Annotated in this window: 96 protein-coding genes and 1 pseudogene (2 of these 97 cut by a window edge); 42 read left to right on the top strand and 55 right to left on the bottom strand. The window is 64.1% G+C overall.

The features are described from left to right. A pseudogene (locus BX591_RS37330) lies at positions 1-596 on the bottom strand (caspase family protein) (its annotated part extends 169 nt beyond the left edge of the window); the annotation flags it as partial. 367 nt (positions 597-963) lie between these two features. Between BX591_RS37330 and BX591_RS11385 the strand changes: the two are divergent. From BX591_RS11385 to BX591_RS11345, 9 genes are all read left to right on the top strand, one after another. Next, a complete protein-coding gene (locus tag BX591_RS11385) occupies positions 964-1467 on the top strand; it encodes a DUF4399 domain-containing protein (protein WP_111931271.1) in 504 nt (167 codons plus the stop codon). A gap of 47 nt (positions 1468-1514) precedes the next feature. Beyond that, a complete protein-coding gene (locus tag BX591_RS11380; RefSeq protein WP_111931269.1) occupies positions 1515-1949 on the top strand; it encodes a DUF4399 domain-containing protein in 435 nt (144 codons plus the stop codon). 280 nt (positions 1950-2229) lie between these two features. Beyond that, complete coding sequence (locus BX591_RS11375; protein WP_111931267.1) at positions 2230-2511, top strand: hypothetical protein; 282 nt, start codon at positions 2230-2232, stop codon at positions 2509-2511. 147 nt (positions 2512-2658) lie between these two features. Further along, entirely contained in the window at positions 2659-4200 is a 1542-nt protein-coding gene (locus tag BX591_RS11370) for an efflux transporter outer membrane subunit (RefSeq protein WP_111931265.1), read from the top strand. Positions 4201-4428: 228 nt separating this feature from the next. Next, the gene (locus BX591_RS11365; RefSeq protein ID WP_111931263.1) at positions 4429-7074 is read left to right on the top strand and encodes an FHA domain-containing protein; all 2646 of its coding nucleotides are present in this window, start codon (positions 4429-4431) and stop codon (positions 7072-7074) included. Beyond that, complete coding sequence (locus BX591_RS11360; protein ID WP_111931261.1) at positions 7052-8425, top strand: beta-barrel domain-containing protein; 1374 nt, start codon at positions 7052-7054, stop codon at positions 8423-8425. The genes BX591_RS11365 and BX591_RS11360 overlap by 23 nt, the downstream gene beginning before the upstream one ends. A 36-nt stretch (positions 8426-8461) precedes the next feature. Then, positions 8462-9214, top strand: coding sequence for a peptidylprolyl isomerase (locus tag BX591_RS11355; RefSeq protein WP_111931259.1), 753 nt, complete (start codon positions 8462-8464; stop codon positions 9212-9214). A gap of 41 nt (positions 9215-9255) precedes the next feature. Next, a complete protein-coding gene (locus BX591_RS11350; RefSeq protein ID WP_111931257.1) occupies positions 9256-12312 on the top strand; it encodes a peptidase domain-containing ABC transporter in 3057 nt (1018 codons plus the stop codon). Next, the gene (locus BX591_RS11345; RefSeq protein ID WP_111931255.1) at positions 12312-13649 is read left to right on the top strand and encodes a sigma-54 interaction domain-containing protein; all 1338 of its coding nucleotides are present in this window, start codon (positions 12312-12314) and stop codon (positions 13647-13649) included. The genes BX591_RS11350 and BX591_RS11345 overlap by 1 nt, the downstream gene beginning before the upstream one ends. A 6-nt stretch (positions 13650-13655) precedes the next feature. On the opposite strand, the gene BX591_RS11340 is transcribed toward BX591_RS11345, so the two are convergent. Both BX591_RS11340 and BX591_RS11335 read right to left on the bottom strand, forming a co-directional pair. Beyond that, the gene (locus BX591_RS11340; RefSeq protein WP_111931253.1) at positions 13656-14426 is read right to left on the bottom strand and encodes a PP2C family protein-serine/threonine phosphatase; all 771 of its coding nucleotides are present in this window, start codon (positions 14424-14426) and stop codon (positions 13656-13658) included. Positions 14427-14431: 5 nt separating this feature from the next. Then, on the bottom strand, positions 14432-14719 hold the full coding sequence (locus BX591_RS11335) for a hypothetical protein (protein ID WP_035559792.1): 288 nt from the start codon (positions 14717-14719) through the stop codon (positions 14432-14434). Positions 14720-15182: 463 nt separating this feature from the next. On the opposite strand from BX591_RS11335, the gene BX591_RS11330 reads away from it, so the two are divergent. Further along, the gene (locus BX591_RS11330; RefSeq protein WP_111931251.1) at positions 15183-15698 is read left to right on the top strand and encodes a lecithin retinol acyltransferase family protein; all 516 of its coding nucleotides are present in this window, start codon (positions 15183-15185) and stop codon (positions 15696-15698) included. A gap of 53 nt (positions 15699-15751) precedes the next feature. Continuing rightward, positions 15752-16003, top strand: coding sequence for a hypothetical protein (locus BX591_RS11325; RefSeq protein WP_111931249.1), 252 nt, complete (start codon positions 15752-15754; stop codon positions 16001-16003). On the opposite strand, the gene BX591_RS11320 is transcribed toward BX591_RS11325, so the two are convergent. After that, complete coding sequence (locus tag BX591_RS11320) at positions 16000-16878, bottom strand: LysR family transcriptional regulator (protein ID WP_111931247.1); 879 nt, start codon at positions 16876-16878, stop codon at positions 16000-16002. The two genes, BX591_RS11325 and BX591_RS11320, sit on opposite strands and share 4 nt — an antisense overlap. Before the next feature lie 99 nt (positions 16879-16977). Here BX591_RS11320 and bla point away from each other — a divergent pair, with 99 nt between their 5' ends. Next, on the top strand, positions 16978-17916 hold the full coding sequence (gene bla / locus BX591_RS11315) for a class A beta-lactamase (protein WP_111931245.1): 939 nt from the start codon (positions 16978-16980) through the stop codon (positions 17914-17916). Positions 17917-18075: 159 nt separating this feature from the next. Here the strand turns inward: bla and tehA are convergent, their stop codons facing one another. The 10 genes from tehA to BX591_RS11265 form a co-directional block, all read right to left on the bottom strand. Further along, the gene (gene tehA, locus BX591_RS11310) at positions 18076-19044 is read right to left on the bottom strand and encodes a dicarboxylate transporter/tellurite-resistance protein TehA (protein ID WP_111931243.1); all 969 of its coding nucleotides are present in this window, start codon (positions 19042-19044) and stop codon (positions 18076-18078) included. Positions 19045-19224: 180 nt separating this feature from the next. Then, positions 19225-20049, bottom strand: a complete 825-nt coding sequence (locus BX591_RS11305; RefSeq protein WP_167444529.1) for a citryl-CoA lyase — start codon at positions 20047-20049, stop codon at positions 19225-19227. A gap of 2 nt (positions 20050-20051) precedes the next feature. Continuing rightward, complete coding sequence (locus BX591_RS11300; protein ID WP_111931239.1) at positions 20052-21251, bottom strand: CaiB/BaiF CoA transferase family protein; 1200 nt, start codon at positions 21249-21251, stop codon at positions 20052-20054. Positions 21252-21267: 16 nt separating this feature from the next. After that, entirely contained in the window at positions 21268-22701 is a 1434-nt protein-coding gene (locus tag BX591_RS11295; protein WP_111931237.1) for an MFS transporter, read from the bottom strand. A gap of 205 nt (positions 22702-22906) precedes the next feature. Next, entirely contained in the window at positions 22907-23257 is a 351-nt protein-coding gene (locus BX591_RS11290) for a response regulator (protein ID WP_111931235.1), read from the bottom strand. Between the two features lie 6 nt (positions 23258-23263). Next, complete coding sequence (locus BX591_RS11285; protein WP_244146944.1) at positions 23264-24781, bottom strand: ATPase domain-containing protein; 1518 nt, start codon at positions 24779-24781, stop codon at positions 23264-23266. 407 nt (positions 24782-25188) lie between these two features. After that, the gene (locus tag BX591_RS11280) at positions 25189-26922 is read right to left on the bottom strand and encodes a tannase/feruloyl esterase family alpha/beta hydrolase (RefSeq protein WP_111931231.1); all 1734 of its coding nucleotides are present in this window, start codon (positions 26920-26922) and stop codon (positions 25189-25191) included. 10 nt (positions 26923-26932) lie between these two features. Then, positions 26933-28072: a porin gene (locus BX591_RS11275; RefSeq protein WP_111931229.1), complete on the bottom strand. Its 1140-nt coding sequence runs from the start codon at positions 28070-28072 to the stop codon at positions 26933-26935. 72 nt (positions 28073-28144) lie between these two features. Next, a complete protein-coding gene (mhpT, locus tag BX591_RS11270; RefSeq protein ID WP_111931227.1) occupies positions 28145-29392 on the bottom strand; it encodes a 3-(3-hydroxy-phenyl)propionate transporter MhpT in 1248 nt (415 codons plus the stop codon). 377 nt (positions 29393-29769) lie between these two features. Continuing rightward, positions 29770-30240, bottom strand: coding sequence for a MarR family winged helix-turn-helix transcriptional regulator (locus BX591_RS11265; protein WP_111931220.1), 471 nt, complete (start codon positions 30238-30240; stop codon positions 29770-29772). 165 nt (positions 30241-30405) lie between these two features. On the opposite strand from BX591_RS11265, the gene BX591_RS11260 reads away from it, so the two are divergent. From BX591_RS11260 to BX591_RS11230, 7 genes are all read left to right on the top strand, one after another. Next, positions 30406-31233 carry a p-hydroxycinnamoyl CoA hydratase/lyase gene (locus BX591_RS11260; RefSeq protein ID WP_111931218.1) on the top strand — a complete coding sequence of 276 codons (828 nt, stop codon included), beginning with the start codon at positions 30406-30408 and terminating at the stop codon, positions 31231-31233. Positions 31234-31307: 74 nt separating this feature from the next. After that, positions 31308-32759 carry an aldehyde dehydrogenase gene (locus BX591_RS11255; protein WP_111931216.1) on the top strand — a complete coding sequence of 484 codons (1452 nt, stop codon included), beginning with the start codon at positions 31308-31310 and terminating at the stop codon, positions 32757-32759. A 77-nt stretch (positions 32760-32836) separates the two neighbouring features. After that, positions 32837-34738, top strand: coding sequence for a feruloyl-CoA synthase (locus tag BX591_RS11250; protein ID WP_111931214.1), 1902 nt, complete (start codon positions 32837-32839; stop codon positions 34736-34738). Between the two features lie 32 nt (positions 34739-34770). Next, on the top strand, positions 34771-35655 hold the full coding sequence (locus tag BX591_RS11245) for an amidohydrolase family protein (protein WP_111931535.1): 885 nt from the start codon (positions 34771-34773) through the stop codon (positions 35653-35655). A gap of 154 nt (positions 35656-35809) precedes the next feature. Next, a complete protein-coding gene (locus BX591_RS11240; RefSeq protein WP_111931212.1) occupies positions 35810-36856 on the top strand; it encodes a phytoene/squalene synthase family protein in 1047 nt (348 codons plus the stop codon). A gap of 131 nt (positions 36857-36987) precedes the next feature. Next, positions 36988-38160, top strand: coding sequence for an acyltransferase family protein (locus BX591_RS11235; protein WP_111931210.1), 1173 nt, complete (start codon positions 36988-36990; stop codon positions 38158-38160). Between the two features lie 94 nt (positions 38161-38254). Beyond that, complete coding sequence (locus BX591_RS11230) at positions 38255-38503, top strand: hypothetical protein (RefSeq protein WP_111931208.1); 249 nt, start codon at positions 38255-38257, stop codon at positions 38501-38503. A 182-nt stretch (positions 38504-38685) separates the two neighbouring features. Here the strand turns inward: BX591_RS11230 and BX591_RS11225 are convergent, their stop codons facing one another. Continuing rightward, positions 38686-39006 carry a DUF4148 domain-containing protein gene (locus tag BX591_RS11225; RefSeq protein ID WP_111931206.1) on the bottom strand — a complete coding sequence of 107 codons (321 nt, stop codon included), beginning with the start codon at positions 39004-39006 and terminating at the stop codon, positions 38686-38688. Between the two features lie 415 nt (positions 39007-39421). Then, positions 39422-39700, bottom strand: coding sequence for a transposase (locus BX591_RS37325; protein WP_111931204.1), 279 nt, complete (start codon positions 39698-39700; stop codon positions 39422-39424). A gap of 435 nt (positions 39701-40135) precedes the next feature. On the opposite strand from BX591_RS37325, the gene BX591_RS11215 reads away from it, so the two are divergent. Further along, positions 40136-41026 carry an EAL domain-containing protein gene (locus BX591_RS11215; protein ID WP_111931202.1) on the top strand — a complete coding sequence of 297 codons (891 nt, stop codon included), beginning with the start codon at positions 40136-40138 and terminating at the stop codon, positions 41024-41026. A gap of 121 nt (positions 41027-41147) precedes the next feature. On the opposite strand, the gene BX591_RS11210 is transcribed toward BX591_RS11215, so the two are convergent. Together BX591_RS11210 and BX591_RS37320 are read right to left on the bottom strand one after the other, a co-directional pair. Continuing rightward, positions 41148-42416: an isoprenylcysteine carboxylmethyltransferase family protein gene (locus BX591_RS11210; protein ID WP_111931200.1), complete on the bottom strand. Its 1269-nt coding sequence runs from the start codon at positions 42414-42416 to the stop codon at positions 41148-41150. Positions 42417-42700: 284 nt separating this feature from the next. Then, the gene (locus BX591_RS37320) at positions 42701-43822 is read right to left on the bottom strand and encodes a collagen-like triple helix repeat-containing protein (protein WP_420849365.1); all 1122 of its coding nucleotides are present in this window, start codon (positions 43820-43822) and stop codon (positions 42701-42703) included. Here BX591_RS37320 and BX591_RS37315 point away from each other — a divergent pair. After that, entirely contained in the window at positions 43734-44570 is an 837-nt protein-coding gene (locus BX591_RS37315; RefSeq protein WP_420849364.1) for a hypothetical protein, read from the top strand. The genes BX591_RS37320 and BX591_RS37315 overlap by 89 nt on opposite strands. 360 nt (positions 44571-44930) lie before the next feature. On the opposite strand, the gene BX591_RS11200 is transcribed toward BX591_RS37315, so the two are convergent. Next, entirely contained in the window at positions 44931-46094 is a 1164-nt protein-coding gene (locus BX591_RS11200) for an iron-containing alcohol dehydrogenase (RefSeq protein WP_111931196.1), read from the bottom strand. Beyond that, a complete protein-coding gene (locus BX591_RS11195; protein ID WP_111931194.1) occupies positions 46091-46399 on the bottom strand; it encodes a putative quinol monooxygenase in 309 nt (102 codons plus the stop codon). Before BX591_RS11195 ends, BX591_RS11200 begins: the two co-directional genes overlap by 4 nt. Before the next feature lie 257 nt (positions 46400-46656). Here BX591_RS11195 and BX591_RS11190 point away from each other — a divergent pair, with 257 nt between their 5' ends. Beyond that, positions 46657-47328 (top strand): RNA polymerase factor sigma-70, encoded by a 672-nt coding sequence (locus tag BX591_RS11190; RefSeq protein WP_111931192.1) that lies wholly within the window; start codon positions 46657-46659, stop codon positions 47326-47328. A 9-nt stretch (positions 47329-47337) separates the two neighbouring features. On the opposite strand, the gene BX591_RS11185 is transcribed toward BX591_RS11190, so the two are convergent. Beyond that, positions 47338-48948 (bottom strand): MFS transporter, encoded by a 1611-nt coding sequence (locus BX591_RS11185; RefSeq protein ID WP_111931190.1) that lies wholly within the window; start codon positions 48946-48948, stop codon positions 47338-47340. Between the two features lie 127 nt (positions 48949-49075). Between BX591_RS11185 and BX591_RS11180 the strand changes: the two genes are divergently transcribed. Next, complete coding sequence (locus BX591_RS11180; protein ID WP_111931188.1) at positions 49076-49993, top strand: LysR family transcriptional regulator; 918 nt, start codon at positions 49076-49078, stop codon at positions 49991-49993. A gap of 38 nt (positions 49994-50031) precedes the next feature. Here BX591_RS11180 and BX591_RS11175 read toward each other — a convergent pair whose 3' ends face one another. Beyond that, positions 50032-52215, bottom strand: coding sequence for a TonB-dependent siderophore receptor (locus tag BX591_RS11175; protein WP_111931533.1), 2184 nt, complete (start codon positions 52213-52215; stop codon positions 50032-50034). A gap of 412 nt (positions 52216-52627) precedes the next feature. Here BX591_RS11175 and BX591_RS11170 point away from each other — a divergent pair, with 412 nt between their 5' ends. Further along, positions 52628-54856, top strand: a complete 2229-nt coding sequence (locus BX591_RS11170; RefSeq protein WP_111931186.1) for an NADP-dependent isocitrate dehydrogenase — start codon at positions 52628-52630, stop codon at positions 54854-54856. A 134-nt stretch (positions 54857-54990) separates the two neighbouring features. Here the strand turns inward: BX591_RS11170 and BX591_RS11165 are convergent, their stop codons facing one another. The 7 genes from BX591_RS11165 to BX591_RS11135 all read right to left on the bottom strand — a co-directional run bounded on the left by BX591_RS11165 (position 54991) and on the right by BX591_RS11135 (position 64164). Beyond that, positions 54991-55221 carry a hypothetical protein gene (locus BX591_RS11165; protein ID WP_105505692.1) on the bottom strand — a complete coding sequence of 77 codons (231 nt, stop codon included), beginning with the start codon at positions 55219-55221 and terminating at the stop codon, positions 54991-54993. A gap of 396 nt (positions 55222-55617) precedes the next feature. Continuing rightward, the gene (locus BX591_RS11160) at positions 55618-56442 is read right to left on the bottom strand and encodes an alpha/beta fold hydrolase (protein WP_111931184.1); all 825 of its coding nucleotides are present in this window, start codon (positions 56440-56442) and stop codon (positions 55618-55620) included. 189 nt (positions 56443-56631) lie between these two features. Further along, a complete protein-coding gene (locus BX591_RS11155; RefSeq protein WP_111931531.1) occupies positions 56632-59589 on the bottom strand; it encodes a tetratricopeptide repeat protein in 2958 nt (985 codons plus the stop codon). Continuing rightward, positions 59586-61166, bottom strand: a complete 1581-nt coding sequence (locus tag BX591_RS11150) for a tetratricopeptide repeat protein (protein ID WP_111931182.1) — start codon at positions 61164-61166, stop codon at positions 59586-59588. The genes BX591_RS11155 and BX591_RS11150 overlap by 4 nt, the downstream gene beginning before the upstream one ends. 189 nt (positions 61167-61355) lie before the next feature. Beyond that, a complete protein-coding gene (locus tag BX591_RS11145) occupies positions 61356-62678 on the bottom strand; it encodes a DUF3443 domain-containing protein (protein ID WP_111931180.1) in 1323 nt (440 codons plus the stop codon). A gap of 29 nt (positions 62679-62707) precedes the next feature. Next, on the bottom strand, positions 62708-63214 hold the full coding sequence (locus BX591_RS11140; protein ID WP_111931178.1) for a DUF2844 domain-containing protein: 507 nt from the start codon (positions 63212-63214) through the stop codon (positions 62708-62710). Positions 63215-63456: 242 nt separating this feature from the next. After that, entirely contained in the window at positions 63457-64164 is a 708-nt protein-coding gene (locus tag BX591_RS11135; protein ID WP_111931176.1) for a FadR/GntR family transcriptional regulator, read from the bottom strand. A gap of 402 nt (positions 64165-64566) precedes the next feature. Between BX591_RS11135 and BX591_RS11130 the strand changes: the two genes are divergently transcribed. Continuing rightward, positions 64567-65898 carry an MFS transporter gene (locus tag BX591_RS11130; RefSeq protein WP_111931174.1) on the top strand — a complete coding sequence of 444 codons (1332 nt, stop codon included), beginning with the start codon at positions 64567-64569 and terminating at the stop codon, positions 65896-65898. A 149-nt stretch (positions 65899-66047) separates the two neighbouring features. After that, positions 66048-67397, top strand: a complete 1350-nt coding sequence (gudD, locus tag BX591_RS11125; RefSeq protein WP_111931172.1) for a glucarate dehydratase — start codon at positions 66048-66050, stop codon at positions 67395-67397. A 141-nt stretch (positions 67398-67538) separates the two neighbouring features. Here the strand turns inward: gudD and BX591_RS11120 are convergent, their stop codons facing one another. From BX591_RS11120 to BX591_RS11100, 4 genes are all read right to left on the bottom strand, one after another. Beyond that, positions 67539-68000 (bottom strand): hypothetical protein, encoded by a 462-nt coding sequence (locus BX591_RS11120; protein ID WP_111931170.1) that lies wholly within the window; start codon positions 67998-68000, stop codon positions 67539-67541. A 185-nt stretch (positions 68001-68185) separates the two neighbouring features. Further along, positions 68186-68641 (bottom strand): YjjA family protein, encoded by a 456-nt coding sequence (locus BX591_RS11115; RefSeq protein WP_111931168.1) that lies wholly within the window; start codon positions 68639-68641, stop codon positions 68186-68188. Between the two features lie 138 nt (positions 68642-68779). Continuing rightward, on the bottom strand, positions 68780-70288 hold the full coding sequence (locus tag BX591_RS11110) for an MFS transporter (protein ID WP_111931529.1): 1509 nt from the start codon (positions 70286-70288) through the stop codon (positions 68780-68782). Between the two features lie 399 nt (positions 70289-70687). Further along, a complete protein-coding gene (locus BX591_RS11100; protein ID WP_111931166.1) occupies positions 70688-71566 on the bottom strand; it encodes an SDR family oxidoreductase in 879 nt (292 codons plus the stop codon). Between the two features lie 116 nt (positions 71567-71682). On the opposite strand from BX591_RS11100, the gene BX591_RS11095 reads away from it, so the two are divergent. The 5 genes from BX591_RS11095 to BX591_RS11075 all read left to right on the top strand — a co-directional run bounded on the left by BX591_RS11095 (position 71683) and on the right by BX591_RS11075 (position 79084). Further along, positions 71683-72588 (top strand): LysR family transcriptional regulator, encoded by a 906-nt coding sequence (locus BX591_RS11095; RefSeq protein WP_111931164.1) that lies wholly within the window; start codon positions 71683-71685, stop codon positions 72586-72588. A 170-nt stretch (positions 72589-72758) separates the two neighbouring features. Continuing rightward, positions 72759-74357, top strand: coding sequence for an amidase (locus BX591_RS11090; RefSeq protein WP_111931162.1), 1599 nt, complete (start codon positions 72759-72761; stop codon positions 74355-74357). Positions 74358-74575: 218 nt separating this feature from the next. Further along, entirely contained in the window at positions 74576-76087 is a 1512-nt protein-coding gene (locus BX591_RS11085) for a GGDEF domain-containing protein (RefSeq protein ID WP_167444528.1), read from the top strand. A gap of 171 nt (positions 76088-76258) precedes the next feature. Next, complete coding sequence (locus tag BX591_RS11080; protein ID WP_111931158.1) at positions 76259-77896, top strand: methyl-accepting chemotaxis protein; 1638 nt, start codon at positions 76259-76261, stop codon at positions 77894-77896. Positions 77897-78118: 222 nt separating this feature from the next. Further along, entirely contained in the window at positions 78119-79084 is a 966-nt protein-coding gene (locus tag BX591_RS11075; protein ID WP_111931523.1) for a porin, read from the top strand. Positions 79085-79137: 53 nt separating this feature from the next. Here BX591_RS11075 and BX591_RS11070 read toward each other — a convergent pair whose 3' ends face one another. The 4 genes from BX591_RS11070 to BX591_RS36440 all read right to left on the bottom strand — a co-directional run bounded on the left by BX591_RS11070 (position 79138) and on the right by BX591_RS36440 (position 81653). Then, positions 79138-80049, bottom strand: coding sequence for a patatin-like phospholipase family protein (locus BX591_RS11070; RefSeq protein WP_111931156.1), 912 nt, complete (start codon positions 80047-80049; stop codon positions 79138-79140). Positions 80050-80076: 27 nt separating this feature from the next. Further along, the gene (locus BX591_RS11065; RefSeq protein WP_111931154.1) at positions 80077-80721 is read right to left on the bottom strand and encodes a DUF1109 domain-containing protein; all 645 of its coding nucleotides are present in this window, start codon (positions 80719-80721) and stop codon (positions 80077-80079) included. Next, positions 80718-81290 (bottom strand): sigma-70 family RNA polymerase sigma factor, encoded by a 573-nt coding sequence (locus tag BX591_RS11060; protein ID WP_111931152.1) that lies wholly within the window; start codon positions 81288-81290, stop codon positions 80718-80720. Before BX591_RS11060 ends, BX591_RS11065 begins: the two co-directional genes overlap by 4 nt. 156 nt (positions 81291-81446) lie before the next feature. Then, positions 81447-81653, bottom strand: a complete 207-nt coding sequence (locus BX591_RS36440; protein WP_167444527.1) for a hypothetical protein — start codon at positions 81651-81653, stop codon at positions 81447-81449. Here BX591_RS36440 and BX591_RS11055 point away from each other — a divergent pair. The 4 genes from BX591_RS11055 to BX591_RS11040 are packed head-to-tail and all read left to right on the top strand — an operon-like array spanning position 81652 to position 84059. Next, positions 81652-81930 (top strand): BufA1 family periplasmic bufferin-type metallophore, encoded by a 279-nt coding sequence (locus BX591_RS11055; protein ID WP_111931150.1) that lies wholly within the window; start codon positions 81652-81654, stop codon positions 81928-81930. The two genes, BX591_RS36440 and BX591_RS11055, sit on opposite strands and share 2 nt — an antisense overlap. A 22-nt stretch (positions 81931-81952) precedes the next feature. Beyond that, positions 81953-82795 (top strand): MNIO family bufferin maturase, encoded by an 843-nt coding sequence (gene bufB, locus BX591_RS11050; RefSeq protein WP_111931148.1) that lies wholly within the window; start codon positions 81953-81955, stop codon positions 82793-82795. Next, positions 82792-83559 (top strand): HvfC/BufC N-terminal domain-containing protein, encoded by a 768-nt coding sequence (locus BX591_RS11045; protein WP_111931146.1) that lies wholly within the window; start codon positions 82792-82794, stop codon positions 83557-83559. Before bufB ends, BX591_RS11045 begins: the two co-directional genes overlap by 4 nt. A gap of 26 nt (positions 83560-83585) precedes the next feature. Then, on the top strand, positions 83586-84059 hold the full coding sequence (locus BX591_RS11040; RefSeq protein WP_111931144.1) for a DoxX family protein: 474 nt from the start codon (positions 83586-83588) through the stop codon (positions 84057-84059). Positions 84060-84522: 463 nt separating this feature from the next. On the opposite strand, the gene BX591_RS11035 is transcribed toward BX591_RS11040, so the two are convergent. The 5 genes from BX591_RS11035 to BX591_RS11015 all read right to left on the bottom strand — a co-directional run bounded on the left by BX591_RS11035 (position 84523) and on the right by BX591_RS11015 (position 90938). Then, positions 84523-85155, bottom strand: coding sequence for a response regulator (locus BX591_RS11035; RefSeq protein WP_111931142.1), 633 nt, complete (start codon positions 85153-85155; stop codon positions 84523-84525). Further along, a complete protein-coding gene (locus BX591_RS11030; RefSeq protein ID WP_111931140.1) occupies positions 85152-87182 on the bottom strand; it encodes a hybrid sensor histidine kinase/response regulator in 2031 nt (676 codons plus the stop codon). Before BX591_RS11030 ends, BX591_RS11035 begins: the two co-directional genes overlap by 4 nt. Continuing rightward, positions 87179-89329: an ATP-binding protein gene (locus BX591_RS11025; RefSeq protein WP_338068891.1), complete on the bottom strand. Its 2151-nt coding sequence runs from the start codon at positions 89327-89329 to the stop codon at positions 87179-87181. Before BX591_RS11025 ends, BX591_RS11030 begins: the two co-directional genes overlap by 4 nt. Before the next feature lie 76 nt (positions 89330-89405). Then, entirely contained in the window at positions 89406-89804 is a 399-nt protein-coding gene (locus BX591_RS11020; RefSeq protein WP_146749753.1) for a hypothetical protein, read from the bottom strand. Positions 89805-89930: 126 nt separating this feature from the next. Further along, entirely contained in the window at positions 89931-90938 is a 1008-nt protein-coding gene (locus tag BX591_RS11015; protein ID WP_111931134.1) for a type 2 periplasmic-binding domain-containing protein, read from the bottom strand. Between the two features lie 240 nt (positions 90939-91178). Here BX591_RS11015 and BX591_RS11010 point away from each other — a divergent pair, with 240 nt between their 5' ends. Continuing rightward, positions 91179-91886, top strand: coding sequence for a dienelactone hydrolase family protein (locus tag BX591_RS11010; protein WP_111931521.1), 708 nt, complete (start codon positions 91179-91181; stop codon positions 91884-91886). A gap of 67 nt (positions 91887-91953) precedes the next feature. Here the strand turns inward: BX591_RS11010 and BX591_RS11005 are convergent, their stop codons facing one another. Then, positions 91954-92700 carry an SDR family NAD(P)-dependent oxidoreductase gene (locus tag BX591_RS11005; protein WP_111931132.1) on the bottom strand — a complete coding sequence of 249 codons (747 nt, stop codon included), beginning with the start codon at positions 92698-92700 and terminating at the stop codon, positions 91954-91956. 63 nt (positions 92701-92763) lie between these two features. Next, complete coding sequence (locus tag BX591_RS11000; protein WP_111931130.1) at positions 92764-93627, bottom strand: alpha/beta fold hydrolase; 864 nt, start codon at positions 93625-93627, stop codon at positions 92764-92766. 161 nt (positions 93628-93788) lie between these two features. Here BX591_RS11000 and BX591_RS10995 point away from each other — a divergent pair, with 161 nt between their 5' ends. Both BX591_RS10995 and BX591_RS10990 read left to right on the top strand, forming a co-directional pair. Then, positions 93789-94688, top strand: a complete 900-nt coding sequence (locus BX591_RS10995; RefSeq protein ID WP_111931128.1) for a LysR family transcriptional regulator — start codon at positions 93789-93791, stop codon at positions 94686-94688. Positions 94689-94845: 157 nt separating this feature from the next. Beyond that, a complete protein-coding gene (locus BX591_RS10990) occupies positions 94846-96444 on the top strand; it encodes an alpha/beta hydrolase family protein (RefSeq protein ID WP_111931126.1) in 1599 nt (532 codons plus the stop codon). Positions 96445-96479: 35 nt separating this feature from the next. Here the strand turns inward: BX591_RS10990 and BX591_RS10985 are convergent, their stop codons facing one another. Beyond that, positions 96480-97100, bottom strand: coding sequence for a methylated-DNA--[protein]-cysteine S-methyltransferase (locus BX591_RS10985; RefSeq protein WP_111931124.1), 621 nt, complete (start codon positions 97098-97100; stop codon positions 96480-96482). Between the two features lie 281 nt (positions 97101-97381). On the opposite strand from BX591_RS10985, the gene BX591_RS10980 reads away from it, so the two are divergent. Together BX591_RS10980 and BX591_RS10975 are read left to right on the top strand one after the other, a co-directional pair. Beyond that, positions 97382-98719 (top strand): leucine-rich repeat-containing protein kinase family protein, encoded by a 1338-nt coding sequence (locus BX591_RS10980; RefSeq protein WP_111931122.1) that lies wholly within the window; start codon positions 97382-97384, stop codon positions 98717-98719. 133 nt (positions 98720-98852) lie between these two features. Then, positions 98853-99830, top strand: a complete 978-nt coding sequence (locus BX591_RS10975; protein ID WP_176343060.1) for a substrate-binding domain-containing protein — start codon at positions 98853-98855, stop codon at positions 99828-99830. Positions 99831-99913: 83 nt separating this feature from the next. Here the strand turns inward: BX591_RS10975 and BX591_RS10970 are convergent, their stop codons facing one another. From BX591_RS10970 to BX591_RS10960, 3 genes are all read right to left on the bottom strand, one after another. After that, complete coding sequence (locus tag BX591_RS10970; protein WP_111931118.1) at positions 99914-100345, bottom strand: PRC-barrel domain-containing protein; 432 nt, start codon at positions 100343-100345, stop codon at positions 99914-99916. A gap of 173 nt (positions 100346-100518) precedes the next feature. Next, complete coding sequence (locus BX591_RS10965; RefSeq protein ID WP_111931116.1) at positions 100519-101544, bottom strand: ROK family protein; 1026 nt, start codon at positions 101542-101544, stop codon at positions 100519-100521. After that, complete coding sequence (locus BX591_RS10960) at positions 101534-103012, bottom strand: APC family permease (RefSeq protein WP_111931519.1); 1479 nt, start codon at positions 103010-103012, stop codon at positions 101534-101536. The genes BX591_RS10965 and BX591_RS10960 overlap by 11 nt, the downstream gene beginning before the upstream one ends. Before the next feature lie 197 nt (positions 103013-103209). Here BX591_RS10960 and BX591_RS10955 point away from each other — a divergent pair, with 197 nt between their 5' ends. Next, positions 103210-104424 (top strand): ROK family transcriptional regulator, encoded by a 1215-nt coding sequence (locus tag BX591_RS10955; protein WP_167444526.1) that lies wholly within the window; start codon positions 103210-103212, stop codon positions 104422-104424. Positions 104425-104466: 42 nt separating this feature from the next. Here the strand turns inward: BX591_RS10955 and BX591_RS10950 are convergent, their stop codons facing one another. From BX591_RS10950 to BX591_RS10925, 5 genes are all read right to left on the bottom strand, one after another. Then, a complete protein-coding gene (locus tag BX591_RS10950) occupies positions 104467-105921 on the bottom strand; it encodes an efflux transporter outer membrane subunit (RefSeq protein ID WP_111931112.1) in 1455 nt (484 codons plus the stop codon). Then, positions 105918-106994, bottom strand: coding sequence for an HlyD family secretion protein (locus BX591_RS10945; protein WP_111931110.1), 1077 nt, complete (start codon positions 106992-106994; stop codon positions 105918-105920). The genes BX591_RS10950 and BX591_RS10945 overlap by 4 nt, the downstream gene beginning before the upstream one ends. A gap of 34 nt (positions 106995-107028) precedes the next feature. Beyond that, positions 107029-108687 carry an MFS transporter gene (locus BX591_RS10940; RefSeq protein ID WP_111931108.1) on the bottom strand — a complete coding sequence of 553 codons (1659 nt, stop codon included), beginning with the start codon at positions 108685-108687 and terminating at the stop codon, positions 107029-107031. Positions 108688-108892: 205 nt separating this feature from the next. Further along, on the bottom strand, positions 108893-109789 hold the full coding sequence (locus tag BX591_RS10935; protein ID WP_111931106.1) for a LysR family transcriptional regulator: 897 nt from the start codon (positions 109787-109789) through the stop codon (positions 108893-108895). 335 nt (positions 109790-110124) lie between these two features. Beyond that, the gene (locus BX591_RS10925; protein ID WP_111931102.1) at positions 110125-110739 is read right to left on the bottom strand and encodes a hypothetical protein; all 615 of its coding nucleotides are present in this window, start codon (positions 110737-110739) and stop codon (positions 110125-110127) included. 182 nt (positions 110740-110921) lie between these two features. On the opposite strand from BX591_RS10925, the gene BX591_RS10920 reads away from it, so the two are divergent. After that, the gene (locus tag BX591_RS10920; RefSeq protein ID WP_111931100.1) at positions 110922-111515 is read left to right on the top strand and encodes a flavin reductase family protein; all 594 of its coding nucleotides are present in this window, start codon (positions 110922-110924) and stop codon (positions 111513-111515) included. 48 nt (positions 111516-111563) lie between these two features. Here BX591_RS10920 and BX591_RS10915 read toward each other — a convergent pair whose 3' ends face one another. Together BX591_RS10915 and BX591_RS10910 are read right to left on the bottom strand one after the other, a co-directional pair. Next, positions 111564-113399 (bottom strand): ABC transporter ATP-binding protein, encoded by a 1836-nt coding sequence (locus tag BX591_RS10915; protein WP_111931098.1) that lies wholly within the window; start codon positions 113397-113399, stop codon positions 111564-111566. A 420-nt stretch (positions 113400-113819) separates the two neighbouring features. Then, positions 113820-115343, bottom strand: the 3' portion of a protein-coding gene (locus BX591_RS10910) for a glycosyltransferase family 2 protein (protein WP_111931096.1). 1128 nt of this gene lie beyond the right edge of the window; the window shows 1524 of its 2652 coding nt (coding positions 1129-2652); its start codon lies beyond the right edge, outside the window; its stop codon occupies positions 113820-113822.

Genomic DNA, 115343 nt, shown 5'->3' with positions numbered 1-115343 from the left:
ACGTTTTTGCTTGCAGAGAACGGATTGTTCAGACACGTATCGAGGATCAGGAGATTGAACTGCCCGCGACGCGGCAAAGCCATTGACTGCACAACCGTATCCAGGTCGAGGCCGTCACGCACTAACGCTGCGGGTGCGTCGATATCGAGACCGGCAGGAATCAGCAGCGTCTGGCCGCCGATTTGCATACCGTGTCCGGAAAAATAGAAGAGTCCGACACCCCCCGCTTGCAACCGCCGATGAAATTGTGCAATCGCCTGCCGCATTTGCAACGGCGACGCATTCGTTCGCAGGATGACGTCGAAGCCGAGCGCGCGAAGAGTGTCACCCATGGCCTCAGCATCTCGCGGCGCATTTTGGCGGATCGCGTCGACATTCGGCTGATGCCCATATGCGCCATTACCGATCACCAGCGCAACACGCGGCACATCGGAATCATTCGGTCGAAGCGTGAATGGCGAAATCGCACCGTTAAAACCAGTGGCGGAATTCGTGATGGTTTCACTCGCACCGTCGCGTTGCGTCGCGGCACGAGCACGATCACAATGCGCCTGAATTGCCCCGGCCACGCACACCAGCAGGAATATTCGCCACATCTTCACATCCTGTTTGATCCGGACAGAACATAGGCATTCGAGGACCGCGGCGCACACCGCAAGGGCCGGTGTACATCGGACAAGGTATCGATGCCGCTATCGACCATCCATCTGCAACCTGTTAATAACGATAGCACGCACTTTGCGCGTCACCAGGGTCTGCTTTTCCTCATTGCGCTATACGGTTAACGAGTGTGGCGTTTCTTTTTAGCAAGTTACGTCCTAAGCTAATTCACAAAGTAACGCGGCACGGTCGTTTTAACTAGGCGGCCGGCCCATCGAGCGAGCGCCCGCGAAATTCGGCTGGAACACCCGGTCTGCCTTCGCATGACCGGGATGGCCATGACCCTCTTCGGGAGAGTGCGCTATGCGAAGAACTCACACCCACGTTGATCCCGGCATTCAGCACGACGCGGCGGCGCATTTCGCGACGCGTCGTACCGCTTTGTGCGCGATTCTCGCTGCGGCGCTCGGTTGCGTCGTGTCACGCGCAGCCTTGGCGGCCGCGCAAACCGCTTCGCCCCCGGGCGCCGAGGAGTACATCATCTGGCCGCCCGACGGTGCCGTGATTCACGGCGGCAAGCTGTGGGTCCGCATGGGACTGCGCAATATGGGCGTGTGTCCGAAAGGCGTCGTGTTTCCGAACACCGGGCATCACCATCTGCTGATCGATACCGATCTGCCGCCGCTCGACCAGGAGATCCCGTCGGATCGCAATCATCTGCACTTCGGCGCGGGCGAAACCGATGCGCGTATCGAGTTGCCACCGGGCAAGCACACGTTGCAGCTTATTCTCGGCGATCACAATCACGTGCCGCATGTGCCGCCCGTGTACTCGAAAAAGATCACCATCACCGTGCAAAAAGACTAGCGCTGCCCGCTGCTTCCACGCGGGCCCGTCAGGACGGAGAGACCTTCATGTTCAAGATCATCGCGGTCGCGGCGCTCATGGCGTCGGCGGCTTTGATTTCGTCGATTCCCGCTACGGCCGGGACGACGCCATCACCGGCTGGCGCTCGTGCCTACATCGGCTATCCGAACGATGGCCAGGTGGTCGCGGCGAATAAACCGTTCCGCGTGTGGTTCGGCTTGCGCTACATGGGCGTGGCGCCAAAGGGCGTCAAGTATCCGAATACTGGCCACCACCATCTGCTGATCGACACCGACCTGCCGCCGATGGATCAGGAAATTCCGTCGGATCGCAATCATCTGCATTTCGGTGCGGGTGAAACGGAAACCATGATTCAGTTGCCACCCGGCAAGCACACGCTGCAACTGCTGATGGGCGACGACATGCACGTGCCGCACAACCCGCCCGTGTACTCGAAGAAGATCACGGTGATCGCGCGATGACGTCGTGCGATTCCTGTCTGCGCGACACGGTGTCATGCCGCGACCAACAGCATCGCGCCGGTTGTTGGCTGCGGGCCACCACTCGTGGCACGCGGTTTCCATGCCGTGATTTGCCGAGCAACGGGACGATTCCCAGCAGCCCTTTATCCACAGCCGTTCGGCAATTTATCGAGGAGCATGAAGCGAAACTGGCACAGCCCATGCATTAGTGACACTCGAGCAGACAAGATGCTCGAACCCAACCGCAAGACTGTGCAGCTTCCCTTCCAGGAGATTTACCATGAACACGCTGACCATCAAAGACCTGTCCATCACCGCTCAACTCGACAGCAAGGCCATGAGCGCGGTGCGCGGCGGCTACGGCTACGGCTTCCCTTCGTCGTCGTATTTCAGCTTTGACCCGGTGTACGCGCCCAACAACAGCAAGACCGTCAACGCGACCCAACTGATCAACACGTCGATGAGCATCCAGAACGCGAACGGCAACAACGCGGCGTTCGTGGCCGGCGTCACGACCACGATCAACCCGCACGTGAGCGCGAGCAACAACATCAATGTCTGAACGGCGCTGAAAACCGCGGAGGCCTCGTCGGCTTCCGCGGTTGACACGCCGATCGCGACTCCAAAAAATTTCTTAACCAATCGTTCTTTTCACATCCCCCAACGCTCCAACGCTATCGTCCGATTCCCTGCAGCGCTTCAAACTTCAATGCCGAAGCCGCGCACGAGATGGCCGACCGACACGGTGCGTTTTGCTCGTCAAGCGAAATGGGTGTCATCGGAGACCATCGTGTCCGCGTTGCTTCACAGTCCGATCCGTCAACGCTTCTGCCGAGCCTCGGCGCACAGCGTGCGCGCCGTCGGTGCGGCGGCGCTCTGCGCGCTTTCGCTCGGCGCATGTATCGACGTCAGCATGCCGGCTTACCAGCGTCCCGATACGCCGGCGAAAACCGCATGGTCGGACCAGAAAGGCGCGCCCGTTTCGGCCGCCGCGACAATCGAACCCGATTGGTGGAAGGGCTTCCGTGACCCGTATCTGGACACGTTGATCGCGAAAGCGATCGCCGGCAACTTCGATATCAAGGTGCTGGCCGCGCGCATCGACGTCGCCGGCGCGCAGATCGGCGAAGCCAAAGCGGGCGGTTTGCCGACCATGGATCTCGGCGCGGGCGCCGACTTCGAAAAGTCCACCGGCCAGACGTTCTCGAAGCAGTACAACCTCGCGACTCAGGTGAACTGGGACATCGATATCTGGGGCAAAGTGGAGAAAGGCGTTCAGGCGCAGAAGGCCGAATTTCATGCCAGCGAAGCCGATTGGCGCGCCGGCTATCTGGAGTTGGTATCGAACGTCTCCAGCACGTACTTTCAGATTCTGCAATTCGACGACCAGATCGAGCAGCAGCAGAAAACCCTCGTGACCAACAAGCTGATTCTCTCGATCTACGAAGGCCAGCGCCGCAACGGTATCGTGCCGCAAACCCAGGTGCTGCGGCAGCAGGCGGAAATCAATCGCCTGACGAACCAGTTGCTCGAACTGCGCCGTTCGCGTGATATCGCCAATAACGCGCTGTGCACGCTGATCGGCGTGCCGGCCGGCGAATTTCAGCTGCCAAAGGGCCATTTGCAGCAACGCGTGCAATTGCCGGCGGTACCCGATGGTTTGCCCGCGCAACTGCTCGCGCGGCGTCCCGACGTGGTGGCTGCGGAATTCAGGGTGCTCGAAGCGTACAACCTCGTCGGCCAGGCGAAACTCGCGCAATTGCCGACCATCAGCCTCACCGGGCACGGCGGCACGGCCAGCTTCGCGCTGACGGACTTGCTGAAATCGTTCACCTACGGCTTCATGCCGAGCATCAATATTCCCCTGCTCGATCCCAGCGTGCGGGCGCATGTGAAGGTCACCAAAGCGGAATCGACAGTTGCGGAACAGCAATATCGTGTGGCCGTGATGGGCGCGTTCGAGGAAGTAGAGAATGCGTTGGTCAATCTGAACTCGCACAAGCAGCAGCGGGTGGAGTTGCAGCAGGAGGTGGACCGCCTGCAGATCGTCGCCGATCAGATCCAGTTGCAATTGCGTTTGGGCGTGGTGTCGCAGTTGGAGGTTTTCGAAACCGAACGCACGCTGCTCGACGCGCAACAGTCTTTACTCGCCAATCATCAACTGATTCTGTCCGACACCGTGCTGCTCTATAAAGCGCTCGGTGGCGGTTGGCCCAGCGTCGACGTGCAGGCGGAAGTAAAGGAACACTGAGCTAAACCGCGAGCTGGCGTGCAGTGCCGGCATTTCGGCTGCTGACGACGCACCGGTTGCACTCATCAACGACCATCGGGAAATTGACTCTCGCCATGCGTGACTTACAATCCTTAAGGAGCCGGAGTTTGTGCGGCTCGCTCGAACGATCTCATTTCGCTGCAGTTCTGCGTGCCGTTTTCGTTGCGTGTTTTTCGCAACAGGTAAACGATTAGTGATCCAGATAAAATGGCCACCGGCGAAGCTCCGATTGCTGAGATGCGCGTGACGACCGGCACCGCCTTCGACGTGGTGCTGTCTCCCGTTGCGTCCGCGCAGCGCCCCGCGCTCGACGCGATCCGGATCGTCGACGAGCTGTTCGCGATCGGCCGCAGCGAGGCGCCGTTCACCGATTACCCCGCCGAACGGATCGCGCGGCTGTCGCGCCGGCACGCGCGCGTTTTCACGGAGCAGGGCGCGCTCTACGTCGCCGATCTCGGCAGCAAGAACGGCACGACCGTGAATGGCGTCGCGGTGCGGCAAACGCCGGCCCGCGTGCGCGCCGGCGACGAGTTGTGCTTCGGCGGCGAGCTATGTTACCGGGTGAGTATCGAACCGCGCGCGCGGATCGTGGCGGGAACCGGCTCGTCGCCCGCGTCGGCGTTGCTGCTGGTGCCGCAGCGTGAAGACCTCGGGTTGCAGCCCATCGAAGTGCGGGCTTTCCCGTTTCTGATCAGCAAAGCCGACGAGGTTTTCTCGCGCTACAAGGAACGCTACCCGCATCAGGTCAATTACATCTCGCGGCGTCACGCGCACATTTTTGTGAAAGGCGGCGAGTTCTATGTCGAAGATCTCGGCAGCACGAACGGTACATTCGTCGGCGGAAAGCGGCTGGACGAATCCGCGCTGCCGCTCGTGGATGGCAACCTGGTTGCATTTGGGGGCGATCACTTCGTCTACAGGGTGACACTGCAGAAACCCCCTGAAGTCGAGCCCACCGTGACCCAACTGGTATTTCACCCCGCCGCCGACAACCCGGCCGATGCCGACAAGACCACCTTCGTCGGCGCGGCGAATTCGTTCCTCGATATCTTTTGCGTCGATCCCGCGCGGCAGCGCGAGGACGAGGTCAATCAGGCCGCGCAACCATGGTCGGGACCGGGCAGGCGCGACGCGACCGGCTCGGCGGCGCGGGCGGGGAACGGCCTGAGTGACGCTCGCATCGCGGAGCACGCGAACGGCGGCAATGCGGCCGACGGCGCGACCAATGCGGCCGACGGGCGTGGTTCGACCGGTGCCCGCAATAAAGGTGCTGCCAACGGCCGCGCGCATCGTTGGCGTCTCATTACCGTCGAACTCAGCAAGGCATTCGCCGGAGGCAATCGCACGAGCGGACGGCGAATCGTCCTGTGGGGCGGCGCCGGCCTCGTCGTGCTGATTGCGCTGGTGTCGGCACTGTACCTGCGCGGTTCGTCCGAGCGCGAATTGAAGAACCTGCTGGCGAGCGGCGATTACAACAGCGCGGTCACGGCGGCGAAAGACTACCTCGCGGATCATCCCGCCGACACGAAAGTCAGCGCGCTGGCCAGCGAAGCGTTACTCAAGGCGCGCCTCCCAGGCTGGCTGAATACATTGCAGAAAGCGCAGTTCGATCAGGCCGACGCGCTGCTCAACGAGATGCGCTCATTGAGCACGAACAATGCAGACGCCCTATCGTTGATCGGCGAATTGCAATGGGTGGGCGATCTGGAGCGTTTCGTCGCGATGCGCGGCGGCGTGGAAGCACCGATCCGCATGTACACGGACGAGTCGACCATCGCCGGTTTGTTGCAGCGCTGGGACGACGACGCTAAAAGTCATCAGCGTGCCCTCGACCGTATCGCCTCCTACGTGCCGGTATTCGCGGAGCCGTACGCGCAGGCGCTGAGCCATTTGCGCAAACTGGAGAGCGACGATTCGGTGTATGTGGCCGCCATCGACCGTCTGAATGGAACGATTCGCACCGAACTGGCTCGTGACAAACCCGACGCGTTGCCCGCCGTGCTCGACGATTACGCGCAGCGCTATCCACGTCTCGCGGGTCTGGATCGGGTGCGTGACGATTTGCGGCAATACACGGCGCTGTTGAATGCCGCGCTTAGCCGTCAATTGACGCCGTTGCTCACCCTGCTGAAAACCACGCGTTTCAGCACGCCGCCGTTTCAGGCGCAATTTCAGCAATTGGCGACCAACCGCCTGCCTTCGCAGGACGTCATTCAGCGGCAGGCAGCGGTGACGGCAGCCTGGCGGCGCGGCGATGCGCAGCAGGCGCTGGCGGATCTGGCAGCCATGCCGGCGGGACCGTGGTCCGATGTGCTCGCGGCGGAGCAAACACATAAGAAGACATTGCTCGATCAATTCGGCGATCTGCAGAAAACGCGCGGCAGCAACGATTACGACGAGCGTTTGCTGTCGTTCTACGCGAGCCTCGATCCGGTCAACGACGTTTGGTTCGCGCAGTCGATCCAGAAAGACGTGGCCTCGCTGCACGATAAAGCGCTGACGCGAGCGCAAGACCTGCTGCTGCGCGCGCAGAGCCTATGGAAACAATACCGCGCGAGTGGGCCGATTGGCGGCACGCAACGGCTCGAAGCAGGTATTTCGCCGGGTTTTCGCAGCGAGGCGCGACTGCTGTCCGATGCGCAAACCGCGGCGCAGCAGGGTATGCGGATCTTTACGCAGTTGAGGGTCGACCATCCCGCCGACTTCGACCGGCTTCTCACCGATATCGACGCCGAGGCCGATTTGCAGCGCCGTTCGCTGACCGATTTGCGCATGGTGCTGGATCCGGGGTTGCTGAAAGCCAAGTTGGCGTTGATCGGAGACGGGCAGAGTGAAACGCGACAATCACCCTAGACCGCTGTCCGAGGCGCTCGAGGATCACAGCGTCGAGGGCATCGCGATCCTGACCGCCGAGCCGGTGCGGCTCGCGCGCGCGCTGATCTGGGCAATGGTTGCGCTGGTAGTGACCGGCTTGCTGTGGTCGTTCGTGGGGCGTGCGGATGTGATTGTCAGCGCGCAAGGCACGTTGTCGCCCGAGTCGGACGTGCGTCGCATTTATGCGCCGATCGACGGCGAACTCGCCGATCTGTATATCGCCGAAGGACAGCCGGTGTCCAAAGGCGATGTATTGGCTCGCCTGAACGCGCGCGGCGCGATCGAAGCGGCCAGCAATGCGCTGCAAGCGCAACTCAAGCTCGAAGACGCCGAGCGCGACTGGAAACAGTTTCCCGAGAAGAAGGCGCTGATGGAGCGCAAGGCCGCCGCGCTGAAGGCGCAAATGGAAGTGGAGGCACGGCTGCACGAAAACCGTGTTTCCGAAGGGACCACCAAACTCGCCGAAGGTCAGAAAGCCGAACTCGACGAAGCGCGCAGCGTGCTCGACAACGCACGCCGTACGCGAGAAGCGGCGCGCCAGGAACTGGACCGCTACGCACAGTTGTTCGCGCAACCAGGTGGCGGCGGCATCGCCGAATTGCAGGTCGAACAGAAGCGGACCGCCGCGCTGGAAGCGGACAACGCCTACCGGGTCGCGCAATCGAAACTCGCGGAACTGGATTTCCGCCTGAGTCACGAATACGCGCAGGCGAATGCGCAACTCGAAACCAGCGGACAGCAGACGACGGATCTGCAACTGCAATACGACTCGGCGGTCCGCGATATCACCGACGCCGAAGACAAAGCGCGCCTGCAGTTACAAAGCGCGCGACTGGTGGCCGAAGCGGCGGCGCGAATCCGTTTCGAGAACATCGACAAAGACAATTTTCTGCTGATCCTGGCGCCGGTTTCGGGCGTTATCACCGACGTCACGTCGACCCAGCGAGGCGACAAGATCCAGGCCAACGCGCCGCTCGGCGGCATCGCACCGAAAGACGCGCGGCCCGTGCTGAAGATCGAGATCGCCGAACACGACCGTGCTTTTCTGCATGAAGGCCTGCCGGTCAAACTGAAATTCAACGCGTTTCCTTACCAGCGCTATGGGCTGATCGGCGGCACGCTCGCATATATCTCGCCGGCGACCAAACCGTCGCTTCAGGACAAGCAGCCGGTGTACGAGGGGCGCGTCACGCTCGACAGAAACTACTACCAGATTGCCGACACCCGCTATCCGCTGCGTTACGGCATGACGGCGAGCGCGGAAATCGTGGTGCGCGAGCGTCGTCTGATCGATCTGGGTCTTGATCCGTTCCGGCAGGTGGCGGGTTGAACGTGCGGATCCCATATCAAACAAGGAGCGGATGAAATGACCGCGATAGTGCGTATCGATGATGAAGTCGTGGATGTGGCCGAGTTCATTCGTCTTCTGAAACTCACTGGCCAGTTCGAGAGCCTGATCGAGCAGATTGTGCGCGACAAGCTCACGGTGCATGCGGCGAAGAAGCAGGGCATGACCGTCAGTGCGGACGAAATCCAGCAGCGCGCCGATCAGTTCCGCCGTGTGCGGGGACTGCACCGTGCGACGGATATGAATCAGTACCTCGATGCGCTCCATGTCAGCCTCGACGAATTCGAGGCCTTCATTACCGACGGGCTGTATCAGGAGAAGATGCTCGACGAGGTCGGCAACGACACGGCAATCAAAGACTACTTCGCGCTGAATTCGCCGAAGTTCGACGCGATCGAGGTGAGCCATATCGTGCTGGACAGCGAGGGCAAGGCGAAGGAAATGATCTCGTATCTGCACGACGATCCGGAGAGCTTTGCCGACATGGCGCGCGAGCATTCCATTGCGGACACCCGCGAGGCGGGCGGCGTGATCGGCAAGGTGTTGCGTGGGTCGCTGAAGGCGGATATCGAAGCCAAGATCTTCAACGCGGCGGTGGGCGATCTGCTCGGCCCGTTTCCGTCGGCGGATCGCTCCTGCTTCGAGATTTTCGCGGTGACGGCCAAGTACCCGGCCGCGCTCGACGACGATGTAGCCGCCGAAGTCCGGCGCCTGTTGCGGGAAAGCTGGCTGATCGCGCGTGCCCAGGAGCACGTTATCGAAGCACGCTGACCGATCCGCAATCACCACGCCGAACGGAGGTCCGCAAGTTCATGGACGCCCCTCAGACCGCGCCCTCAGCCGCCGAGTTTCTTGCCTCGGTGGAAATTCTGTCGCCGTTTTCGCGCGACGAAATCGAGCGGTTGGCCGATTACGCGCAGGCACGGTTCTATTCGTTCGGCGAAACCGTCTGCTCCGCGGGTGAGACGGCCGACGGTCTGTATGTGGTGCGCTCCGGCACGGTGCGGCTCTTCACCGAGGAGCATGGCAAGGAAACCAGCATCGGTGTGCGCAAATCCGGCGAGATCTTCGCCGACATCGCGATGTTGCGCGCCTATGCCCACGAAGCGTCGGTGCGGGCATCGGCGAAAACCGAGTTGCTGTTCATTCCGCGCGAGGCGATCGAACCGGTCATCAGCGGCAACCCGGCCGCATTGGCTTTCGTGGCCAGTTACGTGGCGATCAGTTCGGCGGGCGGCTTCGTCGCGCAGTTGTTCGATCTGCGCGGCAAGCTGAACAAGGCGGAACTCGAGGAATATGTACGCAGTGTCGGCGTGAAACGCGTGGCGGCAGGCAAGGAAATCTTCAGGCAGGATGGCCGCGACGACCGGCGGCTCTACGTGGTGCGGCAAGGTGAAGTGCGCATAGTGCGGCAGGAAGAGGGCCACGACTACACGCTCGCCACGCTCGGCGAAGGCGAAATATTCGGTGAGAAAGCGTGCTTGATGCGTCAGGAGCAAATGGCTTCGGCCGTGGCGGTGACCGATACCCGCCTGCTGGTGATACCCGAGCGCACGGTCCACTTCATCCTGGAGCGTAACCCCAAACTTCGAGAGGTGCTCGACGAGCGGATCCGCTACGGCGACCGCGAATTGCAGCGTCAGAAGCGTCTCGAACAGCGACGCAAATTGCCGCTCATGCTCGACTTGCAGAGCAAACCGGAGTTCGGTGAGAAGGTCATCAAACGCTTCGCGCTGGTCGAGCAGGCCGAAGAGATGGATTGCGGCGCCGCATGCCTCGCCATGGTGTGCCGCCACTACGGCATTCCCATGACGCTCGGCAAGTTGCGCGAACTGGCCAATGTGACGACCCAGGGCGCGACACTCGATAGTCTCGCGCGCGCCGGTGAATCGCTCGGTTTTACCGCGCGTGGCGTGCAGTGCACGTTCGACTCGCTACGCGGCTTCGATCTGCCGTTCATCGTGCATTGGGAGGGCTATCACTACGTCGTGGTGTATGGGCTCTCAAAAGACTATGTGTGGGTGGCCGATCCGGCGGTCGGTTTCAGAAAACTGAGCGTCGAAGATTTCGAGCGCGGCTGGAGCGGTACGTGTCTGCTATTTACCGGCGGCCCGCATCTGTTGCACCTGTCGGCTGCCCGTTCGCCGTGGATACGCTTTGTCGGCTACCTCACGCCGTACAGGAAAATACTCGGGCACCTGTTTCTCGCCACCTTCGTGATCCAGGTGTTAGGCGTGATTCCCCCGCTGATTATCCAGAACATTCTCGACGGCGTGATCGTGCATCAGAACGTCAGCCTGTTGCATCTGCTGATTGGCGGTCTGATTATCGCCAACGTATTTTCGCAATTGATGTCGTCGATTCGCGCTTACCTCGCAAACTTCATGGTGCGCAACATGGACTTCGCGATGATGTCGCAGTTCTTCAAGCACACCTTGTCGCTGCCGTTTTCGTTTTTCGCCAAACGCAAGACGGGCGACATCTTTGCGCGCTTCCAGGAGAATCAGACGATTCGCGCGTTCCTTACCGAATCCACGGTGACCACTGCGCTGAACCTGCTGATGGTGTTTATCTACTTCATCATCATGTTCGTCTACAACGTGAAGATGACGTTGGTGTTGATCGCATTCGTGATTCCGATCATGGCGTTGACCGCGATCGCCACGCCGAGAATCAAAAGCTACGCGCGCGAGGTATTCACCGCATCGACCGAGTCGAAGTCGTTTCTGATGGAAGCGCTTGCCGGTGTGGAAACCATCAAGGGCATGGGGATCGAGCGGCCGGTGCGATTGCGCTGGGAAAAGAAGTACGCGAAGGCGCTCGAAGTGCAGTACCGCGCGCACGCCTTCAACATTCTGGTCGGCCTTGGCAGTCAATTGCTGAACGCGGCAACGACGATCGCGATTCTGTGGGTCGGTGCAAATCTGGTGCTGGCGCGTGAGATGACGATCGGTCAGTTGATCGCCTTCAATGCGTTCATGGGCAGCGTACTCGGCCCGTTGATGGGGCTGGTCGGCTTGTGGAGCATGTTGAACGATGCGGGCGTGGCGATGGAGCGCCTCGGCGACGTGCTCGACATCGAGCCTGAACAGAAGCCGCAGGATTTGCCGTCGCGCGTGATGTTGCCTGAACTGCAAGGCGAGATCAGCCTGAGCGGCGTCTATTTCCGCTATGGCGACAACGACTCGTCGTATGTGCTCGAAAACATCAACTTCGACATCAAACCCGGTGAACTCGTAGCGATCGTTGGGCGAAGCGGCTCCGGCAAAACGACGCTCGCCAAGTTGCTGGTCGGCTTCTATACGCCGAGCGAAGGCAAGATGACGATCGACGGCTACGATCTCGGCGTGGTCGACAAGGCCTATTACCGCGCGCAGATCGGTTACGTGATGCAGAGCAATCTGCTGTTCTCCGGCACCATCGCGGAGAACATCGCGAGCGGCGACGACGCACCCGAGCGGCGCCGCATCGAGGAAGTCGCGAAGATGGCCGACGCGCACGCTTTTATCAGCAAGATGCCGCTCGGCTATGAGCAGATTGTCGGCGAACGGGGCATTGGGCTCTCCGGCGGGCAGATCCAGCGGCTGTGCATTGCGCGCGCGCTGTATCACGATCCTCGCTTGCTGGTTTTCGACGAGGCCACCTCCGCGCTGGATTCGCAGTCGGAAAGCAATATTCTCGGCAACATGCACGACATTCTAAAGGGCCGAACGGCGGTGATCATCGCGCATCGGCTCAGTACGATCATGCGCGCAGACAAGATTATCGTGCTCTACGAAGGGGCGATCGTCGAACAGGGGCGTCACGACGAACTGATTGCACGCGGCGGCATGTACTACCAACTGGTCCAGAAACAACTGAGCGCGTGATGATGAAAATACTCGACCAGATTGAGGAGGCGAGCCCGGCGATTTCCTATGCCGGGCTGCTTGAGCGGATCGAGATCTTGCGTTCCACGCTGCGCTGGTCGTCGCGGCTGGAACGCGGCGATATCGACAAGCTCCTGCGGCAAGCCACGTCGTTGCGCGACGAGGTCATGCAACTCTCGCACAAGGAGCGTTTCGTGCAAGCGGCCGTGGCTGCCGAACCGCAGGAACGTGTCGAACTATCTCGCGGTGCGCGCAGAAAAGCATTGCTGGAGCGTAGTTTTATTTTTGAAGGCACGTTCGGCGACAATCCACGCCTGCTCGAATCGCTCGAGATCGCCGAGAAAGCGGCGCCGACCGATTTGCCGGTTTTGATCGACGGTGAGAGCGGGACCGGCAAGGAGTTGATGGCGAAAGTGGTCCACGCGAACGGATCGCGTTCGGACAAGCCGTTTATTTCGGTGAACTGCGGCGCGATTCCGGACAATCTGCTGGAGTCGGAATTGTTCGGGCATCGGAAGGGCGCGTTTACCGGGGCCTCGAATGACCGCAAAGGGAAATTCGAAAGCGCCCATACCGGCACGATCTTTCTCGACGAGATCGGCGAATTGCCGCTGGCGGGTCAGGTAAAGCTGCTGCGGGTGCTGGAAGCGCACGAGATTCAACGGGTGGGTTCCGACGAGACGATTGCGGTGGATACCCGTATTGTCGCGGCCACCAATCGCAATTTGCGGCAACTCAGCGAAGAAGGTCGATTTCGCGAGGACCTGTTTTATCGGCTGAGTGTCATTCACGTTACGCTGCCGCCCTTGCGTGAACGTCGCGACGAAATTCCGCTGCTGATCGCATGGTTCGGCGACGAAGCGGCGGGCTCGTTGAAACGCAGACCGATCAGATTGACCCCGCGTTTGCGGGACTTTCTCCTGAACTACGCGTACCCGGGGAATATCCGTGAACTACGCAACGTGATGTACCGGTTGTCATGTCTTGCCGGCGACATGGCGGATATCGATCATCTGCCGGTCGACATGCGGCTGGCGGCGCCCGGGTCGGCCGCGGCGTCGACGAACGCTAGTGGGCAGGAGCCGATCAGCGTGGCGAATCTGATGTCTTTGAGCGACGCCAAGCGCGCCGCCAGCGACGACGCCGAGAAGGCCTTTCTGGAGCGAGGCCTGCGCGAAGTGAGCGGCACGGTTGCGGAACTGGCGCGGCGCATCGACATGAACCGCTCGCATTTGCAGATGCTATTAAAGAAGCACGGCCTGCATTCGAAGGACTTTCGCAATCGGCACGCGCCGGCCGCCACTAAGAGCGACGATGACGAAGACAGCGACGCCTGAGCCCCGCTAGGGCGTCGGATTCAACAACGTTTTGTCCGATGCATAAGGATCTTCCGCACGCACCACCACGGCGGTGATATTGTCGCGGCCGCCGCGCGCTAGCGCCAGCGCGATCAGTGCTTCCGACGCCGTGTCACCTGAAGCCGTGGTTAGCACGGTGAGTATCTCGTCATCGGCGACTTCATTGCTGAGGCCGTCGCTGCACAGCAGAAAGACGTCGCCGTCGGCGACTTCAATGGCATCGTCGTCGAGTTCGAGCGAATCCGTGGCGCCGACCGCGCGCGTGATCATATGTTGCGCCGGATGACGACGCGCCTCTTCTTCGGTAATCACGCCGAGCGACTTGAGCTGTTCCACCTGACTATGATCGCGCGTCAGTTGCCGCAGGCCTCCCTCGCGCGCCAGATATAAGCGGCTGTCGCCCGCCCACAGGTAAGCGCAGAAGCGGTCGCAGGCAATCATCACGACGACCGTGCTGCCGATACGCTGCACCTGGCGGCGCGCGGCCTCGTCCCTGAGCTGGCGGTTCGCGGCTTGCAGGCGTGCCCGCGCATCGGCCACGGACGTCTTCATGCTGGCGGCCGACGCGAGCCGGCTCAGTGTGTCGATCACCAGACGGCTCGCCAGATCGCCGACCGCGTGCCCGCCCATGCCGTCGGCAACGGCCCAGCGTCCGAGTTCGGGCTGGTCGAGGCAGGCATCTTCGTTGATCTCGCGGACGCGGCCGGCGTCGGAACGCGCGGACGACGTCCAGCGAAAGGGGCTGGCACAAGTCACAACGGCTACACCGTATCGTTTCTGCTGCGTGCGTCGGGGGAAACGTTGATGTTCGAATTCGCGCCGGTATTGTGGACGTCGACCGACTGGAACTGGTTGATCATCTGGTTAGCATAGAAGTTGTTGGACACCTCGTACAGGTTGACGACCGGACCAATGCTCGGCGTTTCCCGCACATAAGGTTGAATCCAGCCATACACCCATGGCGCACCGCCGCCGCCGCGAATCGCCGCCATCGCTTTACGGTCGAGCGCGAGGTTGAGCGTGAGGTCGTTCACTGTGATGGAAGCCATGTCGTTCTCCGGTTGGCCGCGTGCGTGATGCGCGTTGTTAGCTAGGATGTGAACTCGATGGTGCAAGGCTTATGCCAATAGAAGGCCGCGTTCGACGTTGTGTCCGCAACGTATTGATGGCCGGGCGATTGCGCGCGGATGGCCAGGCTGCGGGGCGGCGTGCGCGGCGTTAGAGGTCGGCTGTCAGCCAACAGGCGCGACCGCGAAACGGTGTGAGACCCAACACATCGAAACGACGGACAAGACCTCGCCAATGTGCGTGCTGTAACCCCGTAACGTGTCCGCAACAGAACGACACGCACCAACATTCCGCATCGAATTCTGTTGGCTCGACACCCACACCTCGACCCGCCGAATCGCCATGGGTATGGCGCCGGGCCCTTTAAACAAGGGCTTCCCCGCGCATGGCCCGGATCCTGCAAAAGCTCTCGCAACAGTGTTGGAAATTGATGCGAGGCCAGCCATGAACACCAAGCTTCTCCCGACGCACCGCGCAGCCAGCGACGCAGCGTCCACCATCGACCTGCCGATCGGCGCGCACCTCGTCACGCAACGCTGCGGGTACGAACACCACGGCATCTATGTCGGCAACGGCCGTGTGGTGCATTACGCGGGTTTCGCGAGTTCGACGCATCGCGGTCCGGTGGAAGAGGTGGAACTCGAACGCTTCGCCGCCGGCCAGCCGCTGACGGTTCGCGCTACGCCGGCCGCCCGCTACGTCGGCGACGAAGCCGTGAGCCGCGCGCGCTCCCGTCTCGGAGAAAACCGCTACCGGCTGCTGACCAACAATTGCGAGCACTTCTGCGCATGGTGCCTGCTCGGCGAAAGCCGCAGCGAACAGGTGCATTGCTGCTTGCGCCATCCGCGTGCCGGCATGCAGACGCTGGTGTGCCTCCTGAAGGCCTTTGTCGAGAAAGGGAGCCGGGGTACTCAAGCCGGTGCTCGACTCGGTACTCGACTCGGCGCGCAACTGGCGTGAGCGGATCGCACTGAATTCAAGCTTCGAGCGTTGAACGATTCAAGGAGAGCATCATGGTTGCCGCAGAAAAGACCTTGCACTGGGCCGTCGACAAATGGCTCGCCCCGACTCCGTCGATGCCCGCCCGCGTCGTTCGGTTTTGCCACCGCGCTTCGCATCAGCGCTACGTCTGCGTGGAAGCGTTGCGGCCAGGTGGTTTGCTGTCGATCTTCTTTTTTCGCCACGACGACGGCTCGTGGAACGTGTTCCCGCCGCAAGTGGAGCGGCCGGCCATGAACGGCCATCGCCGTGCGGCGCTTTCCTAGTGGGCTGGTTGGGCAGCTGCTTCCTTGACGATCCATTGGCTGAACAGCAGCATGGCCGGCGTCATCGGCTTGCCCTTCAGACAGGTCAGCCAGTAGCTGCCGGCATGGACCTCGACATCGAACGGCCGCACCAGCCGCCCCGTGTTGATCTCATGCCCGAACATCAGCGCGGGCGCGAGCGCGATCCCCGCGCCCTGCATGGCCGCCTCCACCATCAATCGCGATGAATCGAACACCGGCCCTCGAACCGGCCGTGGCGGAATGCCGGCCGCGTTGAACCAGTTCATCCAGTCGTCGGCGCGATAGGAGCGCAGCAAGGTTTCGTCGACGAGATCGGCCGGCTTCGACAGACGCCCGGCGATCTCGGGCGCGCATAGCAACGACAGCGGCGCATCGAGCAGACGCGTGGCGAGCGAGCCTGGCCACGTGCCGTCGCCGAAACGGATCGCGAAATCGAGGCCTTCGGTGGCGAGATCGACCAGATTGTTGTTGGTCTGCAGCCGCAGTTCGACGAACGGATGCGCGTCGCGAAACGATTTGAGGCGCGGCATCAGCCAGCCGACCGCGAACGTGCCCACGACGCCGACCGTCAACACTTCGTGAAAGTGACCGCCTTCGAATTGCTTGAGCACCGCTTCGATGCGATCGAACGCGTCGGTCAGGACCGGGCGCAGCGCGAGGCCTTCGTCGGTCATGGCGAGGCCGCGTGGCAGGCGCTTGAAAAGGGCGGTGCCCAGTCGCTCTTCCAGCGTTCGGACCTGCTGGCTGACGGCCGCCTGGGTCACGTTCAATTCGAGCGCCGCGCGCGTGAAACTCAAATGCCGGGCCGACGACTCGAAGGCCCGCAGCGCGTTCAGTGGCAGATAAGGTCGCATGACAGAGGCATAAGATTTTCTTGGGAGTCGTCTAACTTATCATCGTTTGTCAGCGCGCGCCGGAAAACCGATAGTGGCGGCTTCACATAAGGAGCGGCAATGATCACGAGACGGAAATTCGCGGGCGCGGTACTGGGTGTGTCGATAGCTGGGGTTGCGGTTGGCAGCGTGGGCGCGTTCGGCAAGACGGCGTCCAAAGCGGGCAAGGCTGCGCCGGGACTGGCACTGGAGAAGGCGGCAACGATCCGTAGGCGGCTCGCGCAGATCGAGGCGGAAAGCGGTGGGCGGCTCGGTGTATCGATTGTCGATACGACCTCGGGTTTGCACGCCGGACTGCGCACCGACGAGCGTTTTCCGATGTGCAGCACGTTCAAGGTGCTGGTGGCAGGCGCCGTGCTGACGCGCGTGGATCGTGGTCAGGAGTCGCTGGAGCGGCGTATCGTTTTTTCGCAGCGCGATCTGGTGCCGAACTCGCCTGCCACGAGCCGGCATACGCGGGAGCGAACCGGCGACGCGGGCATGAGCATCGCCGAATTGTGCAAGGCGGCGATCACGCTGAGCGACAACACGGCGGCCAATCTGTTGCTGGCGACGTTCGGCGGTCCTGCGGGATTGACCGCATTTGCGCGTGACCTCGGCGACGGCATCACGCGTCTGGATCGGATCGAGCCGACGTTGAACGAAGCGATTCCCGGCGATCCGCGCGACACCACCACGCCGAATGCGATGCTCGGCAACTTGCGCGAACTGGTGCTCGGCGAGCATTTGTCTTCATCTTCTCGGGCACAGTTACTTGCCTGGCTGGTGGCGAATGAAACCGGCGGCGCGCGGCTTCGCGCGAAGCTGCCGCGGGATTGGGGCGTCGGCGACAAGACCGGCACCGGCGATCACGGCACGGCCAACGACATCGCGATTCTGTGGCCGCCTGGACGCGGGCCGGTGCTGGTGGTGGTCTATCTGACCGGAACGAACGGTGACGCGGCGCGCTGCAATGCGGCCATCGCGGAGGTCGGAGCGTTGGTGGTGCAGTCGGTCTGAACGGACAGGTAGGGATAAAGCAGGGAGATTGAAGCGAGGTGTGCCGCGTGCGTTGCGCCGATGCGTGTCGGGATGTTTCAGCGAGGCGCCTGACGCGCCTCGCTCAACGAGTTGCCTGGTGGCTCCGTGCGGTACGCGAACCGACCGGCATTGGCGTTGTCACCGAGCTGGTGTGGCAGCCGGCGGAATCAGCTTGCCTCGCACCAGCAAGGTCACCGTCTCCACCGCCAGAATGCCGATAATCACGTTCGCGGCGATAAACAGAAGCGGTGCAGCCCATTCGACCGGACCCGTCACGCCGCGCTCGACCATCCGGGCAGCCATCGTCGGCAACGCGGCTACGCCGAAGCTGAAAGCCCAATAGCCGGGTGCGAAAGGTTGCTGGCGAATCCACGGTAGCAGGCGCAGCAACATCACCGCCTGGTAGACGCCATAACCGAGCAGCATCAGCGCGAACAGATCGGGCGTACCGCTGGTCAGGCTCAGGTACGCTGCGCCACCCACCACCGGCGGTGCGAGTTGAATGCCGAGCACCGGGCGCAGAGCTGCCGGCAGCGGTTCGAGCACGGAGGCGCGGTGCAGCAGCATCGATTCAATGGCGAGCCACGAAAACAGACCTGCACCGAAAAACAGGACGCCGAGCTGATGAAAACCGAATGACGCGGCCGCCGTGCTCGCAACGAAGCTCGATGCGACGCTCGGCAGGTACATGGCCGGTGTGCTCAGTTCAGGCTGACGGCCGCCTTGCCAGAGTCGCCCGTGCAGATACACGCCGAGAGTCAGTTGCACGACCATCGCCACGCCGAATAAACCGAGCGCCAGCGTAGGCGCATACGGCTGCAACAGTTGCGCGGCCAGCAGGCTCGATACCGGCACCAGCGCCGCGAACGACGATTGCACCGGGTGTTGCATTTCGGCGCGCGCCTCGTCGGCGTTCGTCAGCCACTTATGCCCGTACGCCGCCAGCAGCACCACCCAAACGGTCAGCGCGGCGACCGTCACCAACGGTCCCATTTCGGCGGGCAGGTGCCACACCTTGATCGCCGTACGCCACAAATTGGCTAGCGCCAGGGCGCCCACCGCGATGCCGAAGAAACTCACTGGAATCGTCCCACGATTGCCGTTCATGATCGCACCTCCCACTGTCGTTGCGACGCGCTCCGATGTTCCGGCGTTGCGCGTTCGATGACGTACTGTAAAAGGCGGCGGCTTTACGGTGAACGCGGAGAAAACTCAACAAATCGCGCGATCGTCTCAACGTGGGTCGGCGGGCTTTGGCGGGCGTCGCGGGCTGAGGAGCGGCCCGCTTCAGGGCAGATGACGCTCGGGCTCGCCCGTGTACGTGTAGCTCATCTGGCGCGGCATGGGGCCCTTGTTGCGCTCATGGCGTCCGCGCTGCTCCCAGGCGTGCGACAGAATCCCGACCGCGCGCGACAGGCAGAAAACGCCACGCGCCAGTTCCGGTGCAAAACCGAGTTCGGCGTAGATCACCGCGGTCGCGCCGTCGATATTCATGGGCACGGGCTTGCTTTTGCGGCGCTGGAGCAGCGCTTCGATGCCGCGCGCGATCGTCGCATAGCGTCCGCTGATGTGCTTCTCGGCGACGCTTGCGTCGACCAGCGCGAGCAGCCGCACAGCGCGCGGATCGACCGGATGGAAACGGTGTCCGAAGCCGGGCAGATATTTGCCGTGCGCTGCCGTGAAGGCATCCACGCCTTGTTCAACCGCGTGGTCCAGCGTCGCGCCCGCCTCCATCAGCGCGCCGATCGAATCGTACAGTTCGACCGCCTGCTGTCCGGCGCCGCCGTGCACGTCGTCCAGTGCGTTGATCGCCGAGGCCATCGCGCCGTTCAAAGGCAGGCCGCAACTGGTCGCCATCCGCGAAATCGCGATTGAAGGCGCATGCGGGCCATGATCGACGGACGCCACCAACGCGGCCTCGAACAAGCGTGCCTGCGCCGCGTCGGGCAATTCGCCGCGCAGCATCAGCCAGATCATCTGAGGAAAGCTGACGTTGCCGATCAGCTCCTGAATCGGAAAACCGCGCACCTTGATCGAACCCGGATGGATGTCGATGATCGAGGTGCTCCAATAGTCGGCGGCAAGCCTGGCCGCGTCGAATGTTTGCGTCATGGTCAGATCACTCCTTCGGCGCGCAGTTCGTCGATTTGCGCATCGTCGTAACCGAGTGCGCCAAGTTGTTCGCGGGTGTGGGCCGAGAGGACCGGCGCAGGGGTGGCGGGCGCGGTATCCGCGTCATGCAGACGAAAACCCGCGCGCGTCACGCGTTGCCGGTCGGTGTCGTGCGTACCGGCAAATTCGCGGATGAACGCGCGCGACGCCAGATGCGGATGCGCCAGGATTTCCGGCACCGACATCACGCGACCGGCCGGCACGCCCGCTTCGAAAAACTTCGCTTCCCAGTTCGCGGCGCTGTCGCTCGCGAGGGCCGCTTCGATTTCCGCTTTCAGCGCCGCGCGATTCAGCTTGCGCGCATTGCGTTCGGCAAAACGCGGGTCGTCGAGCAGATCGGCGCGGCCGATCAGTTCGCACAGGCTCGCGAACTGTTTGTTTTCGTTGGCCGCGATATTGAGCGGGCCGTCGCCGGTTCTGAACGTACCCGACGGCGCTGCGGTGAAGTTCTCGTTGCCCATCGGCGTCGGCGTGACACCGGCGTTCAGATAGTTCGACACGACCCAGCCCATGGTCGCGAGCGTGGCTTCGAGCATCGACACGTCGAGCATGCGGCCGTGTCCAGTGGCCCGCGCGTCGAGCAGCGCCGCGCAGATGCCGAACGCGGCGGTGAGGCCACCCACCGTGTCCGACACCGGATAGCCGACCCGCAACGGCGCGCTGTCGGCGTCGCCGGTCACGCTCATCACGCCGGCAATGCCTTGAATGATCTGATCGTAGGCCGGGCGTTTCGCAAACTCGCCGTCCATGCCGAAGCCGGAGATCGCGCAGTACACGAGCCGGGGATTGACCTCGCGCAGCGCGTCGAAATCGAGCCCGAGGCGCGTCATCACGCCGGGCCGGAAATTTTCGACGAGCACGTCGGCGGTCTTGACGAGCTCGCGCAGAATTTCCTTGCCGCGCGGGTCCTTCAGATTGAGCGTGACGGACTGCTTGCCCGCGTTCACCGCGACGAACGAGGCGCCCATGTTGCGCGCCGACGCTTCCTTGTCGGCGCCGAGCCGCCGTGCGAGATCGCCGCCCTCGGGATGCTCGACCTTGATCACTTCGGCGCCGAGCAGCGCGAGTTGATACGCGCAAAACGGCCCCGCCAATACATTCGATAAGTCCAGTACGCGGACTCCAGCCAACGGCAGCGTCATGTCAAAAGCCTCTGGTTCAATGCGAGATTTCGTCGAGATTGAGGTTGTTGGTGCGCGGTCCGAAAATGCCGATTGCCCCCATCACCATCACCATCGACACGCTGATCAACGCGAACACACCGGTCACGTCGAAGTGACGCAACGCGAACGCGATCATGAAACCCGAGAACATCGCGGACAGACGCGACATCGAGTAAACAAAGCCGACCGCGCGCGCCCGCAAACGCGTGGGAAACAGTTCCGTTTGATAGGCGTGATAGCCGACCGACAGCAGCGTGCCGCACAATGTGATCAGTACGCCGAGCACCATCAGCATGGCGGGCGAGGTTTGGGTGGCGAACAGGCTGCCGAAAATGACGATGCCGAGCGCCGACAGCACGATCAACGTCTTCCGTTCGATCCGGTCCGCGATCGCCATGCCGAGCAGCGGTCCAAACGGATTCGAAATCGCGATCACGAACGAGTACAGCAGGCTGTGCGTGATCGTCACGCCTTTGGACACCAGCAGCGTCGGCACCCACGAGGCGAAGCCGTAAAAACCGATTGCCTGGAACAGGTTGAACACGAGCATCGTGATCGCGCGGCGGCGATACGGCGGTTGCCAGATTTCGCGGAAGGCGGCTTTGGTGGTGGCCGGTTCGACGGTCGGCACCGGCGGCGGCAACGGCTTGCCGTATTGCGCGGCGACCTTGGCTTCCAGGGTCTGCAGCACCTGCTCGGCTTCGGCGGTGCGCCCTTGTTGCGCGAGCCAGCGCGGGCTTTCCGGCACGCGCCGGCGAATCGCCCACACCACGACCGCGCCCAACGCGCCGATGATCACCACCCAGCGCCAACCGTCGAGACCGAACGGTGTGCGCGGCACCAGCCACCAGGCGAGGAACGCGACCGAGGGTACCGCGGTGTACTGCACGAGGTGGACAAATGCGAACGCGCGGCCACGCAGGTGCTTCGGCACGAGTTCGCTGACGTAGGTATCGATCGTCACCAGTTCAACGCCCACGCCGATGCCGGCGATCAGTCGCCACAGATTGATGGCGGGTGCGGAACTCTGGAACGCCATGATCAGCGTGGCCACGGAATACCACAGCAGCGACACGGTGAAGACGGTTTTGCGGCCATAACGGTCGGCCATGCCCGCCAGAAAGAACGTGCCGATGAACAGCCCGGCGAACGACGCCGCCACGAACGCGCCGAGACCCGAGACGCCGAAGAACGACGCGGTGGTCGTCGCGTACATGCCGGTCTTGACGAGACCGGGGCCAACATAGGCGGTGAAGAACAGATCGTAAAACTCGAACCAGCCGCCGATCGACAGCAGGAACACCAGCATCCACACCGCGCGCGTGGCGGGCAGACGGTCGATGCGCGCGTTGATGCCGGGCGTGAGCCCCGGCGTCCCGGCGTTTGAATCGGACGACGCGCGTCGCGCATCGATCGGCAGGCTGGCCATGGAATCCTCCTTCGGCTGTTGCTCGTCTCGATTGTTCTATCAGATAGAACGATGTTCTATAAAATGGATTGGCCGAGAGTAGTCCGACTGAGGGGTGCCAGGAATCGGGGGTTTTACCTAGGGAGCTGAATGGCGAGAGGTGACGGGCCGCTCGCCGGACTTCGCTGGACCGACCCGGAGCGGCCGCTGGCCGCCCGGTACCGGATTAGGGGGCGAGGCGCTGCAGTGTTTGCAGCAGGACGTCGAAAGAAAGCGGCTTGCGCGCGTATTCGATATGAGGATTCGGCTGGACGGGGATGTCCGCCGCCGCGCTGCACAGCAGGATTGGAATGTCGCGCAGATCTGCGTTGGCATTCAGCACCGCGCACAGTTGCTGCCCGGACATGATCGGCATCATGCAGTCCGACACGATGATATCGGGCCGGGTGTTGCGTATCTGTTCGAGCGCGGCGGCGCCGTTCGACGCCGTCAGCACCGCATAGCCGTGCCGTTCCAGCAGCAGTCGCCAGACCGTGAGAATGTCGAACTCGTCGTCCACGACCAGAATGGTTTTCATGGGCGGCTACGGATTTCGTCGCGCTTGCAGCGTGGCCGACAAGCCGGGCGTCGAGACCACGCTGGCGGGACTGACCGCGCTTTCCATCACATCGAGACCCTCGGATGAAATCACAAGTTCGCGCAACGAGGTGTCGTGCGCGCTTTCGCGTTGCTTGACCACCGAAATCATCCGGCGCAAACCGGCGTCGGTTTCGGCGTAGCGCAACAGCACGAGGTTTTCGGTCAGCGCCGAGACGCGTACGCTCTTCGCGTGGCCGGGGTCGGCGTATAGCGGTAGTTCTTCGGTGAGCAGCGTGGTAACGCAAGCTTCGCGAAGCTGGTGTAGAAACGCATTCAGGAACAGGCCGAAACGCTCGGTGCGTAACGCCGAGTCGCGAAAACCTTCCACGCCGTCGATCACGATACGCGTGGCGCCGATCCGTTTGACCGCGGCGAGCGCGGTAGCCGCGAGCTCGTCGATGGCGAGTTCGACGGCCGGCTGCCATTGAATGATCAGGCGGCCGTCCCCGTGCGCGTCGGTCAGTGCGATCGACACGGCCTCGGCTTTGCCGATCAGCCGCTGCGGCCCCTCGTAGAAGCCCAGGTACAGGCAGCGCTCGCCGCGCGCCACGCCGGCCGCGAGGAATTGCAGGCAGAGGAGTGTCTTGCCGACCCCCGACGGGCCGATCAGCGTGGTCGTGGAACCTTGCGCGAAGCCGCCGCCGAGCAGCGCGTCGAGATGCGGCAGGCCGAAGCCGAGGCGCGATTTCAGATCCACCGGGCCGGGCGGCGCGGCGGACTGCGCTTCCATGCGCGGGAACATCAGCAGGCCGCTTTCGGCGATGCGGAAGAAGTGCTTGCCCATCAGGTGATTGCGCGCGCGCATCTTGTGCACTTCGATTTCGCGGGCGCGGCGCATGCCGTCGTTATAGCGGTTCAGCTCGATCAGGCCGTCGACCAGCGTGTGTTCCGGATGCGGCTCGTTGCCGGACAGCGGTGCGAGCAGCAAGGTGGTGCAGTCCATGGCCGCGACCAGCGCGTTCAGTTCGTGAATGAACTTCGACAGCGACAGCTCGGTTTCGCTGAATTCGCGCGCGCTGCGAAAACCGTCGATGATCATCAGGCTCGGCCGGTAATCGTAGATGCTCGACGCGATCAGTTTCAGGAAGCCGTCGAGGCCGTCCTGCATCAGTTCGTGATAGCCGGACACGAACAGCATTTGCTGTGCGACGGCGTTCTCGTCGAAGAAACTCAGGCCTTTGAGGTGGCTCAGCAGTTTGTCGTGCGATTCGGCGATCAGGGTCATGTACAGCACCTTCTCGCCCCGGCTTACACGATGAAAACCAATCTGGCTCGACAGAATCGTCTTGCCGGCGCCGGCCATGCCTTCCAGCAGATAGACGCCGCCGCGGACCAGACCGCCGCCCAGGATCTCGTCGAGACCCGGCACACCCGTCTCCACATTGGCGCGGGCCGCGTCAGACCGGGCCGCGCTCAATGGGAGCGCTGGCGAGGACGACGTCGGGGATTCGTGGATTGTCATGTCGATGTGTCATTCAAAGTGCGGAAAAGCGACGGCACGTGCGTGAGGCGGCAATCGCCCGAAGTAAACTTGTGAGCAATCCGCGTTCCTGCTCGCGAGTGCGGGGGAAGCGTGTCGTTGCTTAACGGGGAATTCTATCTGGCCACGGCACAGTTGGCGAACCGCAAGCGTGCGGTGCCCTGCGCCGTCGTGCGGGCGGGGAGCGGGAGGGGTTGCCGGCCGAGTTCGTCGGTCGGGCTTTTTAGCGGCTTGTCAGCAGATTGTCGCCGGCGTGTCGGCGGATAACCCACGCGACGGCGGGCGGTTTTTTTCAAAGCCTTGCAACGAAGAAGCGGGCGCGAAGCGCAAGCGCGCCCGCAGTATCGCGGCGCGAACGCCCGTTCGCGCCGCCGATGTCGTCCGGCGTCTCAGCGACACACGAAACTGCTCGCGGCGTTGACATCGCCGCCCTGGTAGCGGGCCACCTTCGGATACGCGCAGAGCGGCCGCGTGCGTCCCGCCCCCCACGCGGCGGGTACGTCGGCGTTCGGCACGAGGTTGCTCGCGTCGCGCGCGGCGGCGATCACGCTGTCCGGCGCCTTGCCCTGTTCGACCCACGCGATCAGCGGCGTGAGCAGGTCGAACTGATCGGTGCTCGGACCGCCGCTGCAATGGTTCATCCCGGCGATCGTGTAAAGACGCGCGAAATTGGACGCATCGCCGCCGTTCGCCGTGGCGAGCCGTTGATACCAGTCGGTCGTGTCGTTCGACGAAAACACCGGATCGCTGGTGCCGTGATAGACCATCAGTTTCGCGCCGCGCAGCTTCAGCGCGCTGAGGTTGGTTTCGTCCGGCGGCGTCATGAACGACCAGGCCGACTCGCTATACACGCCGCTGGTGGCGAAAATCTTGGGCGCGTCGGTGTCCATGCTGAAGTTCAGCGCGTACGCCGACAACTGGCTCAACACCGAGGCGCTTTGCGGCGGCGTGGTGAACGTGAACGCCGCAGCGGCCGGGTCGAGCGTGATCGAATTCGCCTGCTTCCATGCCGACCAGCCTGGGCCGAGGCCCGCGTCGTAGGGATAGCTCGCATACAGGGCCGTGCCGGTGCTGTTGCGCGCTCCGGAGAACAGGTTGCCGATCGCGGTCTTTTGCGCGGCGGTCAGACAGGTGCCGTCGCGGACGTTGTTGCTGCAGGTGGGGACGTCGCTGGCGAGGCTGAAGTTCGCCTGGCATGCCTTGATATCCTGGATGAGGCCGTCGACGACACCGTCGAGCGCATCGCACTTCGCCAGTATTTTCGACGCGACCATCTGACGTTCCGTGGCCGTGAAGCCCGTCGTGATGTCGGGCAGGCCGTTTGCCGTCGTCGCGGTCGCCACGGTCGCCAATTGTTGCGCGCTCCACATTTCGCCGATCGCCGCTTTCGGCAGATGGAAGCCCGGATCGCCGGCAATGATGCCGTCGTAATCGCCCGACGAACGCGCCGCCGCAACGAGCGCATGGCGGCCGCCGTTGGAGCAGCCGTCGAAGTAGCTGCGATCGGGCGCCTTGCCGTACGCGAGCTTGATCACCTGCTTGGCCATCGGCGTGAGTACGGCGACGGCGTTGTAGCCGTAGTCGATGCGCGCCTGCGGGTCGAGGCCGAACAGCGGATTCTGCGCCGCGCTGTGCCCCGAATCCGAGCTGATCACCGCGAAACCCATGTTGAGGGCGTCGGTGTTCGGCCCGCCGCCGCCGATCTCGCCGGTGGCCGTGACCACGTTACCGTCAAGGCCGCCATTGGCCTGATAGAAAAAGCGGCCATTCCATGCGAGCGGCAAACGCATCTCGAAGCCGATCGCATACGTGTTGCCGTCGACGCTGCTCGCGCGCTGATTCATGCTGCCCTGGACCAGACAGTGTTCGGCGATCGGCTTGCCGGCCACCGCAAGGGTGCCGGCCGCGACGTCGGTGACGGAGGTGAAGACGGTGTTCGCGAAGCTGAGCTTCGCGGCGAGCGCCGCGCAGTTGCCCGCCAGCGTCGCCGACGTAGCGGCGCCGAGTTGCGGCAATGCGCTGCTGCTGGCGCTGGTCGTGGCGGTGCTGCCGACGTCGTTGGCGCCGCACGCGGCGAGGCTCAGCGTCGCGGCAGCGGCGAGCGCGATAGAGGTGCATTTCATGCGAGCGCTCCTAGAACGAATGACGAAGGCCGACCATCACGCCGGTCTGGCCGGTGCCCGGCGCGGGTGTCGTGCCGCCGCCACCGCCGCTGACCGAGTAGGCCGCTTTCGCGCTGTTGGCCAGATACGAGCCCTGCGCGTAGACAGCGGTGCGCTTCGACAGCAGATAGGTGGTGCGCAGCGTGCCCATCGTGGCGCGCGTGTCGTGGTCGCGATTGGTGATGTGATAGACCTCGCCGTCGACGATGAAAGCGGGCGTGACGGTGTACGCCGCGCCGACGAAGAACAGATTCGAGCGCACGTCGGCGATCGTTACCGCCGAGGGTTCGACGCGCCGGTTGAGCCAGCCCGCTCCGAGCTTGAACTGGCCGAGGTTCGCGTAGGCGCTCACATGGGTGCGGACGTCCTTGTCGGCGGCGCTGGTGAGGGGCGTCGGCGCCAGGCCGTCGAAGAAGTTCGCCGCCGCGGCGCTGCCGCCGCGCTGTTCTTCATAGGACGCCGCGACGCCGAACAGAGGAGTGTCGTACTTCAGCATGACGGACCACTCGCGGCATTGCGTGGCGTTCCCGGCCACCGAACCCGTGCAGGTGCCCTGACCCGGCGAATTGCCGGTGCCCGCGGAGTCGCGTCCGAACGAGTAGTTGGCGCCGAGCGTCACGCCCGCATAGCTGCCGAGGTAGGTCACCGAGTTGTCGGCGCGGGCATTCGGCACGTAGGCGTCGAGCGAACCGAGTCCGTAGATGTCCGGGCCGATCAGGTCCGCGCCCATCAGCGCAAGGTAGGTCATGGTGTACTGGCGGCCGAACGAGACCGTGCCATACGGACTCTTGATGCCGACGAACGCCTGGCGCCCGAACAGTCGGCCCCCCTGGCCCTGCTCGCCGTTGCGCACGTTGAAGCCGCTCTCGAGGGTGAATATCGCGCTATAGCCGCCGCCGAGATCTTCGTTGCCGCGCAGTCCCCAGCGCGAAGGCAACTCGCCGGTCACCGACGGCATGCGGAATAGGCCCTTGCCCGCGGCATTCGCGTGCGAGACGTACTCGATACCGGTGTCGATGATGCCGTAGAGCGTCACGCTCGATTGGGCCGCTGCGGCGCCGCTGGCCGCGCACAGGGCGCCGCAAAGTAGAAGGCGTGCGGATGCTTGCATGAAGGGTGTCTCCAAACCGTCGATTGAATTTATGGGTGTGTTGCGGTTGATTCTTCTGGTGCGACGTGCCGGTCAGTGGTCGGCACGCGGACGCCGCAGTAACAGCAAGGCGGCGGCCGCCGCGATCAGCGTGACCGGAATGCTCGCGCCGATGACGGTCGACGAACTGCGGCCCATGGCCAGCAATTGGCCGGCGGCGAGCGGCCCGACCACCGAGCCGATGCGCCCCACGGCCACCGCCGCGCCTACGCCGGTACCGCGCATGGCGGTCGGATAGAACGCAGCGGACAGCGCATACAGCACGGATTGACCGCCGATCACGAACATGCCGGCGAAAAACGCGGAGGCGGCGAGCGCGCCGAAACCCGGCGCCATGGAAAGCGCGGCGAGCGAGGCGATGATTCCGGCATACATGCCGGTCACCACGACGCTTGAACGCATGCGGTCCATCAACATGCCGATGCATAGCGCGCCGATGCCGCCGCCGACGTTGAAGAAGATCTGCACGTAGCCGACCTGCGCACGCGTCAAACCGCTGGCCGCCATCAACGAGGGCAGCCAGTTGAGCAGGAAATAGAGGACGATCAGCGTGCAGAAGTAGCTGACCCAGATCTGCACCGTCGAGAGGCCGCGCGTGCCGCCGAACAGGATTTCGCCAACCGGCGCGGGTTTCGCGCGGCCGTCGTGCGAAGCCAGCGTGAACGCTTTCGAATTGGCGAGGAACATCAGCAGCAGCGGCACCAGCACCAACGGTCCCGCGCCGCCGACGTAAAAGATGTGACGCCATTCGGTATCGCCCGCGCTCAGCACGCCGATCACCGAAGCGATCACGCCGCCGAACGGAATGCCGCAATACATCACGCTGACGGCGGTGCTGCGCGAGCGCGGCTCCACCGCTTCCGACGACAACGCGATCAGGTTCGGCAGCGCACCGCCCAGGCCGATGCCGGTCAGCACGCGCACGATCACCAGCGTGGAGAAGTCGCTGACCAGCGCGGTCATGATCGAGAGCACGCCGAACAGGCAGGCGGACATCACCAGCACATGCTTGCGGCCGATGCGATCGGCCAGCCGTCCGCCGAACATCGCGCCGGGCAGCAAGCCGAGCGTGCCGGCGCTGAAGGCGAGTCCCATTTGCGCGACCGAGAGGCCGAATTCGTGCGCCATGCGCGGCGCCGCCACGCCGACCGATTGCAGGTCGAGTCCTTCCAGCAGCGCGATGGCGAAGCACAGGCCGAGCGTGACGAACGCGCCTGATTCGCGTGCCGTGGCCGTGGCTGCGGCGTTCTCGTTCGAGGTGAGTGTTCCGGTTCGCTTCACGTAGTGATCCTTATTAAAGTGTGTGGTTTGCCGGTTTCGCGGGAGGAAGGCAGGTTCCGTGCTGTCGTGCCGAGGGCCGGTCTGGCGCGAGTCCTGGCAGACGTGCCGGTGCCGCACCATCGGGGTTGCCGGATGGCCCTGGCGGCGCGAGCTTCAGATCACCATCGTGGGTGCGATGGCATGCCCGTGAACCGCACAGCGGATAACGCAGCGCGCGGCGCGCCGGTTCGACGCCCGCGAGACTGTCCCTGTGTTTCGACGCGATGAGGCGCGTCTCCACACGCTGCATCGTGGAATGGATTTAATATCAGGTAGGCTGATAACACAAGCGCAAATCGTTCGGTGAAAACACCTAGCAATTTGACGGCGTGGAGAATTTAACCGCGCAAATTTCGCACGAAGGTTTCGAGGTGAGTTTGCAGCGCGCCGGCCGTGTCGAGTTCGATGCCTTCCATCATCTGCTTCTCGATGATCTTCACGGCCTGCTCGCATTCGCGCAGCACGGCGCGTCCTTCGTCGGTCAGTTGCAGCAGCACGATACGGCCGTGGGTCGGGTCCGGCTCGCGACTGATCCAGTTGCGGCTCGCCATTGCGTTCATCACTTCATTGGCCGATTGCGGTGTGATGAAGGAGCGCTCGGCGACCTGCGCGTTGGACGCTTGCCCCTTGGCTTCCAGCACGGAAAGCGCCGTGAACTGTGCGAGCGTCAAACCGAGCGGCGCGAGCGCTTCGGTCATGCGACGCCGAAGAATGCGGTCGAGACTGCCGATCACATAGGTAAGGCGTAGGCTGGTGCGGCGGGTGCGCGGCGCGGCGGCCTCGACAGGCGAATTTTGGTTTTTGCTCATGAGGGCAGGAGATCCGGTCTATCCCGCATCTTAGCGTGCCTCGCGATGGATTCCGCCGCTAGGGTTTGCACCGAGCCGCCGAAATTCCACTTTACATATCAGGAAGCCTGATATTAAATGCGTTCATCAGGCCGCCGTCGCGGCCAACGTTCACGGAGAAAGCAGATGAATTACGAAGGCCGTTGGAATACCGTCAAAGTCGATGTCGTCGAAGGCATTGCGTGGGTCACGTTCAATCGTCCCGAGAAGCGCAACGCGATGAGCCCCACGCTGAACAAGGAAATGATCGAGGTGCTCGAAGCCGTCGAACTCGACGCCGAAGCGCAGGTGCTGGTGCTGACCGGCGAAGGCGATGCGTGGACGGCCGGCATGGATCTGAAGGAGTATTTCCGTGAAGTGGACGCCGGCCCGGAGATCCTGCAGGAAAAGATTCGCCGCGATGCCTGCCGCTGGCAATGGCAACTGCTGCGCATGTATGCGAAGCCGACCATCGCGATGGTCAACGGCTGGTGTTTCGGCGGGGGCTTTTCGCCGCTGGTTGCGTGCGATCTCGCGATCGCCGCCGACGAAGCGGTGTTCGGTCTGTCCGAGATCAACTGGGGCATTCCGCCGGGCAACCTGGTGAGCAAGGCGATGGCCGATACGGTCGGACATCGTCAGGCGCTCTACTACATCATGACCGGCGAGACCTTCACGGGTCAGGAAGCTGCGCAGATGGGCCTCGTGAATAAAAGCGTGCCGCGCGCCGAACTGCTCGACGCCACGCGCACGCTGGCCGGCAAGCTGCTGCAGAAGAATCCGGTGGTGTTGCGGGCCGCCAAACACGGCTTCAAGCGTTGCCGCGAACTGACGTGGGATCAGAACGAAGACTACCTGTACGCCAAGCTCGATCAGGCGCAACTGCGCGATCCGGAAGGTGGCCGCGAGCAGGGTCTGAAGCAGTTCCTCGACGACAAGGCGATCAAGCCGGGTCTGCAGACTTACAAGCGCTGATCGGCCGCGCGCCAGGCGGCGCATTGGGTCGCAGGCGAATGCCTGCAAGAGAGACGAGCGAGGAGACGACAGACATGCAGGACGTGACTTTATTGATTGGCGGCGAGAGCCGTGGCGCAGCGAATGGCAAGACCTTCGAGCGGATCAATCCGGCGAGCGGCCGGACTGCGTCGCGCGCGGCCGCCGCCACGGTGGCCGACGCCGACGCGGCCGTCGAAGCCGCCGCGCGTGCGTTTCCGGCATGGTCGGCATTGGCGCCGACCGAGCGCCGCAAACGCCTGCTGGCAGCCGCCGATCTGATGGACGCGCGCACCGCGCAGTTCATCGAAACCGGCGTGGCCGAGACCGGCGCCATGCCGAACTGGTACGGCTTCAACGTGATGCTGGCCGCCAACATGCTGCGCGAAGCCGCCGCCATGACCACGCAGATCGACGGCGACGTGATTCCGTCGGATGTGCCCGGCAGTCTCGCCATGGCGGTGCGCCAGCCGTGCGGCGTGGTGCTCGGCATGGCGCCGTGGAACGCGCCCGTCATTCTCGGCACGCGCGCCATCGCCATGCCGCTTGCGTGCGGCAACACAGTCGTGCTCAAGGCGTCGGAAGGCTGTCCGGGTGTGCATCGGCTGATTGGCGGCGTGCTGCAGGACGCGGGTCTCGGCGACGGCGTGGTGAACGTCATCACGCATGACGCCGGCGACGCGCCGGCGATCGTCGAACGCCTGATCGCGCATCCGGCGGTTCGGCGGGTCAATTTCACCGGCTCGACGCGCGTGGGACGCATCGTCGCGCAACACGCGGCGCAGCATCTGAAGCCGGCCTTGCTCGAACTTGGCGGCAAGGCGCCCGTGCTGGTACTCGACGACGCCGATCTGGACGCGGCGGTGGCCGCCATTGCGTTCGGCGCCTTTTTCAACCAGGGGCAGATTTGCATGTCGACGGAGCGCGTGATCGTCGACCGCAAGATTGCCGATGCGCTGGTCGAGAAACTCGCGGCCAAAGCGCGCAGCCTGAAAGCGGGCGATCCCGCAGCGGCGGATTCCGTGCTCGGTGTGCTCGAAAGCGCGGCGGCGGCGCAACGTATCGCTGCCTTGGTCGACGACGCGCGGCAACAAGGGGCGACGCTGCCGGTGGGTTGCTCGGTCGACGGCGCGATCCTGCAACCGGTGATCGTCGACGGCATCACGCCGGCCATGAAGCTGTACGCCGAGGAATCGTTCGGCCCGGTGGTCACGGTGCAGCGCGTGGACGGCGACGAGGAAGCGCTGCGGGTGGCCAACGACAGCGACTATGGCTTGTCGGCCGCGGTCTTCAGCCGCGATGTATCGCGCGCCTGGCACGTCGCCAAACGTGTCGAGTCCGGTATCTGCCACATCAACGGGCCGACCGTGCACGACGAAGCGCAGATGCCGTTCGGCGGCGTGAAGAAAAGCGGGTACGGCCGCTTCGGCAGCAAGGCGTCGATTGCCGAATTCACGGATCTGCGCTGGATCACGATTCAAACCGGGCCGCGCCACTATCCGATCTGATCGCGCACGCTGCGCGCCCAAACCTTTGCGTTTGGCGCGAACGCTGACCGACCGCAGACAGCAACAGGAGACAGGCTTTGCATAGCGAGCCGACACAAACGAACACGCCCGGTGCGCCGACGCGCTACCGGTTGACGGTGATCGGCGCCCCATCGTTGCGCACGCAACGGCAGGGCGAGACCTGGTATTTACGCGCGGACGAAGCGCTCGGCGCCCATCCGCAGCGGATGACCGAGCGGCTCGTGAGTGGCGCCGACGCGCATCCGGAACGTTGGCTGGCGGCGCGCCGCGGCAGCGACGGTGAATGGATCGGCCTGAGCTATGCGAAGGCGTTGCGCAGTGCTCGCGCGATCGGTCAGGCACTGCTCGCTCGCGATCTCTCGGCCGAACGGCCCATCGCGATTCTGTCGGGCAATGACCTCGAGCATTTGCAACTCGCGCTTGGCGCGATGTGGGCCGGGATTCCGTATGCGGCCATTTCGCCGGCGTATGCGCTCGCTTCCGGCGACTTCGGCAAGCTGCGCCATACGATCGAACTGCTGACGCCGGGTCTGGTATTCGCGAGCCAATACGACACGTTTGCCCGCGCCATCGAAGCGGTCGTGCCGGCCGGCGTGGAAATCGTGGCCGCCACGCCGCCGCGCGAGCCGGCAGCCACGCGTGGCGTGACCGCGTTGAGCGATTTGCTGGCTGTTACGCCGACCACCGTCGACGCGGTTCACGCGACCGTGAGCCCGGATTCGATCGCCAAGTTTCTCTTCACGTCGGGCTCGACCAAACTGCCGAAGGCGGTGCCGACCACGCACCGCATGCTGTGCAGCAATCAGCAGATGCTGCTCGAAACCTTTCCGGAGTTCGCGACCCAGCCGCCGGTCCTGGTGGATTGGCTGCCCTGGAATCACACGTTCGGCGGCAGCCATAACGTCGGCATCGCACTCTACAACGGCGGCACGCTTTATATCGACGACGGCAAACCGGTCAACGGCAAATTCGAGGAAACGTTGCGCAATCTGCGCGAGATCGCGCCGACCATCTACTTCAACGTGCCGAAAGGGTGGGAGGAACTGGCGATCGCGCTGGAGCAGGACAGTCAGTTGCGCGAGACGTTTTTCTCGCGCGTGAAGGTGTATTTCTTCTCGGGCGCGGGGTTGTCGCAAGCGGCGTGGGACCGGCTCGAACGCGTTACCGACCAGTACTGCGGCGAGCGCATTCGCATCATGGCCGGCCTCGGCATGACCGAGACGTCGCCGTCGTGCCTGTTCACCACGGGGCCGATCATGCGTGCCGGCTATGTCGGCCTGCCGGCGCCCGGCTGCGAGGTGAAACTCGCGCCGGTCGGCGACAAACTCGAGGCACGCTATCGCGGCCCGCACGTCATGACCGGTTATTGGCGCCCCGACGCGGCCGAGCTGGACAACGCGTTCGACGAAGAAGGGTACTTCCGCAGCGGCGACGCGTTGCGGTTTGTCGACCCGGCGCGGCCTGAACTCGGCTTGCTGTTCGACGGCCGCATTGCCGAGGATTTCAAGCTGAGCTCGGGCACCTTCGTGAGCGTCGGGCCAATGCGGGCCCGTGTGATTTCCGCAGGCGCGCCCTATGTGCAGGACGTGGTGGTCGCCGGTATGAATCGCGACGACGTGGGCCTGCTGCTGTTCCCGCGCCTCGACGATTGCCGGCGGCTCGCGAACTTGCCGGCGCATGCGAGCGCGCGCGAGGTGGTCGCCGCACCCGCCGTGCGCGCCCACTTTGCCGCGCTGCTCGACACGCTCAATCGCGGGGCGACCGGCGGCGCGACTACCATTGCGCGTTTGCGGCTCATGGAGGTTGCGCCTTCACTCGATCTCGGCGAGATCACCGACAAAGGGTCGATCAATCAACGCGCGGTGCTGACGCAGCGGGCCGGTTTGGTCGATGCGATGTACGACACGGCGCAGCGCGATCCAGCGGTGATCGTCGCGAACGCTCGCGGCACGCCGTGATGCAGGCGCAGCATCTCGACGGAAAAGCCGCCATGAAACCCGATCAACTCGTCGCGATCGACATGCATGTCCACGCCGAAGTCTCCTGCTGCCAGCCGCCGGACCTGTTCGGCAAGGAGTTCGACGAGGCCGCCGACAGGTACTTCGGCACCGTGCTGAAACTCGGTCGGCGGCCGACGATTCCCGAGACCATCAAACACTATCGCGAACGCAACGTCGGCTTCGTGATGTTCACCGTGGATTGCGAAGCGAACCTGGGCCGCCGACGCATTCCGAACGAGGAGATCGCCGAATTCGCGCAGAACAACCGCGACATCATGATCGCGTTCGCGAGTATCGATCCGCACAAGGGCAAGATGGGCGTGCGAGAGGCGCGCAAGCTGGTAGAGCAATACGGCGTGCGCGGCTTCAAGTTCCATCCCACCATGCAGGCGTTTTTCGCCAACGACCGTCTCGCCTATCCACTCTATGAGCTGATCGCCGAATACCGGCTCACGGCGGTGTTTCACAGCGGCCATTCCGGCATGGGCTCGGGTATGCGGGGCGGCGGCGGGTTGCGCCTGAAGTACTCGGAGCCGATCCATCTCGACGACGTCGCGGCGGATTTCCCCGACATGAAGATCGTGATCGCGCACCCGTCCTGGCCCTGGCAGGATCAGGCGTTGTCGATCGCGCTGCACAAGCCCAATGTTTATATCGATCTGTCCGGCTGGTCGCCGAAATACTTTTCGCCCGAACTGATCCACCACGCCAACACGCTGCTGAAACGGAAGATGCTGTTCGGCTCGGACTTCCCGCTGATCCGGCCGGACCGCTGGCTGGAAGATTTCAGCGGAGCCGGTTTCAGGGACGAGGTTCGGCCGCTGATCCTCAAACAGAACGCGGTCGAGCTGTTGGGGCTGGCCGCACACGCCTGAGCAGGACGGGCAGACCGGTCAAGGCAACGCAGGGTTGGGCTCGCCGCTGCGCGGTGAGGGCGCTTCGCCGTATACAATTCGGCAGCGCCGGCTTTTTGCCGGTTGTTTACTGGTTCGTTGCCCGCTTTTTGCCAATCCTGACCTGATCCCATCCATGTCGAATCCGACCCGGGCCTTTCTTCTCGGTCCGCTGCTGAAAGGCGTTTCACGTTCCTTTTATCTCACGCTGCGCGTGCTGCCCACCGGGATGCGCGATCCGATCGGCCTCGCGTATCTGCTGGCGCGCGCGGCCGATACGATCGCGGATACGTCGCTGATCTCGCCCGAACAACGCCTCGCGCTGCTGCTATCGCTGCGTGATCAGGTGAATGGCACCACCGACGACGGCACGCTGTTCCATCGCATGGCCGCCGAGGTCGCGGGTCAGCAGACCCAGTCGGATGAAAAAGTCCTGCTCGAGTCGCTCGGCCCCGCGCTCGAGGTGTTGTCGCAATTGAGCGAGTCCGATCGCCGGGCGGTGCGCGGGATCGTCGCGACCCTCACCGAGGGCATGGAATTCGATCTGCGCACTTTCCCCGACGAACGCTCCGGCCAGCTCGCGGCGCTGCGCGACTACGACGACCTGGATCGCTACACGTATCTGGTGGCGGGCTGCGTCGGCGAATTCTGGACCACGATGACCTATGCGCACATGCCGGGCACGCTGAAAGAAGCGCCCGAGACCATGGGGCGCCGCGGCGTGCGTTTCGGCAAGGCGCTGCAATTGACCAACGTCCTGCGCGATTGCGGCAAGGATTTGCGGATCGGCCGCTGCTATCTGCCGCAGACGCTGCTGGATCGACACGGCCTGAGCCCGCAAGATCTGCTACTGCCCGCCAATTCCGCACGCGCGAAGCCGTTGATGGTCGAGCTGCTGCGCAAGTCGCTCGATCATTTCCGTGAAGCGCTCGATTACACGCTGGCGATTCCCGCATTTTCCGTGCGCTTGCGGCTCGCGTGTTTGTGGCCGATTTTGATCGGGTTGGAGACGCTGTTGCTGCTGGTGGATAACGACGCGTGGCTCGATCCGCAAAAGGTGTCCAAAGTTCGGCGCAACCGGGTGTATCACATCATCGCTTCATCGTTGCTGCTGGTGCCGTCGAATGCAAGGGTGCGCAACGCGATCGAAACGCGGATCGCGCGGATCGAAGCGCGTTTGTAAAGCGGGCCTGTGAAGCGGGCCTGTGAAGCAGGGCGAGCCCACGCTTCACGCCCAGTGTGGGCGAACGTACGGAATCAAAAGCCCATGAGCCTTAGTTTGGCGGACAACCTTTTTGTCCCCTTCCGGCTCATATGGCGTCCTCCGGCAAACCCCATTGCGACACCTTCGACCTGATCCGCGCATCGGCGGCGGGCACCGTGTGCGTGAGTCATCTGCGCAATCTGATGTTCGCCGATTACCACGCGAATGCCGGCATCGGCCTGGCGGCCAAGGCTTTCTATTTCGTCAGTAACTACGGCCACACCGCGGTGATTGTGTTCTTTCTGCTGAGCGGCTACTTTGTCGGCGGCTCGGTGTTGCGGCAGACGGCGGCGGGGACGTGGAGCTGGCCGCGCTATCTGACCGAGCGGCTGTCGCGACTGTGGGTCGTGCTGATTCCGGCGTTGCTGCTGACGCTGTTCTGGGATCGCATGGGTATCGCGCTGACGGGTGGACCGTTTTATCTCGGCACCGAGGGCACGTTCGATCAGCAGATCAACGTCGCGTCGCATCTCGGGCAGGCGACCTTCGCCTGCAACCTCGTCTTTCTGCAAACGCTCGCGTGCGGCACTTACGGCTCCAACGGACCGCTCTGGAGCCTTGCCAACGAGTTCTGGTACTACCTGTGGTTTCCCGCCTGCTTTTTACTGTTGCGGCAGCGCCGTGGCGTTCGGGCATTCGCCGCCGCGGCGTTCGCGGTGGGTACGATGATCGTGTTTCCGTCGCTGTTGAGCGGTTTCGGTTTGTGGCTGCTCGGCGTGTTGCTGGTGGTGCTGGAACAGCGCTTTCCGGCGCGTCGCGCACGAACCGGCTGGCCGTGGTTCACGCTCGCCAGCGGCGCGGTGCTGCTCGCCGCGCTGGTGTGCTCGCGCCTGTTTCTGCTCGCCAACGACTGGATCGTCGGCGTACCGTGTTTCGTGTTCCTGCTTTGCATACTTTGGGAAAACGTGCGATTGCGGCCCGCGCTGTTATCGCGCATTGCGATTCGCTTTTCCGGGTTTTCGTATTCGCTGTATTTAACGCACTTCTCGTTCATTCTGTTTGTCGCCGCGGTGGGCGTCGGGCGGCGCATTCCCTTCGACGAACACGGTGCGCTCGTGTTCGCGGGCATGCTGGTGCTCTGCTACGTGTATGCCTATGCGGTTTATCTGCTATTCGAACAGAACACGCGACGCGTGCAACGCGGTCTCCAGCAACTGCGTTTTCTAGGGATAAGACCTGATTCACCCGCGCCGCATAGTTCGTCAGGCGGCGGCATCGGTTGATTTAATCTGGGTCATTGAAACCCCATCAATCGGGAAACCCCTAGGACCGTGCATCCATGGTTCGCGTTAGTCTCTTCCAAAGAGGAGACGAACCATGAGACAAGCGTTCTATATTGCCGTGGTGTTGTTGCTGGGCTATCTGATGGCGGATAGGGCGTTGATGCGCGCGCAAGCCGGAGAGATCGGCACCATTACGTGTCATCAAGGCGCGGCGATGGTCAAATCGAACGCGCTGAAAAAAGGCTTCGGCGACGTCGGGGCCAGCAGCCAGGGCGAAAATTTCCTGTCGAGCTGTCTCGTCACCGGCCGTGGTCAGGTGGGCGACCTGATCGCGCGCGAATGACCGGCGCGTGACATAACCGCGCGGAGAAAAAAGCGCCCGGACCGCACGGATCCAGGCGAAGTCATCGGGAGCCCGATGACGGAGGTACCGAATACTGAACTGGCCCGCGATCGGGGAAACTCGGTCGCGGGCCAGTTCGTTTGAATCATCGCGAGCCTCGAAGGCGCGCTAGGCGTTAGGGCTTAGTGGCCGAAGTAAATCGACTTCGGACCCTTATCCAGCGCCACCGGATGGCCGCCTTGCGACGAGCCGCTGACCACCCCACCGTAACCCGATTGCGCCGCCTGTGCGGTGCCGTTCTGTTCGGCGACGCGAGACTGAGCGGCTTGAATGTCAGCCGGGTAATACGGGTCGGCGCGACCCGGTTGATAACCGGCCTGTTCCAGTTGGATCAATTCCGAGCGCACCTGAGCGCGAGTCACCGGCTGATTGGACTGGGCAAACGAAGCAACGGGAGCGACCAGCGCAGCGGCAATAACGACAGCTTGAATGAGCGATTTCATGATGAACTACCTCCAGTTCGGGTCTTTGTCGCGCTACGAACGTTGTTGTTCGTAGTCAGTGATTGCATTGTAGTTTTGCGATCTGGGCGGAGTAATCACCAAAACAGGTAATGTTTGTTGTGAAATCTGAGACAAATTCCGGACACTCTCGGGCCTGCGCACGCGCGGGGCCGCCTGACATCAAAGTGGTGGTGGATTGTCCGCCGACTGCGTCGGCGACGGCGGCTTGAGTTTGTGCGGCGATAGCTTGCGATGAATCTCACGCATTAATCAGCCATGCTGAATGCGGATGCGACGCTGTTCGATCGTGGTCAACAGAGAGGCCGCTTGCAGTGCGGAGTGAATCGGCACGAGCGCTGAATGCCAGCCGTCGAAATGAATCAGCTACGGTATCCGAATCAATAGCCCGGCGGAATCACGACATGGAAAGCTCCGCATCGCAAACGGGAAGGCGTTCGTAAACCTGCTCCAGCACGCCGGATTTTCGCCACGTCATATACCGGAGATAGCAGGTCTGTTGCGGAGGAAACGTGGCGGGAAGACGGTGCCATTTTTCCTTGTGCTGATGTAGCCAGAGTATCGCGTTGAGAATTTCCCGATCGCTGCGGCGAGGCCGCCCGCGCGCAGAGGGAAGTTCGGGAAACAGACTCTGGACGCGAGCCCAATCGGCGTCGGAGAGAGGGATGTGTAGCATCGGCTGTCTGAATGACTATGTGGAGGAGTCGCGGTCGTCGCATGCTGCGCTGAAGCCGATACTAGTTAATCTTTATGGCTCGGTCAAACGATCTCGCGCTGATATATCGCAATGAAAACGTTTCTGCTTTAATTCCTTTCTGTCATGTTGCACGGCGTGCTGATTCACTGGCTCCCGGCAATTTTTCGCTGTCGTCTCGCGCAAACATCGTGGCGCTCTGGTTCGCGTAACGTCAAGCGTGATGCTACGTAACAAGCGAGCCAAAACGCGCGTTGTCGAAACTTGAAAGGCGCGTGGGGAGGTTTCATTTCGCGGGCGTGAAGCTTTACACAACGAGGCTCTCCGGTTGTCGTTCGTGTTTCATACCGCTGTTGCGATAGTGCCTGGCATAACCCGTGCATTCATTGGCGAGGTTCAATCCATTTCGTATCCGCCATGCACACGCTCGACTACATACAACCCTTCTCACACGCAACGACTTCGATCGCGCGTGTTGCGTGCGCCGCACAGAATGACGCGGACGAGGCTCGTGATCCGTCGTCGGGTCTCAGTGAACTCGAAAGCCGGGTTCGCGATGGACTGCGAGCGGGCGAGTTTCATCTCGTGTATCAAGGGGCTTATCGTGCGCCGGGTGTCGCGACAGCGGCGAGCGGCCGGCCGGCCCGTCTCGAAGCGCAGGTGCGCTGGACGCATCCCGATTACGGCTTGTTGCTCCCCGGCATCTTCATGATGCCGCTCGAACACCCGCAGCTCGCGCTGGAAATGGCGCGCTTCGTGGTGGACGGCGTATGCCGTGAATTGCGTGACTGTCTCGCCGCGCGCTTGCCGCTGCGGCCGGTTGCGATCACGGTGCCCGCACAAGTGGCGATACTCGGTTCGTTCGCGGAAGATCTCGTGCGTGTGGCTGCGTTATATGACGTGCCTGTGCATCTGCTCGATATCGAAGTGACGGATAGCGCCGAAGCGGCGAAACTCCTGTCGTTGCGGACGCTGACCGCCGGTCTGCGCGACGCGGGCGCCGGCATTTCGCTGGGCAAGTGGGGTAACGGCGCGTCGTCGCTGGCGCTGCTCGGTGCACTCGACGTCGACACCGTCACCCTTGCACGCGATTTGCTGGCCACGGTGCCGCGCGATTCACGTGCGAATCTGGTGATGACCGCGCTGATGGATCTGCTGCATGCACTCGATGTACAGGTGGTGGTGAACGGCGTCGATACCGAAGCGCAGTTGCAGTGGTTGACGCGTTGGCCGCAAGCGCTGTTGCAAGGGTCGCTGTTCTCGCGACCGCAAGCGGTGTTGGCCGATGTGCTGACGCGACGGTTGTGATGCCGTGTGCCGGTCGATATCCGATAGTCGATAGTCGATAGCCGATAGCCGATAGCCGATAGCCGGTATAGCTATCGACCGCCGTTTGTTTTGCGCCGAGCCGCGTGCCGATATCTGATACCTAGTTGAACACGCGCGAGAGTCTCGCGAACAACCCATGCTTCGCGATCCATTCGGCGTAGGCCCGGTAGTCGGGATCGTTCATCAGGTGCCGCTCTTCGGTCTTCGCGCGCAGGAAATACAGCATGTTGACCGCCGCGAGCGCGAAACAATGCGTGAGCGCGACCCGCCAGCCCAGCGGTTCGATGAACGGCACGGCGACCATCCAGTACGACAGGTTCTTCGCAATGTAGGCGGGATGTTTCGTGAACCGGTAAGGCCCCGACGTGACGATGCCGCGATTGGTCAGGTTCGAGAACCTCAAGCCGAACGAGATCGTGGCGAGCGCGTAGCACGTCAGCAGCGCAATGATGACGGTGCCCCAGATCACGCGCAGTACCGGCACGGAAATGAGCCAGTTGTCCCAGAACATCGAACCTTCGTAATGGATGTACTGGTTCGAGATCAGCGACCAGAACGGCTGATAGCAGATCAACGCGACGAGCCAGCCGAGGGCGGTCGGCTCCGCGCTGCGCACGTGACTGTCGAGTATGCGCAGCGTGCAGAGGTAGCCCACCGTGCCGAACATCAGATCCATCGCGAACGACAGGTCGTACATGAAGCGGAACGTCGCGAGCGAGAAGGGTGCGTTCAGTGCGATCGTCAGCGACGCGTTGAGGTGATCTGCGTTGGTGGACAGGTAGACGATCATCAGCGGTAGAAAGAACGCTTTCACCATCCAGCCGGCCAGCATTTCGCGCACAGGGCGCCAGTTCGCCGGACGCTCGCCGCGAAACAGCAGACGCGCCCACAGCAGATACGCGTCGTCGGTTTCGCGCTGATGGCGGTCCATCCACGCGAAGTAGAACGGCGCCACGACGACAACGTACGGCGCGAGCGTGCGGATCAGCGACCAGAACGGGTTGTAGAACGCGCCGTGATACTCGGGCAGCAGCCAGTAGAGCATGCCGATGCCTGCGTAGACCGAGGTGAGCGCGGCGAGACGCGCCGTTACGCGCGCGAGACTCAGCGGGCGCACCGCGCGGCTCGTCAGGCCGGCGCTCGGGCGCAGGTAGACGCGCGCGACGAACAGTTCGTAGGTGGCGATGGTCGCGATGATCGCCAGACAGGCGACTGTGCTGCGGGCTGCGCCATCGAGCGCCGTGCTGTCGCGCAGGAACCAGAGCGTGAGCAGGCCGGCGGCGATGCCGAGCAGGCCGACGGAGAACGGTGTCGCGGTTCTCGGTCGGGCATCGTGGAGGTGCGTTACGGTATGGAAGGTTGAGTTCATGTCATCCTCGTAGTCATGACATTGGAGGTGGCCGGGTTGTTGGTTTTTTTGAGGCCCGGTCGCCGAGTTGAATTGCTGGTTTGAGAGCTTGTCAAGGGTGGTGCTTTGTAGTGCTGTTTCGAAGAGCTGCGTCGAGGTGTTGCCTTTAAGTACCGAGAAGTACTGCCTCGAAGCACTACCTCGACTACCGGATCGAATCGCTGATTCAAGTACTACGTCGAAGCTCGCCGCCGAAGCGCGGCGCCCGAAGTACTCTTTCGTGGCGCGGCGCTTCACACGGTCCTCTACTTGCCTGCCGTGACACCGCCGAGTAATCCGCCGACCAGATTCGTCACCGGTGCAAGCGGGTTCTTGTTTGACGAACTGCTGCTACCCGAACCGCTTGCGGTACCTCCTGTGAGGCCGCCGATCAGCCCCGTCACCGGATTGGCCGCGGCACCGCCTTGCGACGTGCTGACGCCGCCCGTCACGTTGACCGTCAACGAACCGACCAGGCTGACGACCGGGGTAAGCGGACCGCCCGCGCCGGTAGTGCCGCCGAGCGAGCCGACCTTGCCGAGCAGACCCGTGATCGGCGCCAACAGACCGCCGGCACCGCCCGCGCCGCCTGAACCGCCGACACCGCCCAGCGATCCCAGATTGCCGATCAACCCGGTCAACGGCGGAATCGAGATCGATCCGCCGCCCACACCGCCGATGCCGCCGAGCCCGCCGAGCGGCCCGAGCAGGCCCGTGATCGGTGCGAGCGGATTGGTGGTCGCGCCGGTGAACAGGCCGCCCGTACTCGTGACGGTTTTGCCCAACTGGCTCACCACGCCGCCGATGTCCTTGCCGACCTGATCGCCGGTGGCGCCCGATACTTTGATGCCGGCCGCGTCGAGTCCGTTGCCCAGCGTGCCAAGCAGGTTGTTGAGCGGTGAGCCGAGACCGGTGGTATTGCCGAGCGTCTGCGTCGTGTTTGAAACGGTCAGCGTGATCGGGTTGATCGCCGAACTGAGTTGCGTCTCCAGTTGCTGCACGGGCGCGCTGGAGAGCGCGGTGTTCAATCCCGAGCCGACGGACGTGACGCCCTTGCCCAGATCGCCGACGACGCCGCCGAGCGCGGACGTCACCGGCGAGAGCGGCGACAGCGGACCGCTGCCGAGACTCGACACCACGCCGCCGACGGCGGTCACCGCGGCGCCGGTGTTGGAGACCACGCCGGAGGTGGAGGTGAGCGTCGGGCCGACTGGATTGGCGGCGCTGCCTACGGTGCCGAGACCTGCGGCCGTGCCGTTGCCGAGCACCTTCACGCCGTTGCCGAGATCGGTGAGGGCGTTGCCGAGATTGGTGGTCGTTCCGCTGTCGACACCGGGGATCGACGTGCCGGTGACCTTGCTGCCGGTGTCGGCCACGGTCGTGCCCACAGCGGTGATCAGGTTGCCGCCTTGGGTAATGATGTTGCCGAGCGGGGTGGACGAAGTACCCGAAGTACCCGAGGTGCCCGAAGTGCCCGAAGTGCCCGAAGTGCCCGAAGTGCCCGAGGTGCCCGAGGTGCCCGAGGTGCCCGAGGTGCCCGAAGTACCCGAAGTACCCGAAGTACCCGAAGTACCCGAAGTACCCGAAGTACCCGAAGTACCCGAAGTACCCGAAGTACCTGAAGTGCCCGAAGTGCCCGAAGTGCCCGAAGTGCCCGAAGTGCCCGAAGTGCCCGAAGTGCCCGAAGTGCCCGAAGTGCCCGAAGTGCCCGAAGTGCCCGAGGTGCCGGAAGTGCCCGAGGTGCCGGAAGTACCCGAAGTACCCGAAGTACCCGAAGTACCCGAAGTACCCGAAGTACCCGAAGTACCCGAAGTACCCGAAGTGCCGGAAGTGCCGGAAGTGCCGGAAGTACCCGAAGTACCCGAAGTACCCGAAGTACCCGAGGTGCCCGAAGTACCCGAGGTGCCCGAAGTACCCGAGGTGCCCGAAGTACCGGAAGTACCCGAGGTGCCCGAAGTACCGGAAGTACCGGAAGTACCCGAGGTGCCGGAAGTGCCCGAAGTACCCGAGCTACCCCCCGAAGTCCCACCTCCGGATGTCCCCCCTCCAGAAGTCCCGCTCCCCGAAGTCCCCCCCAACCCACCGCCGCCTAGCCCGCTCGTACCGCCGGGGCTAATCGTCGATCCACAACCATAGAGGGCGAGTAACGTTGACGTCGCGACAGCGATGGCTGTCCGACCGGCGAATTTGCGCATGATGTCCCCGTTGAACGACTAATGGTGGAGTCATCATTGCAAGTTGCACGCCAATTGTGGCTTATGGCTCGATTCAACTAATTTGATAAAATATAAGCGCGAGTGCGACACAAAATTAGAATTTATGTCGATAAAAACGCAAATTTCATCCTGTTCCCGAGGTCATGTTCCGATGCGAGCTACGTAACGTCCCGAGCGCCCCGTAACGGCGTGAAACCATCAGAACGGCCCGAACGACCAGGCCACGACGCAATCGTGCCGCCGCCCGCCCCATCAAAAGTAAAGCGCCCGAAAACACCACTCAAAACGCAGCCGCATAAATCGCCAGTGCATCGGCCTCGCTAACCGGCCGGGGATTGTTCACCAGCAGCCGCGTCTGCAACATTGCGTCGCTCGCCATCCGTTCGAGCCCGCTGATCTCGATGCCGACGTCGCGCAGCCGAGCCGGAATCGCGGTCGCCGCGATCATCTGTTCGAGCCGTTGAATCAACGCCTGAGTCTTGCTCTCGTCACTGCCCGTCACGCCGGGCACGACGACGTCGGCGAGCTCCGCATACAACGGCGCAGCGGCCGCGGCATTGAAGCGCAGCACGTGCGGTAGTACGAGCGCATTCGAAAGACCATGCGGCACGTGATAAATGCCGCCGATCGGATACGCGAGCGCATGCACCGCGGCCACTGGCGAGTTGGCGAACGCCTGACCCGCGAAGGTCGCACCCAGCAGCATCGCCTCGCGTGCCTGACGGTTGTGGCCGTCTTCGCAGGCAGGTAGCAGGTTGCGCGACAGCAGATCCAGCGCTTTCACCGCGAGCAGGTCGGAGACAGGATTCTTCAGATGCGCGGACGTGTACGCCTCGATCGCATGCACCATCGCATCGACACCAGTTGCCGCCGTCGCCGCGACGGGCAGCCCGAGCGTGAGTTCCGCGTCGAGAATCGCCAGATCCGCGATCAGTTGCGGCGCGACTACGCCCATTTTCTTCGCCTCGCCGACCGTCACGATCGACACCGCGGTGACTTCGGAGCCGGTGCCCGCGGTCGTCGGCATCTGCACGAGCGGCAGGCGCGACGCGGTCACTTTATTGACGCCGTACATCTCGCTGAGCTCCTGCTGTCTTTGTGGCGCCAGCACGGCGATCAGCTTCGCGACGTCCATCGACGATCCGCCACCGAGCCCCAGCACGAGTTCGGCGCCCGCAATGCGCGCCCGCGACGTCGCTTCGAGCACGATATGTTCGGGCGGATCGGCGATCACGTCGTGGATCACGGTGGCGTTCCAGTCGTGGGCGGCGAGATCGGCCAGCGCCGGATCCAGCAGGCCGCTCGCGTGAAGAAACCCGTCCGTCACCACGCACACGCGCGCCAGCGAAGGGAATTGCGCGCGCAACAAAGCGCCGAGGCGGCGCGCCGCACCGTACTCGACGACCAGCGTCGGCACGGTCTGAAAGCGGAAGGCGTGGGTCATGCCGCGTCTCCCGGCACCATGTGGCTCGATACCTCGCGCCGGTCGAGCAGCGGAATGATGGTGCCGAAGCCAAGGCGTTGAAAGTGTTCGGTCTCGCGATGGACGGCGAGGCCATCGGCATCGCTGTATTGCTCGAGGATCACGAAGTGGTCCGGATTCAGCGGCGAGCGGAAAAATTCGTAGTAGAGATTCCTGGGCTCGGCGCGGGTGGCCGCGGCAAGCTCGGTCAGCGGCGCGATCAGCGCGTCGCCGTTGCCGGGTTTGGCGAAATAATGGGCGATCACCTGCAGATAAGCGTGGGGCATCGAACGACTCCAGCAAGTTGGTAAGTCAACGCGCGCCGACCGTGGCGCGAGCCTGGGCGCAGGCATCAGTTTTACCAGATTCAAGTCGCTTTGCTCGCGAGGCTCGACGAGGCATGGTCACCCTTCGCATCACGAGGAGCTCGACTAGTTCCCTGCGGCCAACTATCGCGCCCGGGAGTCCATTCCAAATGTATATTGAGAATCATTCGCGTTTGCGATAAATTGGCGCCCTTCCTTTTAGAAAGCGGAGCGAATGTATGGCTGAGGTGCTCGTCGGGCGGGAGTCTTCAACAGCGATACCTGTGTCGGCGCGAAGTGCCGGCGTCGTCTGTCCGCCGGGGGCGCAACGCACGCGCAGTCGTCACCGCCAGGTCGATTGGGAAAAGGGCGCCCTGCTCGACGTCCTGATGGACAACCGGCCGATGCTCGTCGATCTGGCGCTTGGTGTCGTGGGTTGCGCGAGCGTCGCCGAAGACGTGGTGCACGACGTCTTCATCAAGCTCGTCGAGTTCCGCGATCAGGGCGCCGTGCGTCAGCCGGTGGCTTACGTGACCCGCATGGTGCGCAATGCGTCGATCGACGCCTTGCGTCGCCAGAGTCTGGAAGACAGTTATCACGCCGACCAGAACGACGGTCTGCACGTAGCCTCGCCCGAGCCTTCGCCCGAAGCGACACTACTCGCGCGCGACACACTGCGGCACGTCTACAACGCGCTCGAACAATTGCCGCCGCGCAGCCGGGCGGCATTCGAAATGGTGCGCCTGCACGAGGAAACGCTGCAACACACGGCCCGCGCGCTCGACGTTTCGCAGACGCGGGTTCACGTCATGGTGCGCGACGCCGAGCAACATTGCGCCGACAGTCTCGAGGCATGCAATCGCGGCGTGACGGGTCACGCGTATTGCAGCGGGCGCGCGCGTCGTCGATAAAACCGCGCGTTAAGCCAACTTCCTCGACGCGCGTCCCGAGATCACAAAACTGAGCACGGCGAGTATCGCCACGCCGATGCCGCCATACAGCATCACCCAGCCGAAACCCTGCATCAACGCGTCATGCACGATGCCGCCGGCCGGGTCGATTTGCGCCAATCCCGGAATGCCGGTTCGGACCGCATCGACATTGCCCGCCGCGATTTTTTCGGCGACACGGCCGAGCGACGCCATATCGAGCACGGCGCCAGGCAGTCGCGTTTTCAATTCGAACAGAATGCCGCCCACCAGAATCGCGCCCATCAACGCAATGTTGATCGCGAGTGTGATCATGCGCGCGCTCATGTCGATGCCGGACGCCATGCCGGCACGCTCGGGCGGAACCGCGGCGGTCGTCGTATTGGTGACGGGCGTGTTGGTGAGGCCGAGGCCCGCGCCGGCCAGCACGCAGCCGGGCAACATGCTCCACACGTCCGGATGCGCGACGCTGCCGCCGAGCTTCATCAGCATGAATCCGACGGCGATGGTCAGCAGACCCGCCGGTATCGCAATGCCCGAACCGTAGCGCAACGCCAGGCGTTCGCCGAGCGGCGGAAACAGCAACGTGGGCAGCGTGTAGGCGAGTAACGCCAGACCGGCGCTCACGCTGTCGTAGCCGAGTCCGATCTGGAAGTAGATCGGCAGATAGATCATGAACGGCCAGAAGCTGAAATTCATGCCTGCCGAGCCCATCAGCGCGCCGGAAAACTGCGGGATGCGGAACACCGAAAAATCGAACATGGGCCGCGTGCTGAAGCGCTCCGCGCAAAAGAACGCCGCGAAGGCGAGCGCCGTCGCCACGAGAACGAAGATCGCGCGCGGACTCGCGAGCCCGAGTTCCGACACCTGCGTGATGAAGTACACGAGACCGAACACCGCGAGCGATAGCGTGACGATGCCGGCAACGTCGAGCGTATGCGCGTGCGGATCGCGCGATTCCTGCACGCCGCCGAACACCAGCATCAACGTGACGACGGCGAGCACCGCATGGACCCAGAAGACCCATTGCCAGCTCGACACCGCCACGATCATCCCGCCGATGATCGGCCCAAAGCCAAGCCCGATACCGAAGATGATCCCCCACGCGCTGAATGCGCGGGCGCGCTCGGGACCGTCGCTGAATTGATGCGACAGCACGGCCACCTGGCAGATCAGCATCGCACCGCCGCTCGCGCCTTGCAGCAGGCGCGCGGCGATCAGCGTCGGCACGCTTTCCGCGAGACCGCAGATCAGCGAGGTGACGCCAAACAAGGCGATACCGATGACGAAAATCCGTCGCCGTCCAAAGCGGTCCGCCAGCGTGCCGGTCGCCATCAGCACGGTCGTGACCGCAAGCGTGTAGGCATTCATGATCCACTGCATGCCTTTGAAGTCGCCATGCAGCATCCGTTCGAGCGTGGGCAGGATCACCGGCACGCTGGAGATTTCCAGGCCGAACATGAGCGAGGCGAGGCAGACCGCGCCGAGCGCCAAGGTGTTCTTGCGGATCGAAAAGAAGCCGAGGGATCGTAGCGCGGTGGGTTCGGCGGATTGGAGCGTTCGTGGGTCGGGCCGTGGCGGCGCGTTGGAATGCGTGGACATGAAATTTCACCTCGATAGTCGACGGGCGTGGCCGCCGTGGAATCGGTAATATAGGGGGAATTCATGTCCCGATTGACGCGTTTAAATCCTAGAAATGCGTCGTGTGAGGAACCAATAAGGTAAAGAAATGAGCGACATCCTCGATGGTGTGACGACGTTCGTGCGCGTCGTCGAAACGGGCAGTTTCGCGTTGGCGGCCGAACGCCTGGACCTCACGCGTTCGGCGGTCGGCAAGGTGATCGTGCGGCTCGAAAAACGGCTCGGCGTGCGGTTGATCAACCGGACCACGCGCAGTCAAAGCCTCACCGAAGACGGGCAGGCTTACTACGACCGCTGCGTGCGCGCGCTCGCCGAACTGGAGGCCGCCGAAGCCGATCTGGATTCGGGGCGGCGTGAGCCGAAAGGGCGTCTGCGGGTTAGCGTGCCGCAGTGTTTCGGCCATCACTGCGCAGCGCCGGTGCTGCTCGAACTTGCGCGCCGCCATCCGCAATTGAGGATCGATATTTCGATTAGCGATCGCTTCGTCGACGTGGTGGAGGAGGGTTTCGATCTGGTCGTGCGGGTTGGGCCCCTTGCCGACAGCGTGAGTCTCGCGGCCCGCAAGCTGGGCATGCAATACGCGAGCATCGGCGCGGCGCCGGCCTATCTGGCGCGGCACGGCACGCCGCGCAACGTGGACGAATTACGCGGCCACGCGGTGATCGCGTACTTGCGCGGCGGCATGCCGACGCCGTGGGACGTGGTCGACGTCGACGGGCAGGTGCGTCGTGCGCAGGTGCAGCCGCAATTGGGTTTCGACGACATGCAGGGGATCGTCGACGCAGCGGTCGCGGGTTTTGGGCTGGCGTGGTTGCCGAGCTGGTTGCTGGCGCGTCATGCCGGCAAGGGCGAACTGGTGACGGTGATGGAGAATTGTTTCCGCCCCGCGCAGGAGATTCACGCGGTATGGCCGAAGAGCCGGTATCTGGCGTTGAAGACGCGCTGCGCGATCGACGCGCTGGTGGCCGGCATTCCGGCGATGCTCGGGGCGCCCAAGGCTGGTTAGGCCAGACCGGCTCAGGCGTCCCGATTACACGTCGCGCTTTAGAACAGCAACGTCGCGCTAGCGACAGCGGTGCGCGTCGGCGAAGGCGACACGAACGAACCCCATGCAGTAGTCCAGTAGCGACGGTTGAGCAGGTTGTTGATGCCCGCGCGGAACGTCACGTCCTGGCCGGCGATTTTCGTCTCGTAGCGGCCGCTCAGATCGTAAGTGACGTACGACGGCACGAACTGCGAGTTGGCGGCGTCAACGGCTTCGTTGCCCACGTATTTGCCGCCGAACGCCAGCGTCAGCGGACGCAGATACGCCGGGTTGTACTCGATGCGGCCCGTTACGGTGAAGCGCGGCGCGCCATACACACGCTTGCCGTCGATCTTCGGATCGTCCACGTCCACGGCCTTCGTGTCGAGCCACATCACGCCGCCCATCACGCGCCATTCGTTCGTCAGCGCGAGCCAGCCGCTGGCGTCGACACCGGTGTAGCGTTTGGTGCCGTTCTGCACGAAGTAGTTGCTGGTGTTCGTGTAGTTGTAGCCCTGGTCGACGCGGAACAGCGCGACATTGGCACCCCATCTGGCGTGATCCGTCTTGAAGCCGAGTTCATACTGCTTGCTACGCATCGGGCCGTAGGTTGCCGGGTAGTTCAGATTCGTATTGCCGGCCGCGCCACCCTGTTCCAGCGATTCGACGTAGCTCGTGTACAGCGTCGAGTACGGGTCGGTCTTGAACATCAGCGCGAAGGTCGGTGCGACCGGACTCGCGCTGTATTGCGACGTGATGGCGGCGGTCGTGTCGTAGACGTTCTGGCGATACTGCGTGTAACGCACGCCGACCAGCGCCGACAGGCGCGACGTGAATTGCACCGTATCGCTCGCATAGACCGCGGCCTGCGTGGTGCGCTGCTGACGATACAGGTCCGAGCCGATGCTGACTTCGCTATTGGTCAGCAGGGTGGTGTTGTACAGATTGCCGGTGCCGAGCGCGTAGCCCATGTTCCAGCCGGTGCTGTTGCTGTACTCGCTGGTTTGCGTCTGGAAACCCGCGCCGACCACCACGTCGTGCTTGATGCTACCGGTGTTGAACTGGCCCTGCACCATCGCGTCGACGTTCTGATAGAAGTAGCGCGTCATCGCCGCATAGAGCGTGTTCGAGTAGTTGCCGGCCGTGTCGGTGACATACAGGAAACTGTCCGAATTGGTGCGGTTCTCCTTGGCGAAGCGGTACTTCAGGCTCGCGTGCCAGTTCTCCGACAGACGGTAATCGAGGCCCGTACCGAACGACGCCATCTCGGTCTGGTAGTAGTTCTGCGGCTGCGTCAAGCCGGCAATATCGATCTTGCTCGCGTCCGGAATGCCGCCCGCGCCGATCCCGAGGCCGAACAGCGTGCCGTTGGTTTTGCGCTTCTGGTAGAACGCGTCGGCGGTCCAGGTCAGGTCCGGCGTGATGCGGAAGTCCAGTGCCAGCGACGCCACCTGGCGGCGCACGTGGCCGTTCGGTTCGGCGGTGTTGCCGTCTTCGTTGACGAGGTTCAGGCGGTAGCCGAAACGGTTGTCGTTGCCGAAGCGGCCGCCCAGATCCACGGCCTCGGTGAACACGCCGGCCGATTTGTAGCCGACTGTGATGCTGCGGTACGGCGTGTCGGTCGGCCGCTTCAGCACGTAGTTGACGATGCCGCCCGGCGAGCCGAAGCCGTACATGAAGCCGGACAGACCCTTGAGCAGTTCGACCTGCTCGAACGGTTCCAGCGAGAGGTCGGTGTCCCACGAGGGAAACGACTGGCCGTCCACCTTGATGCCGTTCAGCGTGTCGATCGGCATGCCGCGCACGTTGAACATGGAGTTTTCGGCGAGCGCGTTGTCGCTGCTGATCGACACCGCCGGGTCGTACTTGAACAGGTCGTTGGCGGTGGTCGCGAACAGGTCCTGCGCTTCGTCGCTCGTCACGACGTGGGTCGAGAACGGCGTGTCCACCTGCTTGCGCGAACCCAGCGCGCCGGCGCTGACGGTGTCGGCCTGCGCCATGGTGGTGTCTTTCGATGCCGAAACCTTCACGGCCGGCAAGGTGGCGGCGGCGTCGCTGGCCGCGGCGGCTTGCGCCCATCCGCTCGATGACAGGGTGGAGAGCGTCAAGCCCACGCTAACCAGGAGTCCGACGCTAAGCAGCGACGGAGCGCGGCGCGGGCCGCGCACGAACGCCGGACGCCCGGCGATAGAAAGAGTCTGCATATTGTTCGAGTTGGACAGGCTGCCACCGCTGAGCACCGAAACGGTGCGTAACGGCATCTTGCGAGCGAGTGACGGTTAAACGACTGGTGAAAAAGTGAGTGCGCGAATGTTAATGCATCTGATTCGCATTAACAAATGTTTTTGAAAGGCGGCGAGTCATCTATAAGACATCTGTCTTAAGACCTAGGGCATTGGCCTCAAAGCCTTATCTGGCGGGGCTCGACCCCATCGAGTCGGGTTGCGCGACATGTTTGTTTAACAGCGAGTAGAGGAAAACACGCATATACTCACGGTCGGGCCGTAAAAAGTAGTGCCGTGCCAACGCGCGGCGTTTTTGCCGCTTCGTCGCAACCTCGCCGGCTCAGCGCTACCAAACGCTCTGTCTATCACTTCACCTAGCAAAGCCTCGAACATGTCCACACCGCCGAAGATCATCTACACCCTGACCGACGAAGCCCCCGCACTGGCGACCTACTCGCTGCTGCCGATCGTCAAGGCGTTCACGCGCTCGTCCGACGTGATCGTTGAAACGCGCGATATCTCGCTTGCCGGCCGGATCATTGCTGCCTTTCCGGACTACCTGAGCGCGGAACAGAAGGGTTCCGACGATCTGGCGGAACTGGGTGGACTCACCACGCGTCCGGAAGCGAACATCATCAAGCTGCCGAACATCAGCGCGTCGGTGCCGCAACTGAAGGCCGCGATCACCGAACTGCGCGATCAGGGTTTCAAACTGCCGGCTTACCCCGACGTCGCCACGACCGACGCTGAAAAAGACGTCAAGGCACGCTACGACAAGATCAAGGGCAGCGCCGTGAACCCGGTGCTGCGCGAAGGCAATTCGGACCGCCGCGCGCCGCTGTCGGTCAAGAACTACGCTCGCAAGCATCCGCACAAGATGGGCGCGTGGACCTCGGACTCGAAGTCGCACGTCGCGCACATGAGCGGCGGCGATTTCTACGGCAGCGAAAAATCGGCGCTGATCGCAGCGGCCGGCGCCGTGAAGATCGAACTGACGGCCGCAGACGGCACGAAGACGGTCCTGAAAGAAAAGACCACCGTGCAGGCGGGCGAGATTATCGACGCTTCGGTGTTGAGCAAGAACGCGCTGCGCAGCTTCATCGAAGCGGAAATCGCCGACGCGAAGGCCAAGGGCGTGCTGTTCTCGGTGCACCTGAAAGCCACCATGATGAAGGTGTCGGATCCGATCATCTTCGGTCAGGTGGTGTCGGTGTTCTACAACGACGTGCTGACCAAACACGCCGAGGCGCTGGCGCAAGCCGGCTTCAACCCGAACAACGGTATCGGCGACCTGTACGCGCGTCTGAAAGACCTGCCGGCGGCAACCGTCGAAGCAATCGAAGCCGACATGAAGGCGCAATACGAAGCGCGCCCGCAACTGGCCATGGTCAATTCGGACAAGGGCATCACCAGCCTGCACGTGCCGAGCGACGTGATCGTCGACGCGTCCATGCCGGCCATGATTCGCGAGTCGGGCAAGATGTGGGGCACCGACGGCAAGCTGCACGACGCCAAGGCCGTGATTCCCGACCGCTGCTATGCGGGCGTGTATCAGGCGGTGATCGAGGATTGCAAGAAGCACGGCGCGTTCGATCCGGTCACCATGGGGACGGTGCCGAACGTCGGCCTGATGGCGCAAGCTGCTGAAGAATACGGCTCACACGACAAGACGTTCCAGATCCCGGCGAACGGCGTGGTCCGCGTGACCGACGCAGCCGGCTCGGTGCTGATCGAACAACCGGTGGAAGCCGGCGACATCTGGCGTATGTGCCAGACCAAAGACGCGCCGGTGCAGGACTGGGTCAAGCTGGCGGTCAACCGCGCCCGCGCGACCGGTACGCCGGCCATCTTCTGGCTGGACGCGGCGCGTGCGCACGACGCCCAGATCATCAGGAAGGTCGAGCAATACCTGAAGAACCACGACACCACGGGTCTGGACATTCGCGTCATGACGCCGGTCGAGGCAACGCAGTTCTCGCTGGACCGCATCCGCGCCGGCAAGGACACGATCTCGGTCACTGGCAACGTGCTGCGCGACTACCTGACCGACCTGTTCCCGATCATGGAACTGGGCACCAGCGCGAAGATGTTGTCGATCGTCCCGCTGATGGAAGGCGGCGGTCTGTTCGAAACGGGCGCGGGCGGTTCGGCGCCGAAGCACGTTCAGCAACTGGTCGAAGAAGGCTTCCTGCGTTGGGACTCGCTGGGTGAATTCCTGGCGTTGGCGGCTTCGCTCGAACATCTGGCCAATGCGTATCACAACCCGAAGGCGCAAGTGCTGGCCAAGACGCTGGATCAGGCAACCGGCAAGTTCCTCGACAACGACAAGTCGCCGGCGCGCAAGGTAGGCGGTATCGACAACCGCGGCAGCCACTTCTACCTGGCCATGTACTGGGCGGAAGCGCTCGCGGCGCAAACCGAAGACGCGGCGTTGCAGGCGCAGTTCGCCGGCGTGGCGCAGGCCATGGCCGACAACGAAGCGAAGATCATCGAAGAACTGGCCGCGGCGCAAGGCAAGGCAGTGGAAATCGGCGGTTACTACCGTCCGAACGTCGAACTGACGAGCAAGGCCATGCGCCCGAGCGCCACGCTGAACAAGATCGTGGACGCGGTGGCATAAAGCAGTCGGTGCGCTAGCCAGGGCAGCGGCAAAACCTGCGCAAACCGCACGGAAGCAAGCAGCAAGCACGACGATGGCGCTCTCGAGCGCCATCGTCGTTTTTACTTCCACGTGAGCAGCCGTCATACCGGCCCTCACACGTGAACGATTTCCCAATCGCTGAGCTTCTCTGGAATTTCGAGCGACGAGGTGTCGTCGCCTTCGGATAGATGCGGGCAGATCAGACCGCGCGCGAGGTCGTCGGCCGCCTGTTGCGGGCTGTTGAATTCACCGAGCGTCTCGTTGCCGTACGTTGCTTCCCAACCATCCTGTCCCGGCAAAATGTAGAACGCTCCCTGGGTCGAGCCAAAGCGAAAGCCTTTCATTTTTAGTCTCCCAATTGCCATTTAAAAACCGCTGTGCCGGTGCGGTTTCGTGCGCGAGGCGGGGGACCTTCCAATTGCCCGATCGTCCCGTCCAACTTGCCACGACTGCATGAAGCGCCGGCTCTTGTAAAAGAGTCTACGTCAGCGGATCGTGGCGCAAGCCGTTCTGGGATGGGCCGCTCTAACAAAAAATATCGTTTAAAAATAAATACTTGCGACAATCATTTTGCGATGTGCAATGCGGGGCGACATTGCGAAATGGCGAATTTGTGCCACGCACCACGATTTTTTACGAAGCAAGCGGTCATGCCACATCGTGAAATTTTCGGGCTTGAGGGCGACACGAATAACAGCCGGTTCGCCGCGCTGCCTAATTTCGAGGCATCGCGTGCGGATTCAGGGCAGCACACGGTTCAGAAAACCCAGCAGCACGCGATTGAATTGCCCCGGTCTTTGCAGCGGCGCGAAATGGCTCACGCCGGGCAGCGCGATCAACGCGGCACCGGGAATCGTGCGCGCGAGGTAGTCGGCGTGTTCCGGCTTGATGAACTCGTCGTGTTCGCTCTGCACGACGGTAACCGGCACGCGGATCCGGGCCAGATCGTCCGCACTGTAGTTGGGTTGCGTGCGCATCATCTCGCTGACCGCGCCGACGAATGCGTCGAACTCGTCGGGCGTCGCCGATAGCTGCGCGTAGTCCTTGCGATGCCGGCTGAAGCAACGGTCGATCAGCGGTGTCGGCACGAACGGCAGGGTGCCGCCCGGATCCATGTTGCAGCCGAAGAAGAACACGCCCGCTACGCGTTCGGGCGCCGTGCCGGCCAGTACCAGCGCGACGCATGCGCCGTCGCTCCAGCCGGCCAGCGCGGCCCGTTCGAGTTGCAGGCGGTCCATCACGGCCAGCACGTCGGACGCCATCGATTCGTAGCGGTACGGCTGCACGTCGCGGGTGCTGCGGCCGTGCCCGCGGCTGTCGATGACCACGACGCGGTACCCCGCGCCGAGCAGCGCCGGAATCTGATAGCCCCAATTGCCGCCATGGCCGAGGCCGCCGTGCAGCAGAATCACCGGGACACCCGCGCCGTAAGACGCGTACCAGATTCGCGCGCCTGCATGCTCGACCTGGCCCTGATCGTTCGACGCCGGCAGCGGCGCGGCGCCGTGCGCGTCGAAACGGACGAGGTCGTCGTCGTGCGTGTGCAGGAATGGATCGTCGGTCATGGGCGTCTCCGTCACGTTACGCCGGGATTGAATCGCAAGGGTGCCACCGCGCGCGTTTGAATCAACCTAGCTACGGGATTTCGCTGGCGCGCCGCCGTCGAGGCGGCAGGCAGCAGGCAGCAGGCAGCGCAAACGCCTGCAGAGCGCGGACTCGCCGGGCGTCGAACGCAAAACGCTCGCCGGTTTCGCTCAGCTTCGATATGCCCCCGTCCCGACCGCGCGCGACGGCACCGTTGCCAGCAGATTGACGGCCACCCGCCGCGCCCGCTCCCGCTCGTCGGCGCTCAGTGCCCCGCTGACGCGTTGTTCGACGGTACGGACCGCATCGGCATACATGGCGTGATGGGGCTCGGCCGCGAAGCCGGCCTGAGCACGCTGAAGCCACGCGTCGCCGAGCGCCGTGTCGCGCATGACGCCGTCGCCCAACAGATAGCGCATGCCGATCTCGTACTGCCGCAACGTGTCGCCCTGCAGGGCTTCGTTCAAGGACGACAGGGCCGCCCACGAAGCCAGGCCGGATTCGGTCGCGTCGTTCGAGGCGGACGCGTGCGAACCGCTGGTGGTACCCATCGCACCCGGATCGGCGGCAACGGCGAGCCACTGCATCGAGCGGCCATCGAGCGCGTGCACGTCCCCCGCGGCCTCCGCGCGCAGCGCAAGCGCGATGCTTCCCGCGTTGGATCCGAGCGCTGCGGCTTTGCGATGCCAACCGAGCGCCAATGCATCATTGCGCGGCACGCCGTTGCCGATCTCATACAGATTCGCGAGATCGCTGGCGGCCTCGCCGGAGCCGGCCGCTGCGGCTTTTTCAAGCCAGCCGCGCGCAACGCCGACGTCCGCCGGGACGCCCCAGCCGCGCAGATAGGCTTCGCCGACCATCGCCATGGCGGCAGCCGAGCCGGTGTCGGCGGCCCGGTTGGCCCACGCCAGCGCCTCCCGGTCATTGCGCTCGCTGCCGAGCCCGGTGAACAGATGCCACGCCAGCGAACTCTGCGCCGAGACATTGCCTTGCTCCGCCGCGAGGCGGAACCAGTAGACCGCTGCATTGAAGTCGGCGGGGACGCCGCGGCCCAGATCGTACGAGTCGCCCAGCATCGACTGATAGACCGCGTCGCCGCGACTCGCGATACGCCACTGCCAGTAACTGCTATCGCGCTCCGGCGTCGTGTCCGCAATGCCGACGGCGAGGCGGCGCATCGCGAACAGATCGCCGGCCTGCGCGGCGGCGCGGCACCAGCGCTGCGCCAACTCGGGATTGCGCGCCACGCCGGTGCCGTTCGCATAGGCGAGGCACAGCACGCGTTGCGAGGCGAGATCGTTCGATTCGGCGCCGCGCGTGAACCATTTGATCGCGGTCGGCTGATCCGGCGGCATGCCTTGGCCCTTCGAGTAGACCGTGCCCATCGCGGTATAGGCCGGCGCGAAGTTTTGCGCGACCGCCTTGACGAGCCACGCCTTGCCGTCGGTTTCGGCCGCGTCGTGGTTCGCGTCCTTGCCCCCATCCGCCTGACGCTCCAGCAGATACAAACCCAGGATGGTCTGCGCCTGGGCATTGCCGGCCCGCGCGGCCGATTCCAGATAGCGCTGACCGAGCACCGCGTCGCGCGGCACGCCGACGCCGTACATGTATTGCCAGCCAGCCTGACGCGCTCCGTCGACGTTGCCGAGATCCGCGGCCTTGCGATACCAGACCAGCGCTTGGGCCTTGTCGACCGGCACGCCGTCGCCGGTGAACAGCATCCGGCCGATCATCAGCGTGGCTTGCGGATCGCCGCGCTCGGCGCCGGTATGGGCGAGCCGGAACGCGAGCGCCGGATCTTTCGGCATGCCGAGCCCGGCGTCGGCGAGCGACGCCAGGTTGAACGCGGCAATGCCGAGTCCCTGGTCGGAGGCGCGCTGATACCACTGCCTCGCTTCGTCGAGATTGCGCGGTTCGCCTTCGCCACGCTGCAGCATGGTGCCGAGATCGTTTTGCGCCGCCGCGAGGCCGGCCTGCGCCGCGCCGCGCATCCAGCCGATGGCGGCGTCGAGATCCTTCGGCCCGCCGATGCCCAGCCGGTACTCGACGGCCAACTGGAAGCGCGCCGTCGCATCGCCTTCCAGCGCGGCCTTGCGATGCCATGTCCGCGCCAGCGCCAGGTGGCGCGCCGTGCCGGTGCCGCCCGCGTACAGTTCGCCGAGCCGGCGCTGCGCGTAGACCGAACCGCGGCTCGCCGCGTACGCCATCAGCGCAAAGCCTTTTTTCTCGTCGCGCGGCACGCCTGCGCCGGCCACATACATATCGGCCAACACCGCGTGCGCCTCGAGATGGCCGCGCGTCGCAGCGATGTTGATCCAGCCCGCCGCGTTCTGAACATCCCGCTTCAGACCGGTGCCGCGCAACAGCGCCATGCCGAGCAGGAACGCGCCGTCGGCATCGCCGCGTGTTGCGCCCTGAATGAACCACGTGACGCCGCCCGCGACGTCGCGCGGCACACCGGCCCGGCCGTCGAACAGGATTTGCCCTGCGTTGGAAGCGCTGTGCGACGAGCCGTGGTTCGCGGCCCGCACGAACTCGCCGTAGGCCGAGGCGTAGTCGACCGCGCCGCCTTGGCCGGTGTAGTCCATCAGGCCGAGCAACTCGGCCGCTAGGCCGTCTCCCTGGTCCGCCGAGAGCGTCAGCCAGCGCCGCGCGGCGGCGTAGTCTTTCGGCACGCGCGTGCCGTCGCGGTAGAGCGAGCCGACCACGCGTTGGGCGCTGCGCGAGCCGTCCGCAGCGCTCTGCTGCAGCATCGCGAGGCCGGTGTCGGACGGCGGCATCGCGTAGCCGAACAGCATCATCTGGCCATAGATGGCGCGCGCGTCGAGGTTGCCGGCCGCCGCTTCCGTGCCGCACGACGCGAGCAGTTGCGCGGGCTTGGCAAGCGGCGAGGCCGCCCATTCCTGGCTGGCGCCGAAGCGCAGCGCGCACGCCGTGGTCGGATCGCTGAACGGCAGGACCGGCAAGACCGGGAAGGGGCGCGGTAGACGTGCGGCGTCCGGCGCGGGCGCTTGCGTCGCGCTGGCACGCACCGGCGCGACGGCGGCCGTCAAGGCCGCCGCGCTCAACGTGAGCGACGCCAGCAGCGCATGCAGTAAAGAAAGCCGCGGCGCGGCTATCGCGCTCACGCGCCGCCTCGCCGTGCCATCGTCCACTCCATGGTGCCGTACGGCTGGAGGTCGTTCAAACGACCGACATACGCGTGTGCCGCCGCGTCGTCGTGCTTCACGTAGCGCTCATAGGCCGCGGCGACGAACCAGGTCTCGGCGAGTCCGTTCTGAATCTGCACGGGATTGCCGAGCGAGGTGACCTGGCTGTACACCACGTCGATCGGAAGCTTGCCCTGCATGTACAGCAGAAGTCCGCGGCGATACGTGGCGTTGGCCGTCGGCGCGGTGCGCCGGATATAGTCGTCGAAGTACGGGCTGGCCGGCGCCGCGCCCGCGCTTTTCGCGCGCACGTAGAGATACATCGTCGCCATGTAGTCCCGATCGTCGGCGTCCGCGCCCTTCGCGCGATCGGTCAGTGCGTCGATCGCTTCGGACCATCGGCCTTGCTGGATGTAGGCCATCGCGGCCGTGCCCGAGACCTCGCCGTATTTCTGATAGATAGTGAACGGCGCGGCCGCGGCCGCGGCTTCTGCGTGAGCTTGCCGGCGCAGCGGCGCGGCTTCCTTCAGCGCGTCGTCGGCGCGATTCGACGAAAGCAGCGTCGTGACCTTCGACTGTCGGTAGTCGATGTTGTCCGGGGCGAGCGCGATGGCTTTGTCGATCGCCGTGAGCGCTTCGGCATGCTCGCCCAAATTGTCCGTGAAGGCGGAAATACTGCTATACGCCTCGGCCTTCGCCGCGGTCGTGGTGGCTGATTTGAGCTGCTGGCGGCTTTGTTCGAGGAGTCCGGCCAGCATGTCGTGCAAAGGATTGACGCTACCGAACGGATGACGCCGTTGCTCGGCGGGATCGATACCGAGCGAGGCCAGCTTGGCGCGCGTCGGCGCGTCGATCTGCGCGTCTAGCGCCCAGCCGGCGAATTGCTGGTAGTCGGCCCGAGCGCCCGCTGCGTCGCCGGATGCTTCACGCTCGGCCGCGCGTTTGCGATAAGGCTCCGCGAGGTACGGGTTGGCCGCGATCCCTTTGCCGAACGCGTCGAGCGCATCCTGGTGCCGCCCCAACGCTGCCAATGCTGCGCCCACTTCCAGATAGTAGGACGCGCGAAGCGCCGGATCGATCACATGCGGCGCGTCGAGCGGCGTGAGCGTCGCGAGGCTCTCCTCGTTGCGATGATTGGTTTGATACAGATGCGCAAGCACGATCAGCTGAGCGTCGCTGGGTTTCGGCGTGAGGTCCAAGGCGGCGAGCTGCGCGTCGAGCGCGCCGCGATCGTCGTGACGCGCCATATCGAGAAACGCCAACTGTTGCAGCAATAGCGCGCGTACCGCGACCGGCAGGCTGTGCGACGTAAGACATTGGCTGGTAAGTCTGGCCGCGTCGTCCAGATGACCCGCCGTCGTTTCCGCCGCGCTGCGCTGGCAGGCGACCAGCACGTCCGGCGGCAACGTTGCGGCCAGGTTGGTGGCCGCGCCGGTTTGCGGGCCGGGCGTTGCGCCCGGTGTGGCTGCCGCCGGTTGCACCGGGTTATGCGCGCAGGCGCTCAGGCACAACGTGGTCAGCATGGCTGCCACGCGGCGGTCGAGTGTGTTCTTCATGGTCATTTTTCGTGTGGTGAAGAGGCGAGCGTTCAGTTCAGGTAGTCCACGCCCCCACAACCCTAACGGCACAAAAACGAATAGCTTGAGGGACGCGATCATGAAAAAACCCGGCACGCGGGCCGGGTCGGTTTCAGTGCTGCGAGGGTTTCAGACATCGCAAGCGTTGCAGGCCAAACCTCACGCCTTTCAGCTCGACGTGTACGCCACGTACGGCCCCGCGCCGCCGCCCGTCGACGAGCGACCGGAGATGCCGTAGAACACGTGCCGCCCGTAAAAGAACGGCAGACCGAAGTCGAACTGGCCGGCCATGGAGATGCCGATGTTGTTGAACGCGTTGTTGCCCGACGCGCTCAACGTCAACCCATTGGCGATGTTGAAGCCCAGCGTCGCGTTGGCCGGACTGGTCGAGCTCAGCGTCGTCGTGCGGCCCACCGTCGCCGTGGGCGTGAAGTAGCCGCTCAGGAAGTCGTGAGCGATCGTCGTATCCGGGAAGAACATCACCGTCGAACCGGAATCGAAGAACGTGCTGGCCAACGTCGTGCCGTTATAAGTCGACGTGAAGTTGCTGTTGATATCCGTCCTGATCAACGTCGCGCTCGTGCCGGCCAACGTATTGTTGGCCTGCGTGTCGATGCCGAACACGAGCGTGCCCTGAGCCGACGCGCTACCGCTATCGGACACCTGCGCCATCTCCAGAATCAAGCCGTTGTTGTCCTGCGCGAAGTACGAGACCGGATTGGCGACCTGGCCGCTCACCGGTACCGTGGTGGCGGTGCCCGCGTTGGTGTAGTAGTGCGTCGTCAGCGGCGCGATGGCGCACGCCGAACCGCAGTCCGTCGGGCTTACGCCGATGCCGAGAATGCCGTTCGCGCCGACATTGGCGGCGGTCGACATCAGACGGCCCACCTGGCATTCGGACGGCGCGGCCGTCGTCAGCGCCGGGTCGCCGATCACCTGGATCGGCAGCGTCGAGGCGACCTCACCGGACAGCGCGAGGTCGGCGGTATGCACCGTGCCCCACGTATAACCGCTGCCGAACAATGCGCATTCGGCGAGCGGCAGGCTGCTGGCCGTTTCGGTGCCGAACGTGTTGAAGGTCGCATCGGGAATCGCGGAACGCACGAGGCGCAGCCCGTACGAACCCGTGTCGACCAGCACGTTCGGAATCGTCACGCAGTTGCCGGTGGCGTTCGTCCCGGGCGTGCAGAGCTTGATGCTGACCATCGGCTGGTTGTGAATGCCCGTGCCGGTGACCGTCACCGCCATCGTGTTGCCGGGCCCGACCGCGGTCGGCACGGCGGACGCGTCGGCTGCGAGCACGTTGGGCGCCGAACTGTTCGACGGCGGGTTCGAGGGGCCATTGGTCGTGCCGCTCGAAGGCGGGTTCGAACTGCTACCCGAGGTCGACGAATTGGTCGCCGTGTTGCCGCTGCTACCGCCACCACCCCCACCGCAGGCGGCCAGACTCAGGCCGAGCGCCGCGGCAATAATCCATGCGATTTTGCGCACTTGTATTCTCTCGATTGATTGCTGTTGATTTACTTGATGTCGTCAGCGCTCAGGCCTTGCGGCAGCGCTTGCGGCAAATAGGCACGGCCCACGAAGGAGCCCATGTGCCCGCCCGTCTCCACGACCAGCCCCGTCTGGCGCACGACTGCGGCGCCGTAGCCGCCGCCTTGCGTGTCGTGCGCGTCGGTGAGTGCCTGAACGTAAGTCGGGAAGTAAGTGGCGAGCAGCGTCTTCAACGGCGGCATGGTCGGACCTTGCCAGCTCAACGCGAACACGGTGTTCCCCGCCGTGATGTACTCGTTGACCACCGTGCCGGACGGCAGCGTCGTCTGGCTGACCGTATAAGCCGGCGTTGCTGCGTTGGCGCTCGCCGCGAAGCGCGCGACTGCGGCGCCGCCCGGACTGGCCGCGCCCGCGTTGGTGCTGCTGGCCGTCACCGGATACGTCGGCGCGCTGCCCAACGCCGCGTAAGCAGGCGCGACGGCCGCGAACGCCGCCGCCGCCACGACGGCGATTCCAAATTTACTGGTTATCATTTTTGGTTTTGCGGAAGTTTTTCGGAAAATACGCGCGAGCTTGCCCTCGCGCTCGCGCGACAAGAAGGTTAGCGTGCGGTCGAGTTTTTAGATTTAACGAATTGAGAAGCGAATCCGCTTCTGTTTGAAATTGAAAGCTTGGCTATGCGGAAAGCAAGCTGGACCAATTGATGCGTAGTGAATAACACGTCGACGCGCGCATGATGACGGGCGTTATTGTCGTGCGCTCAGACGGCGAACGCTCAGCGCGGCAACGAGGCGTCATGCGCCCGACGCAGTCGTTCGCGGCTGTTGCTCAGATGCATGCGCATGGCGGCGCGCGCGTCGTCCGCGTCCTGCCGTTCGATCGCGCGGTGGATCATCTGATGCTCGGCCAGCACGTTGCGCAAATGCTCGATATGGTCGAGCTCCGCGATCTCGGCGGTGCCGAGTCGAGTCCGCGGACTCACCGAGCGGCCTAACTGGCTGAGCACGTCGAAGAAATAGCGGTTGCCGCTGGCACGCGCAATCTGCAAATGAAACTCGATGTCGTGCGCCACGGTGTCGGTGCTGCCGCGTTCGAGTTCCGACTCGAAGCGTGTCAGCGCGGCGTGCATCTGCTTCAGATGCTGGTCGGTGCGCCGTGCAGCGGCGAGCGCGGCCGACGCGGCTTCGACGTCGATCCGGAATTCGATGATCGCCATCACGTCCAGCATGCTGGAGAGATCGGCGGTGGGTAATTGCAGCCGTTCTTCCGACGCGGGCGCGAGCACGAAGGTGCCGATGCCGTGCCGTGTCTCGACCACCCTCGCGGCCTGCAGGCGCGAGATCGCCTCGCGGACCACGGAGCGGCTCACGCTGAGCTGCTTCATCATGGCGACTTCGGTGGGAATGCGGTCGCCCGGTCGCAACGCGCCGCGGCGGATTTCGTCGGAAAGGGTGGCCACCACCTTCTCAGTTAGGCTGCTCATTTCTGTGGCTTGTCGGCAAATCGGCTGAAAATGCGCGCGTTGCGTGCGCGAGAGGTCGTACGACGGTTCTGCCCGGCCATCATAGCGCCGCTCGGCGGCACGGACGATCCCGCGACCGAGATCTTAATCTGCCCATGGCCGGAGATACATCATATTATTGTCATCAGACGTCTTGATTCAACGACGAACGAACTACAGACAAGTCGGCGTAATCCGTGATAAATCCCTGCTGGATGGCGCCTTAAGCGGACAAGGGTAAACACCGCATTGGAATCGTTCGGCCTCTCCATGTAGACTGTCGTCAGACAACATATCACGCGTTTCCCGCACTCTGCATTGCTGCCCGAATGCGCCGCGTTGTGTTCGATCAGGCCACCCGAGTGGCCGATACTGGAGACAACCTTGACCTCTGCTCTTGCCCCGGCCGCCGATCCGCTCGAATCCGCGGTTTCCAAAGTCAAACGGCACGTATTGCCGCTGTTCCTGATCATGTTCATCGCGAACTACATCGACCGCGTGAACATCGGCTTCGTCAATTCGCACATGCAGACGGACCTGGGCATCGGCGCGGCGGCTTATGGTCTGGGCAGCGGGTTGTTTTTCATCGGCTATGCGTTGTTCGAAGTGCCATCGAACGTGCTGATGCAGAAGTACGGCGCGCGCGCGTGGCTCACCCGCATCATGGGCACGTGGGGATTGGTGGCGGCGGCCATGGCGTTCGTCTGGAACGACACGTCGTTCTACGTGCTGCGCTTTCTGCTCGGCGTTGCCGAGGCGGGCTTCTTTCCCGGCGTGGTGTTTTATTTCACCCAATGGCTGCCGCAGAAAGATCGCGGCAAAGCCGTGGCGGTTTTTCTTGCCGGCTCCGCGCTCGCCTCGGTGTTGTCGGGCCCGATCACCGGCAGCCTGCTGTCGATTCGCGGCTTCGGCCTGCACGGCTGGCAGTGGATGTTCCTCGTCGAAGGCGGCTTCTCGATCGTGCTGTGCGGCGTGAGCTGGGTGTTGCTGAAGTCGCGCATTCGCGACGCGTCCTGGCTCACGGCCGAAGAGCGCAGCGTGCTCGAAACGTCGATCGCCACGGAGCAGGCCGAACGCGAGGCGCACGGCGGCGCGCATCTGCCTGCCATGAAGCTGCTGAAGGACCCGCAGATTCTGCTGTTCTGCTTCCTGTACTTCGCGATTCAGTTGACCATCTACGCCGCGACGTTCTGGCTGCCGACCATCATCCGCAAGATGGGCGGCCTCTCCGATTTTCAGGTCGGCATGCTCAACGCGATTCCGTGGCTGATCGCCATGGTCGCCATGTACTGCTTCGCGGTGCTGTCGGCGAAATGGCGCTTCCAGCAGGCGTGGCTCGCGGTGGCGCTGGTGATCGCGGCGTGCGGGCTGTTTGCGTCGACGTCGGGCAATCCGGTGCTGTCGTTCGTGGCGATCTGTTTTTCGGCGATCGGTTTCAAGGCGGCGGCTTCGCTGTTCTGGCCGATTCCGCAGGGCTATCTGGATGCCCGCGTGGCGGCCGCGGTGATCGCGTTGATCAACTCCGTGGGCAACCTCGGCGGCTTCTTCGCGCCGGCCACGTTCGGTTATCTGCAGCAGCACACCGGTTCGATTACCGGCGGTCTGTACGGCCTCGGCGTGGCGTCGCTGGTTGCGGCGGCGGCGGGCTTCCTGACCCGCGACCGGCGCGTGAATCGCGACGTGCTGGCGGAGCCGGTGCATCGCAACGCGCACTGACTACACTGATCGCTCGCGATGTTCGTCATGGGTCACGCTACTTCTTCCTTTTGTCCGCCGGCTGTGTCTAACGCGAGCGCTACCGCTATTGCGCGCTACGCCGTTCACTCGCCGGCTCACTAACTCACTCACTTACCAGGCTCGAGATCATGTCCACGCAACCCACTCAATCGAACGCGACGCCGACCGTCACGGAACTGCGCGTCGTGCCCGTCGCCGGTCGCGACAGCATGCTGATGAATCTGAGCGGCGCGCATGGCCCATTCTTCACGCGCAACATCGTGATTCTGCGGGACAGCGCGGGGCACATGGGCGTCGGCGAAGTGCCGGGCGGCGAGAGCATCCGCAAGACCATCGACGACGCCCGGCCGTTCGTGATCGGCCAGTCGATCGGCAATTTGCAAGCGATCCTGAACAAGGCGCGCACGCAATTCGCCGATCGCGACGCAGGCGGCCGCGGCTTGCAGACCTTCGATCTGCGCACCACCATTCACGCGGTCACCGCGCTCGAAGCCGCGTTGCTCGATCTGCTCGGCCAGCATCTCGGCGTACCGGTCGCGGCGCTGCTCGGCGAAGGCCAGCAACGCGACGAAGTGGAAATGCTCGGCTATCTGTTCTACATCGGCGACCGCAATCAAACCGATCTGCCGTATGCGAGCGGCGCCGACGGGCGCGACGACTGGGAGCGCGTGCGTACCGAACAGGCCATGACCCCCGAGGCGGTGGTGCGGCTCGCCGAGGCCGCGCAGGCGCGTTATGGTTTCAACGACTTCAAGCTGAAAGGCGGCGTGCTGCCCGGCGACGCTGAAATCGAAGCGGTCACCGCGCTTGCCGAACGCTTCCCGAACGCGCGCGTGACGCTCGATCCGAACGGCGCGTGGTCGCTGGCGGAAGCGGTGCGCCTGTGCCGCGATCAACACGACGTGCTGGCTTACGCGGAAGATCCGTGCGGCGCGGAAAACGGCTATTCGGGCCGCGAGGTGATGGCCGAATTCCGTCGCGCGACCGGCTTGCCGACGGCGACCAACATGATTGCCACCGACTGGCGTCAGATGGGCCACGCGATCCAGTTGCAATCGGTGGATATTCCGCTGGCCGATCCGCATTTCTGGACCATGCAGGGTTCGGTGCGCGTCGCGCAGATGTGCAACGAATGGGGCCTCACGTGGGGCTCGCATTCGAACAACCACTTCGACATTTCGCTGGCCATGTTCACGCAGGTGGCGGCCGCGGCGCCCGGCAAGATCACCGCGATCGACACGCACTGGATCTGGCAGGACGGGCAACGTCTGACGCGCGATCCGTTGCAGATCGTCGGCGGCAAGGTCAAGGTGCCGCAGACGCCGGGTCTGGGCGTCGAGCTGGATATGGATGAGCTCGACAAGGCGCACGCGCTGTATCAGCAGCATGGTCTCGGCGCGCGCGACGACGGCGTCGCGATGCAGTATCTGATTCCGAACTGGAAGTTCGACAACAAGCGCCCGTGCCTCGTGCGCTGATCGGTAAAGCCGGGCCGCTGCTGTCGGAGCGGCCTGTGCCTGTGTCGGCGTAGTCGATGTCGACGCAATGAAAAAACGCCGCCGGTTCGAACCGGCGGCGTTTTTCGTCGTGCTGATGCTCGCGTGACTAGCCGATGGCGATTACTGGCAAGCCTTGCCGTGATCCGCGTGGTAGCCCTTCGCCTTGGCGTCGGCTTCGGACATGTACGAGCCTTGCTTCGTCTTACCGTAGTACTTGTCGCCGGAGCAGTGGTACACCTTGGTGCTGGTATTGACCCACACCTTGCCGGGGCCGCCACCTGCCGCCGGTGCGCTGGACGACATCGCGGCCATCGGCTTCGGTGCTGCCGCCGGTGCCGAGGCGGCGGGTGCTGCTGCCGCTGCCGGGGCGCTCATCTTGGAAGCCGCTTTCTTGTCGACGCCGCCGTGACCACGGCAGGCGCCCTTCATCGTGGCGCCCGAGTAAGAGGTTCCGTCTTTACAGGTGGCGCTCACGGCGCCCGACGACATGGCGGACGCCGCCATCGGCGCGCTGGCTTGCGCGAACGCGGTGGAGGATGCGAAGGCGGCACTCAGCGCGAGAATCAGGAACGGCTTATTCATTTCGTAGCTCCCCAAGATAAGCACGAAGGTTACGTGCGTTCTCCAGAAACGTTAGCCATCCCGATTACGTTGACCGTATTTCGATCCCATGAGGGTATTTGACAATTGAGCCGTGAGATCAGCCCGACGCCCGCGCAGGCAAGCCTGGCGGGCGACACGAGCCGGGGCCGCCGTTCGCGACCGGCTTAAAGCAGGGATTTCCCCTGGGCGAGAATTTTGTCGCAAACCTGTTTGGTGACCTGTTCCTTCAGGCCGCCGCCGCTCAGATCCACCTGCTGACCGCTGCCGCTGCTGAGAATGCCTTTGGCGCCCTGGGTATAGCCGCTGTCCGAAGTGGACGAGCCGCCCGGCAGTTTGCTCATCAGCGAGTCTTTAACCGACGACGCGCCGTCGCCGCTGAGGTAGTTGTTCTTGATACAGAACTGCAGCACACCGGCGACGTTGCCGGTACTGCCCGAGGTCACGGATTGACCCGACAGCGCGCCGCCGAGGCCGCCAAGACTGCCGAGTCCACCACCGGACGAACCGCCCGAGTTGCCCTGTTGAAGCAGATTGCCGAGTTGCGCGTTGGCCGCCGAAAGTGGCAGCAACGCGGCGAACAGAATCCCTGCGGTTGCGGCCCGATACGTGCGCGCTTTCATCGTGCGCTCCTTCTGAGGATTTGAAAGAGCTTCTACTATAGGTGCGTTTCGGCGGCCCTACTGTTAAACCTTGGCGACACCCGAAGCGTGCTGCCGGCGCCAGCAGCAATCGTGCCGCGCCTCGCGCCGCGTTGACGATCAGCTCTTGCGGAACACCACATGCGAAATGCGTTGCACCAGCAAGGCGGCCGCCAGCGCCGCGACGGCCGTGAGCCAGACGCCGATATGAATCGACTGCACGAGCGCGTCGCGCGCGGTGTCGATCAGCGCGAGCGTATTGAGCCCTGACGGCTTCATGTCGGCGATCAGCTTCAGGCGCGAGGCGTCGTCGATCAGAATGCGCAGGTCGACGAAACGCGGCTGCCATTGCGTCGCGGCGGGCTCACCGAGCACGCTGAGCGTACGCGTGACGACGTCGCGGTAATGATGCTGCACGACAGTCGCGACGATGCTCGTACCGAGCATGCCGCCCACCATGCGGGTGGATTGCAGCAACGCGGTCGTAATGCCGAAACGTTCGCGTCCGGCAATTTCCTGGCCGAACACATTCAGATTGTTGAGAATGAAGCCCAGGCCGATACCGACCGCCGCCATCGGCAATTCGATCCAGAGGTAGGGCGTATCCGGATTGGCAAAGGCCAGCCCGATCGACGCGAACAGCAGCAGCGCAAAGCCGATCGACAGAATCCGCGTGGGTTTCTTCATGTGAATCACGATGCGCGTGTTGAGCACGCTGCCGAGCGCAATGCACGCGGCGATCGGCGTGGCGAGCAGCCCGGCCTGTTGCGGCGACAAACCGAAGCCGCCCTGCAGCAGCAGCGGCGCGAAGAAAATCAGCGAGAACATCACGAAGCCGGACAGCATGCCGAGCGTGAACAGCGTGACGAGTTGTGCGTCCTTGAACAGGTCGAGCGGAATGATCGGATGCGTGGCGCGTTTTTCGCACACCAGCAAGGCAATCGCACCCGCGATCACGCAGGCGGCCAGCACCAGATTGCCGGCGGTGAGTCCGTGTTTCGGCACGGCTTCGATCAGAGCCTGCAGACCGCCCAGCACCGCGGCGACCAGCGCCGCGCCGAGCCAGTCGATCTTCACTTCGCCTTCGTGCGGGCGCTTGAAGCTGGGCAAATGCGCCCAGATGAAATAGAGCGCCGCCGCGCCGACCGGCAGGTTGATCAGGAACGTGGAACGCCAGCCCCAGTGTTCGCTCATCCAGCCGCCCAGCGACGGTCCCGCCGCCGTGCCGATGCCGTACGCGGCCGCCATCACCACTTGCCAGCGAACCCGCGCGCGCGGATCGGGGAACAGATCCGGGATCGACGCGAACGCGGTGCCGACCATCATGCCGCCGCCGACACCTTGCAGGCCGCGCGCGATCACGAGGAACAGCATGTCGTTCGCGACGCCGCACAGCACGGAGGCCACCGTGAACGTGATGACCGCCGCGATCACGAAGCGCTTGCGGCCGAAGTAGTCGCCGAGCCGCCCGAACACCGGCACCGTCACCACCGACGCCAGCAGATACGCGCTCGCGATCCACGCGTAGTACTCGAAACCATGCAGTTCGGCGACGATGGACGGCAACGCGGTACTGACGACGGTCTGGTCGAGCGCGACCAGCATGTTGACGAGGCCGATGCCGAGCATCGCGAACAAGGCGTTTCGGAAGGGCAGGGCAGCGGCGGTCGGATTCACGGATCGGGGCGATAAGGGCTTGTCGGGTCGACGCGGCGCGGCGGGACGCACGTCACGTCAGAGGGCTGACGAAGTAAGTCTTCTAGATGTCTGACCTCTGGAGTGGAGATTATACGGGTTATCCCTTACATGAAACTATTTGCCGCGAGCGACGAGGGCAAAAAATTGCCGCACCTGACGGCGCGGCATGGCGGGGAACGAGAAATAGCGCATGGCCTCTTCGTCGCACCAGATGGCGAACAATGCTTCGGCGTCGTGGAGACAAGGCGTAATACGTCGAGCAACCCTAAGCCCTCACCGGGTTGCTCGACGCAAGCATCAAACATCAACCATCAACCGCTGCCTGAAGCCTTAGCCCTTCGCCCACGCCGCCGCCGTCTCGACCGCGAAGTCCCGATACGACCTCGGCTGACGTCCCAGCAATGCCGCGAGCCGCTCGACCTCTGCCTTCGAGGCGGCCGCGCCGTCCTGCTGATAGCGGCTCATCATCAGACGCATGTCGTAAGCGAGCCAGGCGGGCGCCACTGCCTTCATACGTTGTTCGAGCACGTCGAGATCGTCGCCGCCGTAACGCACGCTACGTTGCAGCACGTCGGCCCAGATCGACACCAAGGTCTCGGCGTCGATCACATCCGGGCCGACGAGTTCGTAAGTTTCGCGCGGCAGACGATTCGCGGCCCGCTCGCGGCGCAGCAGTTCCGACGCGGCCACCTCGCCGATGTCGCGCACGTCGACCATCGAAATCCCCTTTGCGCCGATCGGCATGCCGTACACGCCGTGCGTGAGCAACGGTTCTTTCTGACGTACGTCGTTCTGGATGAAATACGCGGGACGCAGCACCGTCGCCGGAATATCGAGGTGCTCGATCATCCGCTCGACCGTGTGCTTGCCGGTGAAGTGCGGCACGTCCACATACTCCGCGCCCTTGAACACCGACAGATACACCACGCCCTTCACGCCGGCTTCGCGCGCCACGCTGAGCGCCTGCAGCGCTTGCGTCAATTCGTCCGGCGCGTTCGGCGCCAGCAGGAACAGCGTGCCGACGTCTTGCATCGCGCGCCGCAAGCCGTCCACGTCGGACAGGTCGCCTTGAACGGCGCTGACGCCGGCGGGGAATTGCGCTTTTTCCGGCGCGCGGGTCAGTGCGCGGACGTCGGCGCCGCTGCCGTTCAGATGTGCCAGAACCTGCTTGCCGATAACGCCTGTGCTGCCAGTAACGAGGATTGCCATGATGTGCTCCTTGGGTTGGAAGGGCTGCGATCAGCCCGTGAGACGAACAATAGTCGTTCCATAAGATCGCCGAAAGTGCAAGAATCCAGACACCTCGTCTCATATTTGGAACGATCATGGACTTGACCTCGCTGGCCGATTTCAACGCGGTGGCGCTGCATGGCGGATTCGGGCCGGCCAGCCGGGCGCTCGACCGCCCCAAGGCCACGCTGTCGCGGCGCGTGGCGGAACTGGAGGAACAGCTCGGCGTGCGCCTGATCGAGCGAGGCTCGCGCAGGTTGCGGCTCACCGAGGAAGGGCTCGTGCTGCACGAGCGCACGCGCGGGCTGATGACGGAGATTCAGGAGGCGGGCGAAAACGTCGCGTCGCGCGCGCCGGTGCCGCGCGGGCGCTTGCGCATCAGCGCGCCGATCGTGTTCGCGCATGTGACGCTAGGCCCGATCGCGACGCGTTTCGCGCTGGCCTATCCGCAGGTCGAACTGGAGGTGGTGGCGGAAGATCGCGTCGTCGATCCGGTGGAGGACGGCTATGACCTGGTGATCCGCATCAATCCGCCGAGCGACGAACAATTGGTGGGGCGACGCATTCTCGGTGATCAGTTGTGGCTGGTCGCGGCGCCGACGGTGTCGATCCCGTCGGCATCCGCGAGCGCTACCGCCGCCGAGGCCGCTCCCCTGCCGGTGCCCGCCGTCCTGTTCGCGGCGGCTTCGCGCACCGCGCTCTGGCGCGTGCGGGTGCAGGGTGACGAGGTGCGGACGTTCGCCCCCACGCCGGTGCTGCGGATGTCGTCGCTCCTGATGGTGCGAGACGCGGTGCTGAGCGGCGTGGGCGCGGCGCTTCTGCCGCGCCTGCTGGTGGAGCCTGATGTGCTGTCGGGACGGCTCGTCCGCTGGGGAGTCGACGACGGGCCGCCGGTCGAGGTCTGGGCGCTCTATCATTCGCGGCGACTGTTGAGCGCCAAGGTGCGGGCATTCATGAACCTGCTGCAGGACTTGCCGGGCCAGGAGAAAAAGTCTGGCTGATGGAACGTGCGTTCAATATTTAACTTGCGGCGTATCGGCCATTGACCTACGAGTCTTGGGAAGCCTGCGGTGCAATGAATTTTGGCAAGATACGCTCGCGAGTTTCGAGCCGCCTCACCCAGATGCGATTCGCCCAAAAACGTAAAATAAACGCCGATTCCAATCTCTCCATGCAACGACGCGGATTCATCAAGTCATTCGGCTTCCTCGCCTCCGGGCTGCTTTCGACCAACGGCACGCAGGCGGCCGGGACAGGTTCCCTCGCGCCGGTATCGGGCGACATCGCCAACCTCGCCGGCGTGACCAATAGCACCCACGCCGACGCCACCCACGTCACACGTCTCGCGCTCAGCCGCATCGACGCGCTCGATCGGCGTGGCCCACGGCTGCGCAGCATCATCGAACTGAATCCCGATGCGTTGCGGATCGCCGCCGCACTGGACAGCGAACGCCGTGCGGGCAAGCTGCGTGGCCCGCTGCACGGCATGCCGATCGTCATCAAGGACAACATCGCGACCGGCGACCGGATGGCAACCACGGCGGGTTCGCTCGCGCTCGACGGCATTCGCGCGACGCGCGACGCCGAACTCGTGCGCCGCTTGCGTGAAGCGGGCGCGGTGATCGTCGGCAAAACCAATCTGAGCGAATGGGCGAATATTCGCTCCACCCGCTCGACCAGCGGCTGGAGCGGACGCGGCGGCCTGACGCGCAATCCGTACGCACTGGATCGCACCACCAGCGGGTCGAGTTCCGGTTCTGCGGCCGCCGTCGCGGCGGGCATGACGACCATGGCGATCGGTACCGAGACCGACGGCTCGATCGTGTCGCCCGCGTCGATGTGCGGCGTGGTCGGTCTCAAGCCGACCGTGGGTCGCGTCAGCCGCGACGGCATCATCCCGATCTCGCACACGCAGGACACGCCCGGTCCGATCACGGCAACGGTTCGCGACGCGGCGCTACTGCTTTCGGCGATCGCAGGCGGCCCCGACCCGCGCGATCCGCGCACCCTGGCAGCCCCGGCGCCGGACGATTATTCGCGGGCCTTGCGCAAAGATGCGCTCAAAGGTGCGCGCCTCGGCGTGGCGCGGCAGTTCTTCACGGGACACGACGAAGTCGACCAGCAGATCGAACTGGCCATCGCGCAGTTGAAGCGGCTCGGCGCGGAAATCGTCGACCCGATCGACTTGCCGAAGGTCGACTACGGTAAGGAAGAACTGGCCGTGCTACTGCATGAATTCAAACACGATCTGCCGCTGTGGCTCGACACGTTCGCGCCGCACGCGCCGATTCATACGCTGGCCGATCTGATCGCTTTCGACAACGTGCGTCGTCGCGACGAGATGCCTTACTTCGGCCAGGAACTGTTCGACCAGGCGCAGGCACTGGGCGACCTGGACAGCGACGCGTATCGCACCGCGCTGGCAGCGTGCGGCAAGCAATCGCGCGACGAAGGACTCGATCGTGTGCTGCGTCAGCACGGGCTGGACGCGATCGTCGCGCCGACCGGCGGCACGGCATGGCTGACCGATTTCATCAACGGCGACAGCGACGGGGGCGGCGGATTTTCGACGCCGGCCGCCGTGGCCGGTTATCCGCATCTCACTGTGCCGGCCGGCCAGGTGCGCGGACTGCCGGTCGGGTTGTCGTTCGTCGGACCGGCGTGGAGCGAGGCACGTTTGCTGGCGCTTGGCTATGCGTACGAACAGGCCACCCAGTGGCGCAGGCCGCCGGGCTATCCGGCACACACGGCCACGCCGCTGCCCGTTTAGCATCTGGTATCGAGCGGCCGCTTGAACGGTGCGCGCGTCAATGCGCGGCATCGGCGCAAGGCCCGGGCATATTCTCGATCACCTGCGGTTGTTCGGCCCGCATCGCATCAGTTAAGATGAATCGGAGGGTAGACAGACACTAAAGAAGCTGAACCGCCATGGGGTCGCGATGTTTCTCATCGCGCGTCTCGCGTTTAGGGGGTCATGTTTTGCGCCACTTGCCAACGTCGATACGTCTCGCACCGTTTGCCCTGTGCTTCGTCGGCGCACACGCATTGTGCCTGCTGATGTTGCCGTCGCGCTCCACCCTGCTGAGCTATCCCTTTCTGATCGCCGCGCCGTCGCTCGCATTGGCGGCGTGCTGGTGGCGCGCCCGCGCCGAGGTCCACGCGTTACGCATGCCGTGGGTGCTGCTCGGTATTGGCCTGTTTCTGTGGATTCTCGGCATTGCGCTCAGCGCCTGGGAGGATATCTTCCAGCGGATGCCCGAGAGCTTCGCGTGGTTCTCCGACTTCAGCTATTTTCTCTACGCCGTGCCGATCCTCCTCGCGATCGCGTCGGTGTCGAACGGCCAGCGGATTCCGTTTTTCGTGTGGATGGACGGCATTCAGGCGGTCGTGACCGCTTACCTGGCGTACATCACGATCTTCTCCGTCGTGCCGTTTTCAGGGCATGCGCTCGCGCCGATCTCGGCGCCGGTGCTGGTGCTGACTTACGATATCGAGAACGGTTTGCTGGCCGTCGCGGCGACGCTGCGCCTGCTGGTTCAACCGCGCAACGCGGGTCGCCGGTTCTACGAGATTCTGTGCGGCTATCTGTGGGTCTATGCGCTCGTCGCCGCGCTGTACAACCACTGGGCCGCGGTTTCCGACGGCCACGCGCTGATGGACGTGATCGTCGACATTCCCTTCCTGCTGCTGAGCGTGGCATGCCTGACGCGTCCGGCCAACACCGCCGATGCCGACACGGCAGAATGGCAGCGACCGCTCGCGGTGATCATCGAAAACGTCAGCCCGATCTTCTACACATTGGCGCTGCTTGCGTTGAGCATCGTGCTGATGCGCGAGCACTTTTACGTCGGCACGGTCGGCATTTTTACCGCGCTGGTGGTGTACACGATCCGCACCACGACCTTGCAAAGCCGGCTGGTTCGAACCCAGCAGGAGTTGCGCGACGCGCGCGACCGCCTTGAAAAAATCGCGTTGACGGATGCCTTGACCAACGCGGCCAACCGCCGTTGTTTCGATCAGACGCTGGCGCTCGAATGGAGCCGCGCGGCGCGCACGCAGCGGCCGCTCGGCGTGCTGCTGATCGATATCGATTACTTCAAGAAGCTCAACGATCGCTACGGTCATCCGGTCGGCGACAAGTGCCTCGCGGCGGTGGCGGGCGCGTTGCAGGCGGCGCTGCCGCGCGGTGGCGATCTGCTGGCGCGCTATGGCGGCGAGGAGTTCGCCGCGATCCTGCCCGCCACCGACGAAGACGGCGCGCGACGCGTGGCCGCGAAAATGCTGAGCGCGATTCAGGCACTGCGGATTCGCAACGAGACGCCGCTGGGCGATTTCGTTACCGTCAGCATCGGCGTGGCGGTGTCGGAATCGGCGGGTGTGGGCTCCGCGCATCAGATCGTCGAAGCCGCGGACCAGGCGCTCTATCGTGCGAAAAACGCCGGGCGAAATCGTATCGAGGCCTTCGTGCCGCGCGATTATCAGGGGAGCGGCTCGATCTAGTAGCCATGGCGTCGACGTCGATGCGTTTCGACAGAGGGTTTGTCTCTAGACATATCGCTGTCACAGTTGCCGATAAACGGATTGAATGGCTGCCTTCAGCAAGGCCATGAAAATAACGATAACTCGAACCAGACTTCGTTCAATCCATCGACACCGACCCGAGGCGTGGGCATGCATCGATTCAGTTTCACGCAGAAACTCTGGCTGCCGCTCGTCGTCAGCCTGATCGCACTGCTTGCCGTGTCGGTCTCGGCAGCGTGGCTATCGCGTCAGACGCGCATTGAAGAACGCAAACACGATCTGGTGAATGTCGCGCACGTGGGCCTCAGTATCGTCAACGAATATGCGGCGCTGGCGCAAAGCGGCACGCTCAGCGAGGCCGACGCGCGCAAGCAGGCGCTCGAGCGCCTGCGCGGCATTCGTTATGGCGAAGACGGCTACTTCCTCGTGATCGATTCGACGCCGCGCATGGTCATGCATGCAATGAAGCCCGCGCTAAACGGCAAAGACCTGGCCGCTACCGCCGACGCCGACGGCCGCCATCACTACGTGACGTTCGCCACGGTCGCGCAGGCGCCGCAAGGCGGCTTCGTGGATTACGTGTTTCCGCATCCGCAAGACCCGCCGTCCGCCGCGGTCGGCAAGATCGGCTACGTAGTGCGTTACGCGCCGTGGGACTGGATCATCGCGACCGGCGCTTACGTGGACGATATCGATGCCGCGTTCAGGGAGTCGCTGTACTTCGTCGGCGGTGTGTTTGCGGCCGTCGCGCTGCTCCTGTCCGCGCTGGTGAGCCTCACCAATCGCAGCATTCAGCGCGCCATAGGCGGCGACCCGGTCTACGTGGCCGAAGTGGCTGGTGCGATCAGCAGCGGCAATCTGGTCGTGCCGATCCAGACCCGTCACGGCGACGAGTCGAGCCTGCTGCTCAACATGCAGCGCATGCGTGACGCGCTCGCGCATACGATCGGACAGATCAAGGGCGCGGCCGACAAAGTCGCGGTCGGCGCGCGCGAGATCGCGAGCGGCAATGCGGATTTGTCGGCGCGCACGGAGAGTCAGGCGGCGTCGCTGCAGGAAACCGCCGCGAGCATGGAACAGATGACCGCGATGGTCAGGCAGACGGCGGAGAACGCGCAGACCGCCAGCCGTCTCACGGCGAGCGCGGAACAGATCGTCAACCGTGGTGGCGAGATGGCGGCCGAGGCGGTGTCGACCATGCAGGAAATGTCGGCGGAGTCGCAGCGCATGGTCGAGATCATCGCCGTGATCGAAGGCATTGCATTTCAAACCAATATCCTCGCGCTCAACGCGGCGGTGGAGGCCGCTCGGGCCGGCGACGAAGGGCGTGGTTTCGCGGTGGTGGCCGGCGAAGTGCGCACGCTCGCGCAGCGCAGCGCCTCAGCCGCGAAAGAGATCCGCACGCTGATCAGCCGTGCGGCGGAAAAGGTCGAGAACGGTGCCGGGCTGGTCGGTAAAACCGGCGCGACGATTCACGACGCGCGCGAGGCGATCGCGAAAGTGTCGGGCGTCATGCGCGATATCGCCGCCGCGGCTGCCGAACAAAGCGCGGGCATCGATCAGGTGGGCGACGCCGTCACGCAGATGGATAGCGTGACGCAGCAAAATGCGGCGCTGGTCGAACAGGCGGCCGCCGTCGCGCAGACGCTCACCGAGCAGGCGAAACTGCTGCAGGTGTCGATCTCCACCTTTCATTTGCGCGATGGTTCGACTCATGTGGCCGTACCGCAGCCGTCGAATTTGCGCAGCGGCCGCCGGGATGCACGCGGCCTCGCTGCCGCGCTATGAATCGGCATTAAAGCGCTGGACATGTCTGCCTCTTTCATCGGATGAGCCGAATATAATCGGTCAGCCTTTGGAGGATCTCATGTGCGTCGCATTTCGACATCTTCAGTCAAAGTAGCGCTGCGTAAGCCCGTGTCGGTAACGCGGCGTGTCGCGTGGTTTCGTTATGTGGTTGTGCGCGCATGCATCGGCGTGATTGGTCTGGCGCCTGCCCTGCATCACGCGATGGCGGCGGACAACGGCGCCGTCACGCTGTACGGCGTGCTCGACACCAGCGTTGAAATCACCAATCCGGGCTCGGGATGGACCCCACGTCTCGACTCGGGCGCTTATCGCGGCTCGCGAATCGGCTTGCGCGGCGCCGAGCCGATCGGCGCCGATACCTATGTGGTGTTCGCGCTGGAAAACGGCTTCAGCACCACCGACGGCACGTTGCAAACGCCGGGGGTCATATTCAACCGCCAGGCATGGATCGGCTCACGAGGCAATTGGGGCGAAGTGCGCTTCGGCCGCCAGTATTCGCCGATCTATATCCCGTTCAAAGGCGATCTCGACGCGTTCGGCGCCGGCACGATCGCGTCGGGGCTCAACAACCTGTCGAAGATCACGCCCTATACGAATAACGCGATTACGTATCTGTCGCCGCAGGTCGGCGGCTTCGACGCGACCGTCATGATGGTCGTGCGCGATGCGTCGGAGAGCGATGGTAACGGCGTCGACGGTTACTACGTGACAGCCGGCTACCGGATCGGCGACTTCAAGCTGCTGTTCGCGCGTCAGCAGACCCATGGCGCCGCTGCCTTGCGCGCCAATCTCGGCGGCGCGAGTTATGCGATGGACAAGGTCCGTGTGTGGCTGTCGTTTTTCAACGGCGATGGCGGCTCGCCGCTGTATCACGGCGCGGGCGGCGCGCTGTCGGCGCAATACAGCTTGTCCGCTTACGCGCGTGCTTCGCTGGGCTATGCGCACGTGCGCGATTTCACGGGCGAAGGCGCGAGCGCCGATCAGTTCAGCGCCTCGTTCGAATACGACTTGTCGCGCACGCTGCTGTTTTATTTCACCGCCGCGTACCTCGCGAATCACGACGATGCCAGCTTTACGCTACGTGGCGTCAACGTGACCGGCTTGCCGGTTGCGTATCCCGGCGCGCCGGTCAAAGGCGTGCAGCTCGGTTTGGTGCAGCGGTTCTGAGCGGCGCGAAAGCGCCAGCGTTCTTCTATTGCCTGTCTCGCGGCGCAGCGCACTCAATGCGCCGCATGGGCATGCTGTCGCAATTCACCGGGGATAAACACATGCTCCAGGCCGCCCCCATCTAGCCACTCGCGCGTTTTGCCGGCAGCGCGATCGATCAGACGATCGCATTGCGTGTAATCGTAGGGAGAGATTTCGAGCGGGCAGAGCGGCGGTACGACGAAGATGTCGGCGCGCGTCGAGTAAAACTCCAGATCGCGAAGGAGTTGCCGCGCAATGACCAGCGTGAGCGCGTGCATGGCCTGGCCAATCGCGCTAGAGGGCGGCGCGTGCAACGCGCACGCAAAGCCGGCCGGCAGCACGACGATGCGGGTTGCGCCGAGACCGATCGCGACTGAAATGGGCGTGTTGTTGGCGACGCCGCCGTCGACCAGATCCACACCGTCGATCCGCACCGGCGGAAACACGCCGGGAATCGCCGCGCTGGCAAGCACCGCTTCGACCACCGGGCCGGACGAGAGGACGACTTCGTTGCCCGACAGTACCTCGGTCGCGACGATATGCAGCGGCAAGGCCGCCTGCTCGATGCGGGCGTAGCGCAGGTTTTTTTCCAGCAACGCGCGCAGTGCCTTGGCTTCCACCAGATGCGGACGTCGCCGCAGCAGAATGTCGAGTAGCCCGAGCATCGAAAACGGCATGATGTCCTGGCGGCGGATGCGGCACCAGAGCGCTTCCAGTTCCGCGACGCCTTCGCCATTCGGCGTACCGGCGAAATAGGCGGCGTTGATCGCGCCCGCGGAGGCACCCACGACGCAACCGGGACGTTCGCCGCGATTCAGCAATTCCCGCAGCATGCCGACTTCGATCGCACCGAGACTACCGCCGCCCGCGAACACGAACGCGGTCAGCGGCGCGCGCTTCGTGCTTGCGGGCAGATCGGACTGCGTGGCTTGAATCGATGACATGACGGTCTCCACGACACGCCGGGCGCCTCACCAACGCAACAGGCGCGGCCCCAGCAATGCACCGATGAGCGTCGGCACCAGCATGCCCAGCAGGTACCACGCGCCCCAGAACGGAATCCCCATCTCGGGACAATGCAGACAATAGGCGAGCGTGGCGGTCGAGCCGGCCAGCAGCCCGCCCGCCGCGCCGGCCAGCGCGAGGCGGGTCGGCGCGAGTCCCTTGAGCGCCCAGAAAATGGCGATGAAGCCTGGCACCGACAGCATCGTGATATTGAACGGGCAGACGCGCCATGTCTTGCCGAGCACCAGCGCGAGCCGTGCGTCGGGCGACGCGGACATCACCACATACAGTCCCGCCAGCCAGACCACGGCCACCGGCACGGCGACCAGCAGACGGCCGCTCGCGCTCAGGGCGGTGCCGGGCCGGGCGAGCCGGGTGGATAGTTGCAGCGCGCCGAGCATCAGGCACAGCGGTAACGCGATCTTCGCCCAGAAGATCGGCGTGGCCGCCACTTCCGCCAGATCGCGGCGCACGCCGAGCAGCACCGCGACGAGCAGCGTCGCGCCGACCGCGCCGACCAGCATGGCGAGGCTGAAGCGCCTGGCGAGCAGGTGCCGGTCGACCGGCGCGGCGCCCGTTGCAAGCAGGGAAATCAAGTCGTCCGTTTTCATCGCGTTCCTCGAATCTTTGCAGCCAGCGCCTTGAGCCCACGGTGCACGCCGATTTTCACCGCCGATTCCGACAGGCCCGTCATCTGCGCGGTCTCCGACACGGAGAGCCCTTCTAGCTTGACGTGCACGATCGGCAGCCGCTGACGGTCGGGCAGCTGTTCGAGCAGCTTGCCGAGATCGCGTCTGGCCTGCGCCGGTTCCAGATCGGGCGCGGCCAGCAATTCGCCGGCGTCGTCGAGCGGATCGTTTAGCGCGTCGTAACGCGAGCGCGCCCGAAAGTAATCCGTCAGCTTGTAACGCGCGATCGCGTGAACCCAGGCGGTGAGCGGTTCCTCGGGCCGGTAGGTATGCCGCGCGTTGTGCACCGCCAGCAGCACTTCCTGCACGAGATCTTCAATATCGCCCGGCTGGCTATGCAAACGCCTCCTCAGAAATCCGCGCAAGTGCGTGCTCAACTCCGACAGGAACCGCCGATACGCCGCTGCGTCGCCATCCATGCCTTTGAGAAGCAGCGCCTGCAGGTGCTTCTCCTTGATTTGCAACGTCGCGTCATCGTTAGTTCGATCCATCGGTCGCTCTGGTTACACAAAGAGTGAAATTTATTTTGTGCAGATTTTACGCTGCCGCACGCAGGGACCCAAACCGCCGCGCAACGCAATCGGCGTGGCATGCGCAAAATTTTTTTCGCTGCCGTGTAACCGCACGGCGTGTCGCGGCGAATTAGCTCACAGACCGAACGCTGGGATCGCTTCAATACGCTGCACCGTGATTCCGGCCGGGTCGCAAGAAGCTGCAAAAATTTTTTCTCGTTGCTGTAACCGGTTGTCGAAAGTCGTCGAATTACCTTCCAGCAAACGCAAGCGAATCCGGCACCGCCTGAACCGCTGCGCTGCTACTTGACCTGAAACGAAGTCTCTTGAGGAACTCATCATGAACAACCTTAAACTCGCTGCCGCCGCTCTCGCCCTCGCTTCGCTCGCTAGCGGCGCTTTCGCTCAAACCCAACCGGCCGCAGGCGGCGCGATGGAGAAATGCTACGGCGTGGCGATGGCCGGCCACAACGATTGCAAGGCCGGCGCCGGCACGACGTGCGCGGGCACCTCGAAGATGGACTATCAGGGCAATTCGTGGAAGAACGTGCCGGCCGGCACCTGCACGACGATCAAGACGCCGCACGGCACGGGTTCGCTCTCGCCGATGGCATCGTAATTCGCCGCGCCGCTCGCCGATCATGAAGACGCTAACCCACATGGGCGCCGGTTTGGGCCTCAAGCCCGACCACTACGCGCAGGCCCACGACTGCAACGCGGACGGTCTGTGGTTCGAGGTTCATCCCGAGAACTACATGGTCGACGGCGGCCCACGCCTCGCGTGGCTGGACGCAATTCGCAGCCGTCATCCGCTGTCGTTGCATGGTGTGTCGTTGTCGCTGGCGGCGGATAGTGCGCCCGACGCGGTTCATCTGCAAAGACTGCGGGCGTTGGCGGATCGCGTCGAGCCCGCGCTGGTGTCGGAGCATCTCGCGTGGTCTACGTGGCGCGGCGCGTATCACCCCGATCTGCTGCCGTTCCCGCGCACCCGCGAAGCGCTCGTGCGCATTGCGGACAACATCGCCCGAACTCAGGATGCGCTGGCGCGGCGCATCGCGATTGAAAACCCCACGCACTATCTTCGGCTCGACGGTCATGACATGGACGAGCTGACGTTTCTCGGCGAACTGTGCCGCACGACAGGGTGCGGTTTGCTGCTCGACGTGAACAACGTCTATATCAGCGCACACAACGTGGGCTTCGACGCGGCGTCGTATCTCGACGCGGTGCCGGCAGAGGCGGTGATGGAAATTCATCTGGCCGGACATAGTCGCGATGCTCACGCTGCCGCCACGCTCCTGATCGACTCGCACGATGCGCCAGTCGCGGACGACGTCTGGTCTTTATACGGTTACCTTATCGAACGGATCGGCGCGAGACCCACGCTGATAGAACGCGACGATCACATTCCGCCGTTCGACGATCTGCTGACGGAACGCGCCATCGCTCAACGCAGGTTGGCGAGTACGGAGGCGCTGGCATGAACCGCTCGCTCAGCCACTTCCAGGATGCATTCGCGGGCGCGCTGTACGACGCCGACGCGGCGTCGCCCTTGCTCGCTTCGCTGCTCGCGCAACCCGGTTTCGCGGTGTATCGCAACAACGTGGTGAAGGCCTGCATCGACGCATTGCAGGCAAATTTTCCGAGCGTCGAGCGGCTGGTCGGCACAGACTGGTTTCGCGCCGCCGCCGCGATCTACGTGCGCCGGCAAGCGCCTTCGGAGGCGCGGCTGCTGCACTACGGTCACGATTTCCCCACGTTTCTGGACGGTTTCGAACCGGCCCGCGAACTGCCTTATCTGGCGAACGTCGCGCGGCTCGACCGCCTGTGGACCGAAACGCACGCGGCGGCGGATCAACCCGGCATCGACGTCCTCGCATTGGCCTCTCTTGCGCCGGAAGCACTCGGACGGCTGACGCTGCCGTTGCGCGCCGCCGTGCGCTGGCACTGGTTCGCCAACCAGCCGGCCTACACGATCTGGCGTTGCAATCGCGAAGCGGTCGACTTGCCGCTTGAACTCGACTGGTCAGGCGAAGGCGCATTGCTCACGCGGCCCGAAGGCGCGGTGCTGTGGTGGCCGCTTGGGCCGGGCGGCTGCGCGTTTCTCGACGCATGTGCCGCATCGCAAACACTCGACGCCGCCGCGCAGCACGCGCTCGACGCGCAGCCCTCGCTCGATTTCATGCAACTTCTCGGCGACCTGATCGCGGCGGGCGCATTCGCCGCGATCGACGTTGCCATTCACTGAACACGTTGACCGACACGGAGATTCACATGGAAGCCATCCAGAACACGGCGCCCGGCGCGCACCACACGTTGCGCGGACGCTGGAACGCGCTGGCCGCAAAGCTGCAGGCGTTGATCGACGACTCGCTGTTGTCGCTGGTAGCGCGTTTCGCGATTGCCGCGATCTTCTTCATGTCGGGGCGCACCAAGGTGAGCGGCATTCTCACGTTGACGCCGAGCACGTACGAACTGTTTCGCACCGAATACAAGCTGCCGCTCGTGCCGCCGGAGATCGCCGCGCATATTGCCGCGTATTCGGAGCATCTTTTTCCGTTGCTGCTGGTGCTGGGTCTGTTCTCGCGTTTCTCCGCGTTCGCGCTGCTCGGCATGACGACCGTGATCGAGGTCTTCGTCTATCCGGACGCATGGCCGACGCATCTTTCGTGGGCCGGCTTGCTGCTGGTGATCATCGGGCGCGGTGCGGGGGCGTTCTCGCTGGACCGTAAGTTCGGCATCCGTTAGTGCCTGCCCTCGCGTTTTACATTTATTGACAGCCGCTCATTATTCGTAGCAAAGACGCGCAATAGCGGCTGCGAAAATCCATTCGCCGTTTCCCAATAGGCCGCCCGGTGACTATTGGCATTGGCCGAAGAAGCGTCGCGGAATAAAAAAGGCCGACACAGAGTGTCGGCCTAAAGACTCTGGCGTCCGAGGATTGCATGCCAGAACCTGAGAGACGATTGCCGGTCAATTTTACGATTGACGCAGCGCAATACAGTATTTGTTGCGCTATCTCGAGGCCTAGCGGGCGCTTGCGAGAGTTCGTAACAAACTGGCCGTCCGACTGGACCGCCGCGGTAGGCGATATATTAAACCAAAACTTAGTCGTTCAAGCATAAAGCCGATCATAAATTTTGTCGGTCAGAGCACTCGCAATTGAGTGTGGGGAAATCCTGATAAGACTGTAAGGATTTCCTGAGCCCATTCACTCGGTACTCAGATGATGCCGGATCGCATAGCGAATCAGTTCTGAATTATTGCTGAGTCCGAGCTTTTGCATCAGGCGCATTTTGTGAGTGCTGATGGTTTTGGCGCTGAGTGCGAAGGTTTCGGCAATGTCGTTAATGCTCTTTCCGGCGGCCAACGCTTGCAGTACTTGGAATTCGCGGTCGGACAGAATGGCGTGCGGCGGAGTTTCGCCGGTGTGCGTGCCGAAGATCATCGAATCCACCAGTTTCGGATCGATAAAGCGGCCGCCTTCGGCGAGCTTGCGAATCGCGGTCAGCAGCACCTCAGGGTCGCTGTCTTTCGTGAGGTAGCCGGTGGCGCCCGCGCGCAATGCGCGCGACACGACCTGGGCCTCGTTGTGAATGCTCAGCACCAGCACCGGCAGGCTCGTGTACTCGGCCCGCACGCGCCGGATCAGATCGATACCGCTGATGCCCGGCATCGTCATGTCGAGCAGCAGCAGATCGGGACAGCCGGCGCGCAGTTTATCGAGCACTTCCGCCCCATCGGCGGCTTCGTCCGCGACGATCATGTCGGCGGTGGTCGCGATGATTTGCTTCAAACCGCCTCGCACGATCGCGTGGTCGTCTGCAATGAGAATCCTGATCATGGGTGGTTCCGGTTCGTCAGCGGGATGTGAATCGAGACGGTCGTGCCCGCGCCCGGCGCGCTCTCGATCTGCAACGTGGCGCCGATCAGCCGCGCACGCTCGCTCATACCCAGCAGACCGTAGGAGTAGCGGCGGCGCGCGGCGGCCGGGTCGAAGCCGCAGCCGTCGTCGCCGATCTGGAGGGTTAAGGCGTCGTCACCGCCGCTAAGCGTCACGTCGACGCGCGAGGCCCGCGCGTGGCGCGCGATGTTGGTCAACGAAGCCTGCACGATTCGGAACACGGCGGTGGCATGGGCGTCCGGCAGTACCGGTTCGCCGCCGTGAATCGCCAGCTTGCATGGCAGTTGGTTGCGCCGCACGAAGTCTTCGACCAGCCATTCGAGCGCCGACACGACGCCGAAGTTGAGCGCGGCCGGCCGGAGGTGGCTGGCGACATTGCGCACCATCCAGATGGTCTTTTCGACGAGCTCGCGCATGTCGTCGGTCTTGCGGGCCGCTTCCGAATCGCTGACGAGGCGCATGCGCAGTAACGACACGTCCATTTTCAGCGCGGTCAGCAACTGGCCCAGTTCGTCGTGAATTTCCATCGCAATCCGTTTGCGTTCTTCTTCGCGCACCGCTTCCATATACGCCGACAATTCCCGCAGCCGTTCGCGCGATTCGAGCAGTTCCTGTTCGACGCGCTTGCGTTCGGTGATGTCCTGAATCGTGCCGACCAGCGTGAGCGGCTGCCCGAGTCCACCGCTCGAGCATTCCACGTGCAGTTGCACGATGCGCGGCTCGCCGCCGCTGCCGCTCAGACGGCAATCGAGAAACTGCGGCTCCCGGCCGGCGATCACCGCATGCACCGCATGTCGCACCGCGGCGCGATCGTCCGGATACAGGGCGGCGCGCAGCGTGCGCAGGTTCGGACGCACGCCGTTCGGTTCGAGACCGAGAATCCGGTACATCTCGTACGACCAGTGGGTCGTGCCGTCGCTGACGTTCCATTCCCAGTCGCCGAGTTTGGCGAGCCGTTGCGCGTTCGCGAGACTCGCTTCGCTCGCACGCAGCATTTCTTCCGCCTGCTTGCGCGCGGTGACGTCGTTGAAGCCGACGTAGATCGCGGGCGCGTCGTCGAAGGTGGCCATACGGGCGGTGGCGACCGCCCAGAAGCTGGCGCCCGTCGAATCCTTGAACTGGATTTCGGCGTTGGTGAAGCCGCCTTCGGCGCGCATCAAGGCGATCGTGCGGTCGCGCTCGGTCGGGTCGACGTAAAAATCGCCGATGTAGGTGACGCCGCGCCATGCCTTGTCGAGTGCGAACAGCCAGCGAAATGGCGCGTTCATATACAGCACGCGGCCGTCGTGCATGGACGTGATGCACAGCGGCACCGGGCTGGTTTCGACGATCGTGCGAAAGCGCGTTTCGCTCGACACGAGCTTGGTTTCGGTCCGTTTGCGTTCGTCGATTTCGCTCAGCAGGTTGGCGTTCGCGCGGGCCAACTGGCTGGTCCGCTCGGCGACGCGGATTTCGAGTTCGTCGCGCACGCGCGATAACGCAGCCTGTTCCTCGCGGTGCGCCGCGACCTCGTTCGAGAGCCGTACGTTCTGCGTGCGCAACTGCTTGTGCAGCGCGCGCAATGCAAGGTGCGTGCGGATTCGCGCCAGCATTTCGGCAATCTGGAACGGCTTGGTCACATAGTCGATGCCGCCGGCCGAAAAGCCTTCCACGAGGTCGTCGGGTTCGCCCAGCGAGGTCATGAAGATCACCGGAATCTCGCGAGTCTGGTCTTCGCGCTTGAGACGGCGACAGGTTTCGAAGCCGTCGATGCCCGGCATCTTCACGTCGAGCAGAATCAGATCGGGCTGCGAAAAATGCGCGCGTTCGAGGGCTTCCTCGCCGTCCAACGCGATCAGTACGCGAAAGCCCTCGTCTTCGAGACTGTCGACCACCACGCCGATGTTGATCGGCGCGTCGTCCACGACCAGGATGGTGGCCGGCTGCGCCGGGTTTGCGTTTCCGCTTGCGTTCGCGTTTGCGTTCATGAAGCGCGCCTCCGGTCGAGATGGCCCTCGACGAGCAGCAGAATCGCTTTCGACTGATAGTCCTTCACCAGCCCGCGCAGTTGAGCCGCGAAGGGCAGGTTGCGCGCGTCGAGCGCCGTCATCCGGTCGGCCCACGCGGCGATCGCGCGCATGTCGCCGAGACGGGCCAGCCGGTGCAGATTTTCCATTTCGGCGGTCGACAAGGCGGGCGAGGGTTCCGGCGGCGGCTCGACCGGCATGGCGTCCGTGGGCGGCGCGCGGCGCCATTCCAGCGCGAGCAGATCGGCAAGATGCGCCTGCAACCGGTCGAATTCGACCGGCTTCGGCAGAAACGCGTTCGCGCCCGCATGCAGGCAGCGTTTCTCGCCGCTCCACGACGGATTCGCCGACATCGCGATGATCGGCATGTCATGGCAGCCGGGCAGACGCCGCAAGCGGCGGGTCGTTTCGAAGCCGTCCATGTCGGGCATCAGGATGTCCGTCATGACGAGCGACGGCGGTTCCTGGCGCGCCATCGCAATGCCTTCGCGGCCGCCGGCGGCCTTGCACACGTCGAACCCCAACTGCTGCAGAAACTCGCTCACGAACGCGCGATTGACGGGTTCATCGTCGATCACCAGCACGGAGCGGCGCGGGCCCGCATAGCCGATCACACGCTGCGACGAGGTAGCCGGCGCGGCACTGCGTGCCTCGGCGGAGTCGATCGTGGCGGCCGCCAGATCGAACCAGAACGTGCTGCCATGGCCGGGCTCGCTGTCGGCGCGGATTTCGCCGCCCATCGCGCGCACCAGTTGCTGGCTGATCGCAAGGCCAAGACCAACGCCGCCGGCGCGCCGGGCGGCGCTGCCGGCCTGCTCGAACGGCTCGAAAATGCTGCTCAGTTTGGCCGGCGAAATACCGATGCCGGTGTCGAGCACGCGGAAACGCACCGCGCCGGAAGGCGCCCGCTCCACGTTGAGGCTGACCTGTCCCGCGTCCGTGAAGCGCAGCGCATTCGCGAGCAGGTTCAGCAGCACCTGCCGCAAGCGCTGTTCGTCGGCGCGAACCGCGCAGGCCAGACCGGGCGCGATGTCGCAGGTGAAGCTCAGGCGCTTCTGCTCCGCCCTTACGCCGATAATTTCGCGGATCGTGTCGAGCACCCTCGGCAGCGGCACGTCGGTCATTTCAATGCGCAGCTTGCCGGCCTCGATGCGCGCGAAGTCGAGCGTGTCGTCGATCAGCGCCAGCAGATGTTCGCCGCTGCGGTGAATGGCTTCGACCGCGTGGCGCTGGCGTTCGCTCTGGCTGCCGTCGCGTAGCAAAATCTGCGTATAACCGAGAATGCCGTTCAGCGGCGTACGCAGTTCGTGGCTCATGTTCGCGAGAAACGCGCTCTTGGCCCGATTGGCCGCCTCGGCCAGATGCCGCGCCTCGCGTTGCGCGGCGGCGTCGCGTTCCACCAGATACGCCTCGTGCAGCCGCGGCCCCATGTTGTTGAACGCGGTGACCACACGGTCGAGTTCGTCGGGCCAGCGCGGCTGTGGGCGCGGCAGGGCGAACGGCTGGTGCGCCGAGCGAAAATCGTACTGACCGACCTGCCGCGCAATCGTGGCGAGATGGCGGGTCACGAGACGCGAGATGATGTAAATGGTGAACAGCGCGACGACAAACGTGTACGCCGCCTGGCTCACGAGAATCACCAGCGCGGTTTGCGTGAGCGCGTGATACAGGTTGTCGAGCGTCGCCTGCACGTACAGGCTGCCGATTTTCTGCTGCACGCCGTGAATCCGGTAAAAGATCGGAAATTCGCGGGCGATCACGGCGCCGCTTGCGGGCGTGCCGGCCGTCACCACCAGCGGGGCGGCGCTCGAACCGGTTTCGCGTACTTCGGCGGCACGCATGTCGGCGAGCCGCAAAATCCCGTTCAGCTGCAATTGAAGTTCGGTGCGGTTCAGTTGCCACAGCGCTTCGCCAAGACTGTCGCGATTGCTTCGGTCGATATCGGCCAGACGGGTCTCGATCGCGTCGACGCCGCGGCCGTAGTCGCGGTAGAGCTGGAGCGCGGTCAGCATCAAGGTGACAGCGCAACTGAACAGCAGCACGATGGCTAGCAGTCGCAGCACGACGCTATGCCGGAGCCGGCCGGTCGAGGCCAGGAGAGAACTCAAGCTATTGACCACCATGATTCCCCGCAGGTGCTGTGATTCTTGTGTTTGTATTTTGCACTTGCAGGCAAATTGCGGTCTATAAGGGGCCGTCGAGGAAATCGGCTTTTGTGAAGGCGGCCAACGTGGCGGCCGGACTACCGAGGCGGACCCGCGTCCACATGATGCCGGCGCCGTTCGCCGCCGGCGTGCCCGGCGGGGCCGCCTCGCCGATGATCTCGCGCACGTTGCCGATGACCTCGCGGATCATCTGCGAGGCGCCGGGGCTGAGCAAACTGGCCTGGAATTGCGACAGATCCGACAGCGCGTCGGCGATCTTTTTGACCGACACCGGATCGTGCCCGGTTAATGGCCAGCAGTGCAAAAGATAGGCGAGCGGTACACGTTTTTTCTCCTCACACCAAAGTTCGAACAGTGCCGCGCACAGCGCGTCGATGCGATTGACCGTCTTTTTGCGCTGCAAAAAATAGTTGGGCATGACGGTCATCCGGCAAAGCAAGGGGATGCTCCACTTTAAACGCGCCGCCGGCTGCTGAACGTCAGGCGGCGCGGACTCTGCGCGGCCGGTTTGCTGATTCGCTGGTCAGGAAATCCTGAGGCGTTATCAGTCGATCCTGCATGGACGCTTATTGCCGACGAATGGATCGAGCCAGAGCGCTTTGCGATCCAACGGCACCCACGCGGGCAGAAACGGATTCTTCAGGTCGATCAGCACGCGCTGGTCGAGATGCAGGTCGGCGATGCTGCGCGAGAAATACGCGCGGAACAGCGCGTCGAAGCTGCCGTCCTTCAGCATGGCTTCGAGGCCGTCGTTGATTCGCTTCGCGAGCACCGGGGCGTCTTTGCTGACGTAGAAAAACTGCGCGTACGGGTAGCGGATCAGTAGATGGGATTCGATCCGCATCTGTGGAAAAGCCGTTTGAAACGCCTTCAACTCGCGCGTGATTTCAAGCACGCCGCGCGGAAACATATCGAAGCGGTGATCGGCCAGCATCGGAAACAGCAGGTCGTAGCGGCTCGCCGTGACGAGCGGTACGCCCGCCAGCCGGTACACCGGCACATCGCCCCAATCCTGGCCCTGACCGACCGTCAGCGTTCGCAGGCCCGCGAGGTCGTGGACCGCGTTGAATTTCGCCTGCTGCCCTTCGTTGATGAGCGCCACGCGATAGCCGAGCAGACCACGGTCGATCGGAATGGGAATCGGAATGGTGGCGGCATCGAGTTCATGGTGGCCGGGTTCGCTGGCCAGCACATTGATCAGGCGTCCTGCGATCACCTCGTCGATCTCGCGCCGTGCCGACATGGCCGCCGAATAGCTGTCGATCACGTAGGGGCCGTAAGCCGGCACGGTGTGGTCCAGCGCGGTGATCAGAAAAGCCCAGCGGCCTTCGCGCACGGTGTCGCCGGGAATGCGAAGAATCCGGACGTGCGTGACGTTCGTGACGTTCGTGACGTTCGCGGGTCGAGCGGCGGGAGACGAAGCAGGGGCAACCGTGGCGCCGAACGCGGAACCGAACAGCACGGCGGCAATGACGGACAGCGCAACCAACAGTTTCAGGGAGGCGCCCATTCCGTAGCGGTGGATGGCGTCGACGAACTCGGGTACGACCATGACTGACCTGAACCGGAAGCGATAGGTAGCCGGCAGTATGAGAGCGACTGGCGGGTTTCGCAAAATTCGATCGTTGCCCCGGTGCAAAGATACCAGGCCGACCGTGGGTGGGGCCACGATCGCACGCTTCTTGCCCGGATCTCGCACGACTCTCGCTCGACTCGCGGGATGGCAGGCCGCCGGCAGAACTCGTGGTACTGGCGCTATGCTAGCGGCTTCGTCTACCCCGAGGAGAACCCGATGACACAGCCACACGGATCGATGGTCACTTTTAACCGGCCTGACGGCAAGCCGTTGCAAGGCTATCTCGCGAAGCCGGCGAAACTGGAGGGTGCGCCCGCCGTCGTCGTGATTCAGGAGTGGTGGGGTCTGAATGACCAGATTCGCGGCGTCGCCGACCGGCTCGCGCTGGCCGGTTATCTGGCGCTGGTGCCCGACCTGTATCGCGGCAAGTCGACCGTCGAACAGGAAGAGGCCCACCATTTGATGAGCGCGCTCGATTTCGGCGACGCCGCCACGCAAGACGTGCGCGGCGCGGTTCAATACCTGAAGCAGCAGGCGGATAAGGTGGCGGTGACCGGTTATTGCATGGGTGGCGCGCTCACCTTGCTCGCGCTATCCAATATCCCCGAAGTGGCGGCCGGCGTGGTGTGGTACGGCTTTCCGCCGCTGGACTATATCGACGCATCGAAAATCAAGGTGCCGGTGATTGGCCACTGGGCGACGCAAGACCAGTTTTTCGCCGCGGAAACGGTCGACGCGCTGGAAAAGAAGCTGACCGAAGCGAACGTCGACGTCGAATTCCATCGTTATCTCGCGCATCACGCGTTTGCCAACGAAACGGCGGTCGGTTACAGCCGGATTCCGCAGACCCAATTCGATCCGGTCTGGGCGCAGCAGGCGTGGGATCGCACGCTGACCTTTTTCGGTCGCACGATGTGGAAGTGACCGGCGGGTCGGCCGGTCACCGGGCGGCGCGTGCGAGCTAGGGCCTGGCATGTTGTGCGTGTCGGGCTCAGAGCTTCGAGCCGCCGTCCACGTGCAGCGTTTCGCCGGTGATCCAGCGCGCAGCGTCGGAGGCCAGGAAGGCCACGGCGCCGCCAATGTCGTCCGGTTGCGCGACCCGTTTCAAGGCCTGCATGTTCAGTGTGACCTCGCGTCCCGAATCGGTTTTCGTGAAATTGGACATGTCGGTTTCAACGACCCCCGGCGCCACCGCATTCACACGAATGCCGCGTTCGCCGAGCGCGGACGCAAAATGCCTGACGAGCGTATCCACCGCGCCCTTGGTCGCGGCATAAGCGGGCAGCGTGCCGACCGCGGCGCGTGCGGCGAGCGACGACAGCAGCACCACGCTGCTGCCCTTGCACATCACCGGCAAGAGTTGTTGCACGAGAAAGAACGGCGCACGCACATTCACGGCGAACAGATTGTCGAAATCCTCGACAGTCGTGTCTTCAATGCTCGCCGCTTTCGAAATACCGGCGTTCGCCACCAGAATATCCAGCCGATGGCCAATCACCGCGCGCACCTGTTTGGCCAGTTCGTGCGGACCGTCGGCTTGGCGTAGATTCGCGGCAACCTTCTGCGCATTGCCGCCGGCCGCGCGAATGTCGGCGACCACGGCGTCCGCTTCCTTCTCTCCACTGCTGTAGTGAACCAGCACCTGCGCGCCGGCCTGGGCGAGCGCGAGCGCGCTGGCGCGGCCGATGCCGCGTGAAGCGCCCGTGACGAGCGCGGTTTTTCCTGTGAGGTTGTTCATGACGAGACTCCGGTTAGATGAATCGAATCGATGGATTGGGTGGCTTGCGTCGCTTGAGCGCGCTTAGGCGGCTGCGCTGTCTTCCGCCAGGAACTGCGCCACGTGTGCGACGAAGCGCTGCGGGTACTGGTACAGCGAGCCGTGGTTCGCGTCGGGGTAAATGATCAGTTGAGCGTTCGGCAGGTTCTGCTGAAGAATCCACGAATTGATCGAGTAGATGATCACGTCGTTGTCGCCGTTGACCACCAAGGTGGGTTGCTTCAGGTCGTGCAGATAGTCGAACGGTGTCGGACGCGGCGCACCCCATTTGGCGAGCGCGGCGAGTTGGGCCGGCGCGACCTTCTCGTTGGCTTCCGGGTCGCGTCCTTCGGTGCGCAGCCGGAAACGCTGCAGGAACTCGCGACCCGCGGCCTGGCTCGCGGCCGATGGCGAGAAGTGCACGCGCAGCCACAGATGGTCCGGCTCGGCATAAGTCGCGCCGAAAATGTCCTGCGCTTCCGGCGTGAGCGATTCCATCGCTTCACCGCTGCGCGGGCCCGTGCCGACCAGAATCAAGCGGCGTACCAGCTTCGGCTCGGCGATCGCCAGCGTCTGCGCGATCAACCCGCCCATCGAAAAACCGAGCACGTCGACCTGCGTCAGGCCGAGCGCCTTGATGAACGCGGCGGCGTTGGCGGCCATCGCCTCGATCGATTCCGGCACCTCGCCGGAGCTGCTGGAGATACCGGCGTTATTGAACAGTATCACTTCGCGGCTTTGCGCGAGGCCGTCGGTCACGGCCGGGTCCCAGTGGTCCATCGTGCCGGTGAAATGAATGTTGAACACGAGCGGTACGCCGCCGGTCTTGCCGAAGCGGCGATACGCGAAGCGGATGCCGCTCGCTTCGACGAACTGGGTCGGGGCGGTCAGGTGCGTGTGTGCCGTCATTTCAGGTTCCTCTTCGATATAGATAAAAGGTATGGTGCGCCGGCGGTGCTGAGTGCGTTGCGTCGCGCTCTGATGGTTAATGTAGTGGGGGCTTGCGCAAAGGAAAAAGACTTCGTAGGCTGGCGGGCATGCCTATGAGGCATATCTCGCCAAAAGGACCCATGGAGTTGAGACATCTGCGGTATTTCGTGGCCGTCGCCGAGACGGGCAGCCTGACGGTAGCGGCGGAGCGGCGTTTGCATACGTCGCAGCCGTCGCTGAGCCGGCAGATTCGCGATCTGGAGGACGAGGTCGGCGCGGCCTTGTTCATCCGCAGCGCGCGCGGGGTCGAACTGACCGCGGCGGGCAAGGCCTTTCTCGACCATGCGCGGCTCGCGCTGACGCAGGTCGACGCGGCCACCGAGGCCGCGCGCCGTGCGTCGCGGCCGGCCAAACAGGTCTTTGCGCTCGGCTTTCTGACCGGCCAGGAAATGACCTGGCTGCCGCGCGCCATGCAGGTGTTGCGCGACGAACTGCCGAATATCGACGTCACGGTATCCAGCCACTACTCGCCGGACCTCGCCGATGCGCTCGCGCGCGGCAAGCTCGACCTTGCGTTTCTGCGCACCGAGCCGGGCTTCGATCTCGATTACAAGGTGGTGTACCGCGAAAAGCTCGTCGTGCTGATGCCGAGCGATCACCGCTTGACCGCGCGCGCCACGATCCGCCCGGCAGATTTCGTCGGCGAGACGTTCATCATGGCGTCGAACAAGGCGAAGGTGCTGCACGACGTGATCGAACGGTATCTGCGGGAGAGTGGTGTGACGCTCACGCCCGAACATGGCGTCGACAATCTGGCCATGGCCATGTCGCTGGTGGCGTCCACGCGCGGACTCGCGTTGATGCCGGAGTATGCGAACAACCTGCTGCCGTGGTCGGTCGTGAGCCGTCCGCTCGAAGGCGACGCGCCGTGTGTGGATCTGGCGATCGGTTATAGCCGTGCGAATACGTCGCCGGTGCTGAAGCTGTTTTTGTCGCGCGCGGAAGAACTGGTGACGTCGGTCATCACGGCGGCGCGTTGAGGCTTGCGTGAGCGGTTCACCGCATTGCCGTCCTGCCGCTCTGCAGCTTTGTCGTGACGTCGCGCTAGCGGCTTGCGGATCGCTTCACCTATACTCGTTTCACCTTGCCGAGCCGACCATTCGCATTCGTTGTCATACCAACAAAACGGAGCCTCACATGCGTGTAGCGATGCGAAACGCCGCCCTCGGGCTGCTGATCGGTTTCACGTTGGGCGTTAGTGGCAGCGTCGGTGCGCAGGCCGGCTCGGGTTCTGCTTGTGACACCGGTTGCAAGGCTCGCGGCCAGTTGCTCGATCATCGCGTGTCGCTTCGGCTCAGCGCCGCGGCGTTTGCAAGGATGCTGGCGTCGAATGCCTCCGGCCAGCAGCTCGCGCAGATTGCCGGTAAGCCCGCTTGCGGCGTCGAGATCGTGACGTTCCGCTACGGCACGATCGGCGGCGCAGGCGAGTCGACCCAGGCGAGCGGCGCGCTGATGCTCCCGACCGGACACTCAGCCGCGTGCAGCGGGCCGCGTCCGCTGATGATCTACGCGCACGGCACCACGCCCTACCGCCACTACAACCTCGCCGACATCACGCAAACGGACCCCGCCAACACGGACGGCGCCGGCGAAGGCCTCGCCGTGGCGGCGATGTACGCGGCTCAGGGCTACATCGTGGTGGCGAGCAACTACGCGGGCTATGCCGGCTCCGATCTGCCGTATCACCCCTATCTGAACGCCGACCAGCAATCCGCCGATGTGATCGACTCGTTGCAGGCCGCGCGTCGGGTGCTGAACGACACGAAGCGCGGACAGAGAACACGCGAGAACGGCAAGCTGTTCGTGACCGGCTATTCGCAGGGCGGCTTCGTGGCGCTGGCGACGCATCGCGCGTTGCAGGCAGCGGGCGTGAAAGTGACCGCGTCGGCGCCGGGATCGGGTCCGTACGCGTTGGCCGCGACCGCGGACGCGTTGATCGAAGGCGAAGTCAACGTGGGTTCGACACTCTTCACGACGTTGATCGTGACGGGTTATCAGCGCGCCTACGGGAACATTTATCGCAAGCCTGGCGACTTTTATGAGGCGGCGTACGCGCCGGGTATCGAGACCTTGCTGCCGAGTCTGCAATCGCTCGACGCGCTCTTCGCCGCGAAAAAATTGCCGCCGACCCAGCTCTTCAGCAGCGTGCCGCCCGCGCCGCAATTCGCTGCGATGACGCCGCCCGCTGCGCCGCCGCTCGTGCCGGTCGCGTTGAAGCCGGTGTCCGCTGCGGGATTCGGCGACGCCAACCTCGTGCGCAACGCCTATCGCCTGGGGCTTCTGGAAGACGCCGCCGCCCATCCCGATGGCGCATTCCCGCAGCCGACGCCAAGCTTGACGACGGCCGCGAATCCGATGCACCCGCTGCGCCAGGCGTTCAAGCGCAACGATCTACGCAACTGGGTACCGCAAGCGCCCGTGCAACTGTGCGGCGGCGCGGCGGACCCGACGGTGTTCTTCTTCAACGCGCGCACCGAACAGGCGTACTGGTTGAGCGCCAAGGTGCCGGCGGGACTGACTTCGGTGCTCGACGTGGACTCGCCTGTGAGCGGACCGAACGATCCCTACGCGCCGATCAGGCAGGGCTTCGCGAATGCCAAGGCGTCGCTCGCGAAGCAGGCGGTGGCGAACGGTGCGACCGATGGCGGCGCTTCCGCCGTGTTGCAGGCGTATCACGGCGAACTGGTCGCGTCGTTCTGCATGGTGGCCGCGCGAGCGTTCTTCGCGAACTTTTGACGAGCCGCGCGCGGCAACGCAGCGCGCGCTTCCGCTCAATTGCCGAACAGCGACGCTTGCGTGCCGACGCCCGGCGCTTGACGTGCAGGCTTGGCTTTCGCTTCGACCTTATGTGCGGGAGCGGATACCGAACCCGATACCGACATCGCCCCATCCACTCCCGCTTCCAGCGAAGTCTGCCCCGCCTCCAGCGACAACAGCAGCATCTTGTTTGCCAATCCGCCCGCGAATCCGGTCAGATCGCCGGACGCGCCGATCACCCGATGGCACGGCGCCACGATGGAAATCGGGTTCTTGCCGTTCGCCGCGCCGACCGCGCGTACGGCGTTGACATTGCCGAGTTGCAGCGCGATTTCCTTGTAGCTGCGCGTCTGGCCGAACGGGATCGTCAACAGCGCGTGCCAGACTTTCTTCTGGAACTCGGTGCCCTGAAAGTCGAGCGCGAGGTCGAACGCCTGGCGTTTGCCGGCGAAATACTCGTTCAATTGCCGTTCGCTTTCGACCAGGATCGGGCGGTCGTTCGCCTCGATCAGCGTACCGAGACGAACCCGGTTCGGCTTGTCGTTTTCCCACAGAATCGCGGCCAGCCGTTCGCCGTTGGCGACGAGCTTCAACTGACCGACGGGTGAATCCATCAACTTGTATGCGTATGTCACGGTGTTTCTCCTGGCGGGTTGGAGGCCGGCATGCCGGTAGGCGAGGCCGCGATGTCGCGTAGTGCGCGCCGATGTTCGACAGTGTGAACGTCGTGCCCGCTGCCCGCGCTCCAGATCTTGCTGTCCAATTCGTGTGAAAGCATGACAGATGTGCGTGCAGCATGGGGCGTTTTGGTGTCGACGAGTCTAATAACCGTAAACGCAGACCGCCTCGTCGCGACTCAGTAGAATTGAGGCCCCCGGTACGACACGTACCGGCAACGGACAGCCAGACCACGACTTTGACCACGACACTTGAACAATTGCGGGCCGGCCAGCTCGCCGGTACGCGCCACCTCAAACTGGCGTGCGGGCTGCGCGAATTTCCGCGCGAGATTTTCGATCTGGCCGACACGCTGGAAGTCCTCGACCTGTCCGGCAATGCGCTCAGTGCGCTGCCCGATGATTTGCCGCGCCTGAGCAGGCTGCGCATTCTGTTCGCTTCCGACAACCTGTTCACCGAGTTGCCGCCCGTACTGGGGCAATGCGAGCAACTGAGCATGATCGGCTTCAAGGCCAACCGTATTCGCGACGTGTCCGGCAACGCGTTGCCGCCGCTGCTGCGCTGGCTGGTGCTCACCGACAATCGACTCGCCGCGCTGCCGGCGGAAATCGGCCGCTGCACGCACTTGCAGAAGCTGATGCTGGCCGGCAATCAATTGCGTGCGTTGCCCGACACGCTGGCCGCCTGCACGCGGCTCGAACTGATACGTCTCGCGGCGAACCAGCTCGACACATTGCCGGACTGGCTGACACGTCTGCCCCGGCTTGCGTGGCTCGCGTACGCCGGCAATCCGTTCGACGAAGCGCTGGAAACGTCGGCGCTGGTCGACACGCCGATCGCGGCGATCCCATGGAACGCGTTGCAACTCGAGCAGACCTTGGGCGAAGGCGCTTCCGGCGTGATCTATCGCGCGGAACTGTCGGCGCCGCATGGCGGCGTCGCGCGGCCGGTCGCCGTCAAGCTGTTCAAGGGCGCGGTGACGAGCGACGGCTTGCCCGACTGCGAAATGGCCGCCTGCATCCAGGCCGGCGGTCATCCGAACCTGATCCCGGTGGCAGGCAAAGTAGCGGACCATCCAGCGGGCACGCACGGCCTCGTGATGGAATTGATCGATCCGCGTTTCGGCAACCTGGGCGGTCCGCCGAGCCTCGAATCGTGTACGCGCGACATCTACGCCGCGGGCACGCGTTTTGATCCGGCGTCCGCGTGGGCGATTGCGCAAGGCATTGCAGCGGCGGCGAGTCATTTGCATCGGCGCGGCATCATGCATGGCGATCTGTACGCGCACAATATTCTGTACGACGGTCAGGGGCATGCGCTGCTAGGCGATTTCGGCGCGGCATCGATCTATCGCACGGAAGAGGCGCACACCGCCGTCGCGCTGCAGCGCCTCGAAGTGCGCGCTTACGGTTGCCTGCTCGACGAGTTGCTCGAACGCTGCGACTGGCTCGACACGCAGGCCGACGTAGCGGCGAAGCTCGCGCAGTTGAAGGACAATTGCCTGAGCGAAGACATCGGCAGCCGTCCGCTGTTCGACGACATCGCGGCGGCCTTGCTCGCGTTAAAGCCGGCCTGATGCTTGCCGCCCTGCGAGCATGCGAGCGCGGTGGCCGTCAGGGATCAAGCCGCGCAATCGCGTTTCGTCAGATCTGCCGAGGAGGAAAACGTCCATGACGCACAAGACGGCCCGAAGGAAGTCTTGCTGGGCGATGCCCCAGGAGAATCCGAGTTTGGGCATGCGCCGTCGCGTGCTGTTCGGCGGTGCGCTGGCCGCCGCCGGTTTGGCGATATCGCCGGCGGTTCAGGCGCTGCAAGGCGGCAAGCTGAAGATCGGCCTCGTGCTGAAGTCGCTCGCCGATCCGTTCACGGTGGCCATGCAGAACGCCGCGCAGAACTACCAGCAGCATTACGCATCGCAATTCGGTTTGACGGTGCGTGGCACGGCGTCGGAAGGCGACACGGCGGTGCAGATCCGCATGGTCGAGGACATGATCCGCGCGAAGATGGACGCGATCGTGATCGCGCCGACCGACTCGAAAGCGCTGACGCCGGTGATCGCACGCGGCATCAAGGCCGGCATTATCGTCATCACGATCGACAATCCGCTCGACGATGCGTCGCAGGACGCAGCCGGTATTTCCGTGCCGTTCGTCGGGCCGAACAATCGCAAGGGCGCGCTGCAGGTGGGGAAGGTGCTGGCCGGCCGGCTCAAGGCGGGCGACCAGGTGGGGATCATCGAAGGTATTGCGGCGGATCGCAACGCCCAGCAGCGCACGGCGGGCGGCCGGGAGGCGATGAGCGCGGCGGGCATCGAGGTGGTCGCGGTGCAATCGGGCAACTGGGATTACGGCAAAGGCCGCGACGCGGCGGCGGCAATGCTCGGCGAGCATCCGCAACTGCGCGGGTTGCTGTGCGGCAACGACAACATGGCGATGGGCGCGGTCGATGCGGTGCGCGACGCGGGCCGAACCGGCGGCGTGTCGATCACCGGTTATAACGATATCGAAGCGATCAGACCGTTGATTGCCGACGGCCGCGTGCTCGCCACCATCGATCAGTTCGCGGACCGCCAGGCCGTGTTCGGGCTCGACGTGGCATTGAAAGCCGTCACCGAGCAGAGAAGGGAAGGTGATTTGTCGAAGGTGATCGAGACGCCGTTGCAACTGGTCACGGCGCCGGTGCGTTGAAGGGCGTGCAACGCGTCGCGTCGCAGGGCTTGCGCACGTTGCATTGCACGGGCGGCATTTAATCGCTACTTAACCGCTACCTGTCAATTCGCGCTGACCTTGTGCGGCTTGGTCGCTTTTTCAAGCTTGTTGTACTCGAATTCAGGCACGGACTTCAGCGCGTCCTTGGTTGCGCCGGGCAGGAACAGATTGCCGTCGCGAATCTCGAAGTGGTCGACCGCGATCGCCACGTAGTGTTTGCCCATGCCGAGGAATCCGCCGACGGAGACGACCGCGTAGGTCGCTTTGCGATCCGGCGAAATGATCACGTCGTAGATGCTGCCGATCTTGTCGTTGAGATCGTTGTAGACCGGTTCGTCGACCAGCGCGCGGCGCACGCTCCAGCCCTTGAGCAACGCGTTCGTCTGCTCGACCGTGCCGCCGAGAGGTTGCAGCCCGGCCACCTGGGCGGCTGCCCCCTGCGACGCGCAGATCGCGGCGAGCGCGGCGGCGCAGATCAGTGTGTTCGCTTTCATATTCGGCTCCTGGTTTATGTGTCGGGAGGGGGGGCGGACGGGTCCGGCAGTCAGCCTCCTACCAGGGAGATGCGGTAGCACGTCACATGCCCGGCTTCGGTGGCTGCGCGCTGCGAGCGGGTGCCAGCTGCGTTGCGCAACGAGCAACGCGTGTCATGGCGGCCACTGCCGCGCTACAACGCGGGTTCGACCGCACGCAACGGCGCAAGACCGGTCGGCACACGTTGCGCGCGCCATGCGTCGCCGGCGGCCACGATCGCGCCTTGTAGCGCCGCGCCGTGTCCGAACGCCGCGATCATCACGTCGGGCGGATAGGGCACGGCGCGTTTCAGCAACGAGCGAATCTCGTCCGCAATGCCCGGAATCCGCGCCATGCCGCCGCCGATCACGATCCGCGACGGGTCCAGCATCAAGGTCAGATTGGCGATATGCACGCCAAGGTGATGGAACGTGTCGTCGAGCAACGCCTTCACTTGCGGTACGGAGTCGCGCATCGAAAACACTTCGCGCGTGGTGACGTTGCGTCCCAGTAGCGCGCTCGCACGCTCGCCGATCGCACGGCCCGACACGAAGTCTTCCAGCGGCGCACCGCCATCGGCGAATAGCGTCTCGCCCGGCACGCCGCGCAACTGATAGCCGATCTCACCGGCCGCGCCATGCGCGCCGCGCAGCACCTTGCCACCGATCACCGCTGCCGCGGCGAGACCGGTTCCCAGGTTCACATACAGTCCACATTCGACGTCGACCAGCGCGCCGCAACGGGCTTCCGCGAGCGCGGCGGCCTTGACGTCGGTTTCCACGCCGACGCACTGAATCGCGAAACCCTTGCGTAGTTCGTCGTGCAAGGCGAGCCGGTCCCAGCCCGGATTGTTCGGCGCGAGGCGAATGCCGTCGGGCTCCACGATGCCAGGCGTAACGGCCGCCACCGCGAGCAAGGCACCGCCTGCGTCCATCGTGGTCGTCGCGATCAGTGCTCGTGCCGCTTCGAACATACGTCGCATGACGCTCTGCGCGCCTTGTTGCGCCAGAGTCGGAATTTCCGCTTCGTGAAGGCGCTGTCCGGTTTCCGTGGTGGTCGACATGGCGATCTTGGTGCCGCCGAAATCGATCGCCAGAAGAAAGCCATGCTGCCCGGCGCTGGCGTTGCCGCTAGTGCGCCGGGTTTCATTCGGGTCTTTATTCAGGTCGTTATCGCGCATGCGTTTGCGTTGTAGCGGAGACGTTTGCGGTGCTGCTCATCTGGCGTTCGAGAAACACTTCGCGGATAGGTTTGGGGCCGAACGGCCATTGACGCGCCACGCGCGCCCAGATCAGGAACGCGATCAGACCGAGCACCAGCCAGCCGGTCGACATCAACTGCGATTGGCGGTCGGTCGCATAGAACACGTAGAGCCAGCCGACCAGCGCTACCAGACTCGGCAGCGGATAAAGCCACTGGCGGTAGGGCCGTTCGAGCGTCGGCTGACGGCGGCGCAGCACGGTCAGCGCCGCGATCTGCGCGACCGACTGCAACAGCACCGCCACGGCGACCAGCATGTTGATGACGGAGGTCAGATCGAAAAACGTGCCGGCCGCCGTGACCACGCCCATCACGATCAGCGCGACGTGCGGGAAGTTATGCTTCGGATGCAGCTTGCCGAAGGCGGCGAGGAACACGCCGTCGCGCGCCGCGTAGAAGGGCACGCGCGAGCCACCGAGCAAGCCGGCGAACACCGACGCGAACGCCGCGAACAGAATCAGCACCGTGACGATCGCCGCCGCCGCATGCCCCCAGTTGCGCTCCACGACCAGCGACGCCACCGACGTCGATTTCGCGACCTCCTGCCAAGGCACCGTGCCGAGCACGCCGATCTGCATCGTGAGGTACAGCACCATCATCGCGATGATCGACACGATGATGGAGCGCGGCATCACGCGGCCGGGGTTTTTCAGTTCGTCGCCCATGTACGCGGTCGTGTTGTAGCCGGCGTAGTCGTAAATGGCGATGATCAGGCCGGCGCCGAGGCCGGTGAAGAACTTGCCGAGATCGCCCGCGCCGGCCGGCAGCGTGGTCGCGAGGCTCAGATGAAAATCCGAGTACGCGGCCGCGATGGTCAGTCCGACCGCCAGCATCATGATGACCCACAGCACCGTGCTCAACGCGCGAATCGATTCGATCCGCCGGTACAACGCCAGCACCACCAGCGCGGTGACGCCGACGCCGATGGCGTGCGTCTGCCATGCGGAAAGCGTCGGCAGAAAGAACCCGAGGTACTGCACGAAACCGATAATGCCCGTGCTCATGATCAGCGGAATGGAGAGCATCGCGGTCCAGACGAACAGGAACGGCATCAGCTTGCCGGTGCGGTACTGGAACGCTTCGCGCACGTAGAGATAAGTGCCGCCGGCGCCCGGCATCGCTGCGCCGAGTTCGGCCCAGACGAGGCCGTCGGCCATGGCCAGCACCGCGCCGAGAATCCAGCCGACGATCGCGAGCGGCCCGTTCAGCACGGCGACGATGGCCGGAATGGTCAGGAACGGCCCGACGCCGCAAATCTGGATCATGTTCACGGCGATCGCCGGGAACAGGCCGACGGAACGGCGGAACTGCGGAGCCTCGGCCGTCGGCTCTACGGCCGCGTCAGCCATGGCTTGCGGGGACGGTTCCCGCCAGGTGGAATCGCTCATCGATATCTCCATGCGGCGCTTGCCGCGTCGTTGATCGGATGCTTCGGCATTCATCTCGTTTTTGTGTTGCCGAATGATAGGAAACTTTCTTTACTAATTCAAGCGAGCCAAAAATGTCCGTCCGGCTCGACCAGGACGGCGGCTTGCCGCGCCGTACAGTCGTTGATAGGATCGGCCATCCCGAAACCAGACAGCCCATGCACGCGCATAGAAAGCACAGCCAGCCGACCGTCACCGTCACCCGTGGTCCCGCGTTCGTGCGCCAGGGCAACGAATGGGCGATTTACCAGCATCTGCTGTCGATGGCGCCGGCCTCCAGCCCGCAGCTCGCGGAGAGTACGGGGCTGTCCAAGGTGACCGTCACGGCCGCGCTCGGCAATCTCGAACGGCTGGGCCTCGTCGAGCAGACAGGGGTGCGCGGCGGCAGCGCGGGGCGTTCTCCGCGCCTCTACGCGCCGCATGCGCGAGCGGGCTTCGTGGTCGCGATCGACGTCGGCGCGGAATGGATTCGCGGCGCGATCGCCGATCTGACGGGCACGGTGGTGGCGCGGCTCGACAAGCGCACGCCGGCGAAAGTCGAGCGGTTCGTCGCGCGCATCGTCGAGATCGTCGACGCGATGCTCGACGCGCAGCAGGTTTCGCGCGACGCCGTGCTCGCGACCGTGTTCGGTTCGCCGGGTGTGCTGGACGCCGACCACGACCGCTTGCGTCTCGCGCCGAACCTGCCGGATCTGGAGCGGCCGGGGCTGATTCCGTCGCTAAGGGACGCGCTCGACGCGGACCTGTTCGTCGAGAACGACATCAATCTGGCCACCCTGGGCGAGCAGCAGCACGGACTCGGGCGCGGCGTCGACAACTTCGTGTTCATGTCGGTCGGCACGGGCGTGGGTCTCGGCATCATCGCCGATGGCCGTTTGCATCGCGGCGCGCACGGCTTTGCCGGCGAGATCGCGGTGTTGCCCGCAGCCCCCGAGGTGGGTTCGAAATCGGATGGCGTGTACCGGCCCATGTTCGAAGCGTCGTCGGCGGCGAAGGGGATCGTTGCGCAGGCGCAGCGGCGCGGGCTGACGGTGTCGAATGCCGAGGAGGTGTTCGTCGCGGCGAACGCCGGCGACCGACGCGCGCTCGATTGCGTGGCGGAAGAAGCGCGTCAGCTGTCGTGGGGGCTCGCGTCGATCATTCCGATTCTCGATCCGAAGCTGGTGGTGCTGGGCGGCGGCGTCGGCCGCAGCGGCGCATTGCTGTTGCCGGCGATCCGCGATCATCTCGCGCAATGGCTGCCGATTCCGGTGCCCGAGTTTGCGGTCTCGGCGACCGGCACCGACGCGGTGCTGCTCGGCGCGATCGTGCTGGGTGTCGAGCGGGCGCGTGTGAAGGCTTTCGAGCGGTTGGGGTACGCGACGACGGCTTAGCGAGGGCGACTCAGCGACGGCGGCGCGTGCCGCCTTACGCCTTCACGAAACGGGGTACGTGGTCTGCCAACCCCCACCCAACGCCTTGAACAACGTCACGAGCGACACCGCCACCTCGGTCGAACTCGCGGCGAGCGCCTGTTGCGTGCCGAGCAGATCCTTTTGCACGGTCAGCACATTCAGAAAATCCGCCGCGCCGGCAACGTACTGACGTTGCGCGTTATCGAGCGCGATCCGGTTCTGTTCGACCGCCTCCGCCAGCTTGTCGTGCTGTGACTGACGTGCGTCGTAATCGCTCATGGCGTTGTCCACTTCGTGCCAGGCGTTCAGCACCGTGCGCTGAAATGCGATGGCCGCTTCCTGCTGTTGCGCTTCGCGCAGCGCCAGTTGTCCTTTCAACCGGCCGCCTTCGAAGAGCGGCACGCTCAACGCCGGACCGACGCCGAACATGTGCGAACTCCACTGGTCGAGATCGTCGAAATGCATGGCCTGCAAACTCAGATTCGCCGACAGCGTGACGCGCGGATAAAAGTCGCCGACCGCCACGCCGATACGCGCGGTCGCCGCATGCAAACGCGCTTCGGCCGCGCGAATGTCCGGCCGGCGCTCCGCCAGTGCCGACGGCAGCCCGGCCGGCACGCGCGGCGGCAGCGCCGGAATCGGTGCGGCGGCGCGCAATTCGCTATTCAGTGTGTGCGGCGGCGCGGCCATCAGAAAACTCAACGCATTGACGAGGCGTGCGTGCTGGTTGTCGAGCAACGGCAATTGCGCTTCGATCGTGCTGACCTGCGCGGCGGCTTCGGCCATGTCCAGACGCGTCGCGACGCCGTCGGCGAATCGGATTTTCGTCAACGCCAGGCTGTGCCGCGCGATCTCCAGATTCTGCTGAACGATTTGCTGTTGCGCCTGCACGCCGCGCAATTGCAGGTAGTTGCTCGCGGTGTCGGCGAGCGTTGCCAGCAACACGTCGCGGCGCAGATCCGCGCTGGCTTCGACGCTGGCATCGGCGGATTCGGTTTCGCGCCGCACGCGGCCCCACAGATCGAGTTCCCACGACGCGTCGAGCCCCGGTTGCCACACGTTGAAATCGTGCTTGCCGCCGAGTCCGGCCACGTCGAGCAGCCCGTTCTGGCTCGAGCGCGCGTGTTGATACGACGCCGTGCCTTCGACCGAGGGCAGCGCATCCGCGCCGCTCACACGACGCGCGGCGCGGGCCTGCATCAGCCGCGCGCTTGCCGTCTTGACGTCGAGGTTGGCATTGGCGGCACGCGCGATCAGCGACGACAGTTCGGCATCGTGAAACACGTTCCACCACTGCGGATCGAGCGCGCCGTCGACGATCTGCGACTGCGCTGTGGAGAGCGACCGGGGAGTTTGCCCCGCGTCCCAGCGATCCGGCAACGCCGCCGCCGGACGCTGAAAATCAGGCCCGACCGTGCAGGCCGCCAGCCCCAGCACGCACACGCCCAGGGCGATTCGTGAGATGAGCGTGTTCATCGCGCGGCGACCTTTTCGCCCGCTGACGAAGCAGGTGTGTTGCCGGTGCGAATCGTCGCGTCGACGGACATGCCGACGCGCAATTTATCGAGCGACGCCTGGCTTGCCGTCAGCACGATCTTGACCGGAATCCGCTGGACCACCTTGGTGAAGTTGCCGGTGGCGTTGTCGGGCGCGATGGCCGCGAAGGTGACGCCGGTCGCGGGCGCGAAACTGTCGACCGTGCCGTGCAGCACCACGCCCGGATACGTATCGACGCGAATCTCGGCCGCCTGGCCGGGACGTACGTCCGTCAGTTGCGTCTCTTGGTAATTCGCCACCACGTAAGCCTGCTGCAACGGCACGACCGCCAGCAGCGGCGAGCCCGGCGTGACGTACGCGCCGACACGCGCGGCGCGCTGTCCCACCACGCCGTCGATCGGCGCGACGATGCGGGTCCAAGACAGATCGAGGCGCGCTCTATCGAGCGCGGCTTGCGTCTGCTGGAGCGTGGCTTCGGCGCGCTCGCGCTGGGTCGTCAGCACGGCGACCTGCTGTCTCGCCGCTTTCAACGCGGCGTCGTTGCGCGCGACGTCGGCGAGCGCGGTGTCGGTCCGCGAGCGCGCCTGCTGTGCGTTCTGCAGACTGCCGGCGCCGTGTTGCGCAAGGTCGGCGTAGCGGGCGTCGTCGGCGCGCGCGAACACGGCGTTCGCGTGCGCGGCGGAAAGCGCGGCGGCCGCCTGATCGATCAGCGACTGTTGCTGCACGAGGCTCGCCGATACGTTGTCGATCGCCGCCTGGGCGGCCGCGACGTTGGCGTTTGCCGCGTTGACCGCCGCCGCGTAATCGCGGTCGTCGATCTGCGCGAGCAGTTGTCCTTTGCGCACGAACTGATTGTCGTCGACGCCGAGTGCGACGATCTGACCGGCAACGCGCGGCGCGACTACGGTGTAATCGGCGCTGACGAAGGCGTCGTCGGTGCTGGGTCCGGACGGTTTCAACACGCCATACGCGAGCGCGGCGCACAGGCCGAGCAGCACGATCGCCCCTGTGCCGACGGCGTAAATTTTCTTGTTCGATTTCGACTCAGACATGGGTCAACCTTTTTACTCGTTCGATCGGATCGGTTCACTGCTTGATTGGCGCAGGCAGGGGCGCGGGCGTGGCCGGCATGACGGCGGCGCGCGGCGGATACACCCGCGTCGGGATGACGGCAGTCAGCAGAATCAGCAGCAGCGCGACGCCGGCCATCAGGCGGAAGACATCCGCCGAAGCAAGCACGAGCGCCTGTTCGTGGATGTGATGATCGAGCAATGCCAGCGCTGCATGCGCATCGACATGCAGGCGCGCCGCGAGGTCCTGCTGTGCCATCGCGAACGCTTGCGGCCGGTTGCCCAACTGATCGATCAGCACGTGCGAATGGAAGCGTTCGCGCAAGGTCGTGAGGCCTTCGGTGACACCGGTGCCGACCACGGCGGCGAAACCCTTCACGGTGTTGAACCAGGCGGACGCGAACGGCCCTTCCTGCGGCGTCATGCCGTTGGTCGAGAGCATCAACAGCGGGATCACCGCCATGGGCTGCGCGACGATCTGCATGATTTGCAGCGTGTAGAAGTTGTTGCGAATCCAGTCGGACGTCATGAAGCTGCCCGCGAAACACGACAAGGCGATCAGACCGAGGCCGCACGCTAGCACCCAGCGGCAATCGACCCGCCGCAGATTGCACAGCGCGGCGACCGCGGGCAACGCCACGAGTTGCGGCAGCGCGACGCACAGCGCGAGCGGCGCGAGTTGCAACGGCCGGTAGCCGTGCACCTCGATCAGATAGCCGGCGGGCAGGCTCGGTACGGCAACCAGGATCAGCAGCACGCCGCCGAGCGTGAGCAGCGCATGCGACAGATTGCGCCGCGCCAGCAACTGGATCTTGAAGAACGGCAACGGGTGAAACCATTCGTTGACGAGAAACAGCACCAGCAGCGCGGCGCCGCCGACGAGCAGCGCGCAGAGCCACGGCGCGTCGGTCCAGCCGACGCGGGTGCCTTGCTCCAACGCGACCACCAGCATCGCCATGGCAGGGAAACCGAGCAGCACGCCGCGCCAGTCGAATTGCCTGAAGCGTTCAAGGCGCAGCGGATCTTGCGGCAAACCCCACGCGATCATGCCGATCGCCACCAACGCGAGCGGCACGATCTGCCAGAACAGGAAGCGCCAGCCGACGTAGTCGGTCCAGAGGGCCGCCAGCGGCGTGCCGAGGTTCGGTGCGAAGGTGGCCGTCAGCGCGTACGCCGCGAGGCCGTAGAGCTTGATGCCGGGCGGCAGGAAGCGCAGCGCGACGGTCATCAGCATCGGCGGGAGGCAGCCGCCCGCGAGTCCTTGAAGCGCGCGCAACGTCAGTTGCGCGCCGAACGTCGACGCGAAGGGAAAGATCACGCCGAGCAGCGCGAACGCAGTCACCGCGCCGATCGTGAAGCGCCGCAGCGAGAAGGTGGCCGAACACCACGGCGCGAACATCATCGCCGAGACTTGCGTGACCTGATAAGCGGTGCCCAGCCACGACGCATGGTCGCGACTGATGCCCAGCGCGCCGCGAATGTCGGCCATGGCGATGTCGGTGACGTGGTCGTTGAGTTGCGCGATGACGACGGCGATCAACACGCCCACGAGCCCGACAATCACGCGTGTGGTGAACGCGGGGGCCGTGGGCGGAGCTGTTGTTTGCGATGGCGTATGCGGCAGTGTTTGCTGTGGTGTCGCGAACGCGGGCACTGGATTGACGACGGTGTTCACACGACCCGCCGGTCACGCAAACGGAGCGCGTAATGGGGCAGACGGGTCAGACCGATCGCATCGAAAAGACACATGATGCTGGCTCCAGGAATGGGACAGGAGCCAGTCTACGAAGCATCGATCGATTCGGAAATTGCGATTTTTGCAATCGATGCGTGCGTTGAACACACGCATCGATTGCGGCGAACGGCGTTAAAGAAGCCGGCTATCCGCCGCACGCATCCCGCACGACACGCCGCAACCACTGATGCGCCGGGTCGCTCTGGAAACGCGGATGCCACGCCTGAATCACGACGATCGTCTCCAGCGGCATGGGAATCGGAAACGACCGCACCCGCACGCCCAACGCTTTCGCGGTGTCCGCGACATGGTCCGGCAACGCGGCGATCAGGTCCGACGAGCCGGCCGCGAACACCCCGGTATGAAACGACGGCACCACCAGCGACACCGTGCGCGTCAAGCCCAGCGCCGCGAGCGCGACGTCGATCGGACCGGTGGCGCGCCCGCGGCGCGACACGCTCACCTGGTCGTAAGACGCGAAGCGTTGCGGCGTGATTTCGCCGTCGAAGATCGGATGATCGTCGCGCGCGAGACCGACGATCGTCGTCGTGAACAGGCGCTGCATATGGATGTCCGGCCCCAATGGACGCATCGAAGTGATCAGCAGATCGGTCTTGCCTTCCAGCACGACATGCGCTTCGATGTCGTTGCCCGGTTCGAAGCGCAGCACCGAATGCGGCGCTTCACGCCGCACGCGATCCAGCACGCCGCCGCCGAACGAACTGGCGAAGGTATCGTTCGCTTGCAGGTTGAACGTGCGGTCGAGCGTGGCCAGATCGAGATCGGGTTCGGGCCTTAGCAGCCGCACCGCGTTTTCCACCGAAGCGCGCACCTGGTCGCGCAACGCGAGCGCACGAGGCGTCGGCACCATGCGCCGGCCGATCTTGACGAGCACCGGATCGCCGATCGCGTCGCGAATCCGCGCGAGCGTGCGGCTCATGGCGGGCGCGCTCAGATGCATGCGTTGCGCGGCGCCGACCACGGAGCCTTCTTCGAGCAAGGCGTCCAGCGCGATCAGCAGGTTGAGGTCAGGTGACTGCATGGCACGCAACGATGGTGGACGAGGCGTGCAGTTTGACGCAGGACCGGATTGTTTGCAGGGAAATGGGCGAAGGAGGGCGCTAGCCGGTCAACCGGTTGCGGCCCACCTGCGCGAAGCTGACGGCGATCGAGCCGCGTGGGGAGCGGCTGGGAGGTTCGAGATTCGTTGTGAGCCGGTTGTCTGGCCGGCTCAGCAGCCTGTAGAGGTCGGGGCCGCGCGCGACGACGCGGTGGTGACGCGTTTCGTGGAGTTCGTGCGGGAGGGGATGAAGAAGGTTTCGTGAGGACTGCGGGGCGCGGTTGTTTCGCGGGAACGGGTTCGACGGCCCCGCGCCGTCACTGCGTCCCCGATCGCGCCGGCGGTTGCGACGCCGAATCGACGCGGGCCGATTGCTTGACCAGTTCCTGCGTCATGGCTGCGGCAACGGGGTTCGACCCGCGCGGATAGGGCCCGTCGCGCGCGGCGGCCGGTTCCGGCGCAGGCGGCGTTGTCGGCATCGGCAAAGACGGATCCGGTTTGGCCGATTCCTTCACGAGTGCGTCCGTCATCGCCGCCGCGACCGGGTTCGAGCCTTGCCGGCTGATATCGCCATGCGCGCCGTCTGCTGACTGCGGTCCGGTCGTTTTCGTTTCTCCCGAAGCGTTGATCGTGACCGGTTTGACTGCACGAGCACTCGGCTTGCGCGGCGGCGACAGCGGCGCTACCGCCGCGATTTCGCCGCCGCTTTGAGCGGACGACGGCGCCGTAGGCAGCACGCTGCCCGCCACGACGTGTGTGTCGCTGGCACGGGGGCCGACCACCGCCGCGCTGACGGAACTGGTCGCCACCGCGCCGCCTGTCGCGCCGCTCGCCGCGTTCGTTCGTTCACCTTTAGGAACCAGCAGATAACCGACCACGCCAAGGTCGATTAGCACCAGCCCAATGATCAATGCCTTGCCTGTATTCGTCATATCCAACCACCGGATTATTCACGTGATGCGTGCCACTTAATGATAATCGACTGCTCGTGACCGGACCGCGAAACGCAAAGATCGCGCCGTGCGGATGCCGGCATCCGATCCGGGCGTCTGATATAAGCTTCGTCTGGTTTGCAACGTGAGACGTGAAAAACGTCGCCTCTGAAGGAATCCGCATGGACAGTCATATCGCACCGGTCGACATGAAGAAGGCTTACCGGCTCCTCAACCACGGCCCCACAGTGCTGGTGTCCGGCCGGCACGACGGCGTGGACGACGTCATGGCCGCGGCGTGGTCGTGCGCGCTCGATTTCTCGCCGCCCAAGCTCACCGTCGTGCTGGACAAAGCGACCCGCACGCGTGCGCTGATCGAGCAGACCGGCACGTTCGTCATTCAGGTGCCGACCGTGGCCCAGCTCCAACTCACGCATGACGTCGGTACCGTGAGCCTTGCGAGCGACCCCGACAAGCTTCGCCGCTCGAAGGTGAGCGTGTTCGGTATCGACGGCTACGATCTGCCGTTCGTCGAAGGGTGCTCGGCGTGGCTCGCCTGCAAGCTGATCCCGGAGCCGCACAACCAGCAAACCTACGACCTGTTCATCGGCGAAGTGGTCGGCGCGTGGGCCGATACGCGCGTTTTCGAAAACGGTCACTGGAATTTCGAGCGCGCGGATCCCGCGTTGCGCAGCTTGCATTACATTGCCGGCGGTCAGTTCTACGCGATCGGCGAGGCGATGTCGGCGGTGGTCGATCCGGCGGACAACGCGTAGTGAACCCGATTGCGAGCGCTTGTAACGGTCTTAAGGTAAGCGTCGCCCCTACATCAGATCCGGACGCGGCGCCGGCGTGCGTTTAATCTGCCGTGCGAGCGTGTCGCGATAAATGCCCGGCACCGCCGCCAGTTGAGCCGGCGAACCTTGCTGAACGATCCGTCCGCGATTGAGCACCACGATTCGATCGAAACTCTGCAGCGTCGACAGTCGGTGCGCGATCGCGATCACCGTGCGGTTTTTCATCAGCCGTTCCAGCGCTGATTGAATGGCGATTTCGGATGCCGTGTCGAGTGCCGAGGTCGCTTCGTCGAGCAGCAGAATCGGCGAGTCCTTGAGGATGGCGCGTGCGATTGCAATTCGCTGGCGTTGTCCGCCGGACAGTTTGGCGCCACGGTCGCCGGCGATCGTCTCCAGTCCTTCCGGCAGCGCCGCGATGAAGTCCAGACAGTGGGCGTCCTCACACGCACGACGCACGTCGGCCTCGTTCGCATCGGGACTGCCGTAGCGGATGTTTTCCAGTAACGAGCGGTGCAGCAAGGACACGTCCTGCGGAACGATCGACAGCGCGGCCTGCAAACTTTGCACCGTGACGTGCGCAATGTCCTGCCCCGAAATTCTCACCGTGCCCGAGCCCGGCTCGTAGAAGTGCTGCAACAGCGCGAGCACGGTGGATTTTCCCGCGCCGGAGGGGCCGACGAGGCCCACGCGCTCGCCCGCCTCGATGTGCAGATTCAGCGAGTTGAGTACAGGCCGCCGGCCCGGATAAGCGAAGGTCACGTTGTCGAAATCCACCGTGGCCTCGCGCACGTCGAGCGGCACTGCCCTGGTGGGCTCGGGCATCGAATGTGGAATTAGCAGCGTTTCCGACGCTTCGCCAAGACGCGCGACGTGCTGGGTCAGATCGACGAACGCGACCGCGATGTCGCGTGAGCCGTGCAGGATCGAGAAGCCCAGCGAGCCGATCAGCACGACGTCGCCGGTGGTCGCCTGGTCGATGCTCCACAGCCACACCGTCCAGCCGAGCACGCAGGCCGAGAGGATCGACGTCGCCACCGCGTGCAGCAGCCTGAGCTTCTCCAGATACAGCAGGCTGCGTTTGCGCGCGTCGCTCTCCGCGGCGAGCTGGCGGTCGAAGCGCCGGCCTTCCGTGAACACCGCGCAGAACGCGCGCACCAGCCCCATATTGCCGATCACGTCGACGAGTTCGCCGTCCACCGAAGCGGCCTGTTTCGCGAAGGCCTCGTGGCGAGCGGTGCCCTTACGCGCCAGTAGAAACAGACAGAAGGCGAGTACCGTCGACATGCCGACCAGCGTCAAGCTCATCGGAACGCTGACGGCCGCGACCATCGCGATGGCGCCGAGTACCGTCAGGCTTGGCGGCAACGCGGTCCATGCGACCGTGTTTTCGAGCACGTACACCGCGTTGGCCGTCGCCGAAATGCGGCTCGACAGCACGCCGGGCTGCTTGTCGGAGAAGAACGACGGCGCGTGCCCAGTCAGATAGTCGAACATTTCGCGGCGGATATCGCCGGTCACCGCGACAAACGTGCGTGCGGAAACCCAGCCGGCGACGCGCCAGAACAGGTTGTCGGCGAGGATCAGCGCGACCAGCACCACGAACGCGCGTACCACGTGTTGAGGATGAGCGCGGCCGCCCGGCAATGCGTCGATCAGATTGCGGATGCCGTATTGCGACGCCAACGCGCAGCCCACCGCCGCGACTACGCTGAACATAACGACGGCGTGCGCGAATTTGTGTCGCGCCACGTAACGCCAGATCAGACGAATGGGGCGGCCCGCGTAGCGGGATAACACGCGCGAACGTCGCCGTCTGCGCACGCGGCCGGCGCGGCTGGTGTCGCCATCATCGACTAATTCCACGTGGCGTTCTCCGGGTTGGTGGGAGGCGGGCGTCCACGAAAACCTGCGTGGCAGGTGTCAGTCGAGATGTCCGGCTTGCTGTTATCGCAAGCGGCGTGCCTTGGCGGCGGGTGGCGCCGAAGCGCAGAGTCTCCTCCCGCAACGCGACGATTGTCAGCAGCATCCACTCCCGACCGATCCGGGACAGGATCGAGCGGGATGGGCACGACGGTAGAAGCGCGTCGGGCGATGTCTCAGGACTTCGCGACATGGTGTGTTTCGCGTCGGAGCCCGAACTGCTCGCTCAGCTTGCCGGCCTGCCGGCGTTCGAGTGGATTGCGAAACTGCGCGGCGCGGCTGATTCCGCACCGCGTGCCGAACGGGTTCCATGGAAACTGGCTGGATGCACGGGACCCCGCACGCGATTGACCGTCGCGACGCTCACCCGCTCCCGCCAATCGACTCCAGAGCTCCCGGCGCGACGCGCCAATCAGGACGATGCAAGGTCATCGGCCACGCACCGGGCGCATCGACGGCATTGAAATACAGCACCGCCTTGAGCATCGGCATGGTCGTCATGGCATGTTGCAGATCGATCAGTTCGCTGCGCTGGCGCTCGGCTCCACCGTCCACGCCCATTTCCGCCACGATCACCGGCAGGCCGTACCGCGTCACGCGCAGGTACTTTTCCTCGAGCATCCGGGCAAGTGTCTGATTGGCGCCCGTCGTACCGCATGACGAACAATCGAACAGCGACAAGCCCACGTAATCGGCAAATTCCTTGCCGGGGAAATAGGCATTGAGCGCCGTGTCGCCGCGCGGCGACCAGACGAAGCGCATCAGCCGCGTATTGTCGCGGCAGCGGGCGACAAAATGGCGGTACGCCTCGACGTAACCTTGCGGGTCGTCCACCGCCCATGGGTAGCGCCCGGTCGAGGTCTCCATCTCCTGTCCCCAGCGTACGAACACCGGCGCGTTCAGCGAGCGCAGCGTGCCGCACACCGAATCGATCTCGGCGTCGTAGCCACCCACGCGGATGTCGCGCAGCAGGGTGTGACTGTTGCGCGAGCGCGCCGGCCACGGCTCGATCGACACCAGCAATTGACGGTCGAGACGGCTCGCATACTCGTAGGCGTTCTGGATCAGCGTCGGCGCGCCCGGGTCGTCCCACGAGACGAAGATATGTTCGATGTCGATCGCGCTGTCTCTCGCCGGGAACGCGTGTTCCGGGTCGTAGACGCCGAGCAGTTGCGGCTGCGCGACGACCACGTCGGGCACGGCTGGCGCCCGCGCGGAGAGGTCGTGTCCGAGCAGCGCGTTCGCGCCTTCCGGCAAGCGCTCTGTCATGCCCATGCCCAGCACCAGCAGCGCCGCCGCGAAGGCCACGCGGCGCACCGCTGGGCCGTCGCCGGCCGTCAGGCGGAGCAGGGACAGGCGTTGCCCTTGCTCGTGAGCATGCGCCGCCACGACCAGCACGGCGACCGCGAGATAAACCAGCGCGTTGACGCTCGAGATCACGTAAAAGCCGCGCGCGTTACCGGCGTCGTCGATCATGACGAGCGGCAGGCTGCAGATCAGCGAGATCGCCAGATACGGCAGCACCACGCGCAACGGCGGCCGCTCGTCGACCGGCACGCCCTTGGGCGTCACGCGAAAGGCGAATTCGCGTCCGCGCAGATAGTCGGCGAGCGCCGAGCCGATACCGAGAAGCGACCACGGCCAGCGCGCGAACAGGAACGCCATGCCTTCCCACGAGGTCACTTTCGCGTCGAACGGCCGGAAACTGCCGGTTCGCCGCACCCATGCCATCACCAGCAGAATGCCGATCGTGACGGCGCTCGCGTAGCCGAAGTAGGACAGATAGGCGACGTCGCTCCACACGCGGCGCGTGCACAGCGCGATCACCGGCATCGCGACGGTTGCAGCCATGGTCAGCGAAAACAGCGGATACCAGAACTGCGCGAA

It is taken from the genome of Paraburkholderia bryophila, from assembly GCF_003269035.1.
In the GTDB taxonomy this organism is placed as follows: domain Bacteria; phylum Pseudomonadota; class Gammaproteobacteria; order Burkholderiales; family Burkholderiaceae; genus Paraburkholderia; species Paraburkholderia bryophila.
This window is presented reverse-complemented; position numbering and strand designations above follow the sequence as displayed.

Coding starts and splice junctions, on each gene's coding strand:
- BX591_RS11030 (WP_111931140.1), bottom strand. CDS start 87,182: ATGAACGCAAACGCGAACGCAAGCGGAAACGCAAACCCGGCGCAGCCG.
- BX591_RS11290 (WP_111931235.1), bottom strand. CDS start 23,257: ATGAAAACCATTCTGGTCGTGGACGACGAGTTCGACATTCTCACGGTC.
- BX591_RS11170 (WP_111931186.1), top strand. CDS start 52,628: ATGTCCACACCGCCGAAGATCATCTACACCCTGACCGACGAAGCCCCC.
- BX591_RS11225 (WP_111931206.1), bottom strand. CDS start 39,006: ATGAAATCGCTCATTCAAGCTGTCGTTATTGCCGCTGCGCTGGTCGCT.
- BX591_RS11260 (WP_111931218.1), top strand. CDS start 30,406: ATGAATTACGAAGGCCGTTGGAATACCGTCAAAGTCGATGTCGTCGAA.
- BX591_RS11230 (WP_111931208.1), top strand. CDS start 38,255: ATGAGACAAGCGTTCTATATTGCCGTGGTGTTGTTGCTGGGCTATCTG.
- BX591_RS11210 (WP_111931200.1), bottom strand. CDS start 42,416: ATGAACTCAACCTTCCATACCGTAACGCACCTCCACGATGCCCGACCG.
- BX591_RS11090 (WP_111931162.1), top strand. CDS start 72,759: ATGCAACGACGCGGATTCATCAAGTCATTCGGCTTCCTCGCCTCCGGG.
- BX591_RS11015 (WP_111931134.1), bottom strand. CDS start 90,938: ATGGTCGTACCCGAGTTCGTCGACGCCATCCACCGCTACGGAATGGGC.
- BX591_RS11325 (WP_111931249.1), top strand. CDS start 15,752: ATGGTTGCCGCAGAAAAGACCTTGCACTGGGCCGTCGACAAATGGCTC.
- BX591_RS11380 (WP_111931269.1), top strand. CDS start 1,515: ATGTTCAAGATCATCGCGGTCGCGGCGCTCATGGCGTCGGCGGCTTTG.
- BX591_RS11185 (WP_111931190.1), bottom strand. CDS start 48,948: ATGTCCACGCATTCCAACGCGCCGCCACGGCCCGACCCACGAACGCTC.
- BX591_RS11095 (WP_111931164.1), top strand. CDS start 71,683: ATGGACTTGACCTCGCTGGCCGATTTCAACGCGGTGGCGCTGCATGGC.
- BX591_RS11345 (WP_111931255.1), top strand. CDS start 12,312: ATGATGAAAATACTCGACCAGATTGAGGAGGCGAGCCCGGCGATTTCC.
- BX591_RS11280 (WP_111931231.1), bottom strand. CDS start 26,922: ATGAAATGCACCTCTATCGCGCTCGCCGCTGCCGCGACGCTGAGCCTC.
- BX591_RS11180 (WP_111931188.1), top strand. CDS start 49,076: ATGAGCGACATCCTCGATGGTGTGACGACGTTCGTGCGCGTCGTCGAA.
- BX591_RS11245 (WP_111931535.1), top strand. CDS start 34,771: ATGAAACCCGATCAACTCGTCGCGATCGACATGCATGTCCACGCCGAA.
- BX591_RS10965 (WP_111931116.1), bottom strand. CDS start 101,544: ATGCGCGATAACGACCTGAATAAAGACCCGAATGAAACCCGGCGCACT.
- BX591_RS11000 (WP_111931130.1), bottom strand. CDS start 93,627: ATGACGGCACACACGCACCTGACCGCCCCGACCCAGTTCGTCGAAGCG.
- BX591_RS11195 (WP_111931194.1), bottom strand. CDS start 46,399: ATGCCCCACGCTTATCTGCAGGTGATCGCCCATTATTTCGCCAAACCC.
- bufB (WP_111931148.1), top strand. CDS start 81,953: ATGAAGACGCTAACCCACATGGGCGCCGGTTTGGGCCTCAAGCCCGAC.
- BX591_RS11010 (WP_111931521.1), top strand. CDS start 91,179: ATGACACAGCCACACGGATCGATGGTCACTTTTAACCGGCCTGACGGC.
- BX591_RS11005 (WP_111931132.1), bottom strand. CDS start 92,700: ATGAACAACCTCACAGGAAAAACCGCGCTCGTCACGGGCGCTTCACGC.
- BX591_RS11175 (WP_111931533.1), bottom strand. CDS start 52,215: ATGCAGACTCTTTCTATCGCCGGGCGTCCGGCGTTCGTGCGCGGCCCG.
- bla (WP_111931245.1), top strand. CDS start 16,978: ATGATCACGAGACGGAAATTCGCGGGCGCGGTACTGGGTGTGTCGATA.
- BX591_RS10970 (WP_111931118.1), bottom strand. CDS start 100,345: ATGAAAGCGAACACACTGATCTGCGCCGCCGCGCTCGCCGCGATCTGC.
- BX591_RS11140 (WP_111931178.1), bottom strand. CDS start 63,214: ATGATAACCAGTAAATTTGGAATCGCCGTCGTGGCGGCGGCGGCGTTC.
- BX591_RS11320 (WP_111931247.1), bottom strand. CDS start 16,878: ATGCGACCTTATCTGCCACTGAACGCGCTGCGGGCCTTCGAGTCGTCG.
- BX591_RS11150 (WP_111931182.1), bottom strand. CDS start 61,166: ATGAAGAACACACTCGACCGCCGCGTGGCAGCCATGCTGACCACGTTG.
- BX591_RS11240 (WP_111931212.1), top strand. CDS start 35,810: ATGTCGAATCCGACCCGGGCCTTTCTTCTCGGTCCGCTGCTGAAAGGC.
- BX591_RS11355 (WP_111931259.1), top strand. CDS start 8,462: ATGACCGCGATAGTGCGTATCGATGATGAAGTCGTGGATGTGGCCGAG.
- BX591_RS11285 (WP_244146944.1), bottom strand. CDS start 24,781: ATGACAATCCACGAATCCCCGACGTCGTCCTCGCCAGCGCTCCCATTG.
- BX591_RS10975 (WP_176343060.1), top strand. CDS start 98,853: ATGCCCCAGGAGAATCCGAGTTTGGGCATGCGCCGTCGCGTGCTGTTC.
- BX591_RS11100 (WP_111931166.1), bottom strand. CDS start 71,566: ATGGCAATCCTCGTTACTGGCAGCACAGGCGTTATCGGCAAGCAGGTT.
- BX591_RS11080 (WP_111931158.1), top strand. CDS start 76,259: ATGCATCGATTCAGTTTCACGCAGAAACTCTGGCTGCCGCTCGTCGTC.
- BX591_RS11350 (WP_111931257.1), top strand. CDS start 9,256: ATGGACGCCCCTCAGACCGCGCCCTCAGCCGCCGAGTTTCTTGCCTCG.
- BX591_RS11035 (WP_111931142.1), bottom strand. CDS start 85,155: ATGATCAGGATTCTCATTGCAGACGACCACGCGATCGTGCGAGGCGGT.
- BX591_RS11370 (WP_111931265.1), top strand. CDS start 2,659: ATGCCGAAGCCGCGCACGAGATGGCCGACCGACACGGTGCGTTTTGCT.
- BX591_RS11235 (WP_111931210.1), top strand. CDS start 36,988: ATGGCGTCCTCCGGCAAACCCCATTGCGACACCTTCGACCTGATCCGC.
- BX591_RS11055 (WP_111931150.1), top strand. CDS start 81,652: ATGAACAACCTTAAACTCGCTGCCGCCGCTCTCGCCCTCGCTTCGCTC.
- BX591_RS10945 (WP_111931110.1), bottom strand. CDS start 106,994: ATGTCTGAGTCGAAATCGAACAAGAAAATTTACGCCGTCGGCACAGGG.
- BX591_RS11335 (WP_035559792.1), bottom strand. CDS start 14,719: ATGGCTTCCATCACAGTGAACGACCTCACGCTCAACCTCGCGCTCGAC.
- BX591_RS11300 (WP_111931239.1), bottom strand. CDS start 21,251: ATGACGCTGCCGTTGGCTGGAGTCCGCGTACTGGACTTATCGAATGTA.
- BX591_RS37325 (WP_111931204.1), bottom strand. CDS start 39,700: ATGCTACACATCCCTCTCTCCGACGCCGATTGGGCTCGCGTCCAGAGT.
- BX591_RS11190 (WP_111931192.1), top strand. CDS start 46,657: ATGGCTGAGGTGCTCGTCGGGCGGGAGTCTTCAACAGCGATACCTGTG.
- BX591_RS11365 (WP_111931263.1), top strand. CDS start 4,429: ATGGCCACCGGCGAAGCTCCGATTGCTGAGATGCGCGTGACGACCGGC.
- BX591_RS36440 (WP_167444527.1), bottom strand. CDS start 81,653: ATGATGAGTTCCTCAAGAGACTTCGTTTCAGGTCAAGTAGCAGCGCAG.
- BX591_RS11265 (WP_111931220.1), bottom strand. CDS start 30,240: ATGAGCAAAAACCAAAATTCGCCTGTCGAGGCCGCCGCGCCGCGCACC.
- BX591_RS11065 (WP_111931154.1), bottom strand. CDS start 80,721: ATGAAAACGGACGACTTGATTTCCCTGCTTGCAACGGGCGCCGCGCCG.
- BX591_RS11135 (WP_111931176.1), bottom strand. CDS start 64,164: ATGAGCAGCCTAACTGAGAAGGTGGTGGCCACCCTTTCCGACGAAATC.
- gudD (WP_111931172.1), top strand. CDS start 66,048: ATGTCCACGCAACCCACTCAATCGAACGCGACGCCGACCGTCACGGAA.
- BX591_RS11330 (WP_111931251.1), top strand. CDS start 15,183: ATGAACACCAAGCTTCTCCCGACGCACCGCGCAGCCAGCGACGCAGCG.
- tehA (WP_111931243.1), bottom strand. CDS start 19,044: ATGAACGGCAATCGTGGGACGATTCCAGTGAGTTTCTTCGGCATCGCG.
- BX591_RS10990 (WP_111931126.1), top strand. CDS start 94,846: ATGCGTGTAGCGATGCGAAACGCCGCCCTCGGGCTGCTGATCGGTTTC.
- BX591_RS11275 (WP_111931229.1), bottom strand. CDS start 28,072: ATGCAAGCATCCGCACGCCTTCTACTTTGCGGCGCCCTGTGCGCGGCC.
- BX591_RS11200 (WP_111931196.1), bottom strand. CDS start 46,094: ATGACCCACGCCTTCCGCTTTCAGACCGTGCCGACGCTGGTCGTCGAG.
- BX591_RS11045 (WP_111931146.1), top strand. CDS start 82,792: ATGAACCGCTCGCTCAGCCACTTCCAGGATGCATTCGCGGGCGCGCTG.
- BX591_RS11160 (WP_111931184.1), bottom strand. CDS start 56,442: ATGACCGACGATCCATTCCTGCACACGCACGACGACGACCTCGTCCGT.
- BX591_RS11305 (WP_167444529.1), bottom strand. CDS start 20,049: ATGACGCAAACATTCGACGCGGCCAGGCTTGCCGCCGACTATTGGAGC.
- BX591_RS11215 (WP_111931202.1), top strand. CDS start 40,136: ATGCACACGCTCGACTACATACAACCCTTCTCACACGCAACGACTTCG.
- BX591_RS11295 (WP_111931237.1), bottom strand. CDS start 22,701: ATGGCCAGCCTGCCGATCGATGCGCGACGCGCGTCGTCCGATTCAAAC.
- BX591_RS10960 (WP_111931519.1), bottom strand. CDS start 103,012: ATGAGCGATTCCACCTGGCGGGAACCGTCCCCGCAAGCCATGGCTGAC.
- BX591_RS10955 (WP_167444526.1), top strand. CDS start 103,210: ATGCACGCGCATAGAAAGCACAGCCAGCCGACCGTCACCGTCACCCGT.
- BX591_RS11060 (WP_111931152.1), bottom strand. CDS start 81,290: ATGGATCGAACTAACGATGACGCGACGTTGCAAATCAAGGAGAAGCAC.
- BX591_RS10925 (WP_111931102.1), bottom strand. CDS start 110,739: ATGACGAATACAGGCAAGGCATTGATCATTGGGCTGGTGCTAATCGAC.
- BX591_RS11375 (WP_111931267.1), top strand. CDS start 2,230: ATGAACACGCTGACCATCAAAGACCTGTCCATCACCGCTCAACTCGAC.
- BX591_RS11115 (WP_111931168.1), bottom strand. CDS start 68,641: ATGAAAGCGCGCACGTATCGGGCCGCAACCGCAGGGATTCTGTTCGCC.
- BX591_RS11120 (WP_111931170.1), bottom strand. CDS start 68,000: ATGAATAAGCCGTTCCTGATTCTCGCGCTGAGTGCCGCCTTCGCATCC.
- BX591_RS11165 (WP_105505692.1), bottom strand. CDS start 55,221: ATGAAAGGCTTTCGCTTTGGCTCGACCCAGGGAGCGTTCTACATTTTG.
- BX591_RS11110 (WP_111931529.1), bottom strand. CDS start 70,288: ATGCTCGGCATCGGCCTCGTCAACATGCTGGTCGCGCTCGACCAGACC.
- BX591_RS10935 (WP_111931106.1), bottom strand. CDS start 109,789: ATGCAGTCACCTGACCTCAACCTGCTGATCGCGCTGGACGCCTTGCTC.
- BX591_RS10920 (WP_111931100.1), top strand. CDS start 110,922: ATGGACAGTCATATCGCACCGGTCGACATGAAGAAGGCTTACCGGCTC.
- BX591_RS10995 (WP_111931128.1), top strand. CDS start 93,789: ATGGAGTTGAGACATCTGCGGTATTTCGTGGCCGTCGCCGAGACGGGC.
- BX591_RS11040 (WP_111931144.1), top strand. CDS start 83,586: ATGGAAGCCATCCAGAACACGGCGCCCGGCGCGCACCACACGTTGCGC.
- BX591_RS11255 (WP_111931216.1), top strand. CDS start 31,308: ATGCAGGACGTGACTTTATTGATTGGCGGCGAGAGCCGTGGCGCAGCG.
- BX591_RS11070 (WP_111931156.1), bottom strand. CDS start 80,049: ATGTCATCGATTCAAGCCACGCAGTCCGATCTGCCCGCAAGCACGAAG.
- BX591_RS11075 (WP_111931523.1), top strand. CDS start 78,119: ATGGCGGCGGACAACGGCGCCGTCACGCTGTACGGCGTGCTCGACACC.
- BX591_RS11385 (WP_111931271.1), top strand. CDS start 964: ATGCGAAGAACTCACACCCACGTTGATCCCGGCATTCAGCACGACGCG.
- BX591_RS11020 (WP_146749753.1), bottom strand. CDS start 89,804: ATGCCCAACTATTTTTTGCAGCGCAAAAAGACGGTCAATCGCATCGAC.
- BX591_RS10950 (WP_111931112.1), bottom strand. CDS start 105,921: ATGAACACGCTCATCTCACGAATCGCCCTGGGCGTGTGCGTGCTGGGG.